107 protein-coding genes and 1 pseudogene (2 of these 108 cut by a window edge) are annotated in these 113,335 nt (G+C 65.7%); 70 read left to right on the plus strand and 38 right to left on the minus strand.

The features are described 5' to 3' along the window. The 9 genes in view from NWF24_RS10135 to NWF24_RS10175 are tightly spaced (at most 5 nt apart) and all read left to right on the plus strand, a layout consistent with a single transcriptional unit that may run on beyond the window. Positions 1–449, plus strand: partial view of a dialkylrecorsinol condensing enzyme gene (locus NWF24_RS10135; RefSeq protein ID WP_258354048.1) — the 3' end only. Its footprint begins 532 nt before the window's first position; 449 of the gene's 981 nt are visible here — the last part of the coding sequence; its start codon lies beyond the left edge, outside the window; the stop codon is at positions 447–449. Further along, positions 439–1,572: a beta-ketoacyl-ACP synthase III gene (locus tag NWF24_RS10140; RefSeq protein WP_093050772.1), complete on the plus strand. Its 1,134-nt coding sequence runs from the start codon at positions 439–441 to the stop codon at positions 1,570–1,572. Before NWF24_RS10135 ends, NWF24_RS10140 begins: the two co-directional genes overlap by 11 nt. Before the next feature lie 2 nt (positions 1,573–1,574). Beyond that, a complete protein-coding gene (locus NWF24_RS10145) occupies positions 1,575–1,970 on the plus strand; it encodes a hypothetical protein (protein ID WP_093080156.1) in 396 nt (131 codons plus the stop codon). Then, on the plus strand, positions 1,967–2,947 hold the full coding sequence (locus NWF24_RS10150) for a BtrH N-terminal domain-containing protein (RefSeq protein ID WP_258354049.1): 981 nt from the start codon (positions 1,967–1,969) through the stop codon (positions 2,945–2,947). The genes NWF24_RS10145 and NWF24_RS10150 overlap by 4 nt, the downstream gene beginning before the upstream one ends. Next, positions 2,947–3,855 (plus strand): ABC transporter ATP-binding protein, encoded by a 909-nt coding sequence (locus NWF24_RS10155; RefSeq protein WP_258354050.1) that lies wholly within the window; start codon positions 2,947–2,949, stop codon positions 3,853–3,855. Before NWF24_RS10150 ends, NWF24_RS10155 begins: the two co-directional genes overlap by 1 nt. A 5-nt stretch (positions 3,856–3,860) precedes the next feature. Beyond that, the gene (locus NWF24_RS10160; RefSeq protein ID WP_258354051.1) at positions 3,861–5,018 is read left to right on the plus strand and encodes an ABC transporter permease; all 1,158 of its coding nucleotides are present in this window, start codon (positions 3,861–3,863) and stop codon (positions 5,016–5,018) included. Continuing rightward, the gene (locus NWF24_RS10165; RefSeq protein ID WP_256328860.1) at positions 5,015–5,290 is read left to right on the plus strand and encodes an acyl carrier protein; all 276 of its coding nucleotides are present in this window, start codon (positions 5,015–5,017) and stop codon (positions 5,288–5,290) included. The genes NWF24_RS10160 and NWF24_RS10165 overlap by 4 nt, the downstream gene beginning before the upstream one ends. Beyond that, positions 5,287–6,366 carry a beta-ketoacyl synthase N-terminal-like domain-containing protein gene (locus tag NWF24_RS10170; protein WP_258354052.1) on the plus strand — a complete coding sequence of 360 codons (1,080 nt, stop codon included), beginning with the start codon at positions 5,287–5,289 and terminating at the stop codon, positions 6,364–6,366. Before NWF24_RS10165 ends, NWF24_RS10170 begins: the two co-directional genes overlap by 4 nt. Next, positions 6,363–6,851 carry a hypothetical protein gene (locus NWF24_RS10175; protein WP_258354053.1) on the plus strand — a complete coding sequence of 163 codons (489 nt, stop codon included), beginning with the start codon at positions 6,363–6,365 and terminating at the stop codon, positions 6,849–6,851. The genes NWF24_RS10170 and NWF24_RS10175 overlap by 4 nt, the downstream gene beginning before the upstream one ends. Before the next feature lie 13 nt (positions 6,852–6,864). On the opposite strand, the gene NWF24_RS10180 is transcribed toward NWF24_RS10175, so the two are convergent. Genes NWF24_RS10180 through NWF24_RS10200 form a run of 5 tightly spaced genes read right to left on the minus strand, consistent with a single transcriptional unit; the run spans position 6,865 to position 12,574 of the window. Further along, on the minus strand, positions 6,865–7,485 hold the full coding sequence (locus NWF24_RS10180; protein ID WP_258354054.1) for an HD domain-containing protein: 621 nt from the start codon (positions 7,483–7,485) through the stop codon (positions 6,865–6,867). Positions 7,486–7,490: 5 nt separating this feature from the next. Beyond that, positions 7,491–8,591 (minus strand): lytic murein transglycosylase B, encoded by a 1,101-nt coding sequence (mltB, locus tag NWF24_RS10185; protein ID WP_258354055.1) that lies wholly within the window; start codon positions 8,589–8,591, stop codon positions 7,491–7,493. Between the two features lie 53 nt (positions 8,592–8,644). Then, positions 8,645–10,666 carry a transglutaminase family protein gene (locus NWF24_RS10190; protein ID WP_258354056.1) on the minus strand — a complete coding sequence of 674 codons (2,022 nt, stop codon included), beginning with the start codon at positions 10,664–10,666 and terminating at the stop codon, positions 8,645–8,647. 13 nt (positions 10,667–10,679) lie between these two features. After that, positions 10,680–11,657: a DUF58 domain-containing protein gene (locus tag NWF24_RS10195; protein ID WP_258354057.1), complete on the minus strand. Its 978-nt coding sequence runs from the start codon at positions 11,655–11,657 to the stop codon at positions 10,680–10,682. Further along, on the minus strand, positions 11,654–12,574 hold the full coding sequence (locus NWF24_RS10200) for an AAA family ATPase (protein ID WP_093050740.1): 921 nt from the start codon (positions 12,572–12,574) through the stop codon (positions 11,654–11,656). Before NWF24_RS10200 ends, NWF24_RS10195 begins: the two co-directional genes overlap by 4 nt. An 80-nt stretch (positions 12,575–12,654) precedes the next feature. Between NWF24_RS10200 and NWF24_RS10205 the strand changes: the two genes are divergently transcribed. After that, positions 12,655–13,608, plus strand: a complete 954-nt coding sequence (locus tag NWF24_RS10205; protein ID WP_258354058.1) for a histone deacetylase family protein — start codon at positions 12,655–12,657, stop codon at positions 13,606–13,608. Between the two features lie 46 nt (positions 13,609–13,654). Then, the gene (locus tag NWF24_RS10210) at positions 13,655–14,935 is read left to right on the plus strand and encodes a mechanosensitive ion channel family protein (protein WP_258354059.1); all 1,281 of its coding nucleotides are present in this window, start codon (positions 13,655–13,657) and stop codon (positions 14,933–14,935) included. Positions 14,936–14,951: 16 nt separating this feature from the next. On the opposite strand, the gene NWF24_RS10215 is transcribed toward NWF24_RS10210, so the two are convergent. The 7 genes from NWF24_RS10215 to NWF24_RS10245 all read right to left on the minus strand — a co-directional run bounded on the left by NWF24_RS10215 (position 14,952) and on the right by NWF24_RS10245 (position 21,026). After that, complete coding sequence (locus NWF24_RS10215; RefSeq protein WP_258354060.1) at positions 14,952–15,824, minus strand: Bug family tripartite tricarboxylate transporter substrate binding protein; 873 nt, start codon at positions 15,822–15,824, stop codon at positions 14,952–14,954. Positions 15,825–15,999: 175 nt separating this feature from the next. Then, a complete protein-coding gene (locus tag NWF24_RS10220; protein ID WP_309148868.1) occupies positions 16,000–16,761 on the minus strand; it encodes an amino acid ABC transporter ATP-binding protein in 762 nt (253 codons plus the stop codon). After that, a complete protein-coding gene (locus NWF24_RS10225) occupies positions 16,758–17,510 on the minus strand; it encodes an amino acid ABC transporter permease (RefSeq protein WP_375338472.1) in 753 nt (250 codons plus the stop codon). Before NWF24_RS10225 ends, NWF24_RS10220 begins: the two co-directional genes overlap by 4 nt. 12 nt (positions 17,511–17,522) lie before the next feature. Continuing rightward, positions 17,523–18,221, minus strand: coding sequence for an amino acid ABC transporter permease (locus tag NWF24_RS10230; RefSeq protein WP_258354062.1), 699 nt, complete (start codon positions 18,219–18,221; stop codon positions 17,523–17,525). 27 nt (positions 18,222–18,248) lie between these two features. Next, complete coding sequence (locus NWF24_RS10235) at positions 18,249–19,067, minus strand: ABC transporter substrate-binding protein (RefSeq protein WP_258354063.1); 819 nt, start codon at positions 19,065–19,067, stop codon at positions 18,249–18,251. A gap of 38 nt (positions 19,068–19,105) precedes the next feature. Further along, positions 19,106–20,260 (minus strand): pyridoxal phosphate-dependent aminotransferase, encoded by a 1,155-nt coding sequence (locus NWF24_RS10240; RefSeq protein WP_258355270.1) that lies wholly within the window; start codon positions 20,258–20,260, stop codon positions 19,106–19,108. Positions 20,261–20,360: 100 nt separating this feature from the next. Further along, positions 20,361–21,026, minus strand: a complete 666-nt coding sequence (locus NWF24_RS10245) for an RraA family protein (RefSeq protein WP_258354064.1) — start codon at positions 21,024–21,026, stop codon at positions 20,361–20,363. A gap of 125 nt (positions 21,027–21,151) precedes the next feature. On the opposite strand from NWF24_RS10245, the gene NWF24_RS10250 reads away from it, so the two are divergent. The 11 genes from NWF24_RS10250 to cydX all read left to right on the plus strand — a co-directional run bounded on the left by NWF24_RS10250 (position 21,152) and on the right by cydX (position 34,574). After that, positions 21,152–22,081: a LysR family transcriptional regulator gene (locus tag NWF24_RS10250; protein ID WP_258355271.1), complete on the plus strand. Its 930-nt coding sequence runs from the start codon at positions 21,152–21,154 to the stop codon at positions 22,079–22,081. A 193-nt stretch (positions 22,082–22,274) separates the two neighbouring features. Continuing rightward, positions 22,275–23,024 (plus strand): electron transfer flavoprotein subunit beta/FixA family protein, encoded by a 750-nt coding sequence (locus NWF24_RS10255; RefSeq protein WP_258354065.1) that lies wholly within the window; start codon positions 22,275–22,277, stop codon positions 23,022–23,024. 2 nt (positions 23,025–23,026) lie between these two features. Then, positions 23,027–23,959: an electron transfer flavoprotein subunit alpha/FixB family protein gene (locus tag NWF24_RS10260; protein WP_093050728.1), complete on the plus strand. Its 933-nt coding sequence runs from the start codon at positions 23,027–23,029 to the stop codon at positions 23,957–23,959. Positions 23,960–24,033: 74 nt separating this feature from the next. Continuing rightward, positions 24,034–25,824: an acyl-CoA dehydrogenase gene (locus tag NWF24_RS10265; RefSeq protein ID WP_258354066.1), complete on the plus strand. Its 1,791-nt coding sequence runs from the start codon at positions 24,034–24,036 to the stop codon at positions 25,822–25,824. A gap of 79 nt (positions 25,825–25,903) precedes the next feature. Further along, positions 25,904–26,866 (plus strand): NAD(P)H-dependent flavin oxidoreductase, encoded by a 963-nt coding sequence (locus NWF24_RS10270; RefSeq protein WP_093237144.1) that lies wholly within the window; start codon positions 25,904–25,906, stop codon positions 26,864–26,866. Positions 26,867–26,925: 59 nt separating this feature from the next. Beyond that, positions 26,926–28,038 carry an acyltransferase family protein gene (locus NWF24_RS10275; RefSeq protein ID WP_309148881.1) on the plus strand — a complete coding sequence of 371 codons (1,113 nt, stop codon included), beginning with the start codon at positions 26,926–26,928 and terminating at the stop codon, positions 28,036–28,038. Positions 28,039–28,193: 155 nt separating this feature from the next. Continuing rightward, complete coding sequence (cydD, locus tag NWF24_RS10280) at positions 28,194–29,882, plus strand: thiol reductant ABC exporter subunit CydD (RefSeq protein ID WP_258354068.1); 1,689 nt, start codon at positions 28,194–28,196, stop codon at positions 29,880–29,882. Continuing rightward, positions 29,879–31,591 carry an amino acid ABC transporter ATP-binding/permease protein gene (locus NWF24_RS10285; protein WP_258354069.1) on the plus strand — a complete coding sequence of 571 codons (1,713 nt, stop codon included), beginning with the start codon at positions 29,879–29,881 and terminating at the stop codon, positions 31,589–31,591. The genes cydD and NWF24_RS10285 overlap by 4 nt, the downstream gene beginning before the upstream one ends. A gap of 42 nt (positions 31,592–31,633) precedes the next feature. Next, the gene (locus NWF24_RS10290) at positions 31,634–33,253 is read left to right on the plus strand and encodes a cytochrome ubiquinol oxidase subunit I (RefSeq protein ID WP_258354070.1); all 1,620 of its coding nucleotides are present in this window, start codon (positions 31,634–31,636) and stop codon (positions 33,251–33,253) included. Next, positions 33,250–34,404, plus strand: a complete 1,155-nt coding sequence (gene cydB, locus NWF24_RS10295; protein ID WP_258354071.1) for a cytochrome d ubiquinol oxidase subunit II — start codon at positions 33,250–33,252, stop codon at positions 34,402–34,404. Before NWF24_RS10290 ends, cydB begins: the two co-directional genes overlap by 4 nt. Positions 34,405–34,424: 20 nt before the next feature. Beyond that, positions 34,425–34,574 carry a cytochrome bd-I oxidase subunit CydX gene (gene cydX, locus NWF24_RS10300; protein ID WP_258354072.1) on the plus strand — a complete coding sequence of 50 codons (150 nt, stop codon included), beginning with the start codon at positions 34,425–34,427 and terminating at the stop codon, positions 34,572–34,574. 15 nt (positions 34,575–34,589) lie between these two features. Here cydX and NWF24_RS10305 read toward each other — a convergent pair whose 3' ends face one another. Next, a complete protein-coding gene (locus NWF24_RS10305; RefSeq protein ID WP_258354073.1) occupies positions 34,590–35,171 on the minus strand; it encodes a GbsR/MarR family transcriptional regulator in 582 nt (193 codons plus the stop codon). A 308-nt stretch (positions 35,172–35,479) separates the two neighbouring features. On the opposite strand from NWF24_RS10305, the gene NWF24_RS10310 reads away from it, so the two are divergent. The 5 genes from NWF24_RS10310 to NWF24_RS10330 are packed head-to-tail and all read left to right on the plus strand — an operon-like array spanning position 35,480 to position 42,906. Further along, entirely contained in the window at positions 35,480–39,070 is a 3,591-nt protein-coding gene (locus tag NWF24_RS10310) for a methyltransferase domain-containing protein (RefSeq protein WP_258354074.1), read from the plus strand. After that, positions 39,063–40,214: a glycosyltransferase family 2 protein gene (locus NWF24_RS10315; RefSeq protein WP_258354075.1), complete on the plus strand. Its 1,152-nt coding sequence runs from the start codon at positions 39,063–39,065 to the stop codon at positions 40,212–40,214. The genes NWF24_RS10310 and NWF24_RS10315 overlap by 8 nt, the downstream gene beginning before the upstream one ends. Continuing rightward, on the plus strand, positions 40,207–41,166 hold the full coding sequence (locus tag NWF24_RS10320; RefSeq protein ID WP_258354076.1) for a GNAT family N-acetyltransferase: 960 nt from the start codon (positions 40,207–40,209) through the stop codon (positions 41,164–41,166). The genes NWF24_RS10315 and NWF24_RS10320 overlap by 8 nt, the downstream gene beginning before the upstream one ends. Continuing rightward, complete coding sequence (locus NWF24_RS10325) at positions 41,120–42,169, plus strand: hypothetical protein (RefSeq protein WP_258354077.1); 1,050 nt, start codon at positions 41,120–41,122, stop codon at positions 42,167–42,169. Before NWF24_RS10320 ends, NWF24_RS10325 begins: the two co-directional genes overlap by 47 nt. 26 nt (positions 42,170–42,195) lie before the next feature. Continuing rightward, on the plus strand, positions 42,196–42,906 hold the full coding sequence (locus NWF24_RS10330) for a class I SAM-dependent methyltransferase (RefSeq protein WP_258354078.1): 711 nt from the start codon (positions 42,196–42,198) through the stop codon (positions 42,904–42,906). 61 nt (positions 42,907–42,967) lie between these two features. Here the strand turns inward: NWF24_RS10330 and NWF24_RS10335 are convergent, their stop codons facing one another. Continuing rightward, entirely contained in the window at positions 42,968–44,116 is a 1,149-nt protein-coding gene (locus NWF24_RS10335) for a DegT/DnrJ/EryC1/StrS family aminotransferase (RefSeq protein WP_258354079.1), read from the minus strand. Positions 44,117–44,313: 197 nt separating this feature from the next. On the opposite strand from NWF24_RS10335, the gene NWF24_RS10340 reads away from it, so the two are divergent. Further along, positions 44,314–45,564, plus strand: coding sequence for a glycosyltransferase family 61 protein (locus NWF24_RS10340; protein WP_258354080.1), 1,251 nt, complete (start codon positions 44,314–44,316; stop codon positions 45,562–45,564). On the opposite strand, the gene NWF24_RS10345 is transcribed toward NWF24_RS10340, so the two are convergent. Next, entirely contained in the window at positions 45,565–46,590 is a 1,026-nt protein-coding gene (locus NWF24_RS10345) for an AraC family transcriptional regulator (RefSeq protein WP_258354081.1), read from the minus strand. A gap of 110 nt (positions 46,591–46,700) precedes the next feature. On the opposite strand from NWF24_RS10345, the gene NWF24_RS10350 reads away from it, so the two are divergent. The 7 genes from NWF24_RS10350 (at position 46,701) to NWF24_RS10380 (ending at position 53,062) form a co-directional block, all read left to right on the plus strand. Continuing rightward, positions 46,701–48,260, plus strand: coding sequence for a long-chain-fatty-acid--CoA ligase (locus NWF24_RS10350; RefSeq protein WP_258354082.1), 1,560 nt, complete (start codon positions 46,701–46,703; stop codon positions 48,258–48,260). Between the two features lie 40 nt (positions 48,261–48,300). Continuing rightward, complete coding sequence (locus NWF24_RS10355) at positions 48,301–49,485, plus strand: lipid-transfer protein (RefSeq protein ID WP_097198820.1); 1,185 nt, start codon at positions 48,301–48,303, stop codon at positions 49,483–49,485. A gap of 13 nt (positions 49,486–49,498) precedes the next feature. Next, complete coding sequence (locus NWF24_RS10360) at positions 49,499–49,939, plus strand: MaoC family dehydratase N-terminal domain-containing protein (RefSeq protein WP_258354083.1); 441 nt, start codon at positions 49,499–49,501, stop codon at positions 49,937–49,939. 14 nt (positions 49,940–49,953) lie between these two features. Next, complete coding sequence (locus NWF24_RS10365) at positions 49,954–50,373, plus strand: MaoC family dehydratase (RefSeq protein ID WP_093080210.1); 420 nt, start codon at positions 49,954–49,956, stop codon at positions 50,371–50,373. 25 nt (positions 50,374–50,398) lie between these two features. After that, positions 50,399–51,229, plus strand: coding sequence for an SDR family NAD(P)-dependent oxidoreductase (locus NWF24_RS10370; protein ID WP_258354084.1), 831 nt, complete (start codon positions 50,399–50,401; stop codon positions 51,227–51,229). Positions 51,230–51,231: 2 nt separating this feature from the next. Further along, positions 51,232–52,020: an enoyl-CoA hydratase-related protein gene (locus NWF24_RS10375; protein WP_258354085.1), complete on the plus strand. Its 789-nt coding sequence runs from the start codon at positions 51,232–51,234 to the stop codon at positions 52,018–52,020. Between the two features lie 100 nt (positions 52,021–52,120). Then, positions 52,121–53,062, plus strand: a complete 942-nt coding sequence (locus NWF24_RS10380) for a LysR family transcriptional regulator (protein WP_258354086.1) — start codon at positions 52,121–52,123, stop codon at positions 53,060–53,062. Positions 53,063–53,067: 5 nt separating this feature from the next. Here NWF24_RS10380 and NWF24_RS10385 read toward each other — a convergent pair whose 3' ends face one another. The 7 genes from NWF24_RS10385 to NWF24_RS10415 all read right to left on the minus strand — a co-directional run bounded on the left by NWF24_RS10385 (position 53,068) and on the right by NWF24_RS10415 (position 60,072). After that, a complete protein-coding gene (locus tag NWF24_RS10385; protein ID WP_258354087.1) occupies positions 53,068–54,075 on the minus strand; it encodes an isopenicillin N synthase family dioxygenase in 1,008 nt (335 codons plus the stop codon). A gap of 34 nt (positions 54,076–54,109) precedes the next feature. After that, positions 54,110–54,931 (minus strand): ABC transporter permease, encoded by an 822-nt coding sequence (locus tag NWF24_RS10390; RefSeq protein ID WP_258354088.1) that lies wholly within the window; start codon positions 54,929–54,931, stop codon positions 54,110–54,112. Further along, on the minus strand, positions 54,931–55,761 hold the full coding sequence (locus NWF24_RS10395) for an ABC transporter ATP-binding protein (RefSeq protein WP_258354089.1): 831 nt from the start codon (positions 55,759–55,761) through the stop codon (positions 54,931–54,933). Before NWF24_RS10395 ends, NWF24_RS10390 begins: the two co-directional genes overlap by 1 nt. Next, a complete protein-coding gene (locus NWF24_RS10400; protein ID WP_258354090.1) occupies positions 55,758–56,786 on the minus strand; it encodes an adenosine deaminase in 1,029 nt (342 codons plus the stop codon). Before NWF24_RS10400 ends, NWF24_RS10395 begins: the two co-directional genes overlap by 4 nt. A 1-nt stretch (position 56,787) precedes the next feature. Then, on the minus strand, positions 56,788–57,918 hold the full coding sequence (locus NWF24_RS10405) for an ABC transporter substrate-binding protein (RefSeq protein ID WP_258354091.1): 1,131 nt from the start codon (positions 57,916–57,918) through the stop codon (positions 56,788–56,790). 179 nt (positions 57,919–58,097) lie between these two features. Beyond that, positions 58,098–59,030: a DUF2167 domain-containing protein gene (locus NWF24_RS10410; protein ID WP_258354092.1), complete on the minus strand. Its 933-nt coding sequence runs from the start codon at positions 59,028–59,030 to the stop codon at positions 58,098–58,100. Between the two features lie 109 nt (positions 59,031–59,139). Further along, positions 59,140–60,072, minus strand: a complete 933-nt coding sequence (locus NWF24_RS10415; RefSeq protein ID WP_258354093.1) for a LysR family transcriptional regulator — start codon at positions 60,070–60,072, stop codon at positions 59,140–59,142. A 107-nt stretch (positions 60,073–60,179) separates the two neighbouring features. Between NWF24_RS10415 and NWF24_RS10420 the strand changes: the two genes are divergently transcribed. The 14 genes and pseudogenes from NWF24_RS10420 to NWF24_RS10485 all read left to right on the plus strand — a co-directional run. Then, entirely contained in the window at positions 60,180–60,716 is a 537-nt protein-coding gene (locus NWF24_RS10420; protein WP_258354094.1) for a thiamine pyrophosphate-binding protein, read from the plus strand. After that, the gene (locus tag NWF24_RS10425) at positions 60,716–61,312 is read left to right on the plus strand and encodes a thiamine pyrophosphate-dependent enzyme (protein WP_258354095.1); all 597 of its coding nucleotides are present in this window, start codon (positions 60,716–60,718) and stop codon (positions 61,310–61,312) included. The genes NWF24_RS10420 and NWF24_RS10425 overlap by 1 nt, the downstream gene beginning before the upstream one ends. Continuing rightward, positions 61,312–62,790 (plus strand): aldehyde dehydrogenase, encoded by a 1,479-nt coding sequence (locus NWF24_RS10430; protein ID WP_258354096.1) that lies wholly within the window; start codon positions 61,312–61,314, stop codon positions 62,788–62,790. Before NWF24_RS10425 ends, NWF24_RS10430 begins: the two co-directional genes overlap by 1 nt. Before the next feature lie 79 nt (positions 62,791–62,869). Then, entirely contained in the window at positions 62,870–63,640 is a 771-nt protein-coding gene (locus NWF24_RS10435; protein ID WP_258354097.1) for a helix-turn-helix domain-containing protein, read from the plus strand. A gap of 33 nt (positions 63,641–63,673) precedes the next feature. After that, complete coding sequence (locus tag NWF24_RS10440) at positions 63,674–64,474, plus strand: NAD(P)H-dependent oxidoreductase (protein WP_258354098.1); 801 nt, start codon at positions 63,674–63,676, stop codon at positions 64,472–64,474. 6 nt (positions 64,475–64,480) lie between these two features. Further along, on the plus strand, positions 64,481–65,656 hold the full coding sequence (locus NWF24_RS10445) for an NAD(P)/FAD-dependent oxidoreductase (protein WP_258354099.1): 1,176 nt from the start codon (positions 64,481–64,483) through the stop codon (positions 65,654–65,656). A gap of 12 nt (positions 65,657–65,668) precedes the next feature. Continuing rightward, entirely contained in the window at positions 65,669–66,442 is a 774-nt protein-coding gene (locus NWF24_RS10450) for an SDR family NAD(P)-dependent oxidoreductase (RefSeq protein ID WP_258354100.1), read from the plus strand. A gap of 3 nt (positions 66,443–66,445) precedes the next feature. Continuing rightward, the gene (locus NWF24_RS10455; protein WP_258354101.1) at positions 66,446–66,898 is read left to right on the plus strand and encodes a VOC family protein; all 453 of its coding nucleotides are present in this window, start codon (positions 66,446–66,448) and stop codon (positions 66,896–66,898) included. 21 nt (positions 66,899–66,919) lie between these two features. Next, a complete protein-coding gene (locus NWF24_RS10460) occupies positions 66,920–67,678 on the plus strand; it encodes a LamB/YcsF family protein (RefSeq protein ID WP_258354102.1) in 759 nt (252 codons plus the stop codon). Positions 67,679–67,699: 21 nt separating this feature from the next. After that, the gene (locus tag NWF24_RS10465) at positions 67,700–68,401 is read left to right on the plus strand and encodes a 5-oxoprolinase subunit B family protein (RefSeq protein ID WP_258354103.1); all 702 of its coding nucleotides are present in this window, start codon (positions 67,700–67,702) and stop codon (positions 68,399–68,401) included. Further along, on the plus strand, positions 68,394–69,398 hold the full coding sequence (locus NWF24_RS10470) for a 5-oxoprolinase subunit C family protein (protein WP_258354104.1): 1,005 nt from the start codon (positions 68,394–68,396) through the stop codon (positions 69,396–69,398). The genes NWF24_RS10465 and NWF24_RS10470 overlap by 8 nt, the downstream gene beginning before the upstream one ends. A 55-nt stretch (positions 69,399–69,453) precedes the next feature. Continuing rightward, positions 69,454–69,708 carry a ParD-like family protein gene (locus NWF24_RS10475; protein WP_258354105.1) on the plus strand — a complete coding sequence of 85 codons (255 nt, stop codon included), beginning with the start codon at positions 69,454–69,456 and terminating at the stop codon, positions 69,706–69,708. Beyond that, positions 69,708–70,499: a type I methionyl aminopeptidase gene (gene map, locus NWF24_RS10480; protein WP_258354106.1), complete on the plus strand. Its 792-nt coding sequence runs from the start codon at positions 69,708–69,710 to the stop codon at positions 70,497–70,499. The genes NWF24_RS10475 and map overlap by 1 nt, the downstream gene beginning before the upstream one ends. Continuing rightward, a pseudogene (locus tag NWF24_RS10485) lies at positions 70,447–71,097 on the plus strand (zinc-binding dehydrogenase); the annotation flags it as partial. The gene map and the pseudogene NWF24_RS10485, both read left to right, overlap by 53 nt. 11 nt (positions 71,098–71,108) lie before the next feature. On the opposite strand, the gene NWF24_RS10490 reads toward NWF24_RS10485, so the two are convergent. From NWF24_RS10490 to NWF24_RS10510, 5 genes are all read right to left on the minus strand, one after another. After that, positions 71,109–72,023 carry a sensor histidine kinase gene (locus tag NWF24_RS10490; RefSeq protein WP_258354107.1) on the minus strand — a complete coding sequence of 305 codons (915 nt, stop codon included), beginning with the start codon at positions 72,021–72,023 and terminating at the stop codon, positions 71,109–71,111. Positions 72,024–72,034: 11 nt separating this feature from the next. Continuing rightward, entirely contained in the window at positions 72,035–72,343 is a 309-nt protein-coding gene (locus NWF24_RS10495; protein WP_258354108.1) for a hypothetical protein, read from the minus strand. Further along, positions 72,340–72,513 (minus strand): hypothetical protein, encoded by a 174-nt coding sequence (locus tag NWF24_RS10500; RefSeq protein ID WP_258354109.1) that lies wholly within the window; start codon positions 72,511–72,513, stop codon positions 72,340–72,342. The genes NWF24_RS10495 and NWF24_RS10500 overlap by 4 nt, the downstream gene beginning before the upstream one ends. 93 nt (positions 72,514–72,606) lie before the next feature. After that, positions 72,607–74,463 carry a sensor histidine kinase gene (locus NWF24_RS10505; protein WP_258354110.1) on the minus strand — a complete coding sequence of 619 codons (1,857 nt, stop codon included), beginning with the start codon at positions 74,461–74,463 and terminating at the stop codon, positions 72,607–72,609. Continuing rightward, on the minus strand, positions 74,460–75,107 hold the full coding sequence (locus NWF24_RS10510; protein ID WP_258354111.1) for a response regulator: 648 nt from the start codon (positions 75,105–75,107) through the stop codon (positions 74,460–74,462). The genes NWF24_RS10505 and NWF24_RS10510 overlap by 4 nt, the downstream gene beginning before the upstream one ends. Positions 75,108–75,341: 234 nt before the next feature. Here NWF24_RS10510 and NWF24_RS10515 point away from each other — a divergent pair, with 234 nt between their 5' ends. After that, positions 75,342–75,851, plus strand: coding sequence for a CHAP domain-containing protein (locus tag NWF24_RS10515; protein ID WP_258354112.1), 510 nt, complete (start codon positions 75,342–75,344; stop codon positions 75,849–75,851). 16 nt (positions 75,852–75,867) lie between these two features. Here NWF24_RS10515 and NWF24_RS10520 read toward each other — a convergent pair whose 3' ends face one another. The 4 genes from NWF24_RS10520 to pip form a co-directional block, all read right to left on the minus strand. Further along, the gene (locus NWF24_RS10520) at positions 75,868–76,554 is read right to left on the minus strand and encodes a Fe2+-dependent dioxygenase (protein ID WP_258354113.1); all 687 of its coding nucleotides are present in this window, start codon (positions 76,552–76,554) and stop codon (positions 75,868–75,870) included. A gap of 26 nt (positions 76,555–76,580) precedes the next feature. Further along, on the minus strand, positions 76,581–78,878 hold the full coding sequence (locus NWF24_RS10525) for a TonB-dependent receptor (RefSeq protein ID WP_258354114.1): 2,298 nt from the start codon (positions 78,876–78,878) through the stop codon (positions 76,581–76,583). Between the two features lie 178 nt (positions 78,879–79,056). Then, positions 79,057–79,479 carry a cupin domain-containing protein gene (locus NWF24_RS10530; RefSeq protein WP_093081559.1) on the minus strand — a complete coding sequence of 141 codons (423 nt, stop codon included), beginning with the start codon at positions 79,477–79,479 and terminating at the stop codon, positions 79,057–79,059. Positions 79,480–79,559: 80 nt separating this feature from the next. Further along, the gene (gene pip / locus NWF24_RS10535) at positions 79,560–80,513 is read right to left on the minus strand and encodes a prolyl aminopeptidase (RefSeq protein ID WP_258354115.1); all 954 of its coding nucleotides are present in this window, start codon (positions 80,511–80,513) and stop codon (positions 79,560–79,562) included. 106 nt (positions 80,514–80,619) lie between these two features. On the opposite strand from pip, the gene NWF24_RS10540 reads away from it, so the two are divergent. The 7 genes from NWF24_RS10540 (at position 80,620) to NWF24_RS10570 (ending at position 87,843) form a co-directional block, all read left to right on the plus strand. Beyond that, complete coding sequence (locus NWF24_RS10540) at positions 80,620–81,081, plus strand: ArsR/SmtB family transcription factor (RefSeq protein WP_258354116.1); 462 nt, start codon at positions 80,620–80,622, stop codon at positions 81,079–81,081. Next, positions 80,967–81,431 carry an SRPBCC family protein gene (locus tag NWF24_RS10545; RefSeq protein WP_258354117.1) on the plus strand — a complete coding sequence of 155 codons (465 nt, stop codon included), beginning with the start codon at positions 80,967–80,969 and terminating at the stop codon, positions 81,429–81,431. The genes NWF24_RS10540 and NWF24_RS10545 overlap by 115 nt, the downstream gene beginning before the upstream one ends. Before the next feature lie 4 nt (positions 81,432–81,435). Continuing rightward, a complete protein-coding gene (locus tag NWF24_RS10550) occupies positions 81,436–83,001 on the plus strand; it encodes an MFS transporter (RefSeq protein WP_258354118.1) in 1,566 nt (521 codons plus the stop codon). A gap of 47 nt (positions 83,002–83,048) precedes the next feature. After that, entirely contained in the window at positions 83,049–83,234 is a 186-nt protein-coding gene (locus NWF24_RS10555) for a hypothetical protein (protein WP_093050601.1), read from the plus strand. A 32-nt stretch (positions 83,235–83,266) separates the two neighbouring features. Beyond that, complete coding sequence (gene aroC / locus NWF24_RS10560; RefSeq protein WP_258354119.1) at positions 83,267–84,379, plus strand: chorismate synthase; 1,113 nt, start codon at positions 83,267–83,269, stop codon at positions 84,377–84,379. Between the two features lie 38 nt (positions 84,380–84,417). Continuing rightward, positions 84,418–85,575 (plus strand): MFS transporter, encoded by a 1,158-nt coding sequence (locus NWF24_RS10565; RefSeq protein ID WP_258354120.1) that lies wholly within the window; start codon positions 84,418–84,420, stop codon positions 85,573–85,575. A gap of 93 nt (positions 85,576–85,668) precedes the next feature. Next, entirely contained in the window at positions 85,669–87,843 is a 2,175-nt protein-coding gene (locus tag NWF24_RS10570) for a LamG-like jellyroll fold domain-containing protein (protein ID WP_258354121.1), read from the plus strand. Positions 87,844–87,868: 25 nt separating this feature from the next. Here NWF24_RS10570 and NWF24_RS10575 read toward each other — a convergent pair whose 3' ends face one another. After that, entirely contained in the window at positions 87,869–88,099 is a 231-nt protein-coding gene (locus NWF24_RS10575) for a hypothetical protein (protein WP_375338447.1), read from the minus strand. A gap of 339 nt (positions 88,100–88,438) precedes the next feature. Between NWF24_RS10575 and NWF24_RS10580 the strand changes: the two genes are divergently transcribed. From NWF24_RS10580 to NWF24_RS10640, 13 genes are all read left to right on the plus strand, one after another. After that, complete coding sequence (locus NWF24_RS10580; protein ID WP_258354122.1) at positions 88,439–91,435, plus strand: type VI secretion system Vgr family protein; 2,997 nt, start codon at positions 88,439–88,441, stop codon at positions 91,433–91,435. 61 nt (positions 91,436–91,496) lie between these two features. Then, on the plus strand, positions 91,497–96,329 hold the full coding sequence (locus tag NWF24_RS10585) for an RHS repeat-associated core domain-containing protein (protein ID WP_258354123.1): 4,833 nt from the start codon (positions 91,497–91,499) through the stop codon (positions 96,327–96,329). A 28-nt stretch (positions 96,330–96,357) separates the two neighbouring features. Beyond that, on the plus strand, positions 96,358–96,690 hold the full coding sequence (locus tag NWF24_RS10590; RefSeq protein WP_258354124.1) for a hypothetical protein: 333 nt from the start codon (positions 96,358–96,360) through the stop codon (positions 96,688–96,690). 87 nt (positions 96,691–96,777) lie between these two features. Further along, a complete protein-coding gene (locus NWF24_RS10595; protein ID WP_258354125.1) occupies positions 96,778–97,032 on the plus strand; it encodes a hypothetical protein in 255 nt (84 codons plus the stop codon). 27 nt (positions 97,033–97,059) lie between these two features. Further along, positions 97,060–97,554, plus strand: a complete 495-nt coding sequence (locus NWF24_RS10600; RefSeq protein WP_258354126.1) for a pentapeptide repeat-containing protein — start codon at positions 97,060–97,062, stop codon at positions 97,552–97,554. Between the two features lie 41 nt (positions 97,555–97,595). Continuing rightward, the gene (locus NWF24_RS10605) at positions 97,596–97,991 is read left to right on the plus strand and encodes a hypothetical protein (RefSeq protein ID WP_258354127.1); all 396 of its coding nucleotides are present in this window, start codon (positions 97,596–97,598) and stop codon (positions 97,989–97,991) included. Positions 97,992–98,041: 50 nt separating this feature from the next. Continuing rightward, positions 98,042–102,760, plus strand: coding sequence for an RHS repeat-associated core domain-containing protein (locus NWF24_RS10610; RefSeq protein WP_258354128.1), 4,719 nt, complete (start codon positions 98,042–98,044; stop codon positions 102,758–102,760). Between the two features lie 3 nt (positions 102,761–102,763). Then, positions 102,764–103,219, plus strand: a complete 456-nt coding sequence (locus NWF24_RS10615; protein ID WP_258354129.1) for an SUKH-3 domain-containing protein — start codon at positions 102,764–102,766, stop codon at positions 103,217–103,219. Between the two features lie 96 nt (positions 103,220–103,315). Next, entirely contained in the window at positions 103,316–103,792 is a 477-nt protein-coding gene (locus NWF24_RS10620; RefSeq protein ID WP_258354130.1) for a hypothetical protein, read from the plus strand. A gap of 396 nt (positions 103,793–104,188) precedes the next feature. Continuing rightward, positions 104,189–105,208: a sugar ABC transporter substrate-binding protein gene (locus tag NWF24_RS10625; protein WP_258354131.1), complete on the plus strand. Its 1,020-nt coding sequence runs from the start codon at positions 104,189–104,191 to the stop codon at positions 105,206–105,208. Between the two features lie 29 nt (positions 105,209–105,237). Beyond that, on the plus strand, positions 105,238–106,197 hold the full coding sequence (locus NWF24_RS10630; RefSeq protein ID WP_258354132.1) for an ABC transporter permease: 960 nt from the start codon (positions 105,238–105,240) through the stop codon (positions 106,195–106,197). Continuing rightward, positions 106,197–106,994 (plus strand): ATP-binding cassette domain-containing protein, encoded by a 798-nt coding sequence (locus NWF24_RS10635; protein ID WP_093050559.1) that lies wholly within the window; start codon positions 106,197–106,199, stop codon positions 106,992–106,994. Before NWF24_RS10630 ends, NWF24_RS10635 begins: the two co-directional genes overlap by 1 nt. Beyond that, a complete protein-coding gene (locus NWF24_RS10640; RefSeq protein ID WP_258354133.1) occupies positions 106,987–108,210 on the plus strand; it encodes an ROK family transcriptional regulator in 1,224 nt (407 codons plus the stop codon). The genes NWF24_RS10635 and NWF24_RS10640 overlap by 8 nt, the downstream gene beginning before the upstream one ends. 124 nt (positions 108,211–108,334) lie before the next feature. Here the strand turns inward: NWF24_RS10640 and NWF24_RS10645 are convergent, their stop codons facing one another. The 6 genes from NWF24_RS10645 to NWF24_RS10670 form a co-directional block, all read right to left on the minus strand. Beyond that, positions 108,335–108,799 (minus strand): DUF2846 domain-containing protein, encoded by a 465-nt coding sequence (locus NWF24_RS10645; protein WP_258354134.1) that lies wholly within the window; start codon positions 108,797–108,799, stop codon positions 108,335–108,337. Positions 108,800–108,995: 196 nt separating this feature from the next. Next, positions 108,996–109,424 (minus strand): DUF6194 family protein, encoded by a 429-nt coding sequence (locus NWF24_RS10650; RefSeq protein WP_258354135.1) that lies wholly within the window; start codon positions 109,422–109,424, stop codon positions 108,996–108,998. Beyond that, positions 109,424–110,434 carry a Bug family tripartite tricarboxylate transporter substrate binding protein gene (locus NWF24_RS10655; protein WP_258354136.1) on the minus strand — a complete coding sequence of 337 codons (1,011 nt, stop codon included), beginning with the start codon at positions 110,432–110,434 and terminating at the stop codon, positions 109,424–109,426. The genes NWF24_RS10650 and NWF24_RS10655 overlap by 1 nt, the downstream gene beginning before the upstream one ends. Positions 110,435–110,447: 13 nt before the next feature. Continuing rightward, positions 110,448–111,866 (minus strand): sensor histidine kinase, encoded by a 1,419-nt coding sequence (locus NWF24_RS10660; protein WP_258354137.1) that lies wholly within the window; start codon positions 111,864–111,866, stop codon positions 110,448–110,450. Continuing rightward, entirely contained in the window at positions 111,867–112,532 is a 666-nt protein-coding gene (locus NWF24_RS10665; protein WP_093050550.1) for a response regulator, read from the minus strand. Between the two features lie 26 nt (positions 112,533–112,558). Continuing rightward, positions 112,559–113,335, minus strand: partial view of a Bug family tripartite tricarboxylate transporter substrate binding protein gene (locus NWF24_RS10670; protein ID WP_258354138.1) — the 3' portion only. 234 nt of this gene lie beyond the right edge of the window; the window shows 777 of its 1,011 coding nt (coding positions 235–1,011); its start codon lies beyond the right edge, outside the window; its stop codon occupies positions 112,559–112,561.

The raw sequence follows: 113,335 nt of genomic DNA on the forward strand, positions 1-113,335 counted from the left end.
TGATCTGGGGGCGCAAGCGCGGCTTCTGGGGCATGCCCGATGCCGGGCTCAGTACCGAACAGATCAACGGTACGGGCCGTTTCGGCCGTGCCCTGCGCGATGCGCTGCACAACGACCTGGAACGCGGCACGCAGCCGCTGCTGGCCGGCCTCGGAGCCGTGCAGGCCAATGCCAGGCTGCTCATCAGCGAGAAGGCCGGCACGCGCAGCTTCTACCTCTGGGGCAAGCTGATCATGGCCGCCGGCGGGCCCGGCGCGTGGCAGCGCAAGCCGCTGCTGCTGCTGTACGTGCTGTTTCTGCTGGTACTGATCATTACGGTGGTGCCCGTGAGCCTGAGCCTGCAAGCGCTTCTGCGACCTTTGTTCAGAGGGTGGCTGACTAAAATGACAGCCCAATTCGAGTGCCCGTCGGGCTCTGCCACGGACCGCACCCCCCTCTATGACGACTGATGTCTTCCTGACCCGCACTGCCGCCTTTCTGCCCTTTTCCCCGGTCAGCAATGAAGACATCGAAGACGTCCTCGGTCGCATCGGCGGCAAGGCGTCCCGCGCGCGGCGGCTGATTCTGCGCAGCAACGGCATCCAGTCGCGCCACTACGCCATCGACCGCGCCACGGGCGAACTGGCGATGACCAACGCGCAGCTCACTGCATCCGCGATCCGCGCGCTGGGCGACGTGGGGCCGGTCGACTGCCTCGTCACCGGCACTTCGCTGCCCGACCAGCTCATGCCCAACCACGCGGTGATGGTGCACGGCGAACTCGGCTGGCCGCGGCTCGAAGTGGTGGCCTGCGCGGGCATCTGCCTGGCCGGCGCCACCGCGTTGAAGCATGCATGGCTCTCGGTGCGCGCGGGCGACGCCCGGCGCGCGGTGGCCACGGGTTCGGAGCTCGCCTCGGCCGTGATGCGCGGCTCGCGCTTCGAAGCCGAGCTCGAACACAAGCTCGAAGCGCTGGAAGCGCGGCCCGAACTGGCCTTCGAGAAAGACTTTCTGCGCTGGATGCTGTCCGACGGCGCGGGTGCAGTGCTGCTGGAGCGCGAGCCGCGCGGGCCGCTGTCGCTGCGCATCGACTGGATCGACCTGTCGTCCGCCGCGCACGAGCTGCCGGTGTGCATGTACGCTGGTGCCGAGAAGAATGCCGAAGGCGGCCTCGACGGCTGGGGGCGCAAGTCGCCCGAAGACTGGCAGCGCGAGTCGACCTTTGCCGTCAAGCAGGACGTGCGCCTGCTCAACGACAACATCGTGCGCGCCACGCTGGGCGAGCCGCTGGCGGCCATCATCGAGCGGCGCGGGCTGAAGACGGCGGACATCGACTGGTTTTTGCCGCACCTGTCGTCGCAATACTTCGTCGAGCCGGTGAGCCAGTGCCTCGAATCGCTGGGCCTGCCGATTCCGCGCGAGCGCTGGTTCAGCAACCTCGCGAGCAAGGGCAACACGGGTTCGGCGTCGCCGTACATCATGCTCGACGAGCTGTTCCGCTCGGGCCGCATCAAGCCCGGCCAGAAGCTACTGATGTTCGTGCCCGAAAGCGGCCGCTTCTCCAGCGGCTTCATTTATATGGAAGCGGTGTAGCCATGGATCTCGACGCTGTACCGCAGGAGGGCAATGCGACCCTCGACGGCCATTCCAAGCTGATGTACGCCCGCGACGCGCAGGGCCGCGTCGTCACCACCACTTCGCGCGGCTGGGAGGCGGAAGAGATCGTCACCAGCCATGCGGTCGACGTGCTCGTCGAACAGGCGCAGGCCGCAAAGGAACGCGTGAAGGCGGGGCAGGCTTCGCCGCTCGAATACTGGATGTACGAGCGCCGCATGGACGTGGCGCTGCTCTCGCAGACCAGCGGCTTCTGGCAGTGGCGCGTGCGGCGCCACCTGCAGCCGCGCCATTTCGCCGCGCTGTCATCGGCGCAACTCGCACGCTACAGCGAAGCGCTGGGCCTGCCCGTTTCCACCTTGCAAGGCCTGCCGTGAACTTTCAACACCAACAGGCGGCGCATTGCGAAAGCGGCGTCATCTCCAGCCTGATGCGCCACCACGGCGCGCCGATGAGCGAGAGCATGGCGCTGGGCCTGTCGTCCGCGATTTCGTTCGCGTACCTGCCCTTCATCAAGCTGTCGGGCCTGCCGCTGATCTCGTACCGCATGCCGCCCAAGGCCATCATCAAGGGCCTGCTGGCGCCGATGGCCGCGCGCTTTCGCTTCGAGACCTTTCGCAGCGCCGATGCGGGGCAGCAGAGGCTCGACGCGCTGCTGGCCGATGGCCAGCTGGTGGGGCTGCAAACCTCGGTCTACTGGCTGCCGTACTTTCCGCCGAACATGCGCTTTCACTTCAACGCGCACAACCTGCTGGTGTACGGCAAGGACGGCGACGACTACCTGATCAGCGACCCGGTGTTCGAGGAGCCCGTGCGTTGCGCGAGCAGCGACCTGGCACGCGCGCGTTTCGCCAAGGGCGTGCTGGCGCCGAAGGGGCTCATGTACTACCCGCAGGCCATCGATCGCAAGGTTGTCGATGCGGCCTCGGTGGTCAAGGCCATCCGCAAGACGGTGCGCAACATGCTTGCACCCATTCCCATCGTCGGTGTGCGCGGCATGCACACGCTGGCCAAGCGCATGCAGAAGCTGTCGCCGGCCGATCCGCGCAGCGTCGACTTCATCGGCCATGTGGTGCGCATGCAGGAAGAAATCGGCACGGGCGGGGCGGGCTTCCGCTTCATCTACGCGGGCTTTTTGCAGGAGGCAGCGCAGTTGCTCGACAAGCCGCAGCTGCAGCAGATGTCCGAGCGGCTCATCGCCATCGGTGACGGTTGGCGTGCGTTCGCGCTCAAGGCGGCGCGCATGGTGAAGGGGCGCGAGGCGGTCGACCCGGCTGCGTTGGCTGCGAAGCTGCGGGAGCAGGCGCAGCAGGAAGAAAGCTTCTTTCGCGACCTGAAGGCAGCTGTCGCCTGATGTTAGAGCTGCGCCAGCTCAGCTACCGCTACCCGCACGCCGACGCCCCCGCGCTGGCCGACGTATCGCTCGCGGTGCCAAAAGGCTGTGTACTGGGCCTGCTCGGGCCGAACGGCGCAGGCAAGACCACGCTGATCTCGCACCTGTCGGGCGCGCTGGCCGTGCAGTCGGGCGAGATCCGCATCGATGGCCAGCCGCTGCAGCAGGTGCGTGCGAAGACACCTACGCGCATCGCCGTGGCGCCACAGGAGCAGGCCTTCTATCCGATGCTGACCGTGGCCGAGAACCTTGCCTGCTTTGCTGCGGCGGGGGGCCTGTCGGGCGCGCGCAAGAAGGAGCGCATCGCGGTCTGTACGCAGTTTGCGCAGCTGGAGCAGTTCGCCGGCGTGCGCGCGGAGCGGCTCTCGGGCGGCCTCAAGCGCCGGCTCAACCTGGCCATCGCCTTGCTTCCCGAACCCGAGCTGATGCTGTTCGACGAGCCCACCGTGGGCGTCGATCCGCAATCGCGCGCCTTCATCCTCGACGCCATCAAGAGCCTCGCGCAGCAGGGCGCGGCGGTGATCTACGCCTCGCACTACATGGAAGAGATCGAGGCGATTGCCGATCGCGTCGCCATCCTCGACCGCGGCCACGTGCTGCGCGAAGGCTCGCTCGACGAGCTGCTGTCGAAGAACGCGATGCTGCTCACGCTGGCCGCCGACGGGCTCGACGCCGACATGCTCTCGCGCTTCGGCACGGTGGAGCAGGGGGGAGTGCATTGGCGCATTCACCTCAACGCCGGCAGCGGCCCGGGGCCTGTGCTGGCCGCGCTCGAAGCCGCGGGCATCGAAGTGCGCCATGCCGAATTCGGCCGCCATGACCTCGAGCAGCTGTTCATGGCGCTCACCCACCGCTCGCTGCGCGACTGAACCCCATGCTCCTCGCGCTTATCAAGAAAGAACTGCTCGCCCTCGTGCGCGACATGCACGGCCTTGCCGCGCTGTTCCTGATGCCGATGGTCTTCATCGTGCTGATGTCGCTCACGCTGAAGGACATCTATCGCCCGCCGCTGGCCGAGCTGACTTATGCCATCGACATGCGCGACACGGCCACGCCGGCCAAATGGCTGCAGCAGCTCTGGCAGCGCAGCCACGGCGCACCGCAGCCGTTGGGCAGCGACTGGCAGGCGCGGCTGCGCAACGGCACGCTCAAGTACGTGATCGTGATGGAGCCGGGCCTGTCGGAAGAACTGGAATCTGCCGCGCTGTCGACCCAGGCGCGCATCCATCTGCTGACTGAGCCGGGCATCGACGCCAACCTGTTCAACGCGCTGCGTGCCGAACTCATCGGCGCATCGGGCGAACTCAAGGCGCGCCTTGCGCTGGCGGTGCCCGGCACGGCCAGCCCGGCGCCCGAGGCCTCCATCGAGGCGATGGTGCGAGCCGAGCGCTTCTCCACCGCCGGCCCGCGGCCGACCTCGGTGCAGCAGAACGTGCCGGCGTGGCTGGTGTTCGGCATGTTCTTCGTGGTGGCCTCGCTCTCCAGCCTGTTCGTGCAGGAGCGCAGTTCGGGGGCGCTCGGCCGGCTGCAGAGCCTGGGCGTGTCGCGCACCATGCTGCTGGCGTCGAAGGCGCTGCCGTACCTGGGCGTGAATGCGCTGCAGGCTGTGCTGATGCTTGCTGCAGGCATCTGGTTCATGCCGCTGATCGGCGGTGATGCGCTGTCGCTCGCGGGCATCCACTGGGGAGCGCTGCTGCTGTCGCTGGGGGCAGTGAGCCTGGCGGCGGTGAGCCTGTCGCTCGCACTGGCTTGCCTGGTGCGCAGCCATGCTCAGGCCGCCACCATCGGGCCGATGGTCAACGTGCTGATGGCGGCGGCAGGCGGCATCATGGTGCCCAAGTTCGTCATGCCGGGTTTCATGCAGCGGCTGGTCGAGATCTCTCCGATGAACTGGGGGCTGGAGGCGCTGCTGACCGTGCTGCTGCGCGGCGGCGACGTGGCCGATGCCCTGCCGCAGATCGGCCGGCTGGTCGTGTTTGCGGCGCTGATGTTTCTTCTGGCTGTTTTCCTGTTTCGCAGGCGCGCACCGTGAGCACCACCGTCACCCCTGAATTCATTGCCAGCCTCAAGGCGATGGTGCTCGAGGCCGTCGAGAAAGATGCGCCCCCGGGCGGCCTCGGCGACGACGAGCCGCTGTTCGGCCCCGAGGCCCGGCTCGATCTCGACTCGCTCGATGCCCTGCAGGTGTCGATGACGATCCAGCAGCGCTTCGGCGTGCGCATGCCCGACAGCAAGGAAACGCGCCGGGCGATGACTTCCATCGCCCACCTCGCGGAGCATCTCGCGCAAGCGGGCAAGGCATGAACGATGTCTACCTGGCCGGCATGGGCCTGGCCTGTGTGCTGGGGGACGACATGCCGTCGGTGCTGGCTTCGCTGCAGCGTGGTGGAGTGCCGCCGACGCCGGTGACCGTGGCTGACGGAATCAGCTGGCCGGTCTATGCGCTGGCGCCGAGAGAAGGCGACTGGACGCAGCGCCTGTGCAGCACCGTGCGCAGCGTGGTTGCGCAGAGCGGCAAGACCGGTGATTTGGAGCCACGCACCGCGCCGCTGTTCGTGGCCTCGTCGTCGCTCGACATCGGCTTCATGGAATACGAGAAACAGGATCTGCGGCTAGGCGGCGATCTGCAGGACTTTGCCGGCGTCGTGGCCCGCGCGCTGGACTGGCAGGGGCCGGTGTTCACCGTTTCCACCGCCTGCACCTCGGCGCTCAACGCCGTGCTGGCGGCCGCTGACCTGATCCGAAGCGCGGAGGCCGACGAAGCGCTTGTGATCGGCGTCGAGATGGACAACCGCTTCACCGTGGCCGGCTTCGGCGCGATGCAACTGCTGGCGCCCGACAGCGCACAGCCCTTCGGCGCACAGCGCAAGGGGCTGGTGCTCGGTGAAGCGGTGGCTGCGTTGCGCCTGACATCGCAGCCCGCGTGCTGGCAGATCACGGGTGGCGCCAACGTGGTCGATGGGCGTAATCCCTCGGGCACCGAAGCCTCGGCCGTGCTCGCGATGTGCCGCGGCGCGTTGACGCAGAGCGGCCTGCAGCCCGGCGATGTCGACCTGATCAAGGTGCAGGCCGCCGGCAGCCCGGTCAACGACGCCATCGAGGTGGAGGCGCTGAAGCAGGTGTTCGACCCGCTGCCGCCGCTGGTGTCGCTCAAGTCGGCCCTCGGCCACACGCTGGGCGCGGCGGGTGCGGCGGAGCTGGCCTTGCTGGTTGGCTGCATCGAAGGTGGCGTCTGGCCCACCGTGGACTATCCGCTCGACGCCTCGCTCGGCGTTGCGCTGAGCGAGCAGGCGCCGAAGAGGCTGCGCAACATCTTGCTCAACGTGGTCGGCTTCGGCGGTGGGCACGCCTCGTTGGTACTGAAGGATGTCGGCCCATGAGCACCTGGCGCACCGCAGCTCATTTCGTCGCGCATCCGCCGCCCGCCGACTGGCGCGATGACCTGGCCCGCCGCATCGGCCGCCGGCCGCGCCGCGTCGGCCTGTGGACCGAGTTGGCGATGTACGGCGCGCGCTGCTGCCTGGACGCCGCCGGCGAGGCAGCGCTGCCGGCCGGCGCGCGCATCCGCGTTGCCAGCATGCGCGGCGCATGGGGCGCCACGCATGCGGGGCTGACCCAGCTCGATGCGGGCCTGCCGATGCCCTTCACCTTCATGCAGAGCCAGCCTGCGCTGATGCTGGCCGAAGTCGGTCGGTGTCTCGAATGGCAGGGCGACGCCAGCTTTGCGCTGTGTCGCGATCAGGCGCGCACGCTGCAACTGGCGAAGCTCGGTGCGACGCGCGATGGACTGCTGTTCGGTATCGTGGAAGAGGAGCGCAATGACGAGTTGCCGCGCTCCGAGTGGTGGCGGCTGGTGCCCGACTGACGTAGAGGGCAGCTCAGCCGGCGATGGAGCGCTGCAGGTTGGCGCGAGCCCGCGCTTCGAGCTGCGCGTGCATTTGCGGCGTTGCGTAGATGGCCTGGCGGTCGAGAAAACGCTGAAGGATCGCGCGGCGGCGCGGCAGGCGGATCTCGTCTGGAACGAAGGCGTACTCGGCATGCACCTGGCGCTCGTATTCGTCGAAGCGTGTGCGTTCGGCGCCGAGGATCGACAAGTCGATGTCGATCAGCAGTTCGGCATCGCGGCCTTCGGGCACGGCGTCGTGGCGCGTGGCCATCACGAGCGCGTGAACCCGTTCGGCTGCTGCTTCGTCCACTCCGGCTTCAAGCAGGGCCTGGAGCGCCCAGTCGGCGCTGCGAGCTTCGTTGTCGTGGGCGTGCACGTCGTAGATCGCGTCGTGGAACCACAGCGCAAGCGCCACTTCACCAGGGCGCTCGGCCGATGCTTTCTCGCGCTCGAACCACGCGAGGCATTCGCCCAGGTGCTGCATCGTGTGATAGTGCCGCTGCGGCTCGCTGTAACGGCGCTGCAGCTCGGCGCACAGCGCATCGCCGGGCGACTCGACGCCCAGGGCACGCCAGGCCTCGTTCCAGTTCGCGCGCAGTGCATCGGGTGTCATGGTGCCTATTGCTCCATCGCCGCCTTGACCTCTTGCCCGAGGTCGAGCACGGACATGGCGTAGTAGCTGCTCCAGTTGTAGCGCGTGATCACGTAGAAGTTGCGCGTGCCGGCTACGTAGGTCGGTGGTGCGTCGGCGCCGTTCTGCAGCTCGATCAAAGCGAGCAGGCCCTTGTGCTTGATGCCTTCGCCCTCGGGCACCGCGCCGGCGGCCACGAAGCTGTCGGCGCTGAAGGTCGGCAGGATGTCGGGTGCCAGCAGCAGCGCCTTCTGCAGCCGCGCTTCCTCGAAATGCACGGGGTAGATGGCCGGCATGCCGGGCTGCCAGCCGAAGGACTTGAAGTAGTTGGCGACCGAGCCGATCACGTCGGCCGGGTTGTTGACGAGGTCGATGCGGCTGTCGCCGTCGAAGTCGACCGCGTACTTGGCCATGCTGCTGGGCATGAACTGCGGCATGCCCATTGCGCCCGCATAGCTGCCCAGGGGCGTGAGCGGATCGTCGGCGGTGCGGCTCTCGGTGCTCAGGAAGCTTTCGAGTTCGCCGCGGAAGAAGGCCTGGCGCTCGGCGGCGCGCGGATGGCCATCGGGAAAGTCGAAGGAGAGCGTGGCCAGCGCGTCGATCACGCGGAAGTTGCCCATGTTGCGGCCGTAGATGGTCTCCACGCCGATGATGCCGACGATGATTTCAGGCGGCACGCCGTACACCTGCTCGGCACGCGTGAGCGTGTCGGCATTGGCACGCCAGAAGCGCACGCCGGCCGCGATGCGCACCGGGTCGATGAAGCGGCTGCGATACGTCTGCCAGTTCTTCACGGTGCCGACCGGGCCGGGCAGCATCAGCCGCGGCACGTTGGGCAGGAAGCGAGCGCTGCCGATGGTGGTGCGCACCCAGTCGCGGTCGAGGCCGCGGCGCTCGGCCACGTCGTCGGCGAATTTCATTGCATCGTCGCGCGTGGAATACGGCGTGCTGCCGCGCACCGGGCTGGCGGCTGCGCTGCGGCCGTTGGAGGATTTCTGGGCCATGGCCCCCGTGGACCAGGCACAGCATGCGGCGAGAAGAGCGGCTGCCGCAGCGGCGCGCGAAGGCGTGGGGAGAAAAAATCGCATCGGCCGATTGTGCCGTCCGCCCGCGCCGCCCCTCTTCAGGGACACATGTGGTTTCAGCCGCGTGCGTTGGCGCTGGGCCAGGCGAGGTGGCGGAACTCCGAGCGCAGGGTGGAGAGCGAGTCTGGCGTGGCCGGTGCATAGCGCTGCGCTTCGAGCTTGAGCAGCCAGTCGCGCACGGCCTGCGCGGCGGGGCCGAAGCGCGCGTCGGCTGCCTGCGCCATCTGGCGGGGCGGGGCGGTGTCAGGCAATTGCAGGCCGGCCTTGGCGAGCCGCGCGCGTGCCTGGCCCAGCAGACGCAGCCATGGGTCGTGCCGGCTGCGTTCCCACAGCGTCCAGCCGGCGCCGGCCAGGCTCGCGCCCACCAGCAGGTAGAGCAGCACGTAGGCCAGGTCTTCGAGGCTCGGCGCTTCGAAGCCGATGCTCTTCAGCAGGTTGAGCTGGCGGCTCTGGGTGTAGTTGAGCACCCACTGGTTCCAGCCGTTGTTCACGGCCTCCCATGCGGCGCGGATGTTCTGGGCGAGCGTGGGGCTCATCGAGCCGATGGCGCCTGCGAACAGGCCCGGTTGCGGCACGAGCCGTTGCGTCTGGCCGATGCGCCCCGGGGCGACGGAGCCTGTCGGGTCCACGCGCGTCCAGCCGGTGCCTTCCTGCCAGATCTCCGCCCAGGCGTGGGCGTCGCTCTGGCGAATGATCCAGTAGTTGTCGACGTTGTTGAGCTCGCCGCCCTGATAGCCCGTCACGATGCGTGCCGGAATGCCGAGGTTGCGCATCAGCACCACGAAGGCCGAGGCAATGTGCTCGCAGAAGCCCTTCTTGCGATCGAACCAGAACTCGTCGGCAGTGTCGTTGCCGTAGACGCCCGGCTCCAGCGTGTAGCTGTAGCCGCCGGTGCGCAGGCGCCGCAGGGCGGCTTGCACGAAGGCCTGTGCGTTGGCGTTGGCCAGCGCGGGATCGGCGCGCATCTCGGCGGCGAGGGCGGCGGTGCGCGGGTTGGTGCCAGGCGGCAGGGCCAGGTAGGCCTGGAGCTGGCCGCCCGTGCGCTTCACCGGGCCGCTCTGAAACTGCGTGTAGCTCTCGGCGCGGTAGCGCACTAGGTCGGTGACGGGGCGGTTAGCGAACCATTGCAGGTCGGGCGTGCCGGTGACTTCGAATCCGGGGGCCTCGGGAGGGCGCTGCGAGGCGTCGAGGGTCAGCAGCCAGGGGCGGTTGTTGGCTTCGAGCGTGACTTCATAGCGCACAGGCTCGCCGCTCACGCGCAGGTTGGAGGACCACTGTGCGCCACGCGCCCATGACGGGAGCGCGGTCCATTCGCGGCCGTCGAACTGCGCCAGCACTGGCCCGCGGAAGTACAGCTGGTTTTGCGGCGGCGCGCGGTCGCCATCGAACTTGATGCGCGCGGCGATGCTGTCGTCGAGCGCCAACTCAGCGATGGTGCCCACGCGCATGCTGTTCGACAGGCCGGTGCGGCCCGCCATGGCGTCGCTGGGTGTGCCCCACAGCGGTGCGAAGCGCGGGAACAGCAGGAACAGCGCGAGCATGATCGGTGCGCCCGCCAGCGCCATCCAGCCTGCCGTGCGCGCGGCCTGCATCAGCGGTGGCCGGCCCACCGGCATGTGCGCGTTGACCAGTGCCGTCAGCAGGCCCAGCAGCGCCAGCAGCATCGTGAAGGCAGTCAGCAGCGATTGCGAATAGAAGAAGTTCGTGAGCATCGTGAAGAAGCCCAGGAAGAAGACGACGAAGGCGTCTCGCCGCGCGCGCAGCTCCAGCGTCTTGAGTGCGAGCAGGCTGACGATCAGCGTGACGCCCGCATCCCGGCCCAGCAGCGTGCGGTGGGTGGCGTAGGTGGCGCCGATCGTCAGCATCAGCAGCGCAAGGCGCCACCACTTGCTGGGAAGGGGGCGCGCCTGCACGGCCAGCGAGGCGCGCCAGAGCAGCACCATTGCCGTGATGGCCGTGCACCACCAGGGCAGGTTCTCGACCTGCGGCAAGAGGATCAGGCCGATGACGCAGAGAAGGAAAAGGGTGTCCCTGGCATCGCGGGGAAGCGAGGCGAGTTCGCGTGCAACTCTGTTCATGCGACGGTCTTGTTCAGCACAGGGCCAATGCCTCCAGGCAGGCCCGCCGGTGGGCCTCGCCCTGGGAAGGCTTCACGATCCGGCCCGCTACCCGCACGCCGTAGTCCACACCCAGCCGGTCCGCCATCAGCACCCAGGCGCACAGGCGTGAGATGCGGGCCTCGGTGTCCGCGAGGCCGGTGGCCTGCGCATCGAGCCAGAGTTCTTCGCGTTGCGTCTGCTGCGTGTCGCGGCTGACGAGGTCTTCCGAGCCGGCCGCCTGCGCCCGCGCGGCCTTCTTCCAGACCACGAGCTTCAGCGGATCGCCGCGCCGGTAGGCTCGCACGCCGTCGTATTCGCCTGCGTTGTGCGCCCGCAGCGCGGCGGACACGGCTGCAGGGCCCGACAGGGGCTCGCCCGGCGGGAGCGGCGGTGGATGCGCTTCGGGCGCGGGGTACACCAGCATCTGCGCGGCCGGCCGCCAGACCGTCCACACGCGGAACGTGCCGAGGGGAAAGCGCGTTTCCGCCGTCAGCGGCGGCACCGGGTGCAGCCCGCGCCGCTCGGGCTTGAACGCGATCTCGACGGTCGACGTTCCTTCGGCCGGCACGTCGGTCCAGGCCCATTGCCCGCTGCCGCGCACGGCCATGCCGATGCCGTAGCGCACGCTGCGCCGCGTGTTGTGCAGCACCACCCGGAAGACAGCGGCGGCGCCCGCGTAGTGCGCGTCGGGCGCCACCATGTGCATCGCCAGTCCGCGCAGCGTTCCGTGGCACACGTGCATGCCCACGGCCACGCTGCCGGCGAGCAAAAAGGTCAGCAGGTAGCCCAGGTTGAGCTGGTAGTTGATCGAGGCGATCAGCAGCACCAGCAGCGTCGCGGCCAGCGTCCATCCGGCCCGCGTGGGCACGATGTAGACATTGCGCTGAGTCAGCTCCAGCGTGTCCGACGGCGGACGGCGCGACAGGAACCAGCCGTCGATGCGCGAGCGGAGGGCGCCTGCAGGGCTCACGGCAGCGGCACTGCGGCGATCATGGCGCGCACCTGCTCGACGGCGCCCCGGCCCGCATCGCCGACCGGCGTGAGGCGGTGCGCGATCGTCTGCGGCAGCACGGCCTGCACGTCGTCGGGCGCGACGTAGTTGCGGTTGGCCAGCAGCGCCTGCGCCTTGGCCGCACGCAGCACCGCGATGCCGGCGCGTGGCGACAGGCCCTGCAGGAACCAGCGGCCCGAGCGCGTGGCGGCGATGAGGTCTTGCACGTAGTTGAGCAGCGGATCGGCCGCATGCACCTGCTGCACGCGCTGCTGCAGGGCGGTCAGCTCGCCGGCGGTCAGCATGGCGGGCAGGGAGGCGAGCATTTCGCGGCGGTCGACGCCCGAGAGCAGCTGGCGCTCGGCGGCGCGGTCGGGGTAGCCGAGCGAGATGCGCATCAGGAAACGGTCGAGCTGCGACTCGGGCAGGGCGAAGGTGCCGAGCTGGTCCTGCGGGTTCTGCGTGGCGATCACGAAGAAAGGCGTGGGCAGGGGGCGGGTCTCGCCTTCGACGGTGACCTGTTTTTCTTCCATTGCCTCGAGCAGCGCGCTCTGGGTCTTGGGACTGGCGCGGTTGATTTCGTCGGCCAGCAGCACCTGCGCGAAGATCGGCCCGGGGTGGAAAACGAAGGCCTGCTGGCCCCGGTCGTAAATTGCCACGCCCGACAGGTCGCCCGGCATCAGGTCGGCCGTGAACTGCACCCGGGAGAATTGCAGCCCGAAGGTGTGCGACAGCGCGTGGGCGAGGGTGGTCTTGCCGACCCCGGGCACGTCCTCGATCAGCAGGTGCCCGCCTGCCAGCAGACAGGCGACGCAGTCGCGCACTTGGGCCTCTTTGCCCACGATCACCGTGTTAAGCTGAGTTAACAAAGTGGCTAGCTTTGCAGCAACGTCCATATTTGTATCCATATGCAAACGATACCGTAAGACCTGCCGGCCCCATGCCGCGTGAGGTCTAGACGTGGCGACAGAGACACATGGGCAAGACAGGCTACTTCACACATCGCGACTTCTGGAAGCACGACATGGGCGGGGGGCATCCCGAATGTCCCGGGCGCCTGGATGCCATCGAAGACCGCCTGCTGCTTACCGGCGTGGGTGACGCGCTGGAGCACTGCGATGTGCCGCTGGCCACTCTGGAGCAGCTCACCCGGGCGCACAGCACGGAGCACGTCGAGTACCTCGAGGAACTGCATCAACGCCTGGTGGCCGACGAGCCTGCCGGCGGCCCCGACCATGCGCAGGTCGATCCCGACACGATGCTCACCCGCTTCACCCTGCTGGCCGCGCGCCGCGCCGCAGGAGCCGCGATTGCCGCGACCGACGCAGTGATTGCCGGCGACCTTGAAAATGCCTTCTGCTCGGTGCGCCCGCCCGGCCACCATGCCTGCCGGGAGCAGGCGATGGGCTTCTGCTTCTTCAACAACATCGCCATCGCCGCGCGGCACGCCATCGATGTGCATGGGCTGGAGCGCGTGGCCATCGTCGACTTCGACGTGCACCACGGCAACGGCACCGAGAACATCCTGTCGAACGACCCGAACGTGCTGATGGTCGGCTTCTTCCAGCATCCGTTCTATCCGTACAGCGGCACGGTGCATCCGGCATCGAACATGCTGAACCTGCCGATCCCGGCCTACACCCGGGGCATGGACGTGCGTGAGTTGATCGAGGCGATCTGGATGCCGCGGCTGGAAGAGTTCAAGCCGCAGATGATCTTCATCAGCGCCGGCTTCGACGCCCACCGCGAGGACGACCTGGGCCAGCTCGGGCTCAACGAGAACGACTTCGCCTGGATAACGGGCCGCATACACGATGTTGCCAGGCGCCATGCGAAGGGCCGTATCGTCTCGATGCTCGAAGGCGGCTACAACCTCGATGCGCTGGCGCGCAGCGTGGAAGCCCACATTCGCGTTCTCGCGGACCTGTAGCGCAGCCGGCGCGAATGGCGCCCACGCTTTCGTTTCCTTTCAATAGATGAATTTCAACGATTTCACCCAACGCCTCGCCCAGGTCGATGCGCGCGGCCTCGGCATCGAACTGGTTGCGCTGGTGGCCTGCGTGGCGCTGGCCTGGGCCGTGAGCAAATGGTTCGGACGCGACCAGCCCAAGGACTCGATCTGGTTCGGCGAGAGCACCTTCGACGGACTGCTGTTCCCGCTGCTGGCGCTGGTGCTCACCGATCTCGCCCGGCGCGTGGTGATCGATTTTCAGACCGTGCTGGTGCTGCGTATCGCGGTGCCGGTGTTCCTGTCGCTGGCGGTCATCCGGCTGTTCGCGCGGGTGCTGCGGGCGGTGTTTCCAGCGTCCAACGTCGTGCGGCTGATCGAGCGCACCGTCTCCTGGCTGGCCTGGATCGCGGCGGTGCTCTGGATCGTCGGACTGCTGCCGCCGGTGCTGGCCGAACTCGACCAGATCACGCTGGCCTTCGGCAAGACGCGCGTGAGCCTGCAGACGATCTTCCAGGGCGTGCTGTCGGCGGGGCTGGTGCTGGTGATCTCGCTGTGGATCTCCAGCACCATCGAAAAACGCATCCTGCGCGAAGCCGTCACCGACCTGTCGATGCGCAAGGTGGCATCGAACGCGGTGCGCGCCTTCCTGCTGCTGGTCGGCCTGCTGTTCGCGTTGTCGGCCGTGGGGGTGGACCTCACGGCGCTGTCCGTGCTGGGTGGCGCGCTCGGCGTGGGCCTTGGTTTCGGGCTGCAGAAGCTGGCGGCCAACTACGTGAGCGGCTTCGTGATCCTGCTCGAACGCTCGATCCGCATCGGCGACAACGTGAAGGTCGACACCTTCGAAGGCCGCATCACGGACATCAAGACCCGCTACACCCTGATTCGCGCGGGCAACGGACGCGAGGCCATCGTGCCGAACGAATCGCTCATCACCAGCCGGGTGGAAAACCTGTCGCTGGCCGACCGCAAGTTCAACATCACGACCACCATCGTGGTCGGCTACGAGAGCAACGTGGCGCAGGTGCAGACCATCCTGTGCGATGCAGCCAAGGCCCAGCCGCGCGTGATGACCGACCCGGAGCCAGTGGCCTTCCTCATGAACTTCGCGCCCGACGGCCTGGAGTTCACGCTGAACTTCTGGGTTGCCGACCCCGACAAGGGCAAGGACAACGTGCGTTCGGCCATCAACATCGCCATCCTCGACGGGCTGCGCGGCGCGGGCATCGACATTCCCTATCCGCAGCGGGTGGTGCGGGTGGAGTCTTTGCCCGCCGGAGGGCCAGGGAAATCCGGTCTCCAGCAGTGAGTAGAACGGCTTCTGGTCACTCCATCTTCGCGCCGGAGTTACGCACCGCTTCCGCGGCTTCGGGCATTTGCTTCCTGACGAAATCCCAGTAGCCGTCGATCGACATCGGTCTGACCGGAAGTGCGCCTTGCTCGACGAACTGCTTCTGCACTTCGGGGTTTTCCAATGCCTTCGCGAGCGCGGCATTCAGCGTTTCCAGAATGGCGCGCGGCGTGTTCGCTGGTGCGACCAGTCCATACCAGTTGTCGGTGTGAAAGCCCTTCACTCCCGCCTGCTCGAAGGTCGGCACGTCCGGCAAGGACGGAAGCCGCTGGCGGGCGGCGACCGCAAGCGCGCGCAGCTTGCCTGAGCGCACGAACGGCGTGGCGCCCGTCGTGATGATCATGTCCACGCGGCCGGCCATCAGCTCCGTCATGGCAGGCGCCGTGCCCTTGAAGGGAATGTGGGTGACGTCGACGCCGGCAAGCTTCTTGAACATTGCCGCCGCCATGTGCTGTGACGATCCGACGCCGGCGGAGCCGTAGTTCAGTTTTCCCGGGTGAGCCCTGGCCGCGTCGACAAGATCGCGAACCGTCTTGTAGGGTGAGTTCACCGGCACGAGCAGCGCTCCGGGCGAGGTGCTGATCAGTCCCACGGGTGCGAAGTCTTCGATGGGCCTGTAGCCCAGGTTCGAATAGAGCGCCGGATTCCAGCCATGCGAGGCAACGGTTGCCAGCATGATCGTGTAGCCGTCGGCCTTCGATCTGGCTGCCAGGTCGGAGCCGATGTTGCCTCCCGCGCCTGGACGGTTGTCGATGACGATCTGCTGGCCCAGGATGCCGGACATCTGTGCCGCGATCGGCCGGGCCACGTTGTCGGCCGGTCCGCCTGCCGGCCAGCCGACGATCAAGGTGATGGGGCGTGCGGGGAACGCCGCTTGCGCGCGAACGCCAGCGTGTGCCGCAGCCAGTCCCGAGATGAGAGCCAGGGCCCGTCGTCGGTCGATGCCGGTCTTGTTTTTCATGCTTGTCTCCGTCGTAGTAATTGGGCAGGCAAGGAGGCCTGCGGGCGCAAGCGCCGGCGCGCTAGTGCGAGCGCAGATCGGCGAGAAACTTCTGAGCCCGTTCGCTGCGCGGCTTCGAGAAGAACGCTTCGGGCAGCGCTGTCTCAACCAGGCTGCCCTGGTCCATGAACCAGACTCGGTCCGCCACTTCGCGCGCGAAGTTCATTTCGTGCGTCACGCACATCATCGTCATGCCGTCGCGTGCCAGCGACTTCATCACCTGAAGCACCTCGCCGACCATTTCCGGATCGAGCGCGCTCGTCGGTTCGTCGAACAGCATGGCCGGCGGATCCATCGCAAGGGCCCGGGCGATGGCAACGCGTTGCTGCTGACCACCCGACAGCTGGCCCGGAAAGGCATCGGCCTTCGAAGCCAGGCCCACGCGGTCGAGCAACTCGAGCGCACGAGTCCTCGCCTGTGCCCGCTTCTGCTTGCGCACGTTCACGGGCCCCAACATGATGTTCTGGGCCACCGACAGATGCGGGAACAGGTTGAAGCTCTGGAACACGAAGCCGACCTGGCTGCGAAACCTGTTGATGTCGAGCGATGGCGCGTTCACATCCTGACCGTTGAAACGGATGCATCCGCTCTGGATGCTCTCCAGGCGGTTCACGGTGCGTATCAGCGTCGACTTGCCGGACCCCGAAGGGCCGCACACCACGACGACTTCGCCCTTGTGAACCTCCGCGCTGATGCTGTTCAGGGCGTGGTAATCGCCGTACCACTTGTTCACGAGATCGAAGGCGATGAGGGGAGAAGAAGCGGGGCTGGAGAACATGTTCATGCGGCGTGCTCGGATGCGATGGGGCTGGTTGCCGCGAGCGCGGGGCCAGTAGCCGACCGGAAGGTGCCTTCACGCCGCGCGTTGATGCGGCGTTCGAGGAAGCGTGCCAGCCGCGTCAGCGAGAAGCACAGGCAGAAATAGATGGAAGCGAGGATGAAGTACACCTGAAACGGCTGCGTCATGAGCGAGCTGTTGATCTGGTTGGCTGCGAACGTCACTTCGTTCACGCTGATGACGTAACCCAGCGAGGTCTCCTTGATGGTGGAGACAAACTGGCTGACCAGCGCCGGCACCATGTTGTAGAGCGCCTGCGGAAGCACGACCTTCGTCATCGTCTGCGTGTAGCTCAGCCCCACGGCGCGCGCCGCTTCGGTTTGTCCGTGGGGCAGGCCCTGGATACCGGCGCGCACGATCTCCGCCAGGTAGGCCGCCTGGTAGATCACCAGCGTGATCACCATGGTCGTGAACCCGCTGACCGTGCGTCCGGTCAGCACGGGCACGAAGAAGTAGACCCAGAAGATGAACATGAGCAGTGGCACGCCGCGCACCACGTAGATCACAGCCGCAGCAGGCATGCGCAGCCAGCCGAGCGGGCTGATGCGGGCCAGTGCGATTGCAACGCCGAGAGGAAACGCGAGCACAAGGCCCAACACGGAAAGAACCAGCGTGATTGTCAGTCCGCCCAGCGGCCCATTGGGATACTGGCCGACCAGCAGCAGAACGCCGTACTCGCGCAGGATGGAAAGAATGCTGTCCACGGCCTACCTCGTGCGGATGCGATAGCGGCTTTCCAGGCCAGCTCCCGCGGTCATGATCAGAAGCGAGATGCCGAGATAGATCACTGTCGAGAGCAGATAGATCTCCACGGTCTTGAACGACTGGCTCTCGATTTCCCGCGTTGCATAGGTCAGCTCCGCCACTCCGATGGTCATGGCGAGGCTGGTGTTCTTGAACAGCAGCACCGTGTGGCTCACCAGGGTGGGCAGCGCGATCCGCAGCGCCTGCGGGATCAGCACCAGGCGCGAGGCCTGCAGATAAGAGAGTCCTATCGCTCGCGCGGCTTCCAATTGAGACTTGGGAATGGACCGTATGCCGCCGCGCAGACCTTCGGAGACGTAGGCTGCCATGCACAGGCCGATGGAGATGAAGGCCAGGAGAAACTCGCTGTTGTGCGCATTGAGCCATTGCTGCGCCGAATGCGGCAGTAGCGCAGGCATGCCGAAGTACCAGAGAAAGACTTGCACCAGCATGGGCACGTTCTGGTGATATTCGACGTAGCTCGCCACCAAAGCCTTGGCCACGCGGCTGTCCGCCATGCGCACCACCGCCAGCACCATGCCAAGAGCCATGGCGAACAGCCATGCCGCCAGCGTGAGCTCGAACATGGTGAGAACGCCGTGCCATATCCATTGCGGATATTCACCCCGTGACAGCACCGAGAAGTCGAGCTTGCTACCCATGACGTGCGCCTTGTTGCATCGTATGGATCAGCCCTTGATCGGCTCGATCCTGAAGCCGCGCTGCATCTTGTAGGAAGTGCCCGTGCCCAGCCACTTGTTGAAGATCTGCAGCGCTTCGCCGGATTTTTCCATTGCCTCCAGCGTGGTGTTCACGTGCTTGATGAAGCCTGCCTCTTCCTTTCGCATGCCGACTCCCCATGGCTCCAGCATCAGCGAGGGTTCCAGTATGGCGATAGGGACCGTGCTTTCGGACTGCTGGCGGAACTTCACGAGAGTGAGCTCGGATGCCGCCAGCCCTTCCACCTTGCCCTGCTGCATGGCGAGAAAGGCGCTGGGCGGATCCTGAAAGGTGATGGTGCTTGCACCCGGAATCACCTTGCGCACCAGCATCTCCGAGCTGGAGCCCTTGACCGCGCTGACGCGCTTGCCCGTCAGGTCCTTGAGGGTCGTGAAACCGCTGTCCTTGCGCGCGGCGACCTTCTGCTCGCTCGCAAAGTACTGGTCGCTGAAGGCAATCTGCTCGGCACGCTCGGCGCTCCAGCCCAGGTTGGCAATCACGGCATCGATGCGGCTCTGTTGCAACTCGGGGATGCGCGCGGCCACGGAGATGAGCTTCAGCTCCAGCTTGACGCCCAGCGACTTGGCCAGCGCCTTGCAGAAGTCCACGTCGTAGCCTTCTACCTCGCGCGTCTGGGTGTTGGAGAAACTGAACGGCTCGGCCGTCCCCAGGGTGCCGCAGGTGAACACGCCCTTGGCCTTGATGTCGGCGAGTTGGTCCGCGCAGGCCAGGTTGGCCAGCAATGCCAGGCAGGCGCCGGCGATGAGAGTCGATGCGGTTTTCTTCATGGGACGGCTCCGGGAAGGTTGAGTGGAACGAGAAAACATCAGGAAAGATCGCGCACGGCGTCCTGCAGGAAGCGGCCGCCTTGCTCGATCACCTCGATCCCCGTGGCGAAGGACATGCGCAGATGGTTGGGCATGCCGTAGGAGGTGCCGTCGATCGCGGCCACGCCGGCGTGTTCCAGCAGGTAGTGCACGACGTCGATGTCGGAAGACAGAACGCTGCCCGCCGGCGTGGTTCGCCCGATCAATCCGGCCACGCTGGGGAACACATAGAACGCGCCGTCCGGTGGTGCGCACTCGAACCCCGGCAGCGCCTGCAGCATCTGCACCATGCGGTCCCTGCGCATTTCGAAAAGGGCCGCGGCTTCGGCAACCGTCTCTTGAGGACCATCGAGCGCAATCACCGCGGCTGCCTGGCTCACGGAACTGGGGCAGGAGGTGCTCTGCGACAGCAGCATGGTGATCGCCTTGATCAGCGAGACCGGCCCCACGCCGTACCCGATGCGCCACCCCGTCATGGCATAAGCTTTCGAGACGCCGTTGATCACCAGTGTCCGCTCGGCCAGTTCGGGCACCACATTCAATGGCGACAGATGCTCGGCGCCACCGTACACGAAGTGCTCGTAGATCTCGTCGGTCAACAGCCAGACCTGCGGATGCCGCTTCAGGACTTCGCCGAGCGCCGCGAGTTCATCGCGGGTGTAGACCGCCCCCGTGGGATTGTTGGGCGTGTTGAGCACCAGCCAACGCGTGCGGGGCGTGATGGCCGCTTCAAGGGCTGCGGGTGTCAGCTTGAAGCTCTCGGCTGCGGTGCTCGACACCACGATGGGTGTGCCGCCGTGCAACGCCACCATGTCCGGATAGGACACCCAGTACGGCGCAGGCACGATCACTTCATCACCCTCGTTCAGCGTGGCGGCGAAGGCGTTGTAGATGATGTGCTTCGCGCCGTTGCCCACCGCGATGTTCTCCGGCTTGTACGACAGTGCGTTCTCGCGCAGCAGCTTGTCGGCAATGGCCCGGCGCAAGGCCGGCGTGCCGTTGGATGCCGTGTAGCGTGTCTGTCCGGCCATGAGGGCCGCAACCCCGCCTTCGATGATGTGGCGCGGCGTCGGGAAGTCGGGCTCGCCGATGGTGAAGTCGACGATGCGGCGGCCGGCCGCGCGCATCGCGTCGACACGCGTCTTCGCTGCCATGCTGGGCGAGGGTTTGACGCCTCCGAGGCGTTGGGCCAACAGGATGCTCACTGGGTTTTCTCCGGGAAAGTCGATTGGAATGAGGCTGCGCTTCACGGATTCAGAGACCGTGGGGCGCGAATGCCTTGGTGAGCCATGACTGCTCGACCTTTCCGTTGGCAATCTCGGCCTTGATGGCGGCCTCGAACCGCGCGGTCTGGTCGATGGCGTCGAGCAGCCGCCGTGCTTCGGCAAGGGGAAAGGTCACGATGCCGTCGTCGTCGCCAACCACGAGGTCGCCGGGCTGCACGATCTGCCCGCCCACGCAGATGGGCACGTTGACCGCGCCGGGCCCGTTCTTGTAGGGCCCCCGATGGATGGCGGCACGCGCATAGCAGGGAAAGTCTGCGTCGCGGAAGGCCGCTGCATCGCGGATGGCGCCATCGATGACGATGCCGGTGCAGCCGCGCTGCTGCGCGTACAGCATGATGAGTTCGCCCACCAGCGCGTTGGTGGTGTCGCCGCCGCCGTCGACCACCAGCACGTGGCCCGCAGAAGCATCCATCAGGGCCTTGTAGATCAGCAGGTTGTCGCCGGGACGGGTCTTCACCGTGATCGCCGTTCCCACCAGCTTCCTGCGCCCGTGGAACCGCTGCAGGCCGACGATGCCGCTCAGGCGCTGCAGGTTGTCGCTGATGTGCGGGGTGGCCACTTCCTGGAAAGCGGCCAGCACATCTTCCGGGGCAACGGCCGGCGTGGGGTGAACGGCAAAACTGGAAGCAACCATGACAAAACGCCTCAACATCAATTCGATGGCGGGATTGTGAAAGTTGCCTAAAATTTCAAAAAGCGAAATATTCCGGAAGAGTTGGTGGAAAAAAAGGAAACCAATAAGGGTTTGGCCTGACCATGATGACGTTCAAGCAGTTGGAAGCCCTCTATTGGGTTGTGCGCCTGGGCGGCTTCTCCCAAGCCGCCCAGAAACTGCACACCTCGACCTCCGCAGTGTCCAAGCGGGTGCATGAGCTTGAAGCCGGTTTCGACCTGGAGCTTTTCGACCGCTCCCAGCGCACCGCGCGCCTGACCGAAAAAGGCGAGGAAATGTTCGTGCTGGCCAAGAAGCTGCTCGAACACAGGGACGCCGCCATCGACCAGATTGGCAAGCCGGAAGTCGTCGAGCGCCGCGTGCGCATCGGCGTGACCGAGTTCACCGCCATGACGTGGCTGCACCGGCTGGTCGAGGCCATTCAGCGCTACTACCCCAAGGTCACGATCGAGCCCGACGTCGATGCCAGCGGCAACCTGAAGGAAAAGCTCCTGGCGGACGAACTGGACCTGGTACTGGTCCCCGACGTGTTCGCGGATGCCCATCTGCCGAGCCATGCGATCGGCGAGTTCTCGAGCGTGTGGATGTGCAAGCCGGGTTTTGTCGAGCCGGGCAAGACCTTCAGGCTGCATGAATTGGCCTCGCGCCGGCTGCTGCTTCAGGGAAGCAAGTCGGGCGCCGGCATGGCGCATAACAGCTGGATGAAGTCGCTGGGTGTTCAGCCGACCGATGTCATCGTCGTCAACAACCTCATGGCCATGATGGGGCTCACCGCATCGGGCCTGGGCATAGGCTGCATGCCGGAGAAGGGCCTTGCGCCCATGATCGCCAGTGGGGCGCTGATGGTCGTGCCCTGCACTCCGGCGCCGCCGGTGATGAAGTACGTCGCCATGTACAAGGGCGACCAGCGCAGCACGTTGATCTCGTCGATCGTCATGCTGTCGCAGGAGTGCTGTGACTTCACGCGGATGTTCGAGGGCTCTTCGGCAGGGTCATCCGTTGATGCGATGGCGTGAGCAGGGTGTGTCAACATCTTTACCGCCAGGAGTCGCCCGGGCGCCCGGCGCTGTTTTATAATCGTGAAAAAGCACGATCGTTCTTTTTTGGCGCCTGTGCCGATGAGAAGAACGGAGAGGCCACAAAGGTCGCGTCCTAGAATGATCGGTTGCCCTCGAAGCCCCCTTTTTGCAATCCAATGGAGTCAAGTCAATGAAGGTTCTTGTACCTGTCAAACGGGTCGTCGACTACAACGTGAAAGTGCGCGTCAAGAGCGATGGCACCGGAGTGGACATTGCCAACGTCAAGATGAGCATGAACCCCTTCGACGAGATCGCCGTTGAAGAGGCCGTTCGCCTGAAGGAAAAGGGCGTGGTCACGGAAGTCATCGCCGTCTCGTGCGGTGATGCCAAGTGCCAGGAAACCCTGCGCACCGCGATGGCCATCGGCGCTGATCGCGGCATCCTGGTGGAAACCACCGAAGAACTGCAGCCTCTCGCTGTCGCCAAGCTGCTCAAGGCGCTGGTCGACAAGGAACAGCCCCAGCTGATCATCCTTGGCAAGCAAGCCATCGACGACGACGCCAACCAGACCGGCCAGATGCTGGCTGCCCTCGCCGATCTGCCCCAGGCCACCTTCGCCTCCAAGGTCGACCTGGCGGCCGACAAGGTCACCGTGGCACGCGAAGTCGACGGCGGCATGGAAACGCTGGCGCTCACGCTGCCGGCCGTCATCACGACCGATCTGCGCCTGAACGAGCCGCGCTACGTCACGCTGCCCAACATCATGAAGGCCAAGAAGAAGCAGCTCGACATCTTCAAGCCCGAAGACCTGGGCGTGGACGTCAAGCCCCGCCTGAAGACGCTGAAGGTGGCTGAGCCCCCGAAGCGCGGCGCCGGCATCAAGGTGCCTGACGTTGCAACGCTGGTGGACAAACTGAAGAACGAAGCGAAGGTGATCTGAACATGACCGCACTTGTTATTGCCGAACACGACCACGCGACCGTCAAGCCCGCGACCCTGAACACCGTGACTGCTGCACTCGCCTGCGGCGGCGACGTCCACGTGCTGGTGGCCGGAGCCAATGCCGCCGAAGCCGGCAAGGCCGCTGCACAGATCGCCGGAGTCTCCAAAGTCATCGTGGCTGACAGCCCCAGCCTGGCTGAGAACCTCGCCGAGAACGTCGCAGCCCAGGTGCTGGCGATCGCATCCAACTACAGCCACATCCTGTTCCCCTCGACCGCCAACGGCAAGAACGTCGCGCCTCGCGTGGCTGCCAAGCTCGACGTGGCCCAGATCTCTGACATCACCAAGGTCGACAGCCCCGACACCTTCGAGCGCCCGATCTATGCCGGCAACGCCATTGCCACCGTGCAGAGCAGCGACGCTACCAAGGTGATCACCGTGCGTACGACCGGCTTCGACGCTGCAGCAGCCACCGGTGGCAGCGCCACGGTCGAAACCGCCGAAGGCGTCGCAGACAGCGGCAAGAGCAGCTTCGTGGGCCGTGAAGTCACGAAGAGCGAACGCCCCGAGCTGACCGCCGCCAAGATCATCGTCTCGGGTGGCCGGGCGCTGGGTAGCGCCGAGAAGTTCACCGAAGTGATGGCCCCTCTGGCCGACAAGCTGAACGCAGGCCTGGGCGCCAGCCGCGCTGCGGTGGACGCGGGCTATGCCCCCAACGACTGGCAAGTGGGCCAGACCGGCAAGATCGTCGCTCCGCAGCTGTACATCGCAGCGGGCATCTCGGGCGCCATCCAGCACTTGGCCGGCATGAAGGACTCCAAGGTGATCGTGGCGATCAACAAGGACGAAGAGGCCCCGATCTTCTCGGTGGCCGACTACGGCCTCGTGGCCGACCTGTTCACGGCTGTGCCGGAACTGGTGAAGGCGCTCTGATCGCATTGCTGCACTGAGCCAGAGGGCATCGTTCGCGATGCCCTTTTCGTATCCGCTGTATCTGGAGACAAGACATGAGCTACACCGCCCCCATCAAGGACATGCTGTTCGACATCGAGCACCTGGCCAACATCGGCGAGATCGCGAAGCTGCCGGGCTTCGAAGACGCCGGCCTCGAAACCGCGCAGGCCGTGCTCGAGGAATGCGCGCGCTTCAACCAGGACGTGGTCGCGCCGCTGAACGTGGCGGGCGACCGCAACCCCTCGTCGTTCAAGGACGGCGCGGTCACCACCACGCCGGGCTTCAAGGAAGCCTTTGCGCAGTACGTGTCGGGCGGTTGGCAGGGTCTGCAGCATCCGGCGGACTTCGGCGGCCAGGGCCTGCCCAAGACCATCGGTGCGGCCTGCGGCGAGATGCTCAACTCGGCCAACATGAGCTTCGCGCTGTGTCCGCTGCTGAGCGACGGCGCCATCGAAGCGCTGCTCACGGCCGGCTCCGACGAACTCAAGGCGGTGTACCTCGAAAAGCTCGTGAGCGGCCAGTGGACCGGCACGATGAACCTCACCGAGCCGCAGGCCGGCAGTGACCTCGCCATGGTGCGCAGCCGCGCCGAGCCGCAGCCCGACGGCACCTACAAGGTGTTCGGCACCAAGATCTTCATCACCTACGGTGAGCATGACATGGCCGAGAACATCGTGCACCTCGTGCTGGCCCGCGTGACCGGCGCGCCCGAGGGCGTGAAGGGCATCAGCCTGTTCGTGGTGCCGAAGTTCCTCGTCGGCAAGGACGGCTCGCTGGGCGAACGCAACGACGTGCACTGCGTGAGCATCGAGCACAAGATGGGCATCAAGGCCTCGCCCACTGCCGTGCTGCAGTACGGCGACCATGGCGGTGCCGTGGGCTACATCGTCGGCCAGGAGAACCGCGGCCTCGAGTACATGTTCATCATGATGAACTCGGCCCGCTATGCGGTGGGCATGCAGGGCATCGCGATTGCGGAGCGCGCCTACCAGCACGCCGTGGCCTATGCAAAAGACCGCGTGCAGAGCCGCCCCGTCGATGGCTCCATCAACGCCAGCGCGCCCATCATTCACCACCCCGACGTCAAGCGCATGCTGATGACGATGCGCGCCTACACCGAAGGCTGCCGCGCGATGGCCAGCGTGGCCGCTGCCGCCTACGACGCTGCGCACCATCATCCCGATGCGGATGCGCGCAAGCAGAACCAGGCCTTCTACGAATTCATGGTGCCGCTGGTGAAGGGCTACAGCACCGAGATGAGCCTCGAAGTGGCATCGCTCGGCGTGCAGGTGCACGGCGGCATGGGCTTCATCGAGGAGACCGGTGCGGCGCAGTACTACCGCGACGCCAAGATCCTGACGATCTACGAAGGCACCACCGCCATCCAGGCCAACGACCTCGTGGGCCGCAAGACCGCACGCGACGGTGGCCAGACAGCGAAGGCGATTGCCGCGCAGATCGAGAAGACCGAAGCCGAGCTCGCCAAGAGCGACAGCCCCGCGGCGGCAGCCGTGCTCAAGCGCCTGACGGCCGCGCGCCTGGCGTTCATCGACGTGGTCGATTTCGTTGCAGGCCAGACCAAGGCATCGCCCAACGCGGTGTTCGCGGGCAGCGTGCCCTACCTGATGCTCGCGGGCAACCTCGTGGCCGGCTGGCAGCTCGCGCGTTCGCTGATCATTGCGCAGGACCTCGCCTCGCGCAGCTTCGACACCGACTTCATGCTGGCCAAGATCGCCACCGCGCGCTTCTATGCAGAGCACATCCTCAACAAGGTGCCGGGCATCCGCGACAGCATCGTCGACGGCGCCGAGAGCGTCACGGCAATGGCGCTCGACGCCTTTTGACACGTTGCCGCTGTCGCCCATCTGACGGGCGATGGCGGCTTCTCTCTCTTATAAAACCGAACCCATCTCCGGAGACGACATGTCCAAGCTGCCCCCCGTACTCGCGAACCTGCCGCTGCCGATCATCGGCTCGCCGCTGTTCATCATCAGCAACCCCAAGCTCGTGATTGCGCAATGCAAGGCGGGCGTGGTCGGCTCGATGCCGGCGCTCAACGCGCGCCCCGCGGCGCAGCTCGAAGAGTGGCTGATCGAGATCACCGAAGAGCTCGCGGCCTACAACAAGGCCAACCCCGACAAGCCCGCCGCCCCGTTCGCCATCAACCAGATCGTGCACAAGAGCAATGATCGGCTCGAGCACGACATGGAAATGGTCGTGAAGTACAAGGTGCCGATCGTCATCACCTCGCTGGGCGCGCGCACCGACGTGAACGACGCGGTGCACAGCTACGGCGGCGTGACGCTGCACGACATCATCAACAACAAGTTCGCGCAGAAGGCCATCGAGAAGGGGGCCGACGGCATCATCGCCGTGGCGGCCGGTGCCGGCGGCCACGCGGGCGTGAAGAGCCCGTTCGCGCTCGTGCAGGAAATTCGCCAGTGGTTCGACGGCCCCATCGCGCTGTCGGGCTCCATCGCCACCGGCGGTGCGGTGCTTGCCGCGCAGGCCATGGGCGCCGACTTTGCCTACATCGGCACGGCCTTCATCGCGACCGAGGAAGCACGTGCGAGCGACGATTACAAGCAGGCCATCGTCGACGGTACTTCGGACGACATCGTCTATTCGAGCCTCTTCACCGGCGTGCACGGCAACTACCTCGCGCCCAGCATCGTCAAGGCCGGCATGGACCCGGCCAACCTGCCCGAGGGCGACGTGAAGACCATGAACTTCGGCGGCGGCGAAGGCAGCAAAGCCAAGGCCTGGAAGGACATCTGGGGCTCGGGCCAGGGCATTGGCGCCGTGACCGAAGTGGCCAGCGCCGCGGCCTTCATCGAAAAGCTCAAGCGCGAATACCAGGAAGCAAGGCAACGGCTCGCGCTTTGACTGCCACTGCGAACGGCGCCGCGCCTGCTGCCGGCGCGCCGCCGTCATCGCTGGGACGCATGCCGCTGCTCGACGCGGCCAAGGGCATCGCCTGTGCGGTGATCGTCGGACACCATCTCTCGCGCTACGGCCCGATGCCAGCCGGCGCGTATGCGCTCGCGCCTGATTTCTTCTCGTGGCTGGCCAACGAAGGCCGGCTGGCGGTGCAGGTGTTTCTCGTCATCGCCGGTTTTCTTGCGGCCGCCAGCCTTGCGCCCGACGGCATGCTGCGCGTGGAGCGGCCGGTGACGCGCATCCTGCAGCGCTATGGGCGGCTGGTCATGCCGTACCTCGCGGCGCTCACGGTGTGCGTGCTGGTCGCGGCGGTGGTGCGGCCGTGGCTCGACGAAGAGGTGGTGCCTGCGTCGCCGACATTCGGGCAACTCGTCGCGCACGGGTTGCTGCTGCAGGACCTGCTGGGCTACGAGTCGCTTTCGACGGGCGTCTGGTACGTAGCCATCGACTTCCAGCTGTTCGCGCTGGCGCTGGCACTGGTGGGCCTGCCTACGATGCTGCAGCGTTCCAGCGGCGCGCCGCCACTGAGTGCACAGGCGCGCTGGATGCCCGTGGCGCTGGTGCTCGGGCTGGCCGTGGCTTCGCTGGCGCTCTTCAATCGCAATGCCGGGCTGGACGACACAGCCTTCTATTTCTTCGGCACCTACGGCCTGGGTATGCTGGTGTTCTGGATCGGGCGCGCCACTCGGTCCAGCACCTGGCAGAGCGGGATCGCGCTGCTGGCGCTGCTAGGAGCGGGCACGCTGGCCATCGACTGGCGCAGTCGCATCGCCACCGCGCTGGTCACGGCGCTGCTGATTGCCATCGCGCAGCGCCGCAACTGGCTGTCGCCGAAGCACTGGCCCGCTGTGGCGCTGCCTTTGCTGCGGCTGGGGCGCATGTCGTACTCGCTGTTCCTGATCCATTTTCCGGTACTGCTTGCCATGAATGCGGCGGTTGCGAACTCCGGGCTGCACGGCGCGTGGTTCGACGCGGCCGGCCTCGTGGCGACCTTCGGCCTGTCAGTGGCCGCTGCGGCGCTGCTGTACCGCTGGGTGGAGGCGCGCCCGGCCTCGTGGCGCGCGGTGTTCACGCTTTTTGCTGCGCTGCTGGTCACCGGGCTAGTCGTTTCCCATTAAAGGGCCGGGCGCCCGCGCAGGCGCCCTGGCCGAATCCTCCTGAACCGGTTGCGTTCGAGCGCCGGAGCGTGCAGTCTGCGGGCTCGTCAGTCGCTTCCGTGTCCGGTATGATTGTGGAGATTTCAGTAATTACTGAAAATACACGAAACCAAGGAATGACCAAGCACTCGCCATCCCGATCGCCGCTGCGGGCCTTCGCGTCGCCTGACGTCGGCGGGGTGGTGCAGGGTGCCGCGGCGCTGCTCTGGCTGCCGCAAGCGGCGCTGCTGGCGATGGCTGTGCAGGGCTTGGCATCGGGTCGCGGCTTTGCTGCCGTGATCTGGCCCGCCGGTGCGATCCTGCTGCTCGGGCTGCTGCGGGCGGGTTGCGAGGCCTGGGGCGCTCGCCGGACCTTCACCCGTGCACGCGCACAACTCACGGTGCTGCGCGCGCAAACCGCTGCGGCGCTGGCTGGCGGCTCGCCGCTCGACCGCACCCGCGCGCCTTCCGGCCTCGCCGCCAGCGTGCTCGCCGAGCAGGCCGAGGCGCTGGTGCCGTACCTCGTGCGCTACCAGCCCGCGCGTTGGCGCGCGACGGTGGTGCCGATCTTCATCCTGTGCGCGGTGGCCGCCTTTTCATGGGTGGCCGCGCTGGTGCTGCTGTTCGCGGCGCCGCTCATTCCGGTCTTCATGGCCATCGTCGGCTGGCGCGCCAAGGCCGCGAGCGAAGCGCAGATGGTGGAGATGGGTGGCATGAACGCCTTCCTGCTTGACCGCCTCCGCGGGCTGGCGACACTGCGTGCGCTCGATGCGGTGGAGACCACGGCGCAGCGGCTGGGCGATGCAGCGCAATCCCTGCGTCGACGGACGATGGCGGTGCTGCGCATCGCGTTTCTCTCTTCGGCCGTGCTGGAGCTTTTCTCGGCGTTGGGCGTGGCGATGGTGGCCGTGTACGTTGGCTTTCACCTGTTGGGCTCGCTCGGCTTCGGCGCCTGGGGCCGGACGCTGAGCCTGGGCGAGGGACTGTTCGTGCTGTTGCTGGCACCGGCGTTCTTCGAGCCGCTACGGGAGCTGTCGATGGTCTGGCATGACCGGGCTGCGGGCGAAGCGGCACTGGAGGCGCTCGACCGCTTGCAGCGCAACGACCTGCCACTGCCCGGCGCGAACGCTTCGCTGACACGTGCCGCAACGGGTGCGTCCACCACCGCGCCCGCAATCGCCGTCCACAACCTGCATTTCTCCTGGCCCGGCGAGCAGCAAGAGGTCTTCGAAGGCTACGAGCTTCGCATCGCAGCCGGCGAACACGTCGCGCTGACGGGCCCCAGCGGCTCTGGCAAGACTGCATTGCTCTCAATGCTCGCAGGCCTCGTGCCCGCAACGCGAGGCGAGATCTCGATCGGCGGCGTGGCACTCACGGACCACACAGTGGCGGCGCTGCGCCAGCGCATGGCGTGGATGGGCCAGGCGCCGCACGTCTTCGCCGGCTCGGTCGAAACCAACGTGGCATTGGGGCGCGCGGGTGTCGACACCCCGCAGGTCGCCGAAGCCATGCGCTTCGCATCGCTCGAGGCCGTGACGCAGGCCCATCCCGGCGTAACGCTCGGCGAGGGCGGCCATGGCCTGTCTGGTGGCGAAGCCGTGCGACTCGCCCTCGCGCGCATCGCGGTGCACCCGCACGCCGACCTGCTGCTGGTGGACGAGCCAACGGCGCACCTCGACACAGAAACCGCCGGGCGCGTCGCCGATGCACTGGTGGCACTGGCGCGCGGCAAGACCCTCATTGTCGCCACGCACGACCCGGTGTTGGCGGCACGCATGGACCGCGCGGTGAACCTCGGCGCAGAAACGATGGAGAAGGCCGCATGAAGGCGGCACCTCTCCACGCCACGAATTGGCGCGACCTGCGCCTGGTGCTGCGCCCCTTCCTCGCCGCTCAGCCGCGTCCTCTTCTGCTGGGCTGCTTGCTCGCCGCAGTCACCGTGCTCGCAGGAATGGCGCTGCTGGGCCTCTCCGGCTGGTTCATCACCGCGACTGCATTGGCCGGCCTGCACGCAGCCACCGCCTTCACCTTCGACGTGTTCATGCCCTCCGCCGGCATTCGCCTGCTGGCACTCGGCCGCACTGCATCGCGTTACGGCGAGCGGCTTGTGACGCACGACGCGACCTTCGCCGTGCTCGCCACGCTGCGCGTTCGCCTGTTCCGCGGTTGGGCAAAGGCCGAGGCGGCGCGCGAACTGCTGATGCGTCCGGCCCGCCTGCTGTTTCGTTTGACGGCGGACATCGACGCGCTGGAATCGCTCTACCTTCGCCTGCTCGTGCCGGCCGCCGCTGCGCTGGGCGCAGCGATGCTGGCAGGTGTGGTGCTCGGCTTCATGCATGCCGCCATGGGCCTCGCGTTGATGCTCTGGCTCGTGACCGCCGGCTGGGGCATCGCATTCCTCGTCGCAAGGCGCGCACGCCGGCCAGCCGTGCAGCGCGCGCATGCCATCGAAGCGCTGCGCGCACGCGCGGTCGATCTTGTTGCGGGGCAGACCGATCTGGTGATGGCCGGCCGAATCGACGCGCAGCGCGAGGCTTTGATGAACGCCGACATGCACCTCGCCAAGGCCGACCTGGCACTGAACAAGCTCGAAGCGGCGGCCGGCTTCGCCTATGGCAGCGCGGGCACACTGACCCTCGTCGGCGTGCTGCTTGCCGTCGGCCTGCTGGTGGGCGAGGGCGTCATCGGTGCGCCGGCGGCGGCACTGGCGCTGCTGGTGGCGCTCACCGCGACCGAACCCTTCGCGGCCTTGCGCCGCGGTGCGCTCGATGCGGGCCGCACGTGGCTGGCGGTGCGGCGTCTTGCACCGCGCATGAGCGAGGAGTCCGCCTCAACGTCAACGTCGAACGAACCCGATGCGACGCTCGCATTGCAACTGCAGCGCGTCACTGTGGTCCACGCTCGCAGTCGCACACCCGTCCTGAGCGACGTGACATTGGCCCTGAACGCGGGTGAGCGCGTCGCATTGATCGGCGCCAGCGGCGCAGGCAAGTCGACGCTGCTCGCCGCCATCGCAGGCGAAATCACGCCACAAGCAGGCAGCAAGAGCGCACAGCCCGCGTGCCTTCTGACCCAACGCACCGAACTCTTCCAGGACAGCCTGCGCGACAACCTCCGCCTCGCCGCGCCCAACGCCACCGACGACCAACTGCACGCCGTACTGCACGCGGCAGGCCTCGAAGACGAAGTGCGCGCATTGGCCACAGGCCTCGACACCCGACTCGGCGAAGGCGGCCTGGGCCTCTCCGGCGGCCAGTCGCGCCGCCTCGCACTGGCCCGCCTGCTGCTGCGCCCCGTGCCCCTCTGGCTGCTCGACGAACCCACCGAAGCACTCGACGCCGCCACCGCACACGACGTGCTGCACCGCCTCGTCCAACACGCAGGCTCGCGCACCTTGCTGATTGCCACGCACCTGCGCCGCGAAGCCGCGCTCGCCGACCGCCTCGTGTGCATGCGCCAGGGCCGCGTCGTCGCCGACCTGCGGCGCGGCACCGAAGCCTTCGACGCCGCACTGCGCAGCCTGCGCCCCGACTGAACTCGCAAAAGAAAAAACAGGGAACACAAAGGAAGAACCCCCATGGACCTCGACATCGTCGCGCTATCGCGCCTGCAGTTCGCCGTCACGGCGCTGTATCACTTCCTGTTCGTGCCGCTGACGCTCGGGCTTTCGATCATCCTCGCCATCATGGAGACGGTCTACGTGATGACCGGCCGCGTGATCTGGCGCGACATGACGAAATTCTGGGGCGTGCTGTTCGGCATCAACTTCGCGATGGGCGTGGCCACCGGCATCGTGATGGAGTTCCAGTTCGGCATGAACTGGAGTTACTACAGCCACTACGTCGGCGACATCTTCGGCGCGCCGCTGGCCATCGAGGGGCTGATGGCCTTCTTCATGGAGGCCACCTTCGTCGGCCTGTTCTTCTTCGGCTGGGACAAGCTCTCCAAGGTGGGCCATCTGATCTCGACATGGGCCGTGGCCATCGGCTCCAACTTCTCGGCGCTGTGGATCCTCATTGCCAACGGCTGGATGCAGAACCCCGTGGGCGCGGCCTTCAACCCGCAGACCATGCGCATGGAGGTGACCGACTTCTTTGCGGTGCTGACCAACCCGGTGGCACAGGCCAAGTTCGTGCACACCGTGTCGGCCGGGTACGTGTGCGCCGCCGTGTTCGTGCTCGGCGTGTCGGCCTGGTATGTGCTCAAGGGCCGTCACCTCGAGCTGGCCAAGCGCTCGATGACGGTCGCGGCCTCGTTCGGCCTGGCCGCCGCGCTGTCGGTGGCTGTGCTCGGCGACGAGAGCGGCTATCTCTCCGGCGAACACCAGAAGATGAAGCTGGCCGCCATCGAAGCCATGTGGGAGACGCAACCTGCGCCTGCCGCATTCACCGTCATCGGCTTCCCCGATCAGGAGGCGCGCGAGACGCACTACGCCATCCACATTCCCGGGGTGATGGGGCTGATCGGCACGCGCTCGCTCAACACGGTGATGCCCGGCATCGACGAGTTGGTGAAGCGTGCCGAGGCTCGCATCAGAGAAGGCCTCAAGGCCTACGACGCGCTGCAGAAGATCCGCGAGGCAGGCGGCACCGGCAAGGTAACGCAGGGTGTGCGCGGCGACTTCGAGGACAACGGCATCAACATGGGCTACGCGCTGCTGCTCAAGCGCTATGTGGACGACCCGCGCCAGGCCACCGACGAGCAGATCACCAAGGCCGCATGGGACACCGTGCCGCAAGTAGCGCCGCTGTTCTGGCTGTTCCGCGTGATGGTGGGCATCGGCATGCTGCTGATCCTGCTGACAGGCACCTTCTTCGTGCTCTCCGCGCGCCGCAAGCTCGACAGCTACCGCTGGCTGCTGAAGCTCGCCGTGTTCGCGATTCCGCTGCCTTGGATTGCCATCGAGTCGGGCTGGCTGGTGGCGGAGTTCGGCCGCCAGCCGTGGGTGATCGAAGGCGTGCTGCCTACCGCAGTGGCCGTGTCGAACCTCGGCGTGAAGACGCTGCTGCTCACGCTCGCGGGCTTCATCGCGATCTACACCACGCTGCTCATCATCGAGATGAAGCTGATGCTCAAGGCCATCCGCAAGGGGCCTGAAGCCGAGCACGCTCCCGACGAGGGCGACACGTTTTCGCACATTCCGCCGGCCCACGCAGGCGCGGCCATTCCTTCTCCTTCCACCGGGAGCGCAGCATGATCCTCCACACACTCCTCGACTACGACACCCTGCGCATCATCTGGTGGCTGCTGATCGGCGTGCTGCTGGTGGGCTTCGCCGTGACCGACGGCTTCGATCTGGGCAGCGGCATGCTGCTGCCCTTTGCCGCGCGCAACGACATCGAACGCCGCGTCGTCATCAACAGCGTGGGCCCGGTGTGGGAAGGCAACCAGGTGTGGCTGATCCTCGGTGGCGGCGCGATCTTCGCGGCATGGCCGCAGCTGTACGCCGTGTCTTTCTCGGGCTTCTACCTGGCGATGTTCGTGATTCTCACGGCGCTGATCCTGCGGCCCGTGGCCTTCAAGTTCCGCAGCAAGCGCGAGTCGCCGCAATGGCGCGCGCGCTGGGACTGGGTGCTGTTCTTCAGCGGCTTCGTGCCTGCGCTGATCTGCGGCGTGGCCGTGGGCAACGTGCTGCAGGGCGTGCCGTTCCGCTTCAGCGCCGACATGCACATCTTCTATGACGGCAGCTTCTTCGGCCTGCTGAATCCGTTCGCGATCCTGTGCGGGCTGGTGTCGGTGGCGATGCTGGTGATGCATGGTGCCTCGTGGCTGCTGCTGAAGACTGCCGGGCCGGTGGCCGAGCGCGCTCGCACCTACGGCATGGTTGCGGCGGTGCTCACCATCGCGCTGTACGCGCTGGCCGGTGTGCTGCTGGCAACGAGCATCGGCGGCTACCGCATCAGCAGCGTGGTCGATGCGGTGGGGCCGTCGAACCCGATGCTGAAGACGGTCCAGCTGCACGCAGGCGCATGGACCGCCAATTACGCGGCGCACTCGTGGACGCTCGCCGCACCGGCAGCCGGCTTCGTCGGCGCGCTGGGTGCTTTGCTCGGGCTCGTGCTGCGCCGCCCGGTGCTCGCGCTGCTGACGGCGGCGCTCGGCATCGCCGGCATCATCCTGAGCGTGGGAGCGTCGATGTTCCCGTTCATCCTGCCGTCGTCGATCGATCCGCGCGCCAGCCTCACGGTGTGGGACTCATCGTCGAGCCACCTCACGCTGTTCATCATGCTGGTGGTCACGGCCTTCTTCATTCCGCTGATCGTGGCCTACACCAGCTGGGTCTATCACGTGCTGTGGGGCAAGGTCGACGAGCAGGCCATCCGCGATGAGAGCGGCCACGCCTACTGAACGAACAGAGGAGAGAAAAGATGTGGTACTTCGCCTGGATCCTCGGCCTGCCGCTGGCAGCCGCTTTCGCCGTACTCAATGCGATGTGGTACGAACTCATGGACGACGAGGCCGTGCGCAAGGCCAAGCTCGGAACGCCCGAATCGCCGGCGGGGCAGGAGCGGCTTTAGAGACTCCAGGCAGGCCTATTCGGCCGCCTTCTTCTTCGACGCTGCGCCGCTGGTGATGCGGTCCTTGAGCGTCAGCACCTTCGTCACGGTCGCGCCCATGCCCATGAGCTTCATGGCGGTCTCGGGCGCGAGCCGCTGCACGTCGTCGAACCACTTCATCAGTCGGTCGATCAGGTCGTGCATCTCGCGCATGCGCTCCTGCGCATGGCGCTCGGCGTCGCTCGTGGGCGATTCGAGCAGGGCGTTGCGCAGCATCGAGAGCGTGGGTTCGATCTCGCGGCGGCGGCGCTCCTCGGCCAGTACGCGAAAGATTTCCCACACGTCCGAAGGCGCCTCGAAGTATTCGCGCCGGTCGCCCGGGTGATGCCGCAGGTGCACCAGCCGCCAGGCCTGTAGCTCCTTCAGGCCCATGCTGACGTTCGAGCGCGAGAACTCGAGCAGTTCGGCGATCTCGTCGGCGTTGAGCGCGCGCTCCGACAAGAAGATCAGCGCATAGATCTGCCCGACGGTGCGGTTGATGCCCCACTTGCTGCCCATCTCGCCGAAATGGGCGACGAACTGGCGGTTGAGAGGCGGGAGATCGGAAGAGGTTGCCATGCGCGGGATTGTCGCGCGCTGCATCCCGTAATTGCAGAAGCTCCCGGAATCTTTGGAATAGTCCAAAAGTTTACAAAATTCACCGATATATGGGATGGCGGGATGTATTTTTGTTAACAAAAATAAACATTCATAAAGCTTACGCACAAATGTGGTGCGCGTTTGGCTTCTCGTTAACGGTTTCGGTCCTGCTGAAACCTCGCGAGGCCGGCCATCGCGGGGGGTAGGCGACAACTGCTGCAGCAACGGCGCTGCAGTGTGGATCGGGCCGACGGGTCGGGCCCGCATCGTTACAAAGGTGGCATTGAATGGGCGAGATTTTCAGAAGGCCTCAACCCCGCAAGGGGCTGTCTTGGACCGGCGAGCGCTTCACCACGATCGCGCGCGGGGAAGTGGAAATCGAGCACCTGCACAGGTACTTTGTTGCCCGCGAGATGTGCAGGGGCCTCGACGTACTCGATGTGGCGTCCGGCGAAGGGTACGGCTCCGCGCTGCTGGCGCAGAGCGCGAAGTCGGTCGTGGGCGTGGAACTGTCCCAGGAAACGGTGGATCACGCCAAGCGCGAGTACACCGCGGACAACCTGCGGTACGTGCAGGGCGATGCCCGCCGGATTCCCGCGCCCGACCACTGCGTGGACGCCGTGGTCTCGTTCGAGACCCTCGAACACTTCTACGAGCACGAGGCCTTCTTCAAGGAGGTACGCCGGGTGCTGCGGCCGAACGGATTCCTGCTGGTCTCGACGCCTGACCTGAACGTGTATTCGATCTCGAACACCGAGCCCAATCCCTACCACGTGCACGAGTTGACTCATCAGGAATTCGACGCAGTGCTGCGCAGCCATTTCCCGAGCGTAGCGATCTGCGGACAGCGCATGCTGGCCGGCTCTGTGCTCGCCCAGCCAGATTCCGTCATGCAGGAACTGCTCACCTTCGAGCGCCGCGGCGGCGACCACTACGAGATGGGGCGCGGCGTCGTCAGGGCCAAGTATCTGCTCGGCGTTGCCGCCCTCGGCGAGCAGTTGCCCGCCATTCCCGCCAGCGTTTTCGTGGAGGACACAGCCGTCGAGCAGATGCTCGCGGCGGTGGGCCAGGTCGCCGCGCTGCAACAGGACAGCAGGGAGGTCAGGGCCGAGCTGGAACGCGCGGGCGGCTACGCACGTTCGCTGGAGGCGGCGCTCAACGACAGGAACCAGGCGCTGCAGAACGTTCAGCAACAAGCTCAGGCGCTCCTGAACGAACTCCAGCGCGCCGAAGGCTATGCGCATACGTTGGCAGCGGGCCTGAAGGAGAAGCACAAGGCGCTCGAAGAGGCCCGCGCATGGAGTGAGACGGTCCAGCAGTCGCAGAACGCAGCCAGCGCCGAGCTGGCCCGGCTCTCCGCCCAGTTGGCCGAAACCCGGCACCAACTGGCGCACGCAGCGTCGGGGCTCGATGACACTTCGGCGCGGTTGCACGGCGTGCTGGCATCGACCAGTTGGCGCGTGACCGCGCCGCTGCGCGACCTCAGCGCAAGCTTCCCGAGGGTGCGCGCTTTCGCTTCGCGGCAGCTGGCCGCCCATCCGCGCCTCAGGACGGTCGCGCGCCGCGGCATCAAGGCCATCTGGTGGACGGCGACGGGCCAGCTCGGAAAGAAGCTGGCGGCCCGGCGTGCGCGAAAGAGCAGCGCGGCCACGCAGCCCGCGGAAGCGGCTCCTGCACCCGCGCCGGCACCTGTGCAGACCACCGCTCCCTCCGGGATTCCTTGCGTCGTGCCTGTCGCGCAGGCGGCTGTCGCCATTGCGGAAGAGGCGACGCCCCTCACGCCGAAGCAACTGGCCATGCAAGAGGCACAGCGCGAGCTGGAGTGCTTCCTCGACGCGGGTGAGCGCCTCGCGCTGCGCAGCGAACGGCCCCCGCTGATCTCGGTGCTGGTCGTCACCTGGAACGCTGCCTACTTCACGCTCAAGTGCCTGCGCGCGCTTGCGGCGGAGATGAAGCTTGCCGACACGCCGCCTTTCGAGGTCATCGTGTTCGACAACGCCTCGACCGACCGCACTGCCGAACTGCTGGCGCGGGCCGACGGTGTGCGTGTCATCAACAGCGCATCCAACATCGGTTTCCTGCGGGGCTGCAACGAGGCCGCACCGCAGGCCAAGGGCCAGGCCCTGCTGTTGCTCAACAGCGACGCCTTCGTGCGCGCGGGCACGCTGCGTGCGGCGTGGGAGCGCCTGCGGTCGGCGCCCGATGTCGGCGCGGTCGGTGCCCGTCTGGTCCACACCACCGGCCTGCTGCAGGAGGCCGGCGCGCTGGTCTGGGCCGACGCAAGCACGCAGGGGTATTGCCGCGGCATGGCTGCCGAGACCGACGAGGTCATGTTTGTGCGCGACGTGGACTATTGCTCGGGTGCGTTCCTGATGACCAAGCTGAGCGATTGGCACGGCCTGGGCGGCTTCGACGAGCGCTATGCGCCGGCCTACTACGAAGAAGTGGACTACTGCCTGCGGCTGCGCGAGCGGGGCCTTCGCGTGGTCTACGAGCCAGGGGCTTGCGTCGATCACTTCGAGTTCGGCAGCGAGAGCAAGCGCGGCGATGCGATCGAGCAGAGCATCAGGAACCAGAAGAAACTGCGCGAAAGGCATGCGCGCTTTCTTCGAACCAGCTGCCTGCCGCCGAGCGCACCCAACGTACTGTTTGCCCGCACCGCTTCGAAGCCTCGCATGGGGCGTCTGCTGGTCATCGACAACGAGGTGCCGTTCGAATCCCTGGGGTCGGGCTATCCGCGCTGCAGGGCCATGATCAATGCGGCGTCGCAGGCGGGCTGGGCGGTCACGTTCTTCTCGCTGCACAACCCGAACACGGATTGGGCCCGGGTACGCGCGGAATTCAACCCCGACGTCGAGTTCATCGTCGACCGGACGGTGATGCGCCTGCCGGAGTTCCTGCAGGAGCGCCACGGCTACTACGATGCGGCCATCGTCAGCCGGCCCGACAACATGCGCCTGGTGTCGAAGGTGCTGGAGTTTTCTCCGCATCTTCTGCGAGGCACCCGGATCGTCTACGACGCGGAGGCGTTGTTCGCCACGCGCGCCGCGCTCGAGGCGACGTGGGCGGGACGCGCGACACAGCCGTCCGCCACGCAGGAAGCGATCAGCGAGGAAGTCTCGCTCGCGCTGGACGCCGATGCCGTCATCTGCGTGAACGAGCTCGAGGCTGTGCAGTTCCGCAACCGCCTGAAGGTGCCTGTGAGCGTGCTCAGCCATGCAGTGAAGGACGTGGGCGCCATGGTGCCTTTCGAGAGGCGCCGCGGATTCTTGTTCGTGGGCCGGCTGCTGGAGCCGTCCGCGCCGAACTGGGTCGGCCTGGCCTGGTTCATCAAGGAGGTCTGGCCGCAGATCCGGGCGCGGATCAAGGATGCGACCTTGGACATCGTCGGGCATGTGGGGCAGGATCGCGCGGAGCTGATGGCGCCCGGCGTGCGCATCCTCGGTGCCGTGGAGGACCTGTCGAGCGTGTTCGCTTCGTCGCGTGTCTTCGTCGCGCCGATTCACTTTGCAGCAGGCATCCCGATCAAGATCCTCGATGCATCGGCCGCGGGGCTGCCGGTGGTGGCCACCCCGCTCATGGCCGAGCAGCTCGACTGGTCCGTACCGCTGGAAATCCGCACCGCGGCCCTGGCCGACAGCTTCGCGGAGAACGCGGTCGAGTTGCACGAGCAGGCGGCCATGTGGGTTGCGCAGTCCGCGGCGGCACGCGCTCGCGTGGCGCGCGACCACAGTGCGCAGGCCTTTGCATCGAGTCTCTCGCTGATCCTCGGCTCGGACGCCCCTCCTGCGGCCGTGTCCGCACCGCCCGCCGTGCTTGCACTGCCCGCGGCCATCAAGAAGCTGTCCTCGGTTCGTCCGAAGGTGGCTCATGCGTGAGATGCAAGCACCGGCCTCGTTCACGGAATCCCAGCGCACGGCCTATGCCCTGATCCGCCGCAGCGGCTTGTTCGATGCGCATTGGTACACCTCGCAGCTGGCGAACATGGCCTTGCCGTCGGACCTTGTCGCGCACTACGTGACCGAGGGCGTCTTCCTGGGGCTCTGGCCCAATCCCTACTTCGATGGCGACTGGTACCTGGTGAAGTACCCCGACGTGGCGGCGGCCGGTGTCAATCCATTAGCGCACTATGTGGAATTCGGCCGCTCCGAAAGACGCGCGCCGCGCGGCTCGGTCGACCCCTACCTCGAGGACGCCCTGGGTCGAATCTCCCAGCTCGAGTACAAGCTGGCCCACGAGCAGCAGCGCGTCGATCACCTGCTGGGCGAGGTCGAAGGAATGGCGCACTTCAGGGACGAGTTCGAGAAGGTGCGTCACACGAAGTCCTACCAGGCGGTCTTCGAGGAGCCGGCGCCCCTGGTCACGGTCAGCATCGCGACGGCCGGCCGGCCGGACCTGCTGATCGAGCGCTGCCTGGCGTCGGTGATGAACCAGACCCATGAGAATTTGCAGATCCTCGTCGTTGGCGATCATTGCACCGACGACACTGAGCAACGCCTGCGCGCGTTGAACGACCCGCGCATCGAATTCCACAACATGCCCCGCCGCGGGCCCTATCCGCGGCCCGGGCGCGACCGCTGGCTGGTTGCCGGTACCGAGCCGGCCAACGTGGCTCGCCCTCTTTCGAGGGGCAGCTTCATCACCTACCTCGACGACGACGACGCCTTCGAGCTGCATCGGATCGAACGGCTGATCGATGTTTCGCGCGAGACACGGGCGGACTTCATCTGGCACAGCTTCTGGTTCCTGCAGCGCGACGGTTCCTGGGTGCCCCATGGCAATGGGCGTTTCGAGCACGGCGAGGTCGGCACCTCGATGGTGTTTCACCATGGATGGTTCAAAATCCTTCCGTTCGACGTTCGCGCCTACAGGGTGCAGGAGCCGGGCGACTGGAACTTCGCGCGGCGGATCAACTACCTTCGTCCGAACAAGCACTTTCTTCGCGAACCATTGACGCGCTACTACAAGAACTATGGTGAAACCTCCTTCGTGGCGCAGGAAGGCGAGGAGTTTCTTGACTGACGACAGCGCGGCGGTCCGGCGCGGCATCGCAAGTCCCTACGCCTGCAGGCGCTATGCCGAAGCGGTGGCACAGGGGGCCGCGCCGATCCCGCTGCAGCGCTCGGGCGGCTGGCTGCTTAGCCACGTCGTCGGCACCACGGGCCGCCGGGACGCGCGCGCGTGCTACCCGCTTTTCGGTTGCCACGATTGGGCGCTGCTGCCGTACGATCTGGCCGCGCTCGACGACAGCCTGGTCAGCGTGACCGCCGTGATCGATCCGCTGCATGACACCGACGAAGAAACGCTGCGCCTCGCTTTTCCGGATCTGCTGAAAATCTACAAGATGCACAACGTTGTCGACCTGAACCCGCTCGGCGATGCGTTGGCGGCCGTCTCCAGCCATCATCGGCGCAACATCAAGCTCGCCATGGACGCGGTCGATGTCGAAGTCTGTGCCCAACCCGCCGCGTTCGCCGCCGAGTGGCTGAGCCTTTACGGCGCGCTGGCCGAGCGGCACGACATTTCGGGCGCCGCCGATTTCTCGGCGCAGAGCCTGGTCGCCCAGCTCGGCTTGCCGGGGTTGACCGCGCTGCGGGCCGTGCGCAACGGCGATACCGTCGGCATGACCCTGTGGCTCGCGAACGAGCGCCACGCCTACTACCACCTCGGCGCGTACAGCGAGCAGGGCTATGCCCACCGGGCCTCGTTCGCCATGTTCAGTGCGGCAATCGAGCACTTCGCGGAACTCGGCCTCGCCTGCATCAACCTCGGCGCCGGCGCGGGCGTCACAGGCGACGCCGCGGATGGGCTGAGTCGTTTCAAGGGGGGCTGGGCAACGCGGCAGCTGCCGGCATACCTGGGCGGGCGCATCGGTGACCGGGCAGCCTATCGTTGCCTGAGCGAGGCCAGCCCGCAAGAAGAGTCCGGTGGCTATTTCCCCGCCTACCGTGCGCCGGGAGCCGGTCGTGGATGATTCGGCGGCGCGCATGGCATCGGGTGTCCCCATGGTCAGGAAGATCCCCTTGGCCGACCGGGACGGCTGGCGCGGTGCGCTCGAAGGCATTCCCCACGGATTCGGACACACCTGGGAGAGCTGTGCCGCAGTCGAGCTGACGACTGGCCTGCCGACCTTTCTCTACACCGACGAAACGCCGGGGCTTCGCGTGGTGTCGCCGATCTGCGAGCGTAGCTTTCAGGGCCATCTCGACGTGGTCACGCCCTACGGCCTGTCCGGCCTGGCCGGCGCTGCGCTGCAAGCGGGCGCCGGATACGACCGCTGGGTGGCGTTTGCACGGCAGCAAGGCTATGTGTGCGGCTACATCACCGTCCATCCGCTGTTTGCCCCTGCGGAGTGTGCGAGCCTGCCGGAATATGCCGCGCACAACGACCTCTACGTGCTCGACTTGCGTGCGCCGCAGCAGGCGCTGCTCGACGCCATGTCGCAGAACCCGCGGCGCGTGCTCAAGGCCTTCGAGCGCAGCGATGCCAGCCTCGTCGACGATCGGCAGGCGCTCCTTGCCTTCCTGATGGAAAACGCCGACGAGTTCATGGAAAGCAAGAACTTCAGCGGCCAGTCACGGCTGAATGCGCGCAGCCTCGAGGCTTTGGGCCATGCGGACAACACTCTCGCTATCGGGGTTCGAATCGACGGTGACATCGTTGCCGCGGCGCTGTACGGCTATTCCGATTTCTGCGCCGACATGTCGTTGGTGGTGATTCCGCCCGCGGGCCGCGGGACTATGACGGCGTTGATCTGGGGCGGCATCCAGCGGCTCAAGGGCCTCGGCGTTGCGCTGCTCAACCTCGGCGGCGGTATCCGACGCGACGACGGTGTGGCGCAATTCAAGGAGCGCTTCGGCCCGAGGAAGTGTCCCCTCGGCGCGCTCAAGCAGGTGTACAGGCCGGACATCTTCAACCGGTTGTGCGAAGCGCACGTTGCGGCGCCCACTGCTTTCTTTCCCCCTTACCGCGCCTGAAAACCGGCCGCTCACACCACTTACAGATGTACTCCAAATCCGCGAAATACTACGACGCGATCTACAGCTTCGTCGACTATGCCGGCGCCAGCGCGAAGCTGCGGGCGCTGATCCAGGAACAGGCTCCGAATGCGCAGTCGCTGCTGGACGTGGCGTGCGGCACGGGCAAGCATTGCGAATTCATCGACCGCGATCTGGCCATGATCGAAGGCCTCGACATCAGCCCTGAGTTGCTCGAGGTTGCCCGCGCGCGGTTGCCCCATCGCACCTTCCACCAGGGCGACATGGCCGCGTTCTCACTGGGCAAGACCTTCGATGTCGTGACTTGTCTCTTCAGCGCGATCGGCTATGCGGAAACGCTGGAACGCATGCAGGCGGCAATCAGGAACATGGCCGCGCATGCGGCTGCGGGCGGTCTCGTGGTCGTCGAGCCCTGGTTCTCTCCGCAAACCTACTGGAGCGGACACATCACCGCCAACCACGTCGATGAAAAGGACCTGAAGATCAGCTGGATGTACATCGCGCAGAAGGTTGGTCTGGTTTCCGTGCTCGATATCAACTACCTGGTGGGCACGCCGCAAAGCGTCGATCACTTCAAGGAAGAGCACCGATTGGGCCTGTTCACCCACGAGCAGTACCTTGACGCGTTTGCGGCTGCCGGCCTGGAGGTGAGCTACGACGCGAAGGGGCTGGTCGGGCGAGGCATGTATGTCGGCCGCCGGCGCCAAGGGGTTTGACGCGGACATCCTGCCGATGCTCTGCCGCAATCTGAAAAATGAAAAGAAAAATGCGCTGATTCTATTTTTGCGACACGGCCTTCCAGAATATTTCCCAGACTTTTTCTGCCGTATCGGGTTCGCAGTCGTCGTAAACGGGCAGGCATACCGTATTGTCTGAAAGAAAAGCCGCCGCCGGAAATGATTCGGCATCGGTCGCAATGGGCCCGAGAGGGTGGTAGTAGCGTCGAACCTGCAAACCCGAAGTTGCGCACAAGGCGACGACACGGTCGGCACTCTTTTCTTTGGGAAGTCGAATTGGAAAGCATTGCCATGGCGCAATTCGCTCGGAACCTTCGGCGCAAAAAGTCACGAGGCCGTGCTTCATTGAAAATCGATTGAGCTTGGCAGCGTAATCCTGCCTTTCCTTGATTCTGGCGGGAATGTCCTCGAGCGTTGCACATGCCATCGATGCGGTAAGTTCGTCCATTTTTCCATTGAAGCCGCTGCCGCGAGGAATTCGTCCATCGGCCCACAGGCCGAAATTCAACGCCGACCGCAAATCGTCCTCGTACCGGGCGGGTGCCACGATGAGCCCTCCTTCGCCAACCCCGAAGGGCTTCGTCGAGTGGAGGGAAAAAACCTCGATACTGTCCGGCAAGCTGTAGTCGGAAATAACTTCTTTCGTGACTCCCAGTGCAGCCGCGCCGTCGACGATGAGAGGAACGCCCGATTTCCTGCACGCCATTTCCAAAGGAGAAAGGTCCGACCATATGCCGTAGGGACGCACTGCGATCACGGCACGGCAACCTTTATTCTGAACTGCATCTTCAACGCCGTCCGCGTCAAGTACGCCGGTTCTGGGGTCGATATCGCCGAGCACGACATCCAGGCCAGCCGCCCGCACGGCGGAGGCGGTTGCCGCAAACGTGAAGGCTGGAACGAGCACCGCGCCCTGCACCCTGAGAGCCACGAGCGCCGCGGACAATCCGACCGTGCAATTGGCGCAAGTGATGGGCTGGCGCCCGGGAAAATATGATTTCAATGCTTCTTCGAAGCAATAGGACACCGGCCCGAAGTTCGAGAAATACCCGGCCTGACGCGACTTTTCGAAATATTTCTCCAGTCTGCCGAGCGCTGGAAGCTTCGGTTTCACGAATGGATATTTGTACTGGGAAGGAATTTCCCAATGACTGAAACTGGGTACACTTGCAGGCTGTAGATTGGTCATTGGGGTGCGATCCAGGGTAGGGAGTTCCGGTATGGATTCGAATTCTTTGGTAATAAATTTTACCTCGATATCGCATCTTGAAGTGCTCTCCACGCGCCGGGGGATTGCATTTCGTGGCGCAAAAGGTACCGCTACCGATCGCTCCTTTTCAGTTTCGTATTGACTGCAGTCTGTAGTCATTTTTGTAGACCACGCCGATGACCGAAGAAAAGATTGGTTTTGAACATCTCACGCCAGCGAGTCACGGAGTGACTTACCGCGAGTTGCGGGCAGCCCAGGCATCCAGCGCGCTTTCGCCGCTCTTCACCCTTGGTGGCGTTCCCGCTTCAGTTGGCCAGTTCTATTACGGCGAGCAGCATCTGCAGCCCGTGGGCGTGTTCGAACTGGAAGAAGTCGACGTCACCTCGCATGGGTTGATCGCGCGAGATGGACGTTTCTTGGTGTCGGAACGCATGAATATGAGCGAAGATGCCGTCAGGGAGTGCGCTCTCTATGGTGAGCTCAGCGCGCATCGCGCACCTGCGCACTCCATCGCCGAGCCGGTTGTCATGCTGGCGGGGCCGGGCCATCTGATCTGGGGCCATTGGATCGCGGATTTCCTGCCGAAGCTGTTCGTCCTGCAGGCTGCGGGTATAGACATCGATCGTGCGCAGTACCTGATCCCGCGCAACACACCTGCGTTCGCGCTGCAACTGCTTGCCCTCCTGGGTATCGGCGAGAAGCAACTCGTCAGCTATGAGCCCTACTCGGAGACGCTGCACCTGCGCCGGCTGATCGCGCCCACGCTCACGCGGTGCGCGAGCCGTGCTCATCCCGCGCTGGGAGAGGCGGCGAAGTTTCTGCTCGCACGGATCGAGGCTGGAAACGGGCCGCTGGTGCCTCCGCCGGACTGCGAGCGCATTTTTCTATCGCGCCGCGCCGCTGGCCGGGACGGCAGGATGCTGGTGAACCGCGAGGATGTCGAAATCTGGGCGCAAGCCGCAGGCTTTCGCATCGTGCAACCGGAACAGATGCCGCTGCTGCAGCAGATCGCCTTGTTCAAGGGGGCGCGCCAGATCATTGGCGAATATGGCTCAGGCCTTCACAACAGCATCTTCTCGCCAGCTGGGGCGGTGGTCTGCGCGCTCAGGGCAAGCGCCATCCATCCTGGTTTTCTCCAGTCGGGCATCTGCCAGGCGATGGGGCAGGCCATCAGCTATGTCTTCGGCCCGGCTGACGCCGCCGACGTGGAGCAGCGTTTCGAGATCGACCGGCCGGACTTTGAGATGGCCTTGCGTCTGCTGCAGTTGCACGCAGCCGATATCGCCAAGGCCTCGCCCGGTGTGCAAGCTCTACCGCCTGCCGCACCGACGCCCGGGCACTTCGCCGAGCCTCTCCGCGCGTTGCTGCGTCGCCTTCGCCTGAAGGGAGCAAAGGCGCCGAGCGCTGGCGGGAGCGCCGCAGGGTAGTCAGGGGGGCGGTCCGGCTCGCCGGTACGACCCCGGCGCGCCGCCCGTCCACGCCTTGAACGCCCGCTGGAACGCCGCGCTGTCGGCAAAGCCCAGCTCCTCGGCCAGTGCCGCGAGCGGCACGGTGCTGGTGTTGAGCCGCACGATGGCAAGGTCGCGCCGCAACTGGTCTTTCAGCGCCTGGAACGAGGTGCCCTCGGTCGCCAGGTGCCGCTGCAGCGTGCTGACCGACATGTGCAGCACGCTCGCCGTGGCCGCCAGGTCGGCCCATGCCGGGCGGTGCTGCTGCAGCACCGCACGCACCCGCGCGCTCACCGCCTGCTCGGCCAGCCGCGGCAGGATCACATTGGCCGGCGCGGCCGCCAGAAAAACCTGCATCTCCTGCGCGTCGCGGTGCACCGGCGTTTCGAGCGCGCTGGCGTCGAACCACACGGCCGACAGCGGCTGGCCGAACTGCAGCGGCCCCGGGAACACCTTGGCGTAGCCGTCCGCATAGGGCGGCAGCTCGAAACCGAAGTCGAAGCGGCGCGCCACCAGCCGGCCGCCGTGCAGCCACGCGAACAGCCGCCAGTACACCCGCAGCATCAGCTCGTGCAGAAAGTTCTGGTGCGTGGCGGGCTGGATGTTCAGCCTCACGCCGAAGCCCGCGAGCGGGCCTTCGTGCAGCAGCACCAGCGAGAGGTCGTCCTGCAGCAGGCTGAAGGTGTGAGCCACACGGCGCAGCGCCACCTCGAAGGTGCGCGCGCCCAGCGTGGAGCGCGTCATCAGCGCAAAGCTGCCGCGGCGCAGGCGCCGGGTGAGAAAGCCCAGTGCCTCGTCGTCCATCCGGTCCATCAGCAGTGCGAAGAGCGCCACGTACTGCTCGGCGGTGATGCGCGCGCCGGTTTCGTCGAGCAACGCGGGTGCGATGCCCGCGTCTTCCAGTGTCGTGTCGATATCGACCAGCGCCTCGCCGCCGCGCGCACGAATGCCCGACAGCATGCCGTGGACGAAGGCGATCGGAATGGTGACGGGCGGTTGCAGCATCTCTCTGTCGATTGACGTTTTCTGCCATGCGATCGAAGCGAAGTGCAATCGCCGGGCAGCCGCCGGATTTCTACCATGCGGCTACACAAGAACGAGACGGAGACAAACCCATGTACCTCACCCAGGGCCTTCACCGGGCCGTGCAGCAGCGCCCCGATGCCATCGCCGTGCGTTTTGCCGGCCGTGCACGGAGCTTTCGCGACTTTGCCGAACGGGTCGCGCGCCTTGCTGGCGCGCTGCAGCGGCTGGGCATGCAGGCGGGCGACCGCGTTGCCATGCTGTCGCTCAACTCCGACCGCTATCTCGAATACCAGATGGCCGTGCCCTGGGGCGGCGGCGTGCTTAACCCCTGCAACATCCGCTGGTCGGCCGCCGAGATTCTTTACTCGCTGGAAGACTCGGGCTCCAGCATCCTGCTGGTCGACGAGACCTTCCGGCCCGTGGTCGAGCAGATGCGCGGCCAGTCGAAGAGCCTGCGCGAAGTCGTCTACTGCGGCGACGGCCCGGTGCCGCCCGGCATGCACAGCTACGAAGGCCTGATCGACGCCGCCCAGCCGGTGCCTGATGCCGTGCGCCGTGGCGAGGACCTGGCCGGCATCTTCTACACCGGCGGTACCACCGGTTTCCCCAAGGGCGTGATGCTGAGCCACACCAACATCTGCAACTCGGCACTCGCAGCGCAGGCCGAAGGCCTGGCCCCGGCCGGCGGCTGCTACCTGCATGCCGCGCCGATGTTCCACCTGGCTGACATGGGCCTGGCCACGCCGCACTGGTTTGCGGGCAACACGCACGCGATCATTCCGATGTTCACGCCCGAGGGCGTGCTCAACGCCATCGAGCGTGACCACGTCACCAGCCTGCTGCTGGTACCCACCATGATCCAGATGCTGGTGGACCACCCCGCCATGCGGGAGCCGCGCGACCTGAGCAGCCTGAAGAACATCACCTACGGTGCCTCGCCAATCTCCGAGGCCGTGCTGAACCGCGCGATGGAGGCCTTTCCGGGTGTCGGGTTCGTGCAGGCCTATGGCATGACCGAGCTGTCGCCCATCGCTACGCTCAACCCCGCGTACTTCCACACGGCCGAAGGCCGCAAGCACGGCAAGCTGCGCTCGGCGGGCCGCGCCGCCGTGTGCATGGAAGTGCGCATCGTCGATGCCGACGACAAGGAGGTGCCGCGCGGCACCGTCGGCGAAGTGGCCGTGCGCGGCCCGAACGTGATGCAGGGCTACTGGAACAAGCCCGAGCAGACGGCGGCCGCGCTGCGCGACGGCTGGATGCACACCGGCGACGGCGCCTACATGGACGACGACGGCTTCATCTTCGTGGTCGACCGGCTGAAGGACATGATCATCAGCGGCGGCGAGAACGTCTATTCGGCCGAGGTAGAGAACGCCATCAACCAGCATCCCGCGGTGGCCGCCTGCGCTGTCATCGGCATTCCGAGCGAGGAGTGGGGCGAGGCGGTGCATGCCGCGCTGGTGCTCAAGCCGGGGCAGGCAATCAAGCCCGAGGAGCTGATCGCGCACTGCAAGACGCTGATTGCCAACTACAAGTGCCCGCGCAGCGTGGCTATCCTCGACGCGCTGCCGCTGTCGGGCGCCGGCAAGGTGCTGAAGACAAAGCTGCGCGAACCCTTTTGGCAAGACCGCCAGCGAGGCGTAGCCTGAGCCTGTCTGTTTTCTTATTCGAACCTCCAAGGAGCCTCTCATGAGTCAAGACGTCTATGTCGTCGGGGTCGGCATGATCCCGTTCACCAAGCCGGGCGCCAACCAGCCCTATCCGCAGATGGCCGCCCATGCCACGAATGCGGCGCTGAAAGACGCCGGCATCGGCTACGAGCTGGTGCAGCAGGCCTACGTGGGCTACGTGTACGGCGACTCCACCGCCGGGCAGCGCGCGCTGTATGAAGTGGGCATGACGGGCATTCCGGTCGTCAACGTCAACAACAACTGCTCCACCGGCTCGACCGCGCTGTTCCTCGCGCGCCAGGCCGTGGCCAGCGGCGCCGCCGACTGCGTGCTGGCGCTCGGCTTCGAGCACATGAGCCCCGGCGCGCTCGGCGCGGTGTTCAACGACCGGCCCAGCCCCTTCGACCATTTCGAAAGCATCACCGACGAGCTGGTCGGCAACGAGCAGGTGCCGCTCGCGCTGCGCTACTTCGGCGGTGCAGGGCTCGCGCACATGCAGCAGTACGGCACGCAGATGTCGACCTTCGCGAAGATCCGCGCCAAGGCCAGCCGCCATGCGTCGAACAACCCGGTGGCGCTGTTCCGCACCGTCGTCACCGAAGACGAGGTGATGGCCGCGCCCGTCATGTGGCCCGGCGTGATGACGCGGCTGATGGCCTGCCCGCCCACCTGCGGCGCAGCCGCGGCCATCGTGTGCTCGGCCCGCTTTGCCGAACGCCACGGGCTGGACCGCAGCGTGCGTATCAAGGCGCAGGCCATGACCACCGACCGGCCCATCACCTTCGAGAGCCGCGACATGCGCGAGGTGGTCGGCTTCAGCATGGCGCAGGAAGCCGCGCAGAAGGTGTACGACGCGGCCGGCGTCGGCCCGCAAGACGTGGACGTGGTCGAGCTGCACGACTGCTTCGCGCACAACGAACTCATCAGCTACGAGGCGCTGGGCCTGTGCCCGGTGGGCGGCGCCGAGAAGTTCGTGGTCGATGGCGACAACACTTATGGCGGCAAGGTGGTGACCAATCCGTCGGGCGGGCTGCTGTCGAAGGGGCATCCGCTCGGGGCCACGGGGCTGGCGCAATGCACGGAGCTGGTCCAGCAGCTTCGGGGCACAGCAGACAAACGGCAGGTCGAGGGTGCGCGGATGGCACTGCAGCACAACCTCGGGCTGGGCGGCGCCTGCGTGGTGACGCTCTACGAGCGCGTCTGAGAAAGGCCACCCGATGATCGACAAGAAATGGATCGGCCACGAGCTGCCGCCTTCGGTGCTGCCCATCGAGCGCAGCCGCCTGCAATTCTTCGCCAAGGCCATCGGCGAGACCGACCCCGTCTACACCGATGCCGCCGCCGCGCGTGACGCCGGCTACCTCGACCTGCCCGCACCGCCGACCTTCCTGTTCGCGGCCGAGCTCGACTCGGGTGCGTCCGACAGATTGCTGGCCGACCTGCAGATTCCGCTGTCGAAGCTGCTGCACGGCGAGCAGGGCTTCAGCTATCACCGGCCGGCCTGCGTGGGCGACACGGTGACGGTGCGCTCCACCATCACCGACATCTACGACAAGAAGAACGGTGCGCTCGAATTCGTCATCAAGACATCGCGCGCCACCAACCAGCGCGACGAACTGGTGGCCGAGCTGCGCACGGTGATCGTCTGCCGCCACTGAAGGAGCCCGCACCGATGAATGCCCTGACCTACGACGCCGTGAACATCGGCGACGAGCTGCCTTCGCTGCAGCTGCCGCCTGTGAACCGCACCACGCTCGCGCTGTTCGCCGGCGCCTCGGGGGACCACAACCCCATTCACATCGACACCGACTTCGCGCGCAAGGCCGGCATGCCCGACGTGTTCGCACAGGGCATGCTGGGCATGGCGTGGCTCGGGCGGCTGATCACGCAGTGGGCGCCCCAATCGCAACTGCGCCGTTTCGACGTGCGCTTCCAGGGCATCACACACCTGGGGCATGCGGTGCGGTGCAGCGGGCGCGTGGTCGAGAAGCTCGAGCACAACGGCGAGCGCTGCGTGCGCGTCGAGGTGCTCAGCGCCAACCAGTATGGGCAGACGCGCATTGCGGGCGAGGCGCTCGTCGCGCTGCGCTGACATCAACCGAAGAAAGAACAGAGACATGACACTCAAGCTCGGCGGCAAGGTCGCCCTCATCACAGGTTCGGGTCGCGGCATCGGCCGGGCCATCGCGCTCAAGCTCGCATCCGAAGGTGCGCGCATCGTCGTCAACGACCTCGATACCGGGCCGGCTGAAGAGACCATACAGGCCATCCGTGCTGCCGGCGGAGAAGCGGTGGCCTGCGTCGGCAGCGTGGCCGCACCGGACTTTGCCGAGCGCTTCGTCGGCACGGCGGTGAACGAATTCAAGGGTCTCGACATCATCGTCAACAACGCCGGCTACACCTGGGACAGCGTGGTGCAGAAGATGACCGATGAGCAGTGGTACGCCATGATCGACGTGCACCTCACGGCGCCGTTCCGCATCCTGCGCGCAGCGCAGCCGGTGATCCGCGCGCTGTCGAAGTCCGAGACCGAGGCGGGCCGGCGCGTTGTGCGCAAGGTGGTCAACATCTCGTCGGTGGCGGGGCTGTTCGGCAACGCGGGGCAGGCCAACTATTCGGCGGCCAAGGCCGGCATCGTCGGCATGACGCAGACGCTGGCCAAGGAGTGGGGCCGCATGAACGTCACCGTCAACTGCGTGGCCTTCGGCTTCATCCAGACGCGGCTGACCGCGAGCACCGCCGAGGCCACCACCGCGAACATCGAGGGCCGCGAGATCAAGGTGGGCATCAACCCGGGGCTGCTGGCGATGATGGAGCAGTCCATTCCGCTGGGACGCGGCGGCACGCCCGAAGAAGCCGCAGGCGCGGTGTACCTGCTGTGCGCGCCCGAATCCGACTACGTGAGCGGGCAGACGCTGATGTGCACCGGCGGGCTCACGGGGGTCTGAGCATGAACATCAGCGAAGGTATTGCCTGGGGCGTGGAAGAGGGCATCGGCCGCATCGTGCTGAAGCGGCCCGAGCGCGCGAATGCCCTTGGCTTGGTGAACGGGCGCGCGCTGGTGCGGGCCATCGACGAAGTGCTGGCGCAGAAGCCGCGCGTCGTCCTGCTGACCGGCGAGGGCAGGGTGTTCTGCGCCGGCGGCGCCATCGATGAATTCGTGGCGGCCGGCGAGGCGCTGCCCGAGTTGGTGAGCGAGATGCTGGACAGCCTGCATCCGGCATTGCTGCGCCTGTCGAACAACCCGGCACCGCTGGTCGTGGCGGTGAACGGAGCGGTGGGCGGCGCCGGCGTGGGGCTCGCGCTGTGCGGCGACTTCGTGCTCGCCGCCGAATCGATGAAGCTGCGCACGGGCTACGCGGCCATCGGGCTGTCGCCGGATGCGGGCGCCTCGTACTTCCTCGCGCGCCGCGTGGGGCCGGTGCGTGCGCAGCAATTGCTGATGCTGAGCGATGCCATCGACAGCCAGCGCTGCCTGGCGTGGGGCGCCGTCGATGCGCTCCACGCGGATGCCGAACTCGCAGCCGCCGCCGAAGCACTCGTCACGCGGCTCGCCCATGGCGCGAGCGGGTCGTTCGCGGCCATCAAGACCCTGTGCGCCGGTGTGCCGGGCCGGGCTTTCGATGAGCATCTGGCGCTGGAGCAGAAGCTGCTGCGCGAACGTGCCGGCAGCGCCGATGCGCGCGAGGGCGTGGCGGCGTTCGTAGCCAAGCGCGCGCCGCGCTTCACCGTTCGCTGAGGCACGGCGCCTGCATCGCATTCGCCGCGCCATGCGGATGGGATGCGTGCAAGAATCTCCGCGGCGCTTTCGCTTTGCGCCCAGCCCACGGAGTTTCTTCTTGAGTCTTGTCTCCACGACCTCGCTTCGGTACTTCGCCGAAGTCGTTCGCACCGGTTCGATCAGGGCGGCTTCCGAGAACCTGTACGTCGCGGCATCCGCCATCAGCAGGCAACTCGCCATGCTCGAGGACTCGCTGGGCGCACCTTTGCTGGAGCGGCGCCAGGGGCGCGGCAAGGTCAAGCTCACGGCGGCCGGCGAGATCTTGATGCGCTATCACAAGAACATCGTCAAGGAGTCCGGGCGGCTGCATTCCGAGATCGAGGCACTGCAGGGTCTCAAGCGGGGCCACGTCAATTTCGGCATGCCCGAATCGTTGACACGCGACTTCATGCCGCAGTTCTTCTCCGGCTTTGCCAAGCGCTATCCGGGCATCTCATTCAGCGTGAAGGTCAGCGGCAGTCCCACGCTGGCGGAGATGCTGCTGGAAGACGACCTCGACGCCTGCTTCACCTTCGGGGACATCGCATTCCAGGATCTTTCGATGGTCTATACGCGGTTGCTGCCGCTGTACGTGCTGGTGCCCACCGGGCATCCGCTCGAGGGCTACAAGTCGCTGCGGCTTTCGGATTGCGCCGAGTACAGCCTGTCGTCGCTCGACTCGTCGCTGTGGGCCAAGCAGCAGTACGACGAGATGCTCGCCAAGGCGAAGATCCGGCCGCGCATCGCTCTGGAGACCAATTCGTACGAACTCATGCGCAACGTGGCGGCCGAAGGCATGTGCCTCACGTTCACGACCACGCCGCTGGAAGACCCGTTCGGGCGTCCCAGGGCCGGCTCCTATGTGCCGCTGAAAGACCCGCGCGCCAGGCCGCAGCGCCTGGCGCTGTGCGTGCACAAGGGCCGCAGCCTGCCGATACCGGTGGCCGCATTTCTCTCGGAACTCACGGTTGCGCTGGAAGAGGCGGAGCAGCGCGCCGAACACCGGCGGCCCGCCGCCTGAAGCCCTTACCCCGCAGCAGCAAGCTCTGCAGGCGTCTTGTACTTCTGAACGGTCGCGAACCGCCGCACGAGGTAGTCGCCCGACTTGATGGGCGCATGCGTGGGCTCGCCTTCGCCGGGCGCGAACTCGGGCAGGCAGGCCACGGGCGTGTCGTAGTCGAGGTTGAAGAAGGTGGGGATCGAATAGCGCTCCTTGCCCGTGCGATTCGCGACGCGGTGCCTGTTGGACACGTAGACGTCGTTGGTCCACACCTTTACCAAGTCGCCCAGGTTGATGACCAGCGTGCCTTCGACGTAGGGCGCGGCCACCCACTCCCCGCCGCGCGTACACAGTTCAAGGCCGCCGATAGGGTCTTGTGCCAGCACGGTCAGCATGCCGTAGTCGGTGTGCGCGGCAGCGCCGAGCTCCAGGTTGGTGAACGACTCCTGCGGCGGATAGTGAAAGAGCCGCGACTGCACCATCGGCTTGGTGGCGTACTGCAGGAAGAAGCCTTCCTCCTTGCCGACAGCCGAGGCGAAGATCTTCAGCAGGTTGCGGCCGAGCGCGATGGTGGCGTTGAAGTACGCCATGGCCGCGGGCTCGAGCCAGGGCTTGTCCGCAGGCCAGCGGTTGGGGCCGTGCAGCGGCCGCCCGTCTGCCACGTCGGGGTCTGTCAGCGGCAGGTCCATGCCGAGTTCGTAGCTCTCCTTCAGGTCCGGCTTGTGGCCCGGATGCTGCGTGACGCCCATGGGCATGAAGCCGCGCCGGAAGCGCTCGTCGATCCGGTCCTTCAGGCGCTCCTCCATCGGCAGCGACATGTAGCGGCGGGTGGCGTCGAACACGGCGTCGATCACGGCCTGCGGCACCCCATGGTTCCTGACGTAGAAGAAACCGGTGTTGGTGCATGCGGCCTTGAACTGCTCGACCACCGGCCCGATCGGGCCGCCGGCCAGCCACGGGCCCAGGTCGAGAATCGGCATTTCTTGCGCGGAGGCCCTGCGGGGTGCCTCGAGCTTCTGTTCGTCTTGGATCATTGCGTTGCTCCTTTGTAGGGGTTGTGTTGTTGCTTCATGTGCCGCGAGACAGGTCGGTGAACGCATCCGCCCAGAACACCACGCGCCGCGCAATCGCCTTCATCAGCCCATGCAGCACGATGCCGATGGCCGAGAGAACGATGAGGATCGCGAACATGCCCGCCGCGTCCATCGAGAAATTGCGCTGCAGGATGAGATAGCCCAGCCCGGCCTGGGCGCCCACGAACTCGCCCACGATCGCGCCGATCACGGCCAGCACGATGCCGATGTCGAGCCCCGCGAACACATACGGCAGCGCATGCGGCAGCCGGACCATGCGGAACACATGCCAGGTAGACGCCGTGAATGCACGCATCAGGTCGATCTGGTCCCTGGGCGCCGAGCGAAGCCCGACGATCGTGTTGGCGAGCACCGGAAAGAACACGATGGTCGCGGTGATCACGACCTTCGACGTGGTGTCGAAGCCGAACCACAGCACGAACAGCGGCGCCACGGCCACCTTGGGCACGGTCTGGAACGCGACGACGTACGGGTAGAGCACCAGTTCGAGCAATGCGCTCTGGCCGATCAGCGCGCCGAGCAGGAAGCCCGCGAACGCGCCGAGCGCGAAGCCCGCAAGAATCTCGTAGAGCGTCACCCACAGGTGCGGCCACACCTCGCCCGACGAGAAGACGTCATAGATGGAGCGGGCCACGCCCGCGGGCCCCGGGAAGATCAGGTGCGAGATGCCCAACGCGCTCACCACGAGCTGCCATGTGGCAATCGCGGCCACGAAGACGGCCACGATCAGCGCCTTGCGCCGTGCGGGGGTGAGCCACGGCGTGGGCGGCTCGAAGTCGATGTTTTCAGTGCTCATCAGTCGAGCCCTCCACTGGCGTTGAGGTTGGCCCGGATGCCGCGGACATGGCTGCCGAACCGCTCGGTGTTGATGAGCTCCAGCGTGCGGGCGGCTGGCAGGTCGACGTCGATCACCTGCGTGACGCGCCCTGGCCGTGGCGACATGACGATCACGCGGTCGCCGAGGAACACGGCTTCCGGAATGCTGTGCGTCACCAGCATGATCGTGGCGCCGGTGCGTTCGCGCAGCTTCAGCAGTTCGACGTTCATGGTCTCGCGCGTCATGGCATCGAGCGCGCCGAAGGGCTCGTCCATCAGCAGCAGCATCGGGTCGTTGACCAGCGCCCGCGCAATGCCCACGCGCTGCTGCATGCCGCCGGAGAGTTCGCCGGGGTACTTGGTCTCGAAGCCAGCCAGCCCCACCAGGTGCAGGTAGTGGAGGGCGCGCTCGCGCGCGACCTTGGGGTCGCGTCCCTGGATCTGCGCGGGCACCAGCACGTTGTCGAGGATGTTGCGCCACGGCAGCAGCACGGGCGCCTGGAACACCACGCCGACGTCGCGGCTCGGCCCGGTGTGGCGCCGCCCGCCGAGCTCGACCGTGCCGCGGCTCGCGCGCTCGAGGCCGGCCAGGATGCGCAGCAAGGTGCTCTTGCCGCAGCCGCTCGGGCCGACCACGGTGACGAACTCACCGCGCTCGACGCTGAAGCTCACGTCATGCAGCGCGACCACATCCGCGCCGTCTTTCGATCGGAAGGTCTTGTGCAGGCCTTCGAAGCGGAACGCCGGGACTGCGCCCGATGCTTCCTGCAGCGTCGTCCGCCTTGGCGGAAATTGAACGATTGCGTTCATGCCGGTGCCTGCTCCGCGCCGTGGGCCACCCATGCATCGATGGCGCGAAGCGCGGCGCTGCGTTGCGGTGGCGTGATGAAGGCGGCCTCGAAGCTGTTGCGCGCCAGGCTCACCATGTCGTCGCGCCCGAGGCCGAGCGCCTGCTGGCACGCGAGGTAGTTGTCGTTGACGTAGCCGCCGAAGTAGGAGGGGTCGTCGGAGTTGACGGTCACGCACAGGCCCGCGTCCATGAGCCTGCGCAGAGGGTGCGCGGCCATCGAGGGCACCAACTGCAGCTTCAGGTTGGACAGCGGACACACCGTGAGCGGAATGCGCTGCTGTGCCAGTTGCGCGACGAGCGCGGGGTCGTCGAGACAGGCGTTGCCATGGTCCAGGCGCTGCACCTGCAGCAGCTCGACCGCTTCGCGCACATAGGCGGCCGGGCCTTCCTCGCCCGCATGTGCCACCACCTTGAAGCCGCGTTCGCGGCAGCGGCGGAAGAACTCGGCGAACTTCGAGGGCGGGTTGCCCACCTCCGCACCGCCAAGGCCGAAGCCCAGCAGCCGGTCGTACCAGGGGCGCAGGTCGTCGAGCAGCGCAAGCGCCTCGTCCTCGCTGCGGTGGCGCTGCACCACGACGATCAGGCCCGAGCTGATGCTGTCTTCGGCCTGCGCGGCATCCATGGCGCCGAGCACACCTTCCATCACCGCGGCCAGCGGCACTCCGCGGCTGGTGTGGCCTTGCACGCCCAGGAACATCTCCGCATGCAGCACGCGATCGGCGTGCGCGCGGCGCAGGTAGTCGCGCGTCACGTCGTGGAAGTCCTGCGGCTGGACGAGCACACGGCAGCCGTCGTAGTACAGGTTCAGAAAGTCCTGCAGGTCGGTGAAGCGGTAGGCGGCGCGCAGCTCTTCTTCCGTCTGCCAGCGGATGGCCACGCCGTTGCGCCGGGCCAGCCGCAGGAAAAGCCCGGGCTCGATCGAGCCTTCGATGTGCATGTGCAGTTCGGCCTTGGGCAGGCCAGCGATGAATTGTTCGGGTGTCACGTCACAGCCCCTTGCAGGCCTTGGCGGCCTCGATGACGGCGTTGCGATCGAAGCGGTTGATGGCCTCGACGAAGCCGGGCTTCAGGTAGAGCATCGACTCGGGCGGCAGCGTGCGCTTGATCAGGCCGTCCTTGAGCATCGCGTCCTGCATTCGGCCGTAGGCGGCCGGGCTCATCGCGCCGATCAGCTTGCCGCCGTTCATTGTCTGTGCGTCGGCCATCGTCTCGAGCTGCGTCCGCAGGAGCGCAAGGTCCCATTTGGCGAGCGTGGCTTCGTCAGCACCCGTGGGCTTGGCGCCGGGAAAGTGCTTCCAGTGGATCTGGCGGGCGCACTCGGGATCGGTCTGTGCGAACAGCGTTGCCTTGGCCGCGCCGCGCGCGATGGCCTCGACCATCGCCGGGTCGGCGTCGATGGTCTTCTGCATGGTGGCGAAGGTGAAGTCGGGCAGCGAGCGCCACGACGGATCGAACAATATGCGCATGTTCGCGCCCGCGTTCTGGAAGCCGGTGAGTGCGGAGCCCCAGAACATCAACGCCTGCACGCGGCCCGCGCGCATCGCCTCCAGCGCCGGCGCGCCGGCACCGGTGGCGATGATCTGCACGTCGGTGTCGGGGTTGACGCCGTTGGCGCGCAGGTAGCCCTTGAGCAGCGGCATGCCGCCCGTGCCCAGGCTGAAGATGCCGATCTTCTTGCCCTTGAGGTCCGCCACCGTCTTCACGGGGCTGTCCTGCGGCACGCCTACGCCCCAGTCGATCACGCCCGTGCCCATGAGCCCGCGCACGGCGACGTTGTTCTCGGTGTTGGCCTGGATCAGCCCGGTGGAGTTGATCTGCGCGAAATCGACGCCGCCAGCCACCATCTGCTGGATGCCCTGCAGCGAGCCGCCGGTGGTGACGATCTTCACGTCGTAGCCCTCGTCCTTCCAGTAGCCCAGCGCGATGGGCAGCGTCAGCCATGGGTAGGTGACGTTGACGACCTGGGTGCCCAGCGCGATGGTCACGGGCTTCAGCGGCTTGTTCTGGGCCTGCGCCACGGTGGCAGACAGCAGGAGGACCAGGGCGGCGAGCGCGGCCGCGGCCCGTGCGGCAAAGCGGGCGGGGTGGGCGAAGGCGAGTTTCAGATGGGGGGGCATGAACGATCCTGTGTTGGTCGGATCGTTGCGAGATTAGCCCTGGGAACCAATCGCTGTGGATCAATATTCCGTCAGCATTGTTCTGATTTTTCGCACATTGAATCGCCCGGCTCGCATGCTGTTCCGGTGCGGTTTGCAGCGCGTCGTGCGGAGGCTTGTCCGCACGCGGCTGCTGTTTGCTAGTTGCTGTTGCGCTTGAACAGCTTCGCGATGCCCCAGAGCGCCGCGCCGCCCGCCACCACGGCCAGCTTGGCGAACTTGGCCAGGAAGGCCAGGGCGATCGCGAACAGGCCCAGCTTCTTCACCGCCACGCCCGCCACCAGCGCGGCCAGGCCGTAGGCGGCGACCTTGTCGGTCGAGGAGTTGAAGTCCGCGTACTTCTTGCCGTCGTCGTACTGGATCGCGCCGAGCAGCTTGCTCGCGTCGGGCTTGTACTTGTCGAGGTCCTTCGCGTTGGTGATGAGGTTCAGGCTCAGATAGCCCTCGCGGCCCAGCGCGTAGGTGTTGTAGTTGACACCCTGGTTGCCGTCGGTGCTGCCCTTGCGCTGGGACAGGGCCGACCACACGAGGCGGTGCGATGCGGCCTCGTACTGCGGCTTCTGCGCCCAGCCCGTCACCTCGATGGCGGGAATGCCGCGCTTGGCGCGCTCCTCGTTGGCGGCCTCGGTGCCTTCCTTCAGGCTCTTGAGCAGGTCGTCGGCGTTCCAGTCCTTCGCATCGTCGTCCTTGATGTAGCCCTCTTTGACGAACTTCACGACGGCCATCCAGTCGGCGTCGTCGGCGGGGAAGACTACGCCGACGAAGGTGTCGTCGGTGCGGTTGCCCATGCTGCGCATCAACTGCGCGGCCGCTGGCGTCGGCACCCACACGTAGCCGGCGGGCAGCTGCAGGTGGGCCTGGTCCCGCAGCACAATGTCGGCGGGGCCGGCTCTCTGCACGGCCTTGGCGGCCTTGAATGCGGCGTCCTGTTCGGCTTCCAGTGAACTGGCGGTCGAAGCAGGGGCAGTGGTGGACGGGGTGGTTGGCGATGCGGCGTGAGCGGTGTTGTGCGCCACGAAAGCGGCGCACGCGAGCAGCACGCCGGCCGTCAGGCGGGCGGTTTGAATACGCAAGTTCTCTCTCCTCGGTTGTTGTCTGTTTGGCGAGCCGGGAGAGTTTAAGAGTTCAGGTATCGCTCCATTCATGCGTCTGCTCGAGATGCCGACGCTGGGTGTTCGCGCATCACGTGCTCAACCATCGCCCTTGCGGCCAGGCTCCGGATTGGACGGCCCGCCGCGCCTGCTCGATCAACAGATCCACAGCGCAGCGCACATGGCGTCCCGAGGGCCGGTTTGCCGGCAGCGCCAGCACGATGGTGCGCGCCACAGGCGGATCGGCAAGCGGGGCACCCGACAGCTTTCCGGTCTGCAGGTCTTCCGCCACGGCAATGGGAGGCAGGATTGTGAGCCCGTGTCCACCCAGCACCAGGCTGCGCTGGACGCTCAGCGCATTGGTCTCCGCGGAGATGTCCAGCGTGACGTTGCTCACCGCGCAGGCGTGCTCTACCAATGCACGAATGCCGTGCGGTGTGCTCGGCAGCACGAGCTTGCCGCCGGCAAGGCTCGCCAATGAAACCGGCGTGTCGCTTCGCAGCCCCGCCTTCTTCGAGCCGATGACCCACAGCGGCTCTTCGATCAACGGTGTGGTTTGCACCTCGGGCGAGCGTTCGGCGCCGTACAGCAGCGCCGCATCGACTTCCCCGGAAACCAGCCAACGCATCAGCGTGCCGGCATAGCCCATTGCAATGCGGATGCGTATGCCCGGATAGGCGCTGGCCAGCGCGGTGACCAGAGGGCTCGAGAGGGTGTCGATCGTGCTGGGCAGCAGGCCGAGCGTTACCAGCCCCGAGACTCCCGCACCGGTGCCGGCAATCTCGATGCGCGCCCTGTCGAGTTCCAGCATGGCGCGCCGCGCATATCCCGCCAGCGCATGGCCGGCATCGGTCAGGACCATGCCATGCCGCTCGCGCTCGAACAGCGGTGCGCCGACGTCTTCTTCGAGCAGGCGCAACTGGCGAGACACGGCGGGCTGCACCAGGTGCAGCACCTCGGCTGCGCGCGTCACGTTTCCGGTGTCGGCGACGGTCAGGAAAGCGCGGAGATGTTTCAGGTCCATGGAGCGATGCCGGATCGTGATGGAGGAATGCCGAGATTCTATTTCTCCGAGGTAGCCATCAAATTCTATGATTCCTCGGCCGATCCACTCCACGCCGTCTACAGAGCATGAATCACACCCCCACACCGGCGCCTGCCTGGCAGGAGACCGTCTTCAAGGTCCTCAAGGCCGGTGGCGTCGACCAGATTGCCTACGTGCCCGACGCCGGCCATTCGCACGTCATCCGCAGCGCCATCGCCGACTCGGAAATCGAAGACATCGTCCTCACGACCGAAGAGGAGGGCGTTGCCATCGCCGCAGGCGCCTGGCTTGGCGGCAAGCGCTCTGTGCTGCTGATGCAAAGCAGCGGCGTCGGCAACTGCGTGAACATGTTCTCCCTGTTGCAGGCGGCGGACTTCCCGTTCTTCACGCTGGTCACGATGCGCGGCGAATACGCCGAGTTCAATCCGTGGCAAGGCCCGATGGGCAAGGCCACGCAGGGGGCGCTCGAACTGATGGGCATCCACGTGCTGCGCGTGTCGCATCCCGATGAAGTCGAGGAAATCGTGAGCGCGGGCTACGACGCCGCATTCGAGGCCGGCGAGAAAGTCGCCGTGCTGTTGGGGCAGAGCCTGATCGGGCGCAAGAAGTGGGAGCGCAAGTGATGAACCAGACCGCAATGAAGCCCCGCGCCGATCGCCGCGCCTTCGTGTCCAGGCTGCTGTCGTCGGTGCCGGAGGCACTGGTCGTCACGGGATTGGGCTCCGCCTCCTACGACGTGTTCGCGGCCGGTGACCGTGACCTGAACTACTACCTCTGGGGTGCGATGGGCGGTGCCGCGGCGCTCGGCCTGGGTCTTGCATTGGCCCAGCCCTCGCGTTCTGTGGTGGTGATCACTGGTGACGGCGAGCAACTCATGGGCATCGGCAGCCTTGCCACCATCGCGGCCAAGCAGCCGCGAAACCTGAGCATCGTCGTGCTGGACAACGGGCACTTCGGAGAGACCGGCATGCAGCGCAGCCACTCGAGCCTGGGGACAGACCTGGTTGCAGTTGCCAAGGGCTTCGGGATTGCCGATGCCTTCACGACGGACAGCCTGGAAGGCTCCGAGCAGGTTGCACGCCGCATTCTGGCGCGCGACGGCGTGTCTTTTGCGCAGGTGTTCATCGATGCCAACGAGCCGCCCCGGGCGCTGCCGCCGCGCGATGGTCCGTTCATCAAGAACCGGTTTCGCGCTGCGCTCGGCCTGAGGCCGTTCTGATGCGACGCTACCAACTCCGCATCGACGGGAAGTCGGTTCCGCCGCAAGGTGAAGCATGGTTCGAGAGCCAGAACCCGTATACCGGCGAGAGCTGGGCGGAGATACCGCGCGGCGATACGCGCGATGTGGATGCTGCCGTGCAGGCAGCCCATGCGGCATTGACCAGCGGTCCCTGGGCCGAGCTCACGGCCACGCAGCGCGGTGCATTGCTGCGCCGTCTCGGCGACCTGATCGCTCGCGACGCTGCCAAACTGGCCGCCACCGAGGTGCGCGACAACGGCAAGCTGCTCGCGGAGATGCAGGGGCAACTCAACTACATACCGCAGTGGTTCCACTACTACGGCGGGCTGGCCGACAAGGTGCAGGGCAGCACGCTGCCGCTCGACAAGAAGGGCTACTTCGCCTTCACCCGCCACGAGCCCGTGGGGGTCGTGGCCGCCATCACGCCCTGGAATTCGCCGCTGATGCTGCTGAGCTGGAAGGTCGCGCCTGCGCTGGCGGCAGGCTGCACCGTGGTCGTCAAGCCTTCGGAATTCACCTCCGCCTCAACGCTCGAGTTTGCGGAGCTGTTCGACGAAGCGGGTTTTCCGCCTGGCGTGTTCAACGTCGTGACCGGCTTTGGCCCGGAGGTCGGCACTCCGTTGGTCGAGCATCCATTGGTCAGCAAGATCAGCTTCACCGGATCGGACACCACAGGCCGCCTCATCAACGAGAAGGCCGGCCGGCACCTCAAGCACACGGCGATGGAGCTGGGCGGCAAGTCTCCCAACATCGTCTTTGAAGACGCCGACATCGAGCAGGCCGTGTTCGGCGCGATCTCGGGCATCTTTGCGGCCACGGGCCAGACCTGCATCGCAGGTTCCCGCTTGCTGGTGCAGGACAGCATCCATGACGCATTCGTCGAGCGCCTGCTTGCGGTGGCGCGCACCGCGCGCATGGGCGACCCGATGGACCCCCACACCCAGGTCGGCCCGGTGACCACGCCGCCCCAGTACCGGAAGGTGCTGGAGTACATCGACATCGCGCGCAGCGAGGGTGCCACGGTGGTCCTCGGTGGCGAGAAGGGCACGGCACCCGAATGCGGCAAGGGCTGGTTCGTGCAGCCCACCATCTTCACCGGCGTGCGCAACGACATGCGCATTGCGCAGGAGGAGGTGTTCGGCCCGGTGCTGTCGGTGATCCGGTTCAAGGACGAAGACGATGCACTGCGCGTCGCCAACGGGGTGCGCTTCGGGTTGGCGGCCGCCGTCTGGACCAGCGACATCGGCCGTGCCATCCGCATGTCCGAGAAATTGCAGGCCGGCACTGTCTGGGTCAACACCTACAGGGCCGTGAGCTTCATGGCGCCATTCGGCGGCTACAAGGACTCGGGGCTGGGGCGCGAGAACGGCATCGACGCCATCCGCGAGTACCTGCAGACCAAATGCGTCTGGATCAACAGCGGCGCCGTGGCCGCCAACCCTTTCGTGATGCGCTGACCCGGCCGGTTTACATTGCGGGCCTGAGCCGATCCCATCGCGAGTGGTCGCTCAGCAGGCTATCAAGCAAGGAAACCGGATGCGACTGGACGAGCAGGTACAGGGGTGGCTCACGCGAACGCCCGGGCTGGTCGAGACACTTTTCGACAGGCTGCCGGACGTGCTGTTCTACGTCAAAGACGAGCAGGGCCGCTACCTTTGGGCGAACCAGACCTTGATTGACCGCGCCGGCCTGCAGGGCGGCGAAAGCGTCGTGGGAAAGACCGCGGACCAGCTGTTCCCGGTGACCGGATTGAGCACGGTGGCGCAAGACCTCGAAGTCATCGGCAGCGGCCGTCCGATCCGTGAGCTGCTGCGCCTGTACCAGACCTACCGTGGCGACCGGTACTGGTGCCTGAGCTCCAAGTTCCCTTTGCTGGATGCCGACAACCGCATCGTCGGATTGGCCGGCTTGTCGCGTGACTTGCCCCGCCCCAACGAGCGCCACCACAGTTATCGCCGGCTGAAAAGGTTTCTGGACTTCATCGACGAGGGTCTCGATCGATCGGTCCTGATCGCCGACGCGGCGGACCATGCGTCGGTATCGATGGACACGCTCGGGCGCCTGGTGCTCGAGGTTTTCCACGTGACGCCCAAGCAGTTGCTGATGAAGAAGCGCATCGACAAGGCGTGCCAGCTGCTGGAGGAAACGCCAGCGTCCATCACGGAAGTGGCTGCGGCATGCGGGTACGCCGATCACAGCGCCTTTTCGCGCCAGTTCAAGGTGGCGACGAACATGACGCCGGCGCAGTACCGGGCTTCGCGTTTCGACTATGCAGAAAACCGCAACCAGGTGCGTCGTGCGTTCTAGCTGCGCCTGACCCTCGCGCGCAGAATTTCCGGCATGAACTGTTTGATCGTTTATGCCCACCCCGAGCCTGCATCCTTCAACGGGGCGCTGAAAGACGTCGCCATCCGCGAGCTGGAGCGCATGGGCCATACGGTCGTCGTCAGCGACCTCTACCGTATGGGCTGGAATCCGGCGCTGGGCCCCGCCGACTTCGATGGCGAACGTGCGAATGCCGACTACCTGGATCTCTCCCGGGAACAGGAGCATGCATTTGCCACCGGCGGGCAGAGCCCGGACGTGATGGCAGAGCAGGCCAAGGTCATGGCCGCCGACTTCGTGCTGCTGCAATTTCCGGTCTGGTGGTTTTCGATGCCCGCCATCCTCAAGGGATGGGTCGACCGTGTTCTCAGCCGGGGCTTTGCCTACTCGGCAGGGCGCAAATACGAAACCGGGCATTTCAAGGGCAAGCGCGCGATGCTCAGCATCACGACAGGCACGGCCTCCACGCTCTATGAGTCCAACGGCATCGACGGCGATCTTCATCATGTGCTCTGGCCCATTCACAACGGCATCCTGGGCTACACCGGATTCACCGTGCTGCCTCCCTTCGCCGCATGGATGCCTGCGCGCGTGCCGCAGCAGGAGCGGCAGTCTTACCTCGACGCGTATGCCGAGCGCTTGCGCAACCTCGACCAGGTCGAGCCGCTTTTCTTTCACCCCTGGAGCGACTACGACCATTCGCAGCGGCTCAAGCCGGGTGTTGCCGCACGGTCGGGTGTGCAGTGGAACCCGCTTGCCGGGCAGACCTTCGAGGAATCGGCCTCGGAGTTCGCGCAACGGCGAACTGCTCGTTGATCGATCATGCCGTCAGCAAATTCAGCCCGGGTCGTCATCGTTGGCGGCGCCATCATCGGCAGCTTCTGTGCCTGGTCGCTGCGCAAGGCAGGCTTCACGGGAACGATCACCGTCGTGGAGAAGGATGCCTCGTACCAGTTTTCTTCGACGGCCCTTTCTGCCGCCTCGATACGAACCCAATTCGGAACGGCCACGAACATCCAGATGAGCCTCTTCGGGGCTCACATGTTCCGCAACATCAAGGCCGTGTTCGGAGATGAAGCGGATATCGGGTATCGGGAAAAGGGCTACCTGATTCTCGGAGGCCACGATCAGGTTGCTGAGCGCATAGAGGCTGTCAGGCTGCAGCGCAGCCACGGCGCGGACATCCGGGTGCTCGATCCCGATGAACTCGGCGCGCGCTTTCCGGGCGTCAACTTCGACGACGTCGGCATTGGAACGCTGGGTGTCCAGCACGAAGGCTGGTTCGATGCCTGGAGCCTGCTCTCCGAGGTGCGCCGCGCGGCGCGCCGGCTTGGCGTCAGCTATGTGGAAACAGCAGCCAACGCGTTCAAGACGAATGGCGCGAGAGTCACCGGGGTCGAGTTGTCGAACGGAGACGCGCTTGCGTGCGATTTCTGCGTTCTGGCCGCAGGAGCGCAGTCCGGACGCCTGGCTGCGTCGTTGGGAATCGAACTGCCGGTCGTGCCGAAGAAGCGCACGGTGTTCTCCTTCAAGACGCCTTTCAGGGCGAACGATTTCCCGATGCTGTTCGACTCGAGCGGCATCTGGGTGCGGCCTGAAGGGGAGGGCTACATCGGAGGCATCCAGCCACCGGCCGAGATCGACGTGGATGCCGATGGAGACTTCGAACCTCACCACGAGTTGATGGACGAGCTGTTCTGGCCTTTGCTCGCCAGGCGCATCCCGGCCATGGAAGAGTTGCGCCTGAACCGGGCGTGGGCTGGGCACTATGAAGTCAACACGCTCGACCACAACGGCGTGGTCGGTGCTCACGATGAGCTGGGCAACCTTATCTTCGCGACGGGGTTTTCCGGCCACGGCGTCATGCACGCGCCAGCGGTCGGCCGAGGTGTGGCGGAACTGATCACGGCCGGGGAATTCCGGTCGATCGACATGACCCCATTGGGTTGGGCGCGCATCCGCACCTCGACACCATTGTTTGAATCCATCGTTTACTGAGAGGAGATCGAAATGAGGCTTGCAGGCAAAGTTGCGGTTGTGACAGGGGCTGCGCGAGGCATCGGGCGCGCGACGGCCGAGCGTCTTCTGGCCGAGGGCGCGAAGGTGGTTGTCTCCGACATCGACACAGAGACGCTGACCAGGACGGCCGGCGAGATAGGCGCGGAAGCCAACGTCTTCGCAGTGCGCACGGACGTTTCGAAAAAGAACGAGGTGGTCGACCTTGTCGAGGCGGCGGTTCAACACTTCGGTGCCATCGACATCATGGTGAACAACGCCGGCATCGCACCCGTGGTGGAGTTCCTGGACGTCACCGAAGAAATGCTCAGCCGCGTGCTGGACGTGAATCTCAAAGGGGCCTTCTACGGTACGCAGGCTGCAGGCCGCGAGATGATCGGCCGCGGCAAGGGCGGGGTGATCATCAACATGTCTTCCATCAATTCCGGACTCGCGAACCCCAACGTCGCGCCGTACGCGATTTCGAAGGGCGGCATGAACCAGGTGACCTCTACCGCGGCGGTGGCGTTTGCGCCGCACGGCATTCGGGTCGTCGGTGTCGGGCCCGGGACCATCATGACCGACATGGTTGCCGGGGCGTTTGTCCAGAGCGCGGGCAACCATGCAATCCTCTCGCGGACCCCGCTGGGCCGCTATGGCCAGCCGTCTGAAATTGCGTCGGTCGTCGCGTTCCTGGCGAGTGAAGATGCGTCGTACATCACTGGGGAAACCATGTACGTGGACGGGGGACGACGCGTTCTGAACTATGTTGTTCCAGTGAAGGGCTGATCGATGTCAAACCCGTTCAACAAGCTTCACCACATCTGCATCGTGGTGCACGACATCGACAAGGCGCAGGCCTATTACGAATCCATCGGCGTAGGCCCCTGGGCCGAGTACCCGCCTCTGTCCGAGTATGAAGAGCTGAGCGTTCCCAGCCAGGCTGGCTTTCTCGCGCTCAAGTACAGGATGTGCAACTTGCCGAACGTGCAGATCCAGCTTTGCGAGCCCAACGATGAACCGTCGCCTCAGCGCATTCATCTGGACAGCAAGGGAGAAGGCGTTTTCCACATTGGGTTCGAGGTTCCGGATGCCGATGCAGCAGAGGCGCAAGCCGGCACGCTGGGGTTGCCCGTGCTGATGCGAGGGCGTCGCACGAACCGGACGGGCTTTACCTACTACGCCTCGGCCGAGGGTGCAGGCGTGACGCTGCTCACTCGTGCAACGAATCTTCCTGGCAAGTAGAGATAAAGCGAGGACTCAAGGATGCGGATCGATCTGAATTCCGACCTGGGTGAAGGCTACGGCCCATGGGTCATGGGAAACGACGCGTTGATTCTCGACTGCGTGACCAGCGCGAACATCGCCTGCGGCGGCCATGCCGGTGATGCGGAAACGATGTACAGGACCTTGCGACTGGCCGCTGACCGCGGGGTGAAGGTCGGTGCCCATCCCGGATATGCCGACCGCGAGGGGTTCGGGCGACGCGTGATTCCGATGCAACCTGCCGAGATCGGTCGAATGGTTGCCGCGCAGGTCGGCTCTCTTGCGGCGATAGCTCGCCTGGCGGGCACTCGGGTGAGCTATGTGAAGCCGCATGGCGCACTCGGCAATCTCGCCGCGGCCGACATGGCAGTTGCCAAGGCCATTGTCTCGGTGGTCAAGACGATCGACCCCGCTCTTGCGATCCTCGCCATATCGGGTACGAGCCTGGAGCACGCCGCTCGCGAGGAGGGGCTTCAAGTCTTCTCCGAAATATTCGCCGATCGCGCGTACCTGTCTAGCGGCCATCTGATGCCGCGCAGCCAGGAGGGAGCGGTGCTGCACGATGCAAAGGAAGCAGCGAGTCGTTTGATCGGCTTCCTGAAGACCGGAAAGATGCCCGTCCTGGGCTCCGACCCGATCCCGTTGAAGGCCGAATCGATCTGCGTCCACGGCGACAACGCGGAGTCCGTCGAGATGGCCCGGCACGTCCGGATGCGATTGGAGGCCGAAGGGGTCACTCTGGTCTCGTTTCTCGACTAGCTACCGGTGCGGGGAAGTTCGATGCTGGAGCAAGGATGGCCAAAGTACGTTCCTGTCGCGGACCACTCGCTGCTGGTTTCCTTTGGCGATGCGATCACCGATCAGGCAAGTGCGACGGTGCTCGCGCTCGATCGGGCATTGGCTCATTCGCCGCCCGAGGGAATGCTTGAATGCATTCCGGCGTTTGTCAGCCTGCTGATCGACTTCGATCCTCTGGTCACGGATCACACCCGGATTCAAGAGGCTGCTAAAAACCTGCAGCAAGATCCTCCGGCCGGCCAGGTTGGAGGGGAACTGCGCGAGGTCGAGATTTGCTATGAAGAAGACTTCGCGCCCGATCTTGCAGCGGTGGCCCAGGCCTCGGGCCTTTGTATCGATGAAGTGATCAACCGTCACTTGCAGGGTGACTATCAAGTGCGCATGTATGGATTCGCTCCGGGCTACGCGTACATGTCGGGCGTGCCGAGAGAGATCCAGGTGCCGCGCAAGCCTTCGTCGCTTCGGGACATTGCAGCCGGAAGCGTGCTCATTGCGGGGCCGCAGTGTCTTGTCACGACGCTCAAGATGCCCACCGGGTGGTCGATCATCGGGAGGTCTCCCACCCGGATACTGACCCGCGATGAAAGCGCTCCCTTTCTTTTCGGCGTAGGGGACAAGGTCAGGTTCAAGCGCATCAGCCTGGCGGAGTACGAGGCACGACGAGAGATTGCCGACCATGGCTGAAGCCAGGCTGCTGGTCAGGGCCTGCGGGCCGCTGGTCTCGTACCAGGACGGCGGGCGGCCGGGCATGCTGAGGTTTGGCGTCCCCGCCTCGGGCCCCATGGATCGACTTGCACATGCCGCGGCCAATGTCGCGCTGGGATGCCCGGCGGAATCCACCACCATAGAGATCTCCATGGGAGGACTGGAAGTGGTGTGCGAATCGGGCGAAGTAACTTGCTGCGTTTCTGGAGGCGACTTTCAGGTCTGCCATTCAGGTTCCTCAAGCAAGTCCTGGTGCGTGCGAACGATCCGTTCAGGAGACGTGCTGTCGGTTCGACCCGGCAGTTGGGGAAGTTGGGCCTACCTGGCGTTCTGTGGCGAACTGGTGTGCGACCAGTGGGCGGGGCACACCGCAACGCATTCGACGTCTGGCCTTGGTGGCGGGAGCCTCGGCCCTGGTGCCGCGATCTTGCTGCGCAACGCCTGCGTTGCGGAAGAGCGGGAGGGTGATCTCCCGGTTCCTGCTTTTGCCTATTCGCGCAAGCCTGTGCGGGTTGTGCTGGGGCCGCAGACCGGCAGGTTCGAGCCCGAGGCCATGACGGCGCTTCTCAACGAGAGCTTCTCGGTCACGTCGGCCTACGACCGGATGGGCATGCGCCTCTCCGGTCCGAAGCTGGCACTGAAGGATGCCTTGTCCATCCCGTCCGAGCCGATCGTGAGAGGCTCGATACAGGTCGGGGGCGATGGCGTGGCTTCGATACTGCTGGCCGACCACCAGACCACCGGCGGATACCCAAAGATTGCCACGGTGTTGTCCTCGGATCTTGATGGCTTGTCCCAGCTTCGACCGCGCGACAGCCTGAGTTTTCAAGCCGTGGACGCATTGGAGGCGATCCGGTTGGTGCGATCGGAAGCGCCGCTGAGAAGTCGGTTCCTGAAAGAGATTGCAAGACCGTTGGGCAGTCTGCAAAGCCGGTTGATGAGAGCGAACCTGATCAGCGGATTTGTCCGGGCGTAGCGCGGGGCTATACGAGATGTATATGATGCATATACGTTTCATATGGAGATCGCCGATGGGCATTGTAAAAATTTCGGACTTGATGCACGAGAACCTGCGAGTGGCGGGGAACGCCCTCAGCAGGTCTATCAATGCACAGGCAGAGCACTGGATGCGAGTCGGCATGCTGACCGAGATGCACCCGGAGTTGGACTACCGGGAAATCTGCCAACTGTTGATACAGGCTGAACTCGCGGGGGGGCTGGACATCGCCGCGGCCGTCACAACTCAACCTAGCAAGCCCCGCGCGTCCTCGAGCGGAAAACACTGATGGCTCACGGCGTTCCCATCAAGTCCGCCGAGGAGCTCGAAATGTCGCGGCGGGCCGGCAGGCTTGCCGCAGAGGTGCTCGGCATGATCGAGCCCTACGTCGTGCCGGGGGTGAGCACGGAGACGCTCGACCGGATCTGCCACGACCACATCGTGAATGTCCAGGGTGCCATTCCAGCGAACGTGGGGTATCAGGGGTATCCGAAGACCGTTCTCACTTCCGTCAATCAGGTGGTTTGTCACGGCATCCCCTCGCCCGACAAGATTCTGAAGAAGGGCGACATCATCAACATCGATGTCGCCGTCATCAAGGACGGCTGGTTCGGTGACACCAGTCGCATGTACTTTGTCGGAGCCCCCAGTGTGTTGGCTCGGCGCCTGGTGGAGACGACGTACGAAGCAATGCTGGCCGGAATCCGGCAGGTCAAGCCTGGAGCGACTCTGGGCGATGTTGGCCATGCCATCCAGTCGGTTGCTCACCGGGAGCAATTCAGCGTGGTGCGCGAATACTGCGGACACGGCATCGGCCAGATCTACCACGATGAACCGCAAGTGCTGCACTATGGGCAGCGCGGGGAAGGGCTCAGGCTGGAGCCGGGCATGGTTTTCACCATCGAACCGATGCTCAATGCAGGCAAACGCGAAACCAGGCAATTGCCCGACGGATGGACAGTCGTGACAAAGGACCGGTCTCTGTCCGCCCAGTGGGAACACATGGTGGCTGTAACGCCCGAGGGATATGAGGTGCTTACGCCTTGGCCGGGTGGCACGGGCGGCTACGCGCCGGTTTGATACTGAGCCTGCCGCGCAGATCTTGAAGACCCGGTTCTCGCAGCGCGAAGGCAAGACATGTTCCCCGGGGGCGCGCAAAGAACACGGAGATCATGGGGCGACTCTCTCGGCGCACGCCTCACGAGATGCTCATCTCCAGCGGCGTCGTCTGAAACGCCAGCTGCCGCCAGCGACCACCCTCCCGGGCCCAGACCTGCATCACGCGCGAGTCGATGCGTACGGTGCCGCTGCCGTCCTTGCGCACGGCCACGAGCAGTTGCCGAAGCGCGATCGCGGCCTGCATGTGATCGGGACGGCCTCGACACCGGAGAAGAAAGACTTCGCACTGGCCAATGGCGCGCACGAAGTCGTCGAGAGCGACCCCCAGGGACTGACCGAGAAGGTCATGCAGCTCACGGGCGGGCGCGGCGTTGACCTGGCCTTCGACCATCTCGGAGGCGCGCACTTCATCGCCTGCCTGCGCGCCCTGGCACCGTTCGGAATGGCGGTCTCCTACAACATCGTCACCGGCCCGCCGGCCGGCGATGTGTTCGAGGAACTGCGCAAGTTGCTGGGCAAGAGCCTCGCGGTGCGTACTTTTTCGATTCACTCCATCGACGCCGATGCCACTCAACGGCGCGGGCTGATGGAGTCGGCCATTGCCCTCATGGCCGCGGGCAGCACGACGGACACCACCGTGCCCCGGCCGGGCCGCGAGCGCAGCCGAACCGTCGCGCCCTGCAGATCGGCCAGCCGCTGCACCGTGGCCAGCCCCAGACCCAGCCCGCGTCCGCGCGCGGCCGGCTGTTCGGGGGCATCGATTCTGTAGAACGCCTCGAAGACCCGTGCCTGATGCTGCTGCGCAATGCCGACCCCGGTGTCGCAGACATCGATGCGAATGCCTTCCCGATGCCGCCGCGCGCCCACGAGTACGCCGCCGCGGTGTGTGTGGCGCAGCGCGTTGCTCACCAGGTTGTTGAGGATCCGCGTGAGCATCACGCCGTCGCAGCGCGCCCATGCGCCGGTGGGGCGCACCACCAGCCGCACTCCCTGCGCCTCGGCCACGGCGCGGAAGTGATGCCGGACCTCGTCGAGCAGCGGATCGAGCGCCAGCTTGGCGCACCTGGGCGGTGTGCGGCCCGCCTCGATCTGCGTCAGATCCAGCAGCCCGGTCAACAGCCGATCGAGAAAGTCGACGGACTGGCGGATCTGTTCGATGCGCCAGTGCAACCGATCGGCGTCGAGATCGGCGCTCGACAGCGCGTTCGAGAACAGCATCAGGGCTTGCAGTGGCTGCCGCAGGTCGTGGATTGCGGCTGCGAAGAGGCAGGCCTTCGCCCGGCCGGAGGTCTCGAGCAACTGGTTCTTTCGCAAGAGCTCGGCCATGGCCTGCTCGACAGGGGGCTGAAACTCCGGCGGGGGAGCACGCACCGGGAGCGGGACGCTGTCGAAGGTGTTCCTCCGGAGGTGCAACTGCGACGTCCCCTCAACCGGCACAGGCAAGGGAAAGCCGAAGAACCGAAGCACGTGCTGAAGCGAGTTCATACAAACATCTCCTAGAGCAGTCCCCTGCGGCGCGCCGCGATCAACGCGACGGTGGCGCAGCACACGAGGTTGATGGCCGAGATCGTGACGAAGAGACCGTCGCGCACGACCCAGGCGCCGTACATCACGCCGGTGAGGTTCGCGAGCACCCAGGAGCTCCAGGTCACGAGCGAGATCGCACGCGCGCCGTCCGTGCAGTGCCAGACAGCGACGATCTGCGGCACGTAGGTAACGGCGCGCACGGAGTTGGTCGCCAGGTAGAGCCAGCTCACGATGGACATCAGCGTGGCCGAAGACTGCAGATCACCACCGGGGCTCATGTGATCGACTCCTCGGTGTGGATGGTGCCGTTCACGCCATAGGTCGATAGCTGGTCGCCGCATCCCGCCATCCAGAGGATCAGCGAGGCCAGCGCAACCACTGCGATCGCCAGCAGCCAGCGGCCGACCCTCGACAGGGTGTCGTCGGTGGGCCCGGATTGTGGGGTCATGCGCTTGTTCTCCTCTGGAATGTCATGCTTGTGCATGGGCATCCAATGTAGGAATCGCAGCGCTGCCCTGGAATACCGCCTTTGGGCCGCGCCCTAGCGTGTTTGCGGGATGGGCGCGCTCAGCACGACGCAGGTTCCATGCGCGTCCTGCCGCAGTTCGAGCGTGCCGCCGAGCTTCTCTGCACGCGCGCGCATGTTGGCGATGCCGCGCCCTTGTGTGCCAGGCGCCAGGCCGGCGCCGAGGCCGTCGTCCTGGATCTCCAGTCGCAGCAGTCCGCCGGCCTGCTGCAGCCGAAGCTCCACCTGCCTCGCGCGCGCATGCTTCACGATGTTGGTCAGCGCTTCTTGCGCGATGCGCAGTATCTGCAGCGTCGTGTGGGGCGGCACGCCCGGGGCTTCGTCGGGCATGTCGATGGTCCAGGCGGCCCGCACGCCAGCTGCTTCGAGTTCGCCTTGCCAGCGGAACAGGAAGTCGCCAAGGGCGGTGCGCAGGTCGTGATCTTCCGGCGCGAGCGCGTCCAGCGCGAGCCGCATGTCGGCGATGCAGGCGCGCAGCGACTCTTCGATCTGCAGGTGGCTCATGTCACCGCGTTCCACTCGCGACAGCGAGGTGAAGAGCTTCGAGCCGAGGCCGTCGTGGATCTCGCGCATGATGAGCTGCCGCTCCTCGGCGGCGGCGTTCTGCCGCTCCAGCGCCGCCAGACGGAGGTAATTGGCAGAGAGGCTGCGCTCCCGGTCGGCCACGCGCGACTCCAGCGATTCGTTGAGCTGCTCCAGCGAGGTGAGCGCTCTCGTGAAGCGCAGCGACAACAGCACGCCCATCGTCAGCAGCAGCAGGTTCGCGGCGTGGTGAAGCAGGAACAGGCGATGCCCCGCCCAACCCGGCAGCACGCGGTCGATGAGCGCCGCATCCCACGTAATCAGGTAGTCGTGCACGCCCGCGAGCGTTGCCAGCGTGAGAACCGTCGGCATGACAGCCGAAGCCCAGGTGCGCTCGCGCCACACGACCCAGAACGAGACGGCGATGATCCCGATGCCGATGGGTATCAGCCCGCCGCTCCAGACGCGGTTGACGAGCGGTTCGCCCGCGGAGCCGGCGAGCAGCAGCCACACCGGGCCGACCAGCCAGTACGCTGCCAGCACGCGTTCGAGCCAGCGATGGCGCAGGCCGGCGAAGCGCGTGGCGAAGAGCGCCATGACCACAACGAAGCCACCGGTGGCGGCCAGGTAGACGAGCCGCCAGAGCTGCCAGCGCTCCACCGGCACCACCTCGATCACGAAGGTCAGCGTTCGTATTCCCCAGAGCGCGGTTGCGAGTCCGAACAGCCCATAGAGCACCTCGCCCGGGCGTCGCCACCAGATGAACAGGACGAATGCAGAGACGATCAGGCAGGCCAGCACGGTGAGCTGTGGCGCGGTCCGCACCCAGAACTGGCGGCGGTCGTTCGCTTCGCTCAGCGTGACCAGCGGACCGATGTCCACGCGCGGAAAGCGCAGGCTGTGTTCCCCCAGGGCCGGCACCGCACGCACCATCAGTTCGTTGTCGCCGTCGCGCAGCAGGTTGTCGGGCAAGGGCAGCAGGTGTGGACGCTCCCACCGCACGCGCAACTGGTCCGTCGACTCCGGCACGCTGGCCACCTGTTGGCCGTTGAGCCAGACCTGCCCGCCGCCGTACAGGTAAGGCAGATAGACGGCCCAAGGCCTGGGCGATGCGCTCTCGCGCTTGAAGTCGATGCGGAACCAGGTCGGGCCCTGTGGGGCGGTAGCACCGGGCAGCGTCGCGTTTTGCCACGGAGCATCGGACGCGGGCGGCGTGAGCCCAGAGGCATCCAGGCGCAACGCGCGCTGCGGCGATGCGGATTCATTCGCCTGGTCGGCACTCCTTACGTCGGCAGCGCCGGCGATGACCAGCGCCACCAGCAGCAGGCACCGCAATCCTGGCCATGTCACAGCAGCCCCATCTGATTGGCCTCGTAGACAGCCTCCCCGCGCGAGTGCACTGCCAGCTTGCGATAGATCTTCTTGACGTGTGCCACCACGGTGTGCGGCGAAATCTCCAGGAGTTGTCCGATCGCGTCGAAGCTCAGGCCCTTGGCCGTCAGGCGCAGCAACTCCGTTTCCCGTGGTGTCAGCACCGCATCGCGCGGGCTTTCGTCACGCAGTTGGGTCATGGCCGTGCGCATCCGCGCCAGGATGCGACGCGCGATGCCGGGGCTGATGGGCGAGCCGCCCGCGTGCAGTTCATGGATGCTGGTGGCGATGCGGTCAGCGCCCGCATCCTTGAGCAGATAGCCGGTTGCGCCAGCCTCCAGCGCGGCGATCACATGCCGGTCGTCGCCGAACATGGTTACCACAAGCACGTCGCATGCCGAGTGGTGAAGAGCGACATAGCGAATCACCTCGGTGCCGTCCATGTCGGGCAGACCGAGATCGAGCAACAGCACATCGGGTGGTTGTGCCCCCAGGAGCGCCATTGCCGCGGCACCGGTCGAGACCGCCCCCGTGAGTGAAAGCTCCGGGTCGGCCAGCACGGCGTTGGAGAACCGGCGCATGAATTCCGGCTCGTCCTCGACTATCAGCACGCGGATTTTCATTCCCACTCCAGGGTATTCGGGCGCAGTGTACGACTCCATTCTTCGCCTGCGCATGCCGCCGGGCCATAGCGCCTATGCGGTATCGCCGTGCAGCGGAGTCCCGGTTATTTTCGGAAAAAGTCCCAAAGGAGCCGTATGTACCGAACTGAAGATGTCCTGACGCGTGCGCATTCAGCCTGTGGACAGGGCACTGTCTATTGGCTCGGTGAAGGAGGGCGGTCCGCAGATGCGGCATTGCCGACGAGTGCGTTGCCGGTCGGCAAGCTGTGGCCGAAGCTTCCTCTGGAGCAGCAACAGGCCCTGGAGCCATTGGCCCTGGCGGCAGGGCTCGATGTGCACGATCCGGCGCTGGTGGTGCGCGCATGCGACTGCTCAGGCTTCGTGTGCTGGGCGCTTGGCTTCGGCAGAAAAAGCAATCCCGCGCCTTATACGGACGCCGCCGGATGGATCTACACGGACAGCATCTGGGCCGACGCCATGGGCGCCGGCGTGCGCTTCGAGCGCCGTGCCCGGGCCACGCCCGGGGCGCTGGTTGTCTACCCGAAGGCGGGAAGCGGCGAGAACTACGGCCACGTGGGGCTCGTGATGGAGGCCGATGCCGATGGACGCGCTCGCCTGGTGGCGCATTGCTCGGCAGTCAATTTCAAGGTGGCGCCGTTCGACGCCATCAAGATCACCTCGCCGGAACTCTTCGAGCAGCAACCGCGCAGCATCTATGCATGGTGTCGCAGCGTCGTGGGCTGACTTGCTGTCAAGGAGCTCAGGTATCGCTCCACTTGCGAAGCAGGTTGTGATACGCGCCCACCAGCGTGCGGCGTGCCGATTCGTCGGCGCCGCTCTGGTTGAGGCGCTGGATCGCGTTGTCCATGTCGAACAGCAATGCGCGGTCGCCTGCGTCGCGCACGAGGCTCTGCACCCAGAAGAAACACGCGAGCCGCACGCCGCGCGTGATGGGCGTGACCTGGTGCAGGCTGGTGGCGGGGTAGAGCACCATGTCGCCGGCCGCGAGCTTCACGGTCTGCATGCCGTGCGTGTCTTCCATCTGCAGCTCGCCGCCGTCGTAGCTGTCGGCGTCCGACAGAAAGAGCGTGGCCGATAGGTCGGTGCGCAGCTTGCGGCCGGTGCGCGGGTCGATGCGCACGCCGCCGTCCACGTGCAGGCCGAAGCGCATGCCTTCGCTGTAGCGGTTGAACATCGGCGGGTACAGCAGGTTGGGCAGCGCCGCGCTGATGAAGGTCGGGTGGCGCTCCAGTGCGCTCGCCACGATGGCCTGGCATTCGTGCGCCACCACCGAGCCTTCGTCGATCTGCTGGTTGAACTTGACCGGCGCGCCCTGGTGGCCCGCGGTGACGCGGCCATCGACCCAGGCGTCGCCGGCCGCATCGAGGCGCGCGCGAACCGCCGCGAGCGCTTCGCTGTCGAGGACGCCGGGAATGCAGACCAGCATGTTGTGTCGAATGCTCCTGGGGAAACTCAGAGCCTGTAGGTGAGCGACAGCGTGGCGGCGCGGCCCGAGCCAGGCACCGCACGGCCGCCGTCCGAAGGGATCAGCGCGTCGTAGTAATGGCGGTTGGCCAGGTTGAACAGGTTCAGCCGGATGTCGTACTTGGGCTGATGGTAAGCCACCATCGCGTCGAGCCGGGCATAGCCGCCGACCTGTACGAGGTCGGTGTTGTTGGCGAAGCGCTTGGCGCTGTAGGTGGTGCCGCCGCCGATCTCCCACTCGGGCGTGATCGCGTAGGTGGCCCACAGGCTGGCCGCGTCCTTCGGCGTGTTGGCGGGCACCTTGCCGAGCGTGCCGGGCGCGATACCGTCGATGATGGTCGCGTCCAGGTGCGTGTAGGCGCCGAACAGCTGCAGCTTGTCGGTCACGCGGCCCGCGACGCCGGCGCGTGCGCCGTTCACGCGCACCGTGCCGGTCGCGCTGTAGGTGCCGTCGCTGTTCTGCGAGCGTGCATTGGTCTGCGTGATCTGGAAGGCGGCTGCGGTCAGCGAGAGGTTGCCGTCGTTCAGGTCCCACTTGCCGCCGACTTCATAGGCCTTGTTCTTCTGCGGCGGCAGCGGCTGCGTGCTGCCCGTGGTGGCCACCAGCTGTTCGAGCGAGGGGTTGAACGATGTGCTGTACGACACGTAGTACGACTGCTCGGGCGTCGGTTGCCAGATGGCGCCGGCGCGCACGCTGGTGAAGTCGACGGTCTGGCTTTCGGAGGCGAGCGTGGTCGCGGTCGGAATGCTGTTGTAGATGCTCGCGCGGTAGTGGTCTTGCCGCACGCCGGCCACCAGCTTCCACTGCGGGCTCAGCTCGATGGTGTCGTTCACGTAGCCGGCAACGGTCGTCGCACTCGCGGTGGCCAGGTTGCCGGGCAGCGAGGGCGCGCTGCTCGGCGTGTTGCCCTGGTACGGCGCGAGCAGCGGCGAGCAGGTGGCATAGCCGCTGGTGCCGCCCGCCGGGTTCAGCGCCACGCCGGCGCAGGTGCCGTTGCGGTAGTAGGCCTGGTTGTCGTAGGTGTCGTGGCCCAGCTCCAGGCCGGCGAGCAGCGTGTGCTTGATCGAGCCGGTGGTGAACTTGGTGTTGAGCTCGGTCAGGTTGAACAGCGACTTGTCGTGGATCGTGCGGTCGTGGCTTTGCTGGCGCACCCACAGGCTGCTCAGCGGCAGCGACGAGAACGCGGCGGCCGGCACGGCCGTGGTGCCGGTAGAGAAGGGCGTGAACACGCCCTTGGCCGACAGCGTGCCGATGCTCTGCGGCGCGGTCTCGCGCGCATCGGTGGTCACGTCGTTGTACTGGGTCTGGTTGCGGATCGAGGTGTCGGGCGTGAGCTTGTGCTGCACCACCGCGCTGAAGGCCTGGATGTCGGAGATCGTGCGGTCGTCGCTGAAGCCGTAGGCCGTGTCGCGGTCGACCTTCACGGGGTGGCCGTTGAGCGGCGGTACGCCGTAGTCGGGCTGGTCGCGGTTGTGCTGCACCAGCGCCGAGAGCGTGACCTGCGTCGGCGTGTTGATGCCGAACTTCAGCGAGGCGTCGAGACCGAAGTCTTTCAGCTTGGTCTGCTCGCGCGTGCTGGCGTCGCCTTGCTGGCCCATGGCCGCGATGCGGAAGGCCGAGGTGTCGGACAGCGGGCGGTTGATGTCGATGGTCGATCGCACGAGGCCCGTGGTGCTCGCCGACACAGAGACCTCGCCCGCGGGCGTGAGCGACGGCTTCTTCGTGACCTGGTTGATCACGCCGCCGGTGGAGCCGCGCCCGAACAGCATCGACGACGGGCCCATCAGCACCTCGACCGATTCGAGCGCGAAGGTGTCGCGGTAGTACTGGGCGCGGTCGCGGGCGCCGTCCAAGTAGATGTCGGTGCGCGCAGAGAAGCCGTTGAGATTGATGTTCGTGCCGATCTGCCCGCCCTCGGCGCCGCCGATCGTCAGGCCCGGCACGTTGCGCAGCGCGCTCGCGAGCGAGGTCGCGCCCTGGGACTGCATCACCGCCTGGTTGATGACGGTGACGGACTGCGGCGCATCGCGCAGGTCGGCTGGCAGGCGGTTGAGCGAAGACGGGTTGGCGCCGAAGCCGGTCTTGTCCTGTGCGCCCTGGACCTGCACTTCGCGCAGCGTGGCCGGGACGGAGGTGCCGGGTGCGGGCGTAGCGGACGGCGTGGAAGCCGCGGGCTGCGTGGCTTGCTGCTGGGCGAATGCGGTGGGGAGGGACGAAGCGCACAGGCCGATCAGGGCGAGTGCGATGGGCGTGCGGCGACGCATAGGGCGAGTGGAGCGGGTCATCGTGAGTGCCTTGGGGACGATGCAAACGAAAGCAGCATCGGCCGGCATTCTGGCTGCGAATGACTCTTGTTTGAAGCATTCCTCGCCGGGTGTTTGGCCGAGGAGACAGCCTCCTGTCTTTACGTGCGAGGTCAGGTGGAAGGCAGGTTTCTTCAGTGGGCCTGCCGCCTGCGCTGACTTACTTCCAGGGCGTAGGCGCCGGAATCTCGCACACCGGCTCCACGTCGATGCTCTTGAAGTCCGCTGGCGAGACGATTTCCAGGTACTCCATGTCGGGCGAGTAGTCGAACAGGAAGTGCCGGATGCCCGGGCGCTGGTGCACCACGTCGCCGGCCTCGACCAGCGTTTCCTTGTCCTCGTACATGAAGCGGGCCCAGCCCTTGACCATGATCACGATCTGGAAGTCCGCCTCGTGGCGGTGCCAGCCGGTGCCCGTTTCCGGTGCCATGTTGGCCTTGACCAGATGCGCGATCACCTTGCCGTTGGTGGCTTCGGCGATGCCCAGGTCGCGATAGAGAAAAAAGTCACGCAAACCACCCGATACGAACTCTGTGTCGCCGGGCTTCACGTGGGAGAACTGGGTGGCGGTACGGTCCAGCATGGGGCGCTCCTTCGCAGGTGGTTGTGTGGTGCGGTGCAGCACGCATAAAGCGTTCCCGGGGGCTGGCGACGGGCCCGGATTCAGCGGCCAGCGAAACCGTCGGTCGCACGCAGCAGCCGGTCGAGGATGCCGGGCTCCGAATAGGCATGCCCTGCGCCCTCGACCAGATGGAACGCGGCTTCGGGCCAGGCCTTGTGCAGCGCCCAGGCGTAGCGCGCGGGGCAGGGCATGTCGTAGCGGCCGTGCACGATCACGCCGGGAATACCGTGCAGCCGGTGCGCGTCGCGCAGCAACTGGCCTTCTTCGAGCCAGGCGTCGTGCACGAAGTAGTGGTTTTCCAGCCGCGCGAAAGCCAGCGCGAAATGGTCGTCGGCATGCGCTTCGGCAATCGCCGGGCTCGGCAGCAGGGTGATGGTTTCGGCCTCCCACACGCTCCAGGCGCGCGCCGCCTCGATGCGCGCTACCGGATCGTCGCCGGTGAGTCGCTTGCGGTAGGCCGCGATCATGTCGCCGCGCTCGGCCTCGGGAATGGGAGCCTGGAACTTCTCCCACTTGTCGGGGAACATCTCCGACACGCCGAACTGGTAGTACCACTGGAGCTCTGCCCGGGTCACGGTATAGATCCCGCGCAGCACCAGTTCGCTCACGCGCTCGGGGTGCTTCTGCGCGTAGGCGAGCGCGAGCGTCGACCCCCACGAACCGCCGAACACCAGCCACCGGTCGACGCCGGCGCGCTCGCGCAGGCGCTCGATGTCGGCGACCAGATGCCATGTGGTGTTGGCCTCCAGGCCGGCGTGCGGCACAGACCGGCCGCAGCCGCGCTGGTCGAACAGCATCAGGTCGTAGCGCGCCGGATCGAACAGCCGCCGGTGTTCAGGCGAGATGCCGCCGCCAGGGCCGCCATGCAGGAACACCGCGGGCTTGGCGCCGGGCGTGCCCGCGCGCTCGTAGTAGATCTGGTGGCCGTCGCCCACGTCGAGCATGCCGTTTTCGTACGGTTCGATTGGGGGATACGGTTGGCGCAGTTCGGTCATTGGAGGGGGCCTTTGCCTGTCGATGATTCAGGATGAATGGTCGCACGAAGGGGCTTTCCGGAAGCGCTGCTTGACGGGCCTGCAGGCCTTCCAGATACTCAACCGCATGGTTCACTCAGCTGCTCATCCGGACGCCGACGCCCTCGACGCGGTCTTCGCCGCGCTCTCCGATTCCACGCGGCGCACGGTGCTCGAAACCCTGGGCGAGCGCAGCCTCAGCGTGACCGAGTTGGCCGAGCCGCACGGCATGTCGCTCACAGGCTTCATGAAGCACCTGCGCGTGCTTGAAGACGCGGGCCTCATCTCTCGCACGAAAGAAGGCCGCATCGTGCGCTGCGAGCTGTCGCCCCGGCCCATGCAGGAGGCTGCCGTGTGGTTGTCTCGTTACGAGAAATTCTGGACCGGGCGCCTCGATGCACTGGCGCGCTTTCTCTATCACCAGGAGGAGACCGAATGGCAAACCCTTCCGCCCGAGACGCCGCCGAGCGCCCCTCGCTCACCCTCCGCCGGCACTACCGCGTCGCGCCCGACAAAGTCTGGCGCGCGTGGACCGAGCCGCAAGCGCTGAAGCTCTGGTTCGGGCCCGAGGAAATCGTCTCGGTGCCCATCGCCGAGGTCGACCTGCGCGTGGGTGGCCGTTTTCGCGTGGCCATGCTGGCCAACGACGGCGAGACGCATGACGTGAGCGGCACGTATCTCGAAGTGGTTCCGAACCGCAAACTGGTCTTCAGCTGGGCCTGGCGCAGCACGCCCGAGCGCGAGTCGCGCGTCACCGTGCGCATCGAGCCCGATGCCGAAGGCTGCGAACTGGTGCTGCTGCACGAGCAGTTCTTCGACGAAGCCGCGCGCGATGCCCACAACCACGGCTGGAGCGGCGCGCTCGTCAAGCTGGAGCGCTGGCTAAGCCTCGCTGCCTGAAAAAATGAAGAACACACCAGCCCCGGACCGCGCCACGGTGCGCGAATGGACCGGCCTGGCGGTCATCGCGCTGCCGTGCATGCTCTATTCGATGGACCTCACGGTGCTGAACCTCGCGATCCCGTCGATCAGCGAAGACCTCAAACCCACGGCCTCGCAGCTGCTGTGGATCGTCGACATCTACGGCTTCTTCGTGGCCGGCCTGCTGGTCACCATGGGCACGCTGGGCGATCGCATCGGCCGGCGTCGGCTGCTGCTGATCGGTGCGGCGGCATTCGGCATCGCCTCGGTGCTGGCGGCGTTCTCCACCAGCGCCAACATGCTCATCGCCACCCGGGCGCTTCTAGGCGTGGCGGGGGCGACGCTGGCGCCGTCCACGCTCTCGCTGATACGCAATATGTTCCTCGACCCGGGGCAGCGCACCGTGGCCATCGGCGTGTGGATTTCGAGCTACTCAGCCGGTGCCGTCATCGGCCCGGTGCTGGGCGGCGTGCTGCTGCAGTTCTTTCCATGGGGCTCGGTGTTCCTGATCGGCGTGCCGGTGATGGTGCTGCTGCTGGTGCTCGGGCCCTTGCTGTTGCCCGAGTACCGCGACCCCGACGCGGCCCGGCTCGACCTGGCCAGCGTTGCGCTGTCGCTGGGCGCGGTGCTGCCGATGATCTACGGCGTCAAGCAGATCGCGGAGCACGGCATGCATGCGATACCGGTGCTGTCGATCGTGCTGGGGCTGGTGCTTGGAGCGCTGTTCGTGCGCCGGCAGAAGCGGCTGGCCGACCCGATGATCGACCTGCGGCTGTTCAGCCTGCCGGCCTTCAGCGTTTCGCTCGGCTCCTACATGCTGGCCTGCTTCGTGATGTTCGGCATCTTTCTGTACAACGCCCAGTACCTGCAGCTGGTGCTCGGCTTGTCGCCGTTGCATGCGGGCCTGTGGAGCATGCCGGGCGCAGGGGCTTTCATCGTCGGCTCGATGGTCGTGCCGGCGCTGGCGCGGCGCATGCGACCGGCCTTCGTGATGGGCGGCGGGCTGGCAGTGGCGGCGCTGGCTTTCGGCATGCTGGCCGTGCTGCCCGCGCAGGATGGGCTGGCCTGGATGGTGGGCAGCGCGGTCATCTCCTCGCTCGGGTTGGCCCCGGTGTTCACGCTGGCGACCGATCTGGTGGTGGGCAGCGCGCCGCCGGAGCGCGCGGGCGTGGCCTCGGCGATCTCCGAGACCAGTTCGGAATTCGGCGGTGCGCTGGGCATCGCGATCCTCGGCAGCATCGGCGCGGCCATCTACCGCAACACCATGGCCGATGCCGTGCCGATGGGTCTTGCGGGCCCAGCCGAGGTAGAAGCCGCCCGCAGCACGCTGGGCGGCGCGGTTGTGCTGGCCGGGCAGCTTGGCGGGAGCGCGGGCGCTGAACTGCTCGACGCGGGCCGCGAGGCCTTGCTGCATGGCCTGCGCCTCACGGCCGGTATCTGTGCGGCGGTATTGCTGTTCGTAGGCGGGCTGGTGGCCGTGCGCCTGCGCGGCGCGGGAGGTGCGGTAGCACCCGAAACCCCGGGTGCCGCCGCATTGCCGGAGCGTTGACGAAACCCCATACTGGGGCTTCCACGACGCGATCACTGGAGCCTTCCATGAGCAACGAACTGCGCAAGAAGCTGCATGACCTGGCCGAACTCTGCGAAAACGCCCCCGACCCGCAGACCAAGGCCATCATCGAGGCGATCCGGCTCCAGACTGCGGTGCTGAACGAACGGCTCTTCTCCATCGAGCTGCAGGTGGGCGCGCTGACCAAGCGCCTGGAAAACACGACCGACTGAGGGGCGGCCGCTTTGTAGGGATAATCCCCGCCATGAGCGGCAACACCTTCGGAACACTCTTCGCGGTCACCAATTTCGGCGAGTCGCATGGCCCGGCCATCGGCTGCGTCATCGACGGCTGCCCCCCGGGCATGGAACTCAGCGAGGCCGATATCCAGGGCGACCTCGATCGCCGGCGCCCCGGCACCAGCCGCCACGTCACTCAACGCAACGAGCCCGACGCGGTGCAGATCCTGTCGGGCGTGTACGAGGGCAAGACCACCGGCACCCCCATCGCACTGCTGATCCAGAACACCGACCAGCGCAGCAAGGACTACGGGCAGATCGCCCAGCAGTTCCGCCCCGGCCACGCCGACTTCACCTACTGGAAGAAATACGGCATTCGCGACCCGCGCGGCGGCGGGCGCTCTTCGGCACGGCTGACCGCCCCAATGGTCGCGGCCGGCGCGGTCGCCAAGAAGTGGCTGGCCGAGAAGTACGGCATGGTGTTCCGCGGCTGCATGACGCAGATCGGCGAAATCGCCATTCCGTTCGAGAACTGGGAGCACGTGCCCAACAATCCCTTCTTCGCCCCCATCGCCGACGTGAGCGCGCTGGAAACCTACATGGACCGCTTGCGCAAGGCCGGCGATTCGTGCGGCGCGCGCATCCGCGTGACTGCCACCAACGTGCCGATCGGCCTCGGCGAGCCGCTGTTCGACAAGCTCGACGCCGAGATCGCCTACGCGATGATGGGAATCAACGCGGTGAAGGCGGTCGAGATCGGCGCCGGCTGGGACAGCGTCACCCAGCGCGGCACCACGCACGGCGACTCGATCACGCCAACCGGCTTCGTCACGAACAACGCGGGCGGCATCCTCGGCGGCATCAGCTCGGGGCAAGACCTCGAAGTGAGCATCGCGATCAAGCCCACCAGCTCGATCATCAGCCCGCGTCAGTCCATCGACATCAACAACAACCCCGTCGAAGTCGTCACCAAGGGCCGCCACGACCCGTGCGTCGGCATTCGCGCGACGCCCATCGCCGAGGCGATGCTGGCGCTGGTGGTCATGGAGCACGTGCTGCGCAACCGCGCGCAGTGCGGCGACGTGCAGGCGCAAGCCGGCAAGTCCGAGGCCGCGTCGCCGCAGGCGTCCTTCCTGTAGTGTCCGCCCCGCCACCAGTGGCCGCCGCACGCGGCCACATGCTGGCATTTGCTGGTCTGTCGGCCAGCTATTTCGCGCACATCGGGTTCTTCAACCCGTACCTGCCCCTGTGGCTCAAGGATTTGGGGCTGCCGATCTTCACCATCAGCCTGCTGGCCTCGGTGCAGTCGATCACACGGGTGTTCGCGCCCTATGCCTGGGGCGCGCTCAGCGACCACACGGGCCAGCGCGTGAAGCTGCTGCGCTTCAGCGCGGCGGTGGCGCTGCTCAGCTCCTTCGGGCTGTGGTGGCACGGCGGCGCCTGGTGGCTCGCGCTGGTGCTGCTCGTGATGTTCACCCACACCAGCTCGATGATGTCGCTCACCGAAGCCGCCATGGCACAGCTGGTGGCCGGCGACTGGGGGCGCTACGGGCGCATCCGGCTGTGCGGCTCGGCCGGATTCCTGCTCACGGTGTTCGTGGCGGGCGAGTGGTTCGAGCGCTTCGGCATGAAGCACTTTCCGGCCTGGGCCGCGGGCACGCTGGCCATCGTGCTGATCGCGACGATGAAGCTGCCCGACGTGCGCGAGCCGCCAGCGGCGCACGACGCAGTGAAGGAGCCTATCGGGCCTGTGCTGCGCAACCCGGCGGTGCAGTGGTTCTTCGCGGCGCTGTTCTTCCAGGTGATGTCGCACTTCTCGGTGTACGCCTTCTTCTCGCTGTACCTCGATTCGATCGGCTACGGCAAGAGCACCATCGGTCTGCTGTGGGCGCTGTCGGTGGTGGCGGAAATCGTGTGGTTCTTCTTGCAGGGCCGGCTCATCGGCCTGATGCCGATGCCGCGCTGGATGCTGGTGTGCGGCATTGCGGCCGTCGCGCGGCTGGGGCTGACCGCAGGGCTGGGCGGCTGGATTGCGGCGCTCGTCGTGGCGCAGTGGCTGCATGCACTGAGCTTCGCGGCGCATCACACGACCTGCATCGCGGTGGTGTCGCGCCGCTTTCCCGGTCATCTGCGCGGGCGGGGGCAGGCGCTGTTCACGGTGATCGGCTATGGCTTCGGCGGCGTGCTGGGCGTGTTGCTCGGCGGCGCGGTCGCGCAGGTCTTTGGCTATCGCACGATGTTCACGGCGGCGGCGCTGCTGGCTGTGCTTGGCAGCCTTTGTGCGTGGCGAGTGGTGAGGCTGGATCGGATGGAGCGCGCGGCCAGTAAGAAGTAGGGCCTGACGGGGAAACAATGTGTCATGGGCCTTGCATGCGCATGTCACCGCAGCTTTCTACGCTGCGAGCTTCGCAATTTCTCCTCCTTTTCCATGTCCGTTTCCGACGACCCGCGCGGCGCCCGCACGCCGCGCATTGCTTCGCCTGCCGAATCGAATGATTCCGAACAGAACAACAACACGCCGCCGCGCCGCCAGGTGCTCAAGCTCGGCGCATCGCTGCTGACCGTTGGCGGCAGCAGCGCCTTGCTCGCGGCCTGCGGCGGTGGTAGCGGCGGTTCACCCGCCTTGGGCCCGCTGCCGGCGCCTGCACCCGCCCCGGCATCGGCGCCGCCGCCCGCTCCGCCGGCCGTCGCAGCCAAGATCTCAAGCTTCGCGCTCGCCGTGATGCCCGACACGCAGTTCTATGCACGCTATGCCACTGCCGAGGAGAGCGATCAGTACGACAAGCGCTTCGGCAGCGCACCCTTCGCTGCCCAGACGAAGTGGATCGCCGCCAATGCCAAGGCGCTGAACATTCCCTTCGCCATCCACCTTGGCGACGTGGTCGACCAGGTCGGCAAGCCCGATCAGTGGAAGGTGGCCGATGCCGCGATGAAGGTGCTCGAAGACGCGAAGCTGCCCTACAGCGTGCTCGCCGGCAACCATGACGTGATGAAAGACATCGACTACAGCATTGACCCCGTCGGCGGCACCGATGCCAGCCGTACTCCCGCCAACGAGCCCTACATCCAGTGGTTCGGCGCGGAGCGTGCGAAGCAGCAGGCCACCTTCGGCGCGCGCGACCCCAGCGGTTTCCACGAGTACCACGTGTTCGAGGCGCAGGGCCAGAAGTTCATGGTGCTGTCGCTGTCATGGCGTATCTCCGACGCAGGCATCGCCTGGGCCCGCCAGGTGATTGCGAAGAACCCGACGTTGCCCGTCATCCTGGTGAACCACCAGTTGCTCAACATCGCGCCCGACGGCACCAGCCCGCTCGAGACCGACTACGGCAAGATGCTCTGGGAGAAGCTGATCCGCGACAACGACCAGATCTTCATGACGCTCAACGGCCATCACCATGGCGCGGCGCATCTCACGAAGGTCAACGACTTCGGCCGCAAGGTCGAGGAGATGGTTGTCGACTATCAGATGGCCTATCAGGGCGGCAACGGCCTGATGCGCCTGTACGAATTCGACCTGACCAACAAGAAGATCAAGGTGCTGTCGTTCTCCCCGTGGGTGCCGCAGAAGCCGGCAGCCACGCTCAACAGCTTCGATCAGGCCGTGCTCACCACGCCCAATGAGGCTTTCGTCATCGACATGGATTTCGCGCAGCGCTTCGCGGGCTTCAACAAGAGCTTCGGCACCGGCAGCGCCACCATCGACAGTTCGCTGGTGGACAAGGCTCGCGCGATGATTCTCGCCAACTACAAGGATCCGGCCACGGTCGAACAGCGGCCCGCCGCGAACTCGGATGACTACCCCAAGGTGGCGAACACGCTGGCGCATTGGCGCTTCTTTGGCGGCACAGTCAATCAGCCGGTGCTGCCGGGCACTGTTGTGGCCGACGTCACGGGCAACAACCCGCTGCATCGCGACGCACTGAATCAGGGTGGCGTGGTAGGTGCTGCCGACGGCGACATCGTGTGGACGGATGACCGCCACTACCTTTCCGCCGCACCTGGTTCGGTGCGCTTCCTGAACACCAATAAGAACACGCCGCGTCTGAGCTATTTCCTCACCGACACGACTGCGCCGATCAACGCGCAGACGCTGGAAAGCGGCTACACCATCGAAGCCTTCATCAAGATCGACAAGAGCTGGACCAGCAGCAACCAAGCGTGGATGAACATCATGACGCGCGACGGCCGTCGCGGTGACCTCGCGGGCTATTCGGGCGGCGACCCGGAATCACCGCCCATGCTGTTCGCCATTTCGAGCCTGCGCGAAGTGCAGTGGGAAGTGGTGCCGAGCCCGGCTGGTACTCGCGAGCCGAAGGCCAACTGGTCGGGCGAGGTCATTGCGGACCGCTGGGTGCACGTCGCGATCGTCAACGACCCGGTTTCGCACGACACCACGATGTACGTCGAAGGCGCGCCAGTGCTGCGCAACGCCGCGGCCATCCCCGGGCTGGCCACGCTCTCGGCCACATCGCCATGGGTGGTGGGCGGCGGCTCATGGGACGGTGCCCGTGCTGACGGCTTCTTCGGCAACATCGGCGAAGTCCGCGTCGTTGCGGCGGCATTGACGCCAACGCAGTGGCTCACGGCACGCAAGCCGGCCTGAGCCCCCTTGGCACGGAAAGGCCGGCTTACTTCTTCTTGCCGGCCTTTCCCGCCTTCGCTGCTGTCTTCGCGGGACCCTTGCCGTTCCCCTTCTCGAAGATCGCAAAGTACTCCGAAGCCAGTTTGCGCAACGACCGCCCGATGTTCGGGTAGTCGTATTCATCGAGGTTGGCCAGCGATACGCGCCCTGACGCGTGCTTGCCGCCAAAGCCCTGGCTTGGCAGCGGCCTTGTCACCGCATAGCCAAAGGCGAGCACCAGAAATAGCGCAATTCGGGCTCGCTTTTCAGTCTTCCGACCAGTGCTCACTCGTCACGGGCCGAGCCTTCTCCGGCATGGCAATTGATTCGGACCAGTAATTCATCACGCATTGCCCCTCTGCGTGACTTCCTGCACTGGCAGTGGCAGGGGGGCGAACTTTATGCTGATTTAATTGGCCATCTATTTTTCGCATCGCTTCTTACGATAAATCAACATTTAAAATAATTGTCAGAATGTGCAGCGGGAGGTGGGCATGAAGCTCATTGCTAAAACAATATTCTTATTTTCTAAGTCTTTATTAATTAATTGGGGCTACAGGACTGACGGGGCGTTGCAATGACGCGCCGAGTAACGATCCAGACGCCCGCAGGCGATGCGTTGCAATTCCGCCAGCTGGTAGGCCGTGAAGCGCTGAGCCAGCTGTACGCCTTCGACATCGAACTGCTGGGCAACAGCAACAACATCGACCCCAAGACCCTGCTGGGCAAGGCCACCACCGTATCGGTGGAAACCGAAGGCGGCGTGCGCTACCTGGGCGGTATTGCCACCCGCTTCGGGCTGGAGCAAGAAGACGCGCGGCACTCCTTCTACCGGATGCGCCTGCGGCCCTGGCTGTGGCTGGCCACGCGGCGCAGCGACTTCCGCATCTTCCAGGGCAAGAGCGTGCCCGACATCGTGATGGAAGTGCTCGGCAGTTACGGCTACCCCATCGAAAAGAAGCTCACGCGCGGCGACTACCGGCAGTGGGACTACTGCGTGCAGTACCACGAGAGCGACTTCGACTTCATCTCGCGCCTGTGCGAGCTCGAAGGCATCTACTACCACTTCAGGCACGAGGCGTCGCAGCACGTGCTCGTGTTCGCCGACGACATCGCCCACTCGCACAGCCCGCTGCCCGGCGGGGAAGAGGTGCGCTACCACCCGCTGGAGAAGTCCGGCATGGGCCAGCGCGAACGCATCTACGCATGGGAGATCGCCGAAGAAGTGCGCTCGGGCCATCACTACAACGACGACTACGACTTCCAGAAGCCCAGGGCCGAACTGTCGCACCTGCGCCAGATGCCGCCCGGGCACGACCACGACGCCTACGAACAGTACGAATGGCCCGGCGGCTTCGTGCAGCACGGCGACGGCGAGACCTACGCGCGCATCCGCAACGAAGAACAACTGAGCCAGCGCAGCCGCGTCACCGGCCGCGCCAACCTGCGTGAATTGGCAACCGGCCACACCCTGCGCCTGACCGGCCACCCCAAGGCCGACCAGAACCAGCAGTACCTGCTAGTGGGCGTGAGCTACCACCTGCAGGAGAACCTGCAGGCCAGCGAGGGTGCAGAAGGCACAGACGGCTCCGTGCAGCGCTTCGCCTTCGACGCGCAGCCCACCAGCTACGCCTGGCGCCCGCAGCGCACCACGGTCAAGCCGCGCACCCGCGGGCCGCAAACCGCGCTGGTGGTGGGCCCGCAGGGCGAGCAGATCTGGACCGACCAGTACGGACGCATCAAGGTGCAGTTCCAGTGGGACCGCATCGGGCAGGAGAACGAACACTCCAGTTGCTGGGTGCGCGTGTCCACCGCGTGGGCAGGGGCCACCTTCGGCATGACCTCCGTGCCGCGCATCGGCATGGAGGTGATCGTCGACTTTCTGAACGGCGACCCCGACTACCCGATCGTCACGGGCTGCGTGCACAACGCCGACACCATGCCGGCATGGCAGTTGCCCGAGCAGAAGCACCTGTCGGGCATCAGAAGCCGCGAGCTGGGTGGTGGGCGCAGCAACCACATCGTGCTCGACGACACCCAAGGCAAGATCCAGGCGCAGCTGCGCAGCGATCACCAATCCAGCCAGTTGAGCGTGGGGCACATCGGGCGCATCGAGGACACGGCGGGGCGCAAGGACGCCCGGGGGCAGGGGTTCGAGCTGCGCACCGACGGGCATGGGGTGATGCGTGCGGGCAAGGGGCTGCTGGTCACCACCGAAGCGCGCGCGAACGCGCAGGCGCACATCACCGACATGAGCGAGACGGTGGGCCGTCTCACTCAGGCGCGTGATCTGCATGAAGGCCTGAGCGGAGTGGCACAAGGTGCGCAGGCCCACGAGGCTGGCGACCAAGACGAGGTCACTGCGAACCTCAAGGAGCAGAACGATGCCATCAAGGGACGGGGCGGCAATCGCGAGCAGGGCGACTTCCCGGAGTTCCAGGAATCGCACCTGACGCTGGCCAGCGCCAAGGGCCTGCAAACTGTTGCGCAGGGCTCGACCCACATCGTGAGCAATGAGCACAGCGCGCTCACCAGCGGTGGACATACGAGCGTGAGCGCGGGCAAGAGCCTGCTGGTGAGCGTGCAGAGCGCGATCCGCATGTTCGCCTCCAAGGCCGGCATGCGGCTCGTGGCGGCAGGTGCAGACATCGACATCAAGGCACTGAAGGACAGCGTCAACGTGCTGGCCAAGCTCAACATCACGCAGACCGCCAACAAGATCACCATCCACGCGAAGGAAGAGGTGGTGATCAACGGCGGCTCGAGCTACAGCCGCTGGAGTTCGGGCGGGATCGAGCACGGCACTTCCGGCATCTGGCGCGAGCATGCATCGGTACACAGCCTCGTCGGGCCCGCCAACGAGGGCAAGCCTGCGCTGCCCAATCCGCCGCAGGTGCCGAAGGGGCAGCTCGACCTGTACCACCAGTACATCAAGCCGACTGGCGAAAAGCGCCAGGGCGTGGCGCAGGGCGACTTCACCGTGGTCGATTCGGAAGGCGGCACGCACGCCGGCAACTTCGACCGCAACGGGTTCGCGACTGTCTCGGGCCTGCCCATCGGCACTGCCAAGGTCACATTCGGCAAGGACCCCCGCGACCCGTGGGAGGAGGGAAGCTACTTCGGCACGCCCAAGGACTGGAAGGCAAAGGGTGCGACGGGCGCAGGCGCCGAGGGGGCCGGCGGCGCTGTATCAGGGCTTTCAGGCTTGACCAGTGGCTTTGCGGGCATGGCCGGCTCGGCAGGCGGTGCCGCGGGCGCGCTCGCTGGTGTAGCGGGCATGGGCAGCAAGGCCGCGAGCACGCTGGGCCAGGTAACCCAGGCGGCCGGTGTCGCGCAGCAGGCTGTGGGTGCAGCGCAGGCCATCCAGCAAGGGGGCGCCAAGGCGCTGCTCGGCCAGGCGAGCCAGGCCGCAACCGGCATGGCGATCCAGGCGGCCGGCGCCAAGCTGGGGCCGATGGGTGCGCCGATCACCGGCGTGATGAGCGGCATGGCTTCGGGTGGCATGAAGCCGGGCATTGCAACAGCTGCCGCCAACCCCGCACTGACAGGTCGAACACCCGGCTTCATGGGCTGACCCGCCGCGGCGCGCCGCACTCCACCAACCCAACGCACAAGCTCGAAGAGAACAAGAAAAAATGGCAGGACCGGAAGCAGCGCCGCCGCCGCAGGCGACGGAGCGCGAACCCCAGACGGCGGTTGCGCCACTGAACACCATCGTCACGGAAGACATCGCCGCCGCGAGCAAGGCGGTGGACGATTGGTTGCGTTCGTTCAGTGGCGGCTACGTTACGCTGGAGCGGTTGACGATGGTGCTGGGGAGCATCCCTATCGTCGGCAACATCATGGCGCTGGTGGATGTGTTCCTGGACATCATCAACATCGTCGAGAAGAAGGCCAAGGACGGCATCGACGCTTTCCTGAACTGGGTCAGCCTGGGCATCAACCTGATCGGGTTGATCCCGTTGCCGCCGAGCATGGCGGCCGCGCGCATGAGCCTGCGGCCCACGCTGCATCTGGTGAGGCAGGAGCTGAAGGCGGCCGCCTCGAACCTGGGCGAAGCCATCGTCACGACGCTGGTAGGACACCTGAACGCGACCATCGTCGGCGAGCTGGAGGTCTTCATCGACGGTGCCATCGCCAAGCTCGCAGACATGCTGCAAGGCTGTGCCAAGCTGAGCGACAGCATCGTGGACAACCTGGTCGACATCCTGCAGCGGGTGCTGGGCCAGAAGGACATGTTCACGGTCAGTACGCCCGTCGTGGCGGAAACCAGCGTGCACGACCCGAAGACCCAGAGCACGTGGAACCGGTTGTGGGGCAGTGCCGTCAAGTACACGAAGCAGTCGGCCAACTACGCCGCCAAGGTGGCTGCCAACCGCTTGCCCGAGAGCGTGGCGGGGCAGGTCAATGGCGTGATCGGGAGCCTGCTGGACTTCAAGAAGACCTTTCGCAACCAGCTCGTGCGTCTGGCCGACAAGGAGGCGCAGGCCAGCATCATGTGGCTGCTGCACAAGCTGCTGGCCGCCATCCAGCGCAAGAAGGGGCAGCGTGGCGCGATCGTCTCGCCGAACGCCGGCGCGGTGGCCCAGAAGGACAAGCCGGGCGACCAGCTCGGGCACATCGGCAAGCAGGCGGATGGCCAGAAGGACGCAGGTTGCAAGAATTGCCCGGCGCCTGTTGCGCTCGGCAAGTCGATCAGCCTGGTCACTGGCTGCGAGAGCTTTACCCACACGGACTTCGTGCTCGCGGCGCCGTTGCCGATCGAATGGGCGCGCACCTACCGCAGCCAGCTCGAAGCCTACGACCGCGGCACCCTGGGCGCGCGCTGGCTCACGCCCTACAGCACGCGCGTGGACCTGATGACGCCAGCCAGGGGCGAGCGCAAGGGCCAACCGAGTCTTGTCTATCACGCAGCCGACGGCCGCAGCCACGCCTACCCCTTGCTGGCCGTGGGCCAGGTCTATCGCGATCCCATCGAAGAGGTGACCGTCTCGCGTTTGAGCGAGTCGTTGCTGACGCTGGACTTCGGCAAGCCACTGCCTTTGGGTGAGCAGGGCAACTGGCGTGAGATCTACGAGCTTGTCGAAGGCCGGTCGCACTATCGGCTTGTGACGCTGCAAGCCAGGGACGGCGCCTCCATCGGCCTGCGCTATGACCATGTGATCTCGGACACGGGCGAGCAGGTGCTGAGCGACATCATCAGCAGGCAAGGCGAAGCCATCATGGCGCACGTGGGCACGCAGCCCGATGCGCGCACGGGCCTGATCAAGTCGCTGTGGGAGTTGAAGGACGGCCAGGTCGTGCGCCAGCTTGCCGCCTACACGCACGATGCAGAACGCGATCTCGTGTCCGCGCATGACGAGAACGGCGCCAGCTGGAGCTATGGCTACAGCCATCACCTCGTGACCCGCTACACCGATCGCACCGGCCGCGGCATGAACCTCGAGTACAACGGCACCGGCGCCGATGCCAAGGCGGTGCGCGAGTGGTCCGACGATGGCAGCTTTGCGCTGAAGTTCGAGTGGGACAAAAACATCCGCCTGACCTACGTGACCGATGCCCTGGGCGGCGAGACATGGTTCTACTACGACATCCTGGGCTACACCTACCGCATCATCCATCCCGACAAGCTGCAGGAATGGTTCTTCCGCGATGACGCCAAGAACGTCACCCGTCATGTGCATACAGACGGCAGCACAGACGACTACGCCTACGACGTCGCCGGCAACCTGCAAATGCACACGCGGGCCGATGGCAGCCGTGTTCATTTCGAATACGACCGGCTGAATCGCCTGACGGGCCTGCGCGACGCTGAAGGCAGCATCTGGAAGCGCGACTACGACGCGCAGGGCCATCTCACCGAAGAGATCGACCCGTTGGGTCACAAGACCGAGTACGCCTACGACAAGGCTGGCCGACCGGCGTGCATCACCGATGCCAAGGGCGGTTCGAAGCAACTGACGTACACCCCGGCCGGCCAGCTCGCCAGCTACACCGACTGCTCGGGAAAGACCAGCCGGTGGGAGTACGACAGTCGCGGGCGGCTGACCAAAACCATCGATGCGGCAGGGCAGGCCACCCGATATCGCTACACCCCCGAAGGCGAGGCCGCTGCAAGGAACGATGGCAATCATCCAGGGCAACTCGAAGAAATCTCGCTGCCCGACCAGACCCGCGAGCAATTCGCGCATGACGCCGAAGGTCGCTTGCTCGCCCACGCCGATGCGCTGGGCCGCCGTACCCGCTACAGCTACAACCGCGCCGGGCTCGTGGCCGGCCGCACCGACGCCGCGGGCCAGACGCTGCAATACCACTGGGATCTGCTGGGGCGCCTGACCGAACTGCGCAACGAAAACGGCAGCCGCTACAACTTCAGCTACGACCCGGCGGGGAGACTGCTGGAGGAAACCGGCTTCGACAGGCAACGCAGGCAGTACCTCTACGAGGAATCCACCGGCGCGCTGGTGCAAGTCGTCGAGGCGCAGGCGCACACGACAGGGTTTCGTTTCGATCCGATGGGGCGCCTCGTCGAGCGCGATGCGGGCGAGGGGCAGGTCGAGACCTTTGCCTTCGATCTCAACGGCATGTTGATCGAAGCGGCCAATCCCGACGCAAGGTTGCAGTGGTTCTACGACCCCGCTGGGAACCTGACGCGCGAGCACCAGCACCATCTGGCCAGTTCGCAGACGGCAGTCTGGCAGCACCGCTACGACGAACTCAACCAGCGCATTGCGACCATTCGCCCCGACGGCCATGTCACGCAATGGCTGACCTACGGTTCGGGCCATGTGCATGGTCTGCTTGTCGATGGACAGGACATCCTGGGCTTCGAACGCGATGATCTTCATCGGGAGATCGGCCGAACGCAGGGCAATGGCCTGAGCCAGCGCCTGCGGTACGACCCTGCCGGCAGGCTGCTGGAGCAGCAGATATCGCATGCGAAGCCGGACACCGCCGGCACACTGAGCCTTCGCCGGAGCTATGGCTACGACAAGGCCGGTCAGCTGACCGCCATTGGAGACAGCCGGCGCGGCAACCTGAACTACAGGTATGACCCCGTGGGCCGCCTGCTCGAAGCCAACAGCCGCCTGGGCCGCGAGACCTTTGCATTCGACCCAGCCGGCAACATCGCCGACGCCGCACGCGGCGATGCGCCGCAAGGCCTGCGCGCAGTTAGCAAGCTGTTGGACAACCTGCTGAAGGAATACGCGGGCACCACCTACCGCTACGACAAGCGCGGCAACCTGATCGAGCGCGTCAAGAACGGGAAGAAAACGGTCTTCGAGTGGAACGGCTTCAACCGCATGACCGCGGCCACAAGCGAAGAGGGCTCCACCATCTTCAGCTATGACCCTGTGGGGCGACGCATCGCCAAGCGCTCACGCGAAGCCATGACGCTGTTCGGCTGGGACGGCGACACGCTGGCCTTCGAGAGCACGCAGAGCATGGCCGGCGAGAGCGAGCGGCAGGGACGGGGCTGGAGCGTCCACTACATCCACGAGCCGGATTCGTTCGTGCCGCTGGTGCAGATCAGGCAAGCGCGAGCCGTCGCGCTGAGCTCGACCACGGACCTGAAAACGCTGATGGATGCCAATGGCGGGGAGTACGACATCGAGCAGGACCCGCTGTGGAACGGCGAGCAACTGCCGAGGCCGGGTGCCTTCGCGAAGGAGGAGATTGCTTTCTACCAGTGCGATCACCTCGGCACGCCCCAGGAGCTGACGGATCATGAAGGCCAGGTTGCCTGGTCTGCGCAGTACAAGGCCTGGGGCGAGGCAAGAGAGGCCATCAGCGAAGCAGGAAGACGGGCCGGCTTTGCCAACCCGATCCGTTTCCAGGGGCAGTACCTGGACGATGAGACCGGGCTGCATTACAACAGGCATCGTTACTACGATCCGCAGGCTGGCAGATTCATCAGCAGCGATCCGTTGGGCTTGGGCGGCGGTCTTAACACCCATGCATACGCGCCCAATCCCGTGGCGTGGGTCGATCCGTTGGGTTTGCAAGCGGCGCCTGCCAAATGCAAGACCGCCAAGGGAGGTCGCTTCGCCACAGCGGACGGCGCGGCCAAGGCGGCGATGATGCGCTACAACGACAAGTCCATTCGAGACAACGTGGAGTACGGCGGCCTGGTCTACAAGACGCCGGATGGCAAATACGACTTCACAAAGGCGACCAGGGGCGAGAAGGACACCGTCAACCCCTGGGGGCCGACGGCCAAGAGCATTCCGAAGTGCGCCCAGGAAGTGGGCTACTGGCACACCCATGGGGATCACTCGGATCAATACGGGAATCGCACAACCCGGGCCAAGGACTACTACGGAAGCAACAACTTCTCTCCCGAAGACAAGGACGCCGCCAAAGCAGGAATGCAACATGATCATCCGGACTATCGAGGCTACGTCGGCACGCCAAGCGACGGTTACAAGGGCTACAACCCGAAGGCGAATCAAACCTACAGGCTTTAAGGGCCTGATCATTGCGTTGGGAATCTTCATGAACTTCAATGCCTCTGCCGCACCGATCTTCGAAGTCGAGTCGCCGGATCAGCTGCTGCTCAATACATCTGTGGTCGTTGCGTTGGGCAACGCGTACAAGCTGTTCGAGAAGACCGGGCAGGACCTGAACAACTTCAACGTTCACATCGCCGAGAGGAAAAAGGAAAACGGCGAAGACGAGAACGGAGTCAACACCATCGGCATTGCGTTCACCGCCAAGCTGCCTCCGGGGCAGAAGGGGCTTGGCAACGCCAGCAAGCTGGGGCGGTCGATTACGTACATCGCCTCCAAAACCACGGGCGAAATACTCCGGGAGCAAGGAAGCCGGTAATGACGCCCGGCACCGGGTCTGGCTCGAAAGACGTTGCGCCTGCCTGGACTCGGTGCTTTCAATTGTGCAGAGGGAGGAAGAATGAGAATGAACGAAACCATCGAAGTTGATGGTCTGGCGGCGCAGGCGATTGCGGCAGCCTGTGAAGATGCAAGGTCTTCAGGCCTGCAGCTCGAAAACTACAAGCTCGTCCTGGCCGAAGAATCCGACGACTACAGCGCGTCGTGGGTGGCGAAGGGCAAGCCGCAAGGCCATCGGGGCGCCTTGCCGGGCCTGCCCGAACCCAGCCTGCTGATCGAGAAGCGCGCTGGCCGGATCCTCCGGAAGCAGCTCTCGCGTTGAGTCGACGGCGTCATCCAAGGATTCGACATGTCTTCTCAAATCATCATCCTCGCCCACGACATGTGGCGCAAAGGCGCGGGCGGTGCGCCCGCCGGGCTCGTGGGCCAGGCCGACAGCTTCGCTTATGCAGGGCTCGACCTGGGGCTCGCCCAGTTCGCCGCAACGACCTTCACGGGCACCAGCTTCACGGCCACCAGCTTCAAGCAGGCGGGCTGGAGTGCCTGCCAGTTCACGGGGTGCAGCTTCACGCAGTGCGACTTCGGCGGCATTTCGATCACCGGGTGCACTTTCATCAACTGCAACTTCACACGCGCCAACTTCGACGGAAGCAGCATCAGCACCAGCACCTTCACGCAGTGCCAGTGGGACGACATCAGCTTCGCGGGCGGCCACTGGAACGACGTCGGAGTGCTGAACTGCGGCGGCACCGTGGTGCATGCGCAAGGGTTGCAGGGGCGCAGCGTGGACTTCACAGGCAGCACATTCGAACAGCTCGAGTTTCAAAACGCCAACATCAATTGAGCCCTGGCGGGCAACGTCATCACTTCATCGATTCCATGTTCATGAAAAACATCAAGACCGTCTTTATCGCCACTGTCCTCCTGGGCGCCGTCTCTCTGTGCTTAGCGCAAGCGGAAACGAAAACCACGCTGACCAAGCTGCACCAGAGTTACGAGAAGCAGGGCCGCCGCGCGCTCGGCATGCCGGAGTACGGCAAGCGCGTGCAGTTCCCGGCGGTGGTCGTCGAAGCGTCTGATTCCTTCGGCGGCACGTCGATGATCCGCGCCGCCGATGTGCGCGGCAACCAGGAACTGGCGCGCTTGACTCCGGCGGACGACGCACAGAACCAGAAGATGGGCGAGATGCGCAGCGGCGCGAAGTTCACTGCGAGCTGCGAGGTCGGCTTTGCGATGGGCTCGGCGTTTCTCACGATGAAGGACTGCGTGATCCGGCCCTGAAGCCGCATCCGCAGCAAAGGCAACGTACCAGTTCGAGGCAGGGAGGGAAGATGGCAGGAAACGAAGGCCCGCAACAACAAGGCCAGAAACCAACTGAGAGAGAACCCCAGACGGCGGTAGCGCCGCTGAACACCATCGTCAAGGAAGACATCGCCGCTGCGAGCAAGGCGGTGGACGATTGGTTGCGTTCGTTCAGTGGCGGCTACGTGACGCTGGAGCGCCTGACGATGGTGCTTGGCAGCATTCCGATCATCGGCAACATCATGGCGTTGGTGGATGTGTTCCTGGACATCATCAACATCGTCGAGAAAAAAGCCAAGGACGGGGTCGAGGCATTCCTGACCTGGGTCAGCCTGGGCATCAACCTGATCGGGCTGATCCCGTTGCCGCCGAGCATGGCGGCAGCGCGCATGAGCCTTCGGCCCACGCTTCATCTGGTGAAGCAGGAGTTGAAGGCAGCTGCCTCGAACCTGGGCGAAGCCATCGTCACGACGCTGGTGGGGCACCTGAACGCCACCATCATGGGCGAACTCGACAAGTTCATCGATGGTGCCATCGACAAGCTCGACGGCATTCTCAGGAGCTGCGCCGACCTTGCCGACAAGATCATCGACAACCTGGTGGACATCCTGCGGCGCGTGCTGGGCCAGAAGGACCTGTTCGACGTCGCGAAGCCCGGTGCGACGGAAACGCGCGTGCACGACCCGAAGACGCAGAGCACCTGGAGCCGCATGTGGGGCACTGCCGTGCGCTACTCCAAGCAGTCGGCGAACTATGTCGCCAAGACTGCCGCCAGCCAGCTGCCCGCGGGCGTTGCCGGCAAGGTCAATGGCGTGATCACGCAGATGCTGGACTTCAAGCGCCTGCTTCGCAGCCAGCTGTCGGCGCTGGCCAACAAGGAGGCTCAGGCCAGCATCATGTGGCTGCTGCACAAGTTGCGGGATGCACTGCTGCGCAAGAAGGGGAAGCGCGCGGCCATCGTGCCGCCGCAGGCGGGTGCCAAGGCGGAGAAGGACAATCCGGGCACGCCGCTCGGGCACATCAGCAAGCAGGCACCGGCGCAGGGAACTTCGGGCTGCAAGAACTGCCCCGCGCCCGCGCGCAAGGGCGCCTCGATCAGCCTCGCTACCGGCAACGAGAGCTTCACGCACACCGATTTCGTGCTCGCTGCGCCGCTGCCGATCGAGTGGGCGCGCACCTATGCCAGCGACCTCGATGCCTTCGATCGCGGTAGCCTGGGAGCCCGGTGGATCACGCCTTACAGCATGCGGGTGGACGTTGCCACGCCAGTGCGTGGCGCACGCCAGGGGCAGACGAGCTTGGTGTATCACGCAGCCGACGGGCGTAGCCATGCCTACCCGCTGCTGGAGGTGGGGCAGACGCATTTCGATGCCATCGAAGAGGTCAGCATCTCGCGGCTGAACGAGAGCCTGTTGGCACTTGACTTCGGCAAGCCACTGCCTGCGGGCGAGCATGGTGAATGGCGGGAGATCTACGAGCTCGTCGATAGCAAGCAGCAGCACTTCCGGCTCGTCGCGCAGCAGGCGAAAGACGGCATGTCCATCGGCCTGCGCTACGACCACGTGATCGCCTCGACCGGCGAACGCGTGCTGAGCGACATCATCAGCAAGCAGGGCGAAGCTGTCATGGCGCACGTGGGCACGCAGCCGGATGCGCAGACCGGCCTGATCAAGTCGCTGTGGGAGCTGAAGGACGGCCAGGTCATTCGTCAACTGGCCGCCTACACGCACGACGCAGAAGGTGACCTCGTCGCCGCGCAGGACGAGGACGGCGCGAGCTGGAGCTACACCTATAGCCACCACCTCGTGACCCGCTACACCGACCGCACCGGCCGGGGCATGAACCTCGAATACGACGGCACCAGCGCCGACGCCAAGGCCGTGCGCGAGTGGTCGGACGATGGCAGCTTCGCGCTCACGCTGGAGTGGGACAAGAACATCCGCCTGACCTACGTGACCGACGCCCTGGGCGGCGAAACCTGGCACTACTACGACATCCAGGGCTACACCTACCGCATCATTCACCCAGACAAGCTGCAGGAATGGTTCTTCCGCGACGACGCGAAGAACATCACGCGCCACGTGCACACCGACGGCAGCACCGACGATTACACGTACGACGAAGACGGCAACCTGCAGACGCACACGCGTGCCGACGGCAGCCGTGTGTATTTCGAGTACGACAGTCTGCATCGCCTCACGGGCATCCTCGATGCCGAAGGCGGCGTGTGGAAGCGTGACTACGACGCACAGGGCCATCTCACGGAAGAGATCGATCCGCTCGGCCACAAGACCGAGTACGCCTACGACAAGGCCGGCAGGCCCGTGCGGATCACCGATGCGAAGGGCGGCGTAAAGGCGCTCGCCTATTCCCCGTCGGGGCAACTGCTCAGCTACACCGACTGCTCTGCCAAGACCAGCCGCTGGGAGTACGACGAAAGGGGTCGTCTTGCCAAAGCGACCGACGCTGCCGGCAACACCACCAGCTATCGCTACGCAGCCGGCCAGCTCGAACAAGTCGTGCAGCCCGACGAGACGAGCGAGCATTTCGAGCACGATGCCGAAGGCCGCCTGCTGACGCACACAGACGCGCTCGGACGAGCCACGCGCTACAGCTACACGCGCGCCGGACTGATCGCCGGTCGCACCGACGCCGCAGGCCGCTCGCTCAAGTACTACTGGGACCTGCTGGGCCGCCTGACCGAGTTGCACAACGAGAACGGCAGTCGCTACGACTTCCGCTATGACCCGGTGGGCCGCCTGCTCGAGGAAACCGGCTTCGACCGCAAGACCACGCAGTACATCCATGAGGAGACCACCGGTGTCCTCGCCGGGGTGATCGAAGCGGGGCACCGCACCGAACTTGAGTTCGATCCGCTCGGCCGTTTGAGCGAACGCCGAGCCGGCGATCAGTCGGAGCGCTTTGCCTACGACCGCAACGGCCGCCTGCTCGAGGCGACCAACAGCGACGCACGCCTGCAGTGGTTCTACGACCCGGCCGGCAACCTGACGCGCGAACACCACCACTACCTGGAGCGCAAGCGCACGGCAGTCTGGCAGCACCGCTACGACGAACTCAACCAGCGCATCGCCACCGTGCGGCCCGACGGCCACATGACCCAGTGGCTGACGTACGGCTCCGGCCATGTGCACGGGCTGATGCTCGACGGCCAGGACATCCTCGGCTTCGAGCGCGATGACCTGCACCGCGAGGTTGCGCGAGAACAAGGCAATGGATTGAGCCAGCGGCAGAAGTACGACCCGGCCGGGCGGCTGCTCGAGCAGCAGATCTCGCGCACCAGGCCTGGCGCCATCGAGTCGAGCGCTGGCATCCAGCGCAGCTACAGCTACGACAAGGCTGGCCAACTAGTCACCATCGGCGACAGCCGGCGCGGCAACCTGAGCTACCGCTACGACCCGGTGGGCCGCCTGCTCGAGGCCAACAGCCGCGTCGGACGCGAGCTCTTCGCCTTCGATCCTGCGGGCAACATCGTCGACGCTCCGCCGACCGGCGACCCGCTCAGGCATCCCACCAGCAAGCTGCTGGACAACCTGCTGAGGAACTACGCCGGCACCAGCTACCGCTATGACGAGCGCGGCAACATGACCGAGCGGTTGCGCAACGGCTGGCGAACCGTCTTCGCTTGGGATGGCTTCAACCGGATGACGGCAGCGACGGATCAAAGCGGCACCACCACCACCTTCAGCTACGACGCATTGGGGCGCCGGTTGTCGAAGAGCTCGGGCGAGGCCACGACGCTGTTCGGCTGGGATGGCGACGTGCTCGCGTTCGAGAGCACGCAGAGCAAGTCAGCGATCGAAGAGGGCGGTGGGCACGGCTGGAGCGTGCACTACGTCCACGAGGCGAACTCGTTCGTGCCGCTGGTGCAGGTGCGCCGGGCAAGTGCGATGGTGCTGAGCGAGACGACGGATGCGAAGGCACTGATGGAGGCCAACGGCGGCGTCTACGACATCGAGCAGGATCCTTTGTGGAACGGCGAGCAGAGAAATGTGCCGCGTGCGTTCGACAGGAAGGAGATGGCGTTCTATCAGTGCGACCACCTGGGTACGCCCCAGGAACTGACTGACCATGACGGACAGGTCGCGTGGTCGGCGCAGTACAAGGCTTGGGGGGAGGCGCGGGAGGCGATCAGCGAGGCGGGGAGACGGGCGGGGTTCAGGAATCCGATCCGGTTCCAGGGGCAGTACTGGGATGAAGAGACGGGGCTGCACTACAACAGATACCGCTACTACGATCCACAGGCTGGGCGGTTTACATCAGGCGATCCGATCAAGCTTGCAGGGGGCTTTAATCTTCACGAATACGCACCCAATCCTATCCAATGGTCCGATTCGCTGGGGCTCCAAAGATCTCAGGGATGTCCTGATGCTCTTGAAGAGGCGAAGCGAGAGGCTGCAAAACTGAGAGCTGCAGGTGGCAAACTGCCCACAGCAACTTGTGCAATGGTGAATCGCAAAACAGGAAAGGTTTACACCGGCACCAGTGGAACAAAGCCCACCAACATCAGCGGTAAATTGGGGGTGAGCATGCCAACTTCGTCTTTGGAGCCTTGGAATACTAATAATTGTGCGGAAATTGATGCCGCAAATAAAGCGTTGAAAGATGGCTCGTCTATTGTTGATCTCGATGTGGCTACCGTCTACACCCGATCTGGAGAGCCTATGCCGTGCTGTCGAAACTGCTCTGTAACTTTCAAAAATTATAAAGTCCTAACGGGCAAGAGGTGATTGATGGATTATCAGTTCAATGAAAAGCTGGTTTCTGCTTTGGAAGGTGCTGGATGGATTTCGAGGCGAAAGGTAAAAGTTTCTTCTTATGTTTTGGATTGGAAGAATGAAGGTTACAAGATTTTCCCCGGGGCTTTAAGGTTTGCCGAGAATTTTGGCGGGACTGTATTAAAGCATCCAGGGTATAACGGTGAAGGTTTTGACGAGAGTTGTTTTGACCCATCCGCAGCGTCTCGCCGCTTGGATCGAAGTTGGGTTGTGGAGGATTATCAAATTCTTGCAAAGGAGGAGTTGATTCCTGTTGGTCAGGGTTATTCTGGCCATTTGACTTATTTGTTGGGTGATGGTGGTGGTTTTTATGGGGGGTTTGATGATTATTTTTGCAAAATTGGAAATACTGTAGAAGATGCGCTGGCGAATATTATTTTTGCCAAAGGTTTTGAGAAAATTTCTTCATGAGTTCTTTTTTGATGTTACGGGATTCATTTGATCGCCCAGCGGACCTGTTGCTCATTGAGCTGTCATGGCGGGCTCAGCGTTTGTTATGGAGTGAGAGTGACTAACCCGTATAGCAGAGATGAAGAGAAGCAGCTCGACGCCATCGAAGAGGAGTTGATGGAAGAGTGCGTACCCTTTTTCCAAACGATGAAGATGTACGCGGAGTTTCTGCACAACTGCATTCTGGTCGGGCGATTCAGTGGGACTGCGCCATCCGCTCAACTTGATCTTGTTGCTGAGCATCTGCAGGTAGCAATAGCTAGCTTGGGCCTCGACAACAGTGATGAGTTGCGGGTGCCGGGCAAACTCGAGCTTTGGAAGCTATTTTCTCGCTCCGAAAAAGAACATCCAACTCTGGCCGCGCTGTGCCGGTGTGCTGTTTGCTGCTTTCATGAGGAAGCCGGATGGGATCCGGACAAGAATGACAGCGTGACTCCTATCCCGTTCTACCTCTTCCTGCTCAAGCGGCTTGATCCTGAAATGGGCCTGGAGTTCTTGACATATGCGCGCCGATATTTGCTTGCCTCTCGTTAGAGCAAGACACAGCTGGCGATCCGCGCTGGGAGATGGCAGGGGGCGCAATGCAATGGACAGAGCCAACGGCAGATGCGGCTCTGCCGGGGCTACTAGAAGCCACGAGCCTGCGTTTGATCTGGCTGGCAACATCGTCCTTCTTGACCGGCAAGCTCCCGGACAACAGATCGAACAGGCTCTAGCACTGCGATGAGTGCGGAAATCATCGCCAGACGTCGCCCGGCAAGCCTGCCGCCGAAGCCACCAAACCTCGGGTTTCCGATAACTAAATCATCTTGATTTAGTCCTCCCGCTGCCCGATAGTCCCCTTGCGCCCGGACGCCCCATTCCAAGGCCAGCGATCCGGATCCAAAACCGCAGGGCGCATCACCCAGCGTCCGCCCAAGGAGACAAACCATGCCCCGCAGCAGCTCCCGCACCATCCTGGCCATTGCGGCCATGTCCCTCGCCGCAGTGACCGCATCCACCGCCGCATTCGCCGCCGACCAACCCATCATCGGCCTGGTCACCAAGACCGAAACCAACCCCTTCTTCGTCAAGATGAAGGAAGGCGCGCAGGAAGAGGCCAAGAAGCAGGGCGCCAAGCTGCTTTCCGGCGCGGGCAAGGCCGACGGCGACAACGCGGGCCAGATCACGGCGATGGAAAACATGATCGCGGCCGGCGCCAAGACCATCCTGATCACGCCTAGCGACGCGAAAGCCATCGTGCCGGCGATCAAGAAGGCGCGCGACAAGGGCGTGATGGTGATCGCGCTCGACAGCCCGGCCGATCCGCCGGACGCGACCGACGCGCTGTTCGCCACCAACAACTACACGGCCGGCGTGCTGATCGGCGAATACGCCAAGGCCGCGATGGCCGGCAAGCCCGCGAAGATCATCGCGCTCGACCTGTTGCCGGGTCACCCGGTGGGTGCGCAGCGCCACAACGGCTTCATGAAGGGCTTCGGGCTGCCGGCCAACGAGGCGAAGTCGAACGAGCTGTCGAAGGCGCCCGAGATCGTCTGCATGGCCGACAGCTACGGCGACCAGGCCAAGGCGCAGACGGCGATGGAAAACTGCCTGCAGAAGGCGCCTGACGTGAACCTGGTCTACACGATCAACGAGCCCGCCGCGGCCGGTGCCTACAACGCGCTGAAGCGCGCAGGCAAGGAGAAGGGCGTGCTGATCGTCTCGGTCGACGGCGGCTGCCAGGGCATCAAGGACACCAACGCCGGCATCATTGCCGCGACCTCGCAGCAGTACCCGCTGAAGATGGCCGCGATGGGCGTGGCCGCGGGCGTCGAATTCGCCAAGACGGGCAAGAAGGCCTCGGGCTATGTCGACACGGGCGTGACGCTGATCGCCGGCAAGAGCGTGGCGGGCGTCGACAGCAAGGACACCAAAACTGGCGCCGAGCTGTGCTGGGGCAAGAAGTAAATAGCTGACAGCCCCCAGGGAGTATCTCGATGGCGAAATCTGCGACGCACCACATTCCGTGGGGCGCCTTGGGGCCGTGGCTGGCCCTTCTTGGCGCGTGCATCTTCTTTGCAACCCAGTCCGACCGTTTTCTCACGGGCGGCAATCTCTCGCTGATCCTGCAGCAGGTGATGGTGGTCGGCGTGATCGCCATCGGCCAGACGCTGGTGATCCTCACGGCGGGCATCGACCTGTCGTGCGGCATGGTGATGGCGCTGGGCAGCATCATCATGAGCAAGTTCGCCACTGAGCTCGGGCTGCCCGTGCCGGTGGCCATCCTGTGCGGCATTGGCGTGACGACGCTGTTCGGCCTGCTCAACGGGCTGCTGGTCACGCGCATCAAGCTGCCGCCCTTCATCGTGACGCTGGGCACGCTGAACATTGCCTTCGCGATCACGCAGCTGTACTCGTCCTCGCAGACCATCACCGACCTGCCCGGCGGCCTCACGGGCCTGGGCACCACTTTCACCATCGGCAGCGCCGAGGTGGCGTGGGGTTCGGTGCTGATGGTGGTGCTCTATGCGCTCACGTGGTTCGTGCTGCGCGAGACGGCGGCGGGCCGGCATATCTACGCGGTGGGCAACAACGCGGAGGCCACGCGGCTGGTCGGCATTCCGACGCAGCGCGTGCTGCTGGGCGTGTACGTGGCGGCGGGTGTGCTGTACGGCATCGCCTCGCTGCTGTCGGTGGCGCGCACCGGCGTGGGCGACCCGAACGCGGGGCAGACCGAGAACCTTGACGCCATCACGGCCGTGGTGCTCGGCGGCACCAGCCTGTTCGGCGGGCGCGGCATCGTGCTGGGCTCGCTGATCGGCGTGCTCATCGTGGGCGTGTTCCGCAACGGGCTCACGCTGATGGGCGTGTCGTCGATCTACCAGGTGCTGGTGACGGGCGTGCTCGTGATTCTTGCGGTGGCGGCCGACCAGCTGTCGCGCCGGGGAGCCCGCTGATGAACACCGTCACCAACCCCAAGATCGTCATGCAGGCCAAGGGCCTGGTGAAGCGCTATGGCCAGGTTACGGCGCTCGACGGTGTCGACTTCGAGCTGCGCGAAGGAGAAATCCTCGCGGTGATCGGCGACAACGGCGCGGGCAAGTCGTCGCTCATCAAGGCGCTGTCGGGCGCGGTGGTGCCCGACGAGGGGCAGATCCTGCTCGACGGCCAGCCGGTGCACTTTCGCAATCCGCTGGATGCGCGCCGCGCGGGCATCGAGACGGTCTATCAAGACCTGGCCGTGGCCCCGGCCATGACCATCTACGAGAACCTGTTCCTCGGCCGCGAGTTGCGCCGCCCCGGCTTCCTGGGCAGCGTGCTGCGCATGCTCGACAAGAAGCAGATGCTGCTCGAAAGCACGGCCCGCATGGCCGACCTGAAGGTCGGCATCCAGTCGATGACGCAGGCGGTCGAAACACTCTCGGGCGGCCAGCGCCAGTGCGTTGCCGTGGCGCGCAGCGCGGCCTTCGCGCGGCACGTGGTCATCATGGACGAGCCCACCGCCGCGCTGGGCGTGAAGGAGGGCAACATGGTGCTGGAGCTGATCCGCCGCGTGCGCGACCGCGGCCTGCCCGTGGTGCTCATCAGCCACAACATGCCGCACGTGTTCGAGGTGGCTGACCGCATTCACGTGGCGCGGCTCGGCAAGCGCGCGGCGGTGCTAGACCCGAAGAAGATCAGCATGAGCGACACGGTCGCCGTGATGACCGGCGCGATGACGGCCGACCAGTTGCCCGCGGAGGCGCATGCCTGATGCGGACACACCTGCACGCACGCCCGACCTGTTGCGGCCCCGCGGCTCTAACCAGGTCGGCATGCGCCAGTTCAACGAGCGCACGGTGCTGCAGGCATTGCGCGTTCACACCAGCCTGCCCAAGGCCGACCTCGCGCGGCTGACCGGGCTCAGCGCGCAGACCATCGGGCTCATCACCGCGCGGCTGGAAGAAGACGGGCTTATCGTCAAGCAAAGCCGCGTGCGCGGGCGCATCGGGCAGCCTTCGGTGCCGCTGGCGCTGAACCCCGACGGCGCCTTTGCCATCGGGATCAAGGTCGGCCGGCGCGGTGCCGAATGGCTGCTGATCGACTTCACCACGCAGGTGCGCGAGCGCCATGCCATCAGCTACGACTTTCCCGACGTGGACGAGCTGCTGCCCGTCATCACGCAGCACATGCACCGGCTGCGCGACGGGCTGGGGTCGCTGGCGGTGCGCAACGTTGGGGCGGGGCTGGCAGCGCCATTCCAGCTCGGGGGCTGGCACCGCACGCTGGGCCTGTCGAAGGCGCAGTCAGACCTGTGGAACCAGATGGACCTGGCCGCTGAGGTGCGTGCGCGCACCGACGTGCCGGTGAGCTTCGCGCGCGACACGGTGGCCGCCTGCGTGGCCGAGCTGGTGGGCGGGCGGGGGCACGACCTGAAGAGCTTCCTGTACATCTTCGTAGACACCTTCGTGGGGGGCGGGCTGGTCATCAACTCGCATCTGCACACCGGTGCGCACGGCAATGCGGGCGCGCTCGCTTCACTGCCGATGCAGCCACCGGGCAGTCGCGGCGCACTGCCGCCCCAGCTGGTTGCGCAAGCGTCGCTCTGGGAGCTGGAGCAGCGCCTGATAGGCGAGGGCCTCGACGCCATGGCCGCGTATGACGACCGCGCCTTGCAGCCGCCCTATGCCGCGACGACGCAGGCCTGGCTGGAAAGCGCATCGCAGGCGCTGGCGCACGCCATCGTGAGCGGCACCGCCATGCTCGACCTGCCCGACGTGGTGGTGGACGGCTCGATGTCGCGCCCGCTGCTGCAGGCGCTGCTGGACCAGACCCGCGCCGCGCTGGACCGGTGCAACTGGGAAGGCCTGTGGCAGCCGCGGCTGCATGGCGGCAAGGCGGGGGCGCAGGCCTGTGCGCTGGGTGGCGCGATGCTGCCGCTGCACGCCAACTTCGCGCCGGACCACGACGTGTTCCTGAAGGCAGGTTGAGAGGCCACCGACGTCGCAACGCACCTCATGCACGCCTTGGTGGCCGACCGTTCCTTGAAGGCCGGTGTCGAAATTGCCTGGAAGGGCGATCGGCCGCTTGCGATCGCCCCCCAAGGGGCACTGCTTACTTGCTGCACTTGCCCGGCTGCGCCAGGCCGAGTTTGGCTACATCGGCCTTGCCTTGCTCTTCCGGAATCTGCTCCAGGTCGGCGCCGCCCACGAAAGCTCCCATCTTGATGAACTGCCGGACGAAGTAGTTCTTGCCGGCATCCATGAATACCTCCAGGGAATTGGGCGAGAACTCCGATTCCGTTTCGATCTTGTTCTTCTTGCCGCCGTCGACCTGCGTGTAGAAGAACACGTCGGATGCACTCTCGCCCAGGCATTTGCCGTTGACCCAGATGTCCTTCTTCAAAGCCTTCCCGACGAAGCTGTTGCGATAGACATAAAGGCCGGATTTCCCGGTGGCCGGGGCGCTGAACTGCTTGGCCTTGTCGCTCTCCTCCTTGCTGGCCATATTGACGGAGGCGCATCCTGTCATCAGCAGCGCCGACAGGACAACGATGCTGCTCTTGTGATTGATCTTCATTTTTGTGATCTCGATTGTCTATAGAAGACCGAGTACTCCCTCGACCCGGCCGCTCGCGGCAGTGGTGTCGCGAGCGGGGGCATTATGCTTTTTGTTTCAATGCGTAATCTGGATTCGGATGGCGGATCCCCGCCGAAATTGGCGTTCCAGGAACATCACTGTGCGGGTCCCGGCAGACAGCTGCCGGGCTATTTGTCTATTTGTTCTTGTCTCTTGCGGCCACGAGGCTGTGGGCCTCTGCGATCAGCGGCTTCATCGTCTCGAATGTCCTGTCGCTCGGGTTGATCACACTGACCCAGTACATCTTCCCGTACACAGGATGTGGCATCAGCCTGTCGAGCGCGGTGTAGTCGATGGCGGTGGTGTCCGTCTTGCCGAACAGCGCGTGGAAGGTCTCCTTGCCCACGCCGATGTTCAGGCGGAATACGCCGGGGCGGTCCAGATTCGAGGCGTTGTCGAACTCGCTGTCCTTCGTCACGAGGGTGGCAAAGGGAAACTTGTTGTCCGAGTTGTGGAAGAAGAAGGTGTTGTCGTCGGCAACCTGGAAGTGGCCGCCGGCCAGCAGGTCGATGAAGTGTTCGGTGATGGCGTCTTCGGTCATGAGCGCGATCTTGCCTGTGTTCATCAGGAGGGCCAGCGCCGAAGGCCCAGTTCGTCTGCGAGTTGGCGGTAAGTCTTGATCTGCGCCTGCACGTAGTCGTCGAGCGCGGGGCCGGTCAGGTCGAAGGGGTAGAGCCCATGTCGCTCGCGCAAGGCAGCGTAGGCGGGCGCAGCGCTTGCTTCGCGCCAGGCGGTGGTCCATGCGCGCACGGCGGCCTCGGGCACGTCTGAGCTCAGGTAGAGGCCGCGAACGGTCGGCCACACCAGGTCCACGCTTTGCTCGCGTGCGGTCGGCACGCCGGTGAGCGCCCCCCCCAGCCGCTTGTCGGACAGCACGGCCAGCAGGCGCACCGCCGCGCCGCCCGCAATGGCCTGCAGGGCTTCGGCTGCATCGCCGGGGAACACGTCGACGTGCTTGCCCTGCAATGCGCTCAATGCATCTCCGCCGCCCTCGAACGACACGAAGCGCATGGCCTTGTGATCGCGCCCCGCCGCGCGCACCAGCAGTGCGGCCTTCACCCAGTCCTGGCTGCCGACCGTGCCGCCCGCGCCGAAGGCGATGCGCGACGGGTCTTGCCGCAGCGCGGCGACCAGGTCCTGCAGGCGCTTGTAGGGCGAGTCGCGATGCACGGCGATTACGCCGTAGTCGGTGCCCAGCGTGGCGATCCAGCGCACGGCCGAGGGCGAATGCGGGCCGAAGCGGCCTTGCGCGAGGTTGAGCAGCGAGCCGCTGGAAAACGCCACCAGCGTGCCCGGGCCGCCGAGCTTGCCTGTGGCGACGCGGTCGAAAGCCACGGCGCCAATGCCGCCCGGCAGGTAGCGCTGGGTGAGCGGCGGCCGCGCGGGCCGCACGGCCTGCAACGCGTCGCGCGCCAGCGCGCAGGTCAGCGCGAAGCCGCCGCCGGCCTTGGCGGGGATCACGCAGTCGGCGGCGTTTTCGGAGGGATCGTTGGCGGCCATCGCACGCACGCTGAAAGGCATCAGCAACGCGCACAACGCGCGAAGTGCATGGCGGCGGGTGGGGGGCGTGAACATGGCAGTGGGCCCGTCAGATGGCGGCCGGGCGAGGCCACCAGATGATCGCATGCAGCCCCGGGCCGGCCTCGCGCGCTTCGAGCCGCAGTTCGCCCCGGTGCCGCTGCGCAATGGAGCGCGCAATGGCCAGCCCGAGCCCGAAGCCGCCCTTGCCGGCGCGCGCGCCGCGCCGGAAGCGCTGGCCCAGCGCGGCGCGTTCCTCGTCGCCGAGACCGGGGCCGTTGTCCTCGACGTTGAGGCTCCAGCCCGCCGCGTCGCCCGCGGCAAAGAGCGTGATCGTGCCTTCGGCCGGCGTGTAGGTGATCGCGTTGCTCACAAGGTTGCCCAGCGCCTCGCGCATGAGCCCCCGGTCTGCCACGGCAAGGAACTCCGGCGTGGGCGAATGAATGCCCAGGTCGATACGCTTGGCGCGTGCCAGCGGCAGCAGGTCGACCGCCACTTCTCGTAGCAAGCCTGCAAGGTCGAACTCGGCGGGCTCCACCGACACCGTGTCGCTGCGGCCCAGCGCCAGCAGCTGCTGTGCGCTGCGCGTCGCGCGGCCGATCTCGGTACCCAGCGCGTCTAGTGCCACTTGTACTTGCGTCGGGTCTTGCTCGCGCCGTGCGTAGTCGGCCTGCATCTGCAGCGTGGTGAGGTGGGTGCGCAGCTGGTGCGAGGCGTCATCCAGAAACCGGCGCTGCTGCGTCACGAGGTCTTGCGTGCGCGACATCTGCTGGTTGACCGCGGCCACCAGCGGGCGAACCTCGGCAGGCAGGTCGGTCTCGGCGATGCGCGTGAGGTCGTCGGGCGTGCGCGAGCCCACTTCGCGCGCCAGCCGCGACAACGGCCGCAGCGCCGCCGCCAGCGCCAGGGCGGTGCCGCACAGCAGCATCGCCAGCACCAGCCCGTCGCGCAATGCCGCGCTGCGCACGAAGCGCGCGCTGAACTCCTGCCGCGAGCGTGTGCTTTCTCCCACCTGGATCAGCACACTGCGCCCGGTGCTGCCGGCCGGCGCGCGGTCGAGATCGCGGCGGTAGGCCGCGAGCCGCACTGCTTCGCCGAAGTAGGTGGCGTCGTAGAAGGCCGGCACGCCCATCGCCAGTTCGGTGGGCGGCGCGGGCAGGTCGGCGCTGCCGAGCTCCACCAGCCCGTCAGACGTGGACACGCGAAAGAACACCTGGCCGCTCGCCGTCAGCTCGAAGAACTCGAACATCGTGTACGGCAGCTCGACCGACAGGCCACCCGAGGCTGTCGAGATGTTGGCGTCGATGGACTTGAGCGCGCCCAGCAGCGAGCGGTCGTAGGCCGCGTTGGCGGCGGCCAGCGCGTCGTGCCGCGTCATCCACAGCTCGAGGCCTGTCACGACCAGCAGGGCTGGGAACAGCAGCAGTGCGAGCCGCTGCCAAAGGCTGGCACGGCGCAGGCGGTTGACGATGCCCTGCGTCACGCGCACTCAGTCTGCTTCCAGTACATAGCCGAGCCCGCGCAACGTGACGATGCGAACCCCGGTGCCGTCGAGCCGCTTGCGCAGCCGGTAGACGAAAACCTCCACCGCCTCGGGGTGCACCTCTTCATCGTCGGAGAACACGCGCTCGAGGATCTGCTGCTTCGACAGCGGCTCGCCGCTGCGCTGCACCAGCACGCGCAGCACCGCCAGTTCGCGCGGCGAGAGCGCCAGCGCCTCGCCGTTCAGCGTGAAGTGCCGGCGCGCGCCGTCGTACACCAGCGGGCCGCAGGCCAGCCGCGGATGCTCCACGCCACGCGCGCGGCGCACCAGCGCATGCAGGCGCGCTTCGAGCTCGGCCAGCGCAAAGGGCTTGGCGAGGAAGTCGTCGGCGCCCGCGTTGAGCGAAGCCACACGCTCGTTCAGCGAGTCGCGCGCCGTGAGGATCAGCGCTGGCAAGCGCTGGTCGCGCTCGCGCAGCCGTTGCAGCACCGTGTGCCCGTCGAGCCCGGGTAGGCCCAGGTCGAGCACCAGCGCATCGTGGTCGCGCTGCTGCAGCGCCCGGTCGGCCAGGCGCCCGTCGTCCACCCATTCGACCTGGATGCCCGCATGTTCCAGTGCCTTGCAGAGCCAGGTGCCCAGGGTGTGTTCGTCTTCGGCCAGCAGGATGCGCATGGCGCCGATGCTAGAGCCTGTGCTGCTCAGTCGGGCTTGATGTTTGCCCTTGCGATGACCTTCTGCCAACGGGTTTGCTCGGCAGCGATGAACTGCGCGAACTGCTCCGGCGTGCCGCCGACGGCCTCGGCCGCGTCGGCCGTCAGGCGCTGCATCGAGTCGGGCGACTTCACGGCCTTCATCGTCTCGGCCGAAAGCTTGGCCAGGTTGGCAGGCGTGATGTTCGCCGGCGCGAGCATGCCGTACCACTGAGTCATCTCGAAGCCCGGGAAGCCCTGTTCGGCCACGGTCGGCACATCGGGCAACTGCGGCAGGCGCTTGGCCGAGCCGGTCGCGATGCAGCGCACCTTGCCCGCCTTGATGAACGGAATGATCGCTGCCGCGCCGATGGCCGAGGCGTCGAGCCGGCCCGAGAGCAGGTCGGTCACCATCGGGCCGGTGCCGCGGTAGGGCACGTGAAGCATGAACACATCGGCCGTCATCTTCAGGTACTCGAAGGCCAGGTGGCCCGCGCTGCCGTTGCCCGCCGAACCGTAGCTGAGCTTGCCCGGCTTCGACTTGGCATACGCGATGAATTCCTTGAGGTTCTTCGCCGGCACGTCGGGGTGCACCACGTAGAGGCTGGGCACCTTGGCCAGCAGGCTCACGGGCTTGAAGTCCTTGTTCGCGTCGTAGGGCAGCTTGGCAAAGATGTACGGGTTGACCGCCAGCGTGCCGATGTGCCCGAGGATGATCGTGTGCTGGTCGGTGCTGCGCGCCACTTCGCTCATCGCGATATTGCCGGCCGCGCCTGGCTTGTTGTC

Source organism: Variovorax paradoxus (assembly GCF_024734665.1).
Taxonomy (GTDB): Bacteria; Pseudomonadota; Gammaproteobacteria; order Burkholderiales; family Burkholderiaceae_C; genus Variovorax.

Bases quoted from the DNA above. Each gene is read 5' to 3' on its own strand.
- NWF24_RS10170 (WP_258354052.1), top strand. From the start codon at position 5,287: ATGAACGATGTCTACCTGGCCGGCATGGGCCTGGCCTGTGTGCTGGGG.
- NWF24_RS10405 (WP_258354091.1), bottom strand. From the start codon at position 57,918: ATGCCCCCCCATCTGAAACTCGCCTTCGCCCACCCCGCCCGCTTTGCC.
- NWF24_RS10605 (WP_258354127.1), top strand. From the start codon at position 97,596: ATGAAAAACATCAAGACCGTCTTTATCGCCACTGTCCTCCTGGGCGCC.
- NWF24_RS10550 (WP_258354118.1), top strand. From the start codon at position 81,436: ATGAAGAACACACCAGCCCCGGACCGCGCCACGGTGCGCGAATGGACC.
- mltB (WP_258354055.1), bottom strand. From the start codon at position 8,591: ATGCGATTTTTTCTCCCCACGCCTTCGCGCGCCGCTGCGGCAGCCGCT.
- NWF24_RS10220 (WP_309148868.1), bottom strand. From the start codon at position 16,761: ATGAACATGTTCTCCAGCCCCGCTTCTTCTCCCCTCATCGCCTTCGAT.
- NWF24_RS10615 (WP_258354129.1), top strand. From the start codon at position 102,764: ATGGATTATCAGTTCAATGAAAAGCTGGTTTCTGCTTTGGAAGGTGCT.
- NWF24_RS10440 (WP_258354098.1), top strand. From the start codon at position 63,674: ATGAACTGTTTGATCGTTTATGCCCACCCCGAGCCTGCATCCTTCAAC.
- NWF24_RS10265 (WP_258354066.1), top strand. From the start codon at position 24,034: ATGAGCTACACCGCCCCCATCAAGGACATGCTGTTCGACATCGAGCAC.
- NWF24_RS10230 (WP_258354062.1), bottom strand. From the start codon at position 18,221: ATGGGTAGCAAGCTCGACTTCTCGGTGCTGTCACGGGGTGAATATCCG.
- NWF24_RS10475 (WP_258354105.1), top strand. From the start codon at position 69,454: ATGGGCATTGTAAAAATTTCGGACTTGATGCACGAGAACCTGCGAGTG.
- NWF24_RS10640 (WP_258354133.1), top strand. From the start codon at position 106,987: ATGCCTGATGCGGACACACCTGCACGCACGCCCGACCTGTTGCGGCCC.
- NWF24_RS10655 (WP_258354136.1), bottom strand. From the start codon at position 110,434: ATGTTCACGCCCCCCACCCGCCGCCATGCACTTCGCGCGTTGTGCGCG.
- NWF24_RS10350 (WP_258354082.1), top strand. From the start codon at position 46,701: ATGTACCTCACCCAGGGCCTTCACCGGGCCGTGCAGCAGCGCCCCGAT.
- NWF24_RS10450 (WP_258354100.1), top strand. From the start codon at position 65,669: ATGAGGCTTGCAGGCAAAGTTGCGGTTGTGACAGGGGCTGCGCGAGGC.
- NWF24_RS10565 (WP_258354120.1), top strand. From the start codon at position 84,418: ATGCTGGCATTTGCTGGTCTGTCGGCCAGCTATTTCGCGCACATCGGG.
- NWF24_RS10290 (WP_258354070.1), top strand. From the start codon at position 31,634: ATGGACCTCGACATCGTCGCGCTATCGCGCCTGCAGTTCGCCGTCACG.
- aroC (WP_258354119.1), top strand. From the start codon at position 83,267: ATGAGCGGCAACACCTTCGGAACACTCTTCGCGGTCACCAATTTCGGC.
- NWF24_RS10585 (WP_258354123.1), top strand. From the start codon at position 91,497: ATGGCAGGACCGGAAGCAGCGCCGCCGCCGCAGGCGACGGAGCGCGAA.
- NWF24_RS10275 (WP_309148881.1), top strand. From the start codon at position 26,926: ATGCCGCTGCTCGACGCGGCCAAGGGCATCGCCTGTGCGGTGATCGTC.
- NWF24_RS10625 (WP_258354131.1), top strand. From the start codon at position 104,189: ATGCCCCGCAGCAGCTCCCGCACCATCCTGGCCATTGCGGCCATGTCC.
- NWF24_RS10455 (WP_258354101.1), top strand. From the start codon at position 66,446: ATGTCAAACCCGTTCAACAAGCTTCACCACATCTGCATCGTGGTGCAC.
- NWF24_RS10345 (WP_258354081.1), bottom strand. From the start codon at position 46,590: ATGCTGCAACCGCCCGTCACCATTCCGATCGCCTTCGTCCACGGCATG.
- NWF24_RS10395 (WP_258354089.1), bottom strand. From the start codon at position 55,761: ATGAACGCAATCGTTCAATTTCCGCCAAGGCGGACGACGCTGCAGGAA.
- cydB (WP_258354071.1), top strand. From the start codon at position 33,250: ATGATCCTCCACACACTCCTCGACTACGACACCCTGCGCATCATCTGG.
- NWF24_RS10460 (WP_258354102.1), top strand. From the start codon at position 66,920: ATGCGGATCGATCTGAATTCCGACCTGGGTGAAGGCTACGGCCCATGG.
- NWF24_RS10205 (WP_258354058.1), top strand. From the start codon at position 12,655: ATGGGCAAGACAGGCTACTTCACACATCGCGACTTCTGGAAGCACGAC.
- NWF24_RS10495 (WP_258354108.1), bottom strand. From the start codon at position 72,343: ATGAGCCCCGGTGGTGATCTGCAGTCTTCGGCCACGCTGATGTCCATC.
- NWF24_RS10315 (WP_258354075.1), top strand. From the start codon at position 39,063: ATGCGTGAGATGCAAGCACCGGCCTCGTTCACGGAATCCCAGCGCACG.
- NWF24_RS10365 (WP_093080210.1), top strand. From the start codon at position 49,954: ATGAATGCCCTGACCTACGACGCCGTGAACATCGGCGACGAGCTGCCT.
- NWF24_RS10370 (WP_258354084.1), top strand. From the start codon at position 50,399: ATGACACTCAAGCTCGGCGGCAAGGTCGCCCTCATCACAGGTTCGGGT.
- NWF24_RS10140 (WP_093050772.1), top strand. From the start codon at position 439: ATGACGACTGATGTCTTCCTGACCCGCACTGCCGCCTTTCTGCCCTTT.
- NWF24_RS10650 (WP_258354135.1), bottom strand. From the start codon at position 109,424: ATGAACACAGGCAAGATCGCGCTCATGACCGAAGACGCCATCACCGAA.
- NWF24_RS10600 (WP_258354126.1), top strand. From the start codon at position 97,060: ATGTCTTCTCAAATCATCATCCTCGCCCACGACATGTGGCGCAAAGGC.
- NWF24_RS10235 (WP_258354063.1), bottom strand. From the start codon at position 19,067: ATGAAGAAAACCGCATCGACTCTCATCGCCGGCGCCTGCCTGGCATTG.
- NWF24_RS10305 (WP_258354073.1), bottom strand. From the start codon at position 35,171: ATGGCAACCTCTTCCGATCTCCCGCCTCTCAACCGCCAGTTCGTCGCC.
- NWF24_RS10545 (WP_258354117.1), top strand. From the start codon at position 80,967: ATGGCAAACCCTTCCGCCCGAGACGCCGCCGAGCGCCCCTCGCTCACC.
- NWF24_RS10610 (WP_258354128.1), top strand. From the start codon at position 98,042: ATGGCAGGAAACGAAGGCCCGCAACAACAAGGCCAGAAACCAACTGAG.
- NWF24_RS10245 (WP_258354064.1), bottom strand. From the start codon at position 21,026: ATGGTTGCTTCCAGTTTTGCCGTTCACCCCACGCCGGCCGTTGCCCCG.
- NWF24_RS10430 (WP_258354096.1), top strand. From the start codon at position 61,312: ATGCGACGCTACCAACTCCGCATCGACGGGAAGTCGGTTCCGCCGCAA.
- NWF24_RS10435 (WP_258354097.1), top strand. From the start codon at position 62,870: ATGCGACTGGACGAGCAGGTACAGGGGTGGCTCACGCGAACGCCCGGG.
- NWF24_RS10250 (WP_258355271.1), top strand. From the start codon at position 21,152: ATGACGTTCAAGCAGTTGGAAGCCCTCTATTGGGTTGTGCGCCTGGGC.
- NWF24_RS10200 (WP_093050740.1), bottom strand. From the start codon at position 12,574: ATGGACGTTGCTGCAAAGCTAGCCACTTTGTTAACTCAGCTTAACACG.
- NWF24_RS10595 (WP_258354125.1), top strand. From the start codon at position 96,778: ATGAACGAAACCATCGAAGTTGATGGTCTGGCGGCGCAGGCGATTGCG.
- NWF24_RS10490 (WP_258354107.1), bottom strand. From the start codon at position 72,023: ATGAACTCGCTTCAGCACGTGCTTCGGTTCTTCGGCTTTCCCTTGCCT.
- cydD (WP_258354068.1), top strand. From the start codon at position 28,194: ATGACCAAGCACTCGCCATCCCGATCGCCGCTGCGGGCCTTCGCGTCG.
- NWF24_RS10375 (WP_258354085.1), top strand. From the start codon at position 51,232: ATGAACATCAGCGAAGGTATTGCCTGGGGCGTGGAAGAGGGCATCGGC.
- NWF24_RS10390 (WP_258354088.1), bottom strand. From the start codon at position 54,931: ATGAGCACTGAAAACATCGACTTCGAGCCGCCCACGCCGTGGCTCACC.
- NWF24_RS10255 (WP_258354065.1), top strand. From the start codon at position 22,275: ATGAAGGTTCTTGTACCTGTCAAACGGGTCGTCGACTACAACGTGAAA.
- NWF24_RS10155 (WP_258354050.1), top strand. From the start codon at position 2,947: ATGTTAGAGCTGCGCCAGCTCAGCTACCGCTACCCGCACGCCGACGCC.
- NWF24_RS10360 (WP_258354083.1), top strand. From the start codon at position 49,499: ATGATCGACAAGAAATGGATCGGCCACGAGCTGCCGCCTTCGGTGCTG.
- NWF24_RS10270 (WP_093237144.1), top strand. From the start codon at position 25,904: ATGTCCAAGCTGCCCCCCGTACTCGCGAACCTGCCGCTGCCGATCATC.
- NWF24_RS10175 (WP_258354053.1), top strand. From the start codon at position 6,363: ATGAGCACCTGGCGCACCGCAGCTCATTTCGTCGCGCATCCGCCGCCC.
- NWF24_RS10425 (WP_258354095.1), top strand. From the start codon at position 60,716: ATGAACCAGACCGCAATGAAGCCCCGCGCCGATCGCCGCGCCTTCGTG.
- NWF24_RS10190 (WP_258354056.1), bottom strand. From the start codon at position 10,666: ATGAACAGAGTTGCACGCGAACTCGCCTCGCTTCCCCGCGATGCCAGG.
- NWF24_RS10540 (WP_258354116.1), top strand. From the start codon at position 80,620: ATGGTTCACTCAGCTGCTCATCCGGACGCCGACGCCCTCGACGCGGTC.
- NWF24_RS10335 (WP_258354079.1), bottom strand. From the start codon at position 44,116: ATGACCAATCTACAGCCTGCAAGTGTACCCAGTTTCAGTCATTGGGAA.
- NWF24_RS10590 (WP_258354124.1), top strand. From the start codon at position 96,358: ATGAACTTCAATGCCTCTGCCGCACCGATCTTCGAAGTCGAGTCGCCG.
- NWF24_RS10555 (WP_093050601.1), top strand. From the start codon at position 83,049: ATGAGCAACGAACTGCGCAAGAAGCTGCATGACCTGGCCGAACTCTGC.
- cydX (WP_258354072.1), top strand. From the start codon at position 34,425: ATGTGGTACTTCGCCTGGATCCTCGGCCTGCCGCTGGCAGCCGCTTTC.
- NWF24_RS10340 (WP_258354080.1), top strand. From the start codon at position 44,314: ATGACCGAAGAAAAGATTGGTTTTGAACATCTCACGCCAGCGAGTCAC.
- NWF24_RS10525 (WP_258354114.1), bottom strand. From the start codon at position 78,878: ATGACCCGCTCCACTCGCCCTATGCGTCGCCGCACGCCCATCGCACTC.
- NWF24_RS10500 (WP_258354109.1), bottom strand. From the start codon at position 72,513: ATGACCCCACAATCCGGGCCCACCGACGACACCCTGTCGAGGGTCGGC.
- map (WP_258354106.1), top strand. From the start codon at position 69,708: ATGGCTCACGGCGTTCCCATCAAGTCCGCCGAGGAGCTCGAAATGTCG.
- NWF24_RS10470 (WP_258354104.1), top strand. From the start codon at position 68,394: ATGGCTGAAGCCAGGCTGCTGGTCAGGGCCTGCGGGCCGCTGGTCTCG.
- NWF24_RS10420 (WP_258354094.1), top strand. From the start codon at position 60,180: ATGAATCACACCCCCACACCGGCGCCTGCCTGGCAGGAGACCGTCTTC.
- NWF24_RS10510 (WP_258354111.1), bottom strand. From the start codon at position 75,107: ATGAAAATCCGCGTGCTGATAGTCGAGGACGAGCCGGAATTCATGCGC.
- NWF24_RS10180 (WP_258354054.1), bottom strand. From the start codon at position 7,485: ATGACACCCGATGCACTGCGCGCGAACTGGAACGAGGCCTGGCGTGCC.
- NWF24_RS10260 (WP_093050728.1), top strand. From the start codon at position 23,027: ATGACCGCACTTGTTATTGCCGAACACGACCACGCGACCGTCAAGCCC.
- NWF24_RS10445 (WP_258354099.1), top strand. From the start codon at position 64,481: ATGCCGTCAGCAAATTCAGCCCGGGTCGTCATCGTTGGCGGCGCCATC.
- NWF24_RS10355 (WP_097198820.1), top strand. From the start codon at position 48,301: ATGAGTCAAGACGTCTATGTCGTCGGGGTCGGCATGATCCCGTTCACC.
- NWF24_RS10310 (WP_258354074.1), top strand. From the start codon at position 35,480: ATGGGCGAGATTTTCAGAAGGCCTCAACCCCGCAAGGGGCTGTCTTGG.
- NWF24_RS10645 (WP_258354134.1), bottom strand. From the start codon at position 108,799: ATGAAGATCAATCACAAGAGCAGCATCGTTGTCCTGTCGGCGCTGCTG.
- NWF24_RS10635 (WP_093050559.1), top strand. From the start codon at position 106,197: ATGAACACCGTCACCAACCCCAAGATCGTCATGCAGGCCAAGGGCCTG.
- NWF24_RS10240 (WP_258355270.1), bottom strand. From the start codon at position 20,260: ATGGCAGCGAAGACGCGTGTCGACGCGATGCGCGCGGCCGGCCGCCGC.
- NWF24_RS10665 (WP_093050550.1), bottom strand. From the start codon at position 112,532: ATGCGCATCCTGCTGGCCGAAGACGAACACACCCTGGGCACCTGGCTC.
- NWF24_RS10385 (WP_258354087.1), bottom strand. From the start codon at position 54,075: ATGATCCAAGACGAACAGAAGCTCGAGGCACCCCGCAGGGCCTCCGCG.
- NWF24_RS10570 (WP_258354121.1), top strand. From the start codon at position 85,669: ATGTCCGTTTCCGACGACCCGCGCGGCGCCCGCACGCCGCGCATTGCT.
- NWF24_RS10330 (WP_258354078.1), top strand. From the start codon at position 42,196: ATGTACTCCAAATCCGCGAAATACTACGACGCGATCTACAGCTTCGTC.
- NWF24_RS10145 (WP_093080156.1), top strand. From the start codon at position 1,575: ATGGATCTCGACGCTGTACCGCAGGAGGGCAATGCGACCCTCGACGGC.
- NWF24_RS10160 (WP_258354051.1), top strand. From the start codon at position 3,861: ATGCTCCTCGCGCTTATCAAGAAAGAACTGCTCGCCCTCGTGCGCGAC.
- NWF24_RS10520 (WP_258354113.1), bottom strand. From the start codon at position 76,554: ATGCTGGTCTGCATTCCCGGCGTCCTCGACAGCGAAGCGCTCGCGGCG.
- NWF24_RS10465 (WP_258354103.1), top strand. From the start codon at position 67,700: ATGCTGGAGCAAGGATGGCCAAAGTACGTTCCTGTCGCGGACCACTCG.
- pip (WP_258354115.1), bottom strand. From the start codon at position 80,513: ATGACCGAACTGCGCCAACCGTATCCCCCAATCGAACCGTACGAAAAC.
- NWF24_RS10210 (WP_258354059.1), top strand. From the start codon at position 13,655: ATGAATTTCAACGATTTCACCCAACGCCTCGCCCAGGTCGATGCGCGC.
- NWF24_RS10580 (WP_258354122.1), top strand. From the start codon at position 88,439: ATGACGCGCCGAGTAACGATCCAGACGCCCGCAGGCGATGCGTTGCAA.
- NWF24_RS10630 (WP_258354132.1), top strand. From the start codon at position 105,238: ATGGCGAAATCTGCGACGCACCACATTCCGTGGGGCGCCTTGGGGCCG.
- NWF24_RS10530 (WP_093081559.1), bottom strand. From the start codon at position 79,479: ATGCTGGACCGTACCGCCACCCAGTTCTCCCACGTGAAGCCCGGCGAC.
- NWF24_RS10285 (WP_258354069.1), top strand. From the start codon at position 29,879: ATGAAGGCGGCACCTCTCCACGCCACGAATTGGCGCGACCTGCGCCTG.
- NWF24_RS10415 (WP_258354093.1), bottom strand. From the start codon at position 60,072: ATGGACCTGAAACATCTCCGCGCTTTCCTGACCGTCGCCGACACCGGA.